At 66.1% G+C, this 109,554-nt stretch carries 111 protein-coding genes, 2 tRNA genes, 1 pseudogene and 1 riboswitch (2 of these 115 running past the window's edge); of the genes and pseudogenes, 56 read left to right on the top strand and 58 right to left on the bottom strand.

Annotated features, from left to right (window positions below; translation table 11 throughout):
* The 4 genes from J4O76_RS17410 to folK form a co-directional block, all read right to left on the bottom strand.
* Positions 1-613 carry the 5' portion of a hypothetical protein gene (locus J4O76_RS17410; RefSeq protein ID WP_426283109.1) on the bottom strand. 128 nt of this gene lie to the left of the window's left edge, so 613 of the gene's 741 nt are visible here — the first part of the coding sequence; its start codon is at positions 611-613; its stop codon lies off the left edge, out of view.
* Between the two features lie 100 nt (positions 614-713).
* A complete protein-coding gene (locus J4O76_RS17405; protein ID WP_426283107.1) occupies positions 714-2,018 on the bottom strand; it encodes a tyrosine-type recombinase/integrase in 1,305 nt (434 codons plus the stop codon).
* A 157-nt stretch (positions 2,019-2,175) separates the two neighbouring features.
* Positions 2,176-2,251: transfer RNA gene (locus J4O76_RS17400), tRNA-Lys, on the bottom strand.
* Positions 2,252-2,272: 21 nt separating this feature from the next.
* Positions 2,273-2,782 carry a 2-amino-4-hydroxy-6-hydroxymethyldihydropteridine diphosphokinase gene (gene folK, locus J4O76_RS17395; RefSeq protein ID WP_426283105.1) on the bottom strand — a complete coding sequence of 170 codons (510 nt, stop codon included), beginning with the start codon at positions 2,780-2,782 and terminating at the stop codon, positions 2,273-2,275.
* Between the two features lie 22 nt (positions 2,783-2,804).
* Between folK and J4O76_RS17390 the strand changes: the two genes are divergently transcribed.
* Positions 2,805-3,539, top strand: a complete 735-nt coding sequence (locus tag J4O76_RS17390) for a uracil-DNA glycosylase (protein ID WP_426283103.1) — start codon at positions 2,805-2,807, stop codon at positions 3,537-3,539.
* A 133-nt stretch (positions 3,540-3,672) separates the two neighbouring features.
* Here J4O76_RS17390 and J4O76_RS17385 read toward each other — a convergent pair whose 3' ends face one another.
* Positions 3,673-4,710, bottom strand: a complete 1,038-nt coding sequence (locus J4O76_RS17385; RefSeq protein ID WP_426283102.1) for an MBL fold metallo-hydrolase — start codon at positions 4,708-4,710, stop codon at positions 3,673-3,675.
* A 56-nt stretch (positions 4,711-4,766) separates the two neighbouring features.
* Between J4O76_RS17385 and J4O76_RS17380 the strand changes: the two genes are divergently transcribed.
* Positions 4,767-5,354 (top strand): DUF4337 domain-containing protein, encoded by a 588-nt coding sequence (locus J4O76_RS17380; RefSeq protein ID WP_426283100.1) that lies wholly within the window; start codon positions 4,767-4,769, stop codon positions 5,352-5,354.
* A gap of 137 nt (positions 5,355-5,491) precedes the next feature.
* Here the strand turns inward: J4O76_RS17380 and aguB are convergent, their stop codons facing one another.
* Positions 5,492-6,352 (bottom strand): N-carbamoylputrescine amidase, encoded by an 861-nt coding sequence (gene aguB, locus J4O76_RS17375; RefSeq protein WP_426283099.1) that lies wholly within the window; start codon positions 6,350-6,352, stop codon positions 5,492-5,494.
* Between the two features lie 175 nt (positions 6,353-6,527).
* Between aguB and ung the strand changes: the two genes are divergently transcribed.
* Positions 6,528-7,223, top strand: a complete 696-nt coding sequence (gene ung / locus J4O76_RS17370; RefSeq protein ID WP_426283098.1) for a uracil-DNA glycosylase — start codon at positions 6,528-6,530, stop codon at positions 7,221-7,223.
* Entirely contained in the window at positions 7,223-7,522 is a 300-nt protein-coding gene (locus J4O76_RS17365; protein ID WP_426283097.1) for an alkylphosphonate utilization protein, read from the top strand. The genes ung and J4O76_RS17365 overlap by 1 nt, the downstream gene beginning before the upstream one ends.
* A 36-nt stretch (positions 7,523-7,558) precedes the next feature.
* Here J4O76_RS17365 and J4O76_RS17360 read toward each other — a convergent pair whose 3' ends face one another.
* On the bottom strand, positions 7,559-8,413 hold the full coding sequence (locus tag J4O76_RS17360) for a hypothetical protein (RefSeq protein WP_426283096.1): 855 nt from the start codon (positions 8,411-8,413) through the stop codon (positions 7,559-7,561).
* A 145-nt stretch (positions 8,414-8,558) separates the two neighbouring features.
* On the opposite strand from J4O76_RS17360, the gene J4O76_RS17355 reads away from it, so the two are divergent.
* Genes J4O76_RS17355 through relB form a run of 3 tightly spaced genes read left to right on the top strand, consistent with a single transcriptional unit; the run spans position 8,559 to position 9,338 of the window.
* The gene (locus J4O76_RS17355) at positions 8,559-8,813 is read left to right on the top strand and encodes a type II toxin-antitoxin system Phd/YefM family antitoxin (protein WP_426283095.1); all 255 of its coding nucleotides are present in this window, start codon (positions 8,559-8,561) and stop codon (positions 8,811-8,813) included.
* A complete protein-coding gene (locus J4O76_RS17350; protein ID WP_426283094.1) occupies positions 8,810-9,076 on the top strand; it encodes a Txe/YoeB family addiction module toxin in 267 nt (88 codons plus the stop codon). Before J4O76_RS17355 ends, J4O76_RS17350 begins: the two co-directional genes overlap by 4 nt.
* Before the next feature lie 40 nt (positions 9,077-9,116).
* Entirely contained in the window at positions 9,117-9,338 is a 222-nt protein-coding gene (gene relB, locus J4O76_RS17345; RefSeq protein ID WP_426283093.1) for a type II toxin-antitoxin system RelB family antitoxin, read from the top strand.
* A gap of 39 nt (positions 9,339-9,377) precedes the next feature.
* Here the strand turns inward: relB and J4O76_RS17340 are convergent, their stop codons facing one another.
* The 9 genes and pseudogenes from J4O76_RS17340 to J4O76_RS17300 all read right to left on the bottom strand — a co-directional run.
* On the bottom strand, positions 9,378-9,959 hold the full coding sequence (locus J4O76_RS17340; RefSeq protein ID WP_426283092.1) for a Swt1 family HEPN domain-containing protein: 582 nt from the start codon (positions 9,957-9,959) through the stop codon (positions 9,378-9,380).
* Positions 9,952-10,569: a DUF5343 domain-containing protein gene (locus J4O76_RS17335; RefSeq protein WP_426283091.1), complete on the bottom strand. Its 618-nt coding sequence runs from the start codon at positions 10,567-10,569 to the stop codon at positions 9,952-9,954. The genes J4O76_RS17340 and J4O76_RS17335 overlap by 8 nt, the downstream gene beginning before the upstream one ends.
* A 60-nt stretch (positions 10,570-10,629) precedes the next feature.
* Positions 10,630-12,597, bottom strand: coding sequence for a phosphomethylpyrimidine synthase ThiC (thiC, locus tag J4O76_RS17330; RefSeq protein WP_426283090.1), 1,968 nt, complete (start codon positions 12,595-12,597; stop codon positions 10,630-10,632).
* Positions 12,598-12,636: 39 nt separating this feature from the next.
* A riboswitch (TPP riboswitch) is annotated at positions 12,637-12,746 on the bottom strand.
* A 409-nt stretch (positions 12,747-13,155) separates the two neighbouring features.
* Positions 13,156-14,028, bottom strand: a complete 873-nt coding sequence (locus tag J4O76_RS17325) for an outer membrane protein (RefSeq protein ID WP_056487675.1) — start codon at positions 14,026-14,028, stop codon at positions 13,156-13,158.
* A 79-nt stretch (positions 14,029-14,107) separates the two neighbouring features.
* Positions 14,108-15,157, bottom strand: a complete 1,050-nt coding sequence (locus J4O76_RS17320) for a ferritin-like domain-containing protein (protein WP_333961058.1) — start codon at positions 15,155-15,157, stop codon at positions 14,108-14,110.
* Positions 15,158-15,206: 49 nt separating this feature from the next.
* Positions 15,207-16,199 (bottom strand): ferritin-like domain-containing protein, encoded by a 993-nt coding sequence (locus J4O76_RS17315; RefSeq protein WP_056064415.1) that lies wholly within the window; start codon positions 16,197-16,199, stop codon positions 15,207-15,209.
* 393 nt (positions 16,200-16,592) lie between these two features.
* A complete protein-coding gene (locus tag J4O76_RS17310; RefSeq protein WP_107954165.1) occupies positions 16,593-17,435 on the bottom strand; it encodes a MipA/OmpV family protein in 843 nt (280 codons plus the stop codon).
* Positions 17,436-17,525: 90 nt separating this feature from the next.
* A complete protein-coding gene (locus tag J4O76_RS17305) occupies positions 17,526-17,915 on the bottom strand; it encodes a DUF2141 domain-containing protein (protein WP_133020451.1) in 390 nt (129 codons plus the stop codon).
* Positions 17,812-18,240: pseudogene (locus J4O76_RS17300) on the bottom strand (sterol desaturase family protein); the annotation flags it as partial. The pseudogene J4O76_RS17300 and the gene J4O76_RS17305, both read right to left, overlap by 104 nt.
* Before the next feature lie 58 nt (positions 18,241-18,298).
* On the opposite strand from J4O76_RS17300, the gene J4O76_RS17295 reads away from it, so the two are divergent.
* The 3 genes from J4O76_RS17295 (at position 18,299) to J4O76_RS17285 (ending at position 21,031) form a co-directional block, all read left to right on the top strand.
* Complete coding sequence (locus tag J4O76_RS17295) at positions 18,299-18,679, top strand: hypothetical protein (RefSeq protein WP_426283089.1); 381 nt, start codon at positions 18,299-18,301, stop codon at positions 18,677-18,679.
* A gap of 72 nt (positions 18,680-18,751) precedes the next feature.
* Positions 18,752-20,713 (top strand): beta-L-arabinofuranosidase domain-containing protein, encoded by a 1,962-nt coding sequence (locus tag J4O76_RS17290; protein WP_426283088.1) that lies wholly within the window; start codon positions 18,752-18,754, stop codon positions 20,711-20,713.
* Positions 20,714-20,830: 117 nt separating this feature from the next.
* Positions 20,831-21,031, top strand: a complete 201-nt coding sequence (locus tag J4O76_RS17285) for a hypothetical protein (RefSeq protein ID WP_426283086.1) — start codon at positions 20,831-20,833, stop codon at positions 21,029-21,031.
* 10 nt (positions 21,032-21,041) lie between these two features.
* On the opposite strand, the gene J4O76_RS17280 is transcribed toward J4O76_RS17285, so the two are convergent.
* Positions 21,042-21,569: a GNAT family N-acetyltransferase gene (locus tag J4O76_RS17280; RefSeq protein ID WP_426283085.1), complete on the bottom strand. Its 528-nt coding sequence runs from the start codon at positions 21,567-21,569 to the stop codon at positions 21,042-21,044.
* A 444-nt stretch (positions 21,570-22,013) separates the two neighbouring features.
* On the opposite strand from J4O76_RS17280, the gene crtY reads away from it, so the two are divergent.
* The 4 genes from crtY (at position 22,014) to J4O76_RS17260 (ending at position 26,567) form a co-directional block, all read left to right on the top strand.
* Positions 22,014-23,180, top strand: coding sequence for a lycopene beta-cyclase CrtY (gene crtY / locus J4O76_RS17275; RefSeq protein ID WP_426283084.1), 1,167 nt, complete (start codon positions 22,014-22,016; stop codon positions 23,178-23,180).
* The gene (locus J4O76_RS17270; RefSeq protein ID WP_426283083.1) at positions 23,177-24,655 is read left to right on the top strand and encodes a phytoene desaturase; all 1,479 of its coding nucleotides are present in this window, start codon (positions 23,177-23,179) and stop codon (positions 24,653-24,655) included. Before crtY ends, J4O76_RS17270 begins: the two co-directional genes overlap by 4 nt.
* 195 nt (positions 24,656-24,850) lie before the next feature.
* Positions 24,851-25,432: a TIGR00730 family Rossman fold protein gene (locus tag J4O76_RS17265; RefSeq protein WP_426283082.1), complete on the top strand. Its 582-nt coding sequence runs from the start codon at positions 24,851-24,853 to the stop codon at positions 25,430-25,432.
* A 184-nt stretch (positions 25,433-25,616) separates the two neighbouring features.
* Positions 25,617-26,567 (top strand): phytoene/squalene synthase family protein, encoded by a 951-nt coding sequence (locus J4O76_RS17260; RefSeq protein ID WP_426283081.1) that lies wholly within the window; start codon positions 25,617-25,619, stop codon positions 26,565-26,567.
* Between the two features lie 107 nt (positions 26,568-26,674).
* Here J4O76_RS17260 and J4O76_RS17255 read toward each other — a convergent pair whose 3' ends face one another.
* Complete coding sequence (locus J4O76_RS17255; RefSeq protein WP_426283080.1) at positions 26,675-26,944, bottom strand: hypothetical protein; 270 nt, start codon at positions 26,942-26,944, stop codon at positions 26,675-26,677.
* Between the two features lie 82 nt (positions 26,945-27,026).
* Here J4O76_RS17255 and J4O76_RS17250 point away from each other — a divergent pair, with 82 nt between their 5' ends.
* Positions 27,027-28,856, top strand: a complete 1,830-nt coding sequence (locus tag J4O76_RS17250) for an ABCB family ABC transporter ATP-binding protein/permease (protein WP_426283079.1) — start codon at positions 27,027-27,029, stop codon at positions 28,854-28,856.
* A 502-nt stretch (positions 28,857-29,358) separates the two neighbouring features.
* On the opposite strand, the gene J4O76_RS17245 is transcribed toward J4O76_RS17250, so the two are convergent.
* From J4O76_RS17245 to J4O76_RS17235, 3 genes are all read right to left on the bottom strand, one after another.
* Positions 29,359-29,583 (bottom strand): hypothetical protein, encoded by a 225-nt coding sequence (locus tag J4O76_RS17245; protein WP_426283078.1) that lies wholly within the window; start codon positions 29,581-29,583, stop codon positions 29,359-29,361.
* A 21-nt stretch (positions 29,584-29,604) separates the two neighbouring features.
* Positions 29,605-30,432, bottom strand: coding sequence for a type I restriction endonuclease (locus J4O76_RS17240; RefSeq protein WP_426283077.1), 828 nt, complete (start codon positions 30,430-30,432; stop codon positions 29,605-29,607).
* A gap of 94 nt (positions 30,433-30,526) precedes the next feature.
* The gene (locus J4O76_RS17235) at positions 30,527-31,498 is read right to left on the bottom strand and encodes a hypothetical protein (RefSeq protein ID WP_426283076.1); all 972 of its coding nucleotides are present in this window, start codon (positions 31,496-31,498) and stop codon (positions 30,527-30,529) included.
* A 140-nt stretch (positions 31,499-31,638) separates the two neighbouring features.
* Here J4O76_RS17235 and recQ point away from each other — a divergent pair, with 140 nt between their 5' ends.
* The 4 genes from recQ (at position 31,639) to J4O76_RS17215 (ending at position 36,169) form a co-directional block, all read left to right on the top strand.
* A complete protein-coding gene (gene recQ / locus J4O76_RS17230) occupies positions 31,639-33,408 on the top strand; it encodes a DNA helicase RecQ (RefSeq protein WP_426283075.1) in 1,770 nt (589 codons plus the stop codon).
* Positions 33,405-33,833, top strand: coding sequence for a TIGR01244 family sulfur transferase (locus tag J4O76_RS17225; RefSeq protein WP_426283074.1), 429 nt, complete (start codon positions 33,405-33,407; stop codon positions 33,831-33,833). Before recQ ends, J4O76_RS17225 begins: the two co-directional genes overlap by 4 nt.
* Entirely contained in the window at positions 33,830-34,228 is a 399-nt protein-coding gene (locus J4O76_RS17220) for a hypothetical protein (RefSeq protein WP_426283073.1), read from the top strand. Before J4O76_RS17225 ends, J4O76_RS17220 begins: the two co-directional genes overlap by 4 nt.
* Positions 34,229-34,312: 84 nt before the next feature.
* The gene (locus J4O76_RS17215; RefSeq protein ID WP_426283072.1) at positions 34,313-36,169 is read left to right on the top strand and encodes an AsmA family protein; all 1,857 of its coding nucleotides are present in this window, start codon (positions 34,313-34,315) and stop codon (positions 36,167-36,169) included.
* A 93-nt stretch (positions 36,170-36,262) separates the two neighbouring features.
* Here J4O76_RS17215 and J4O76_RS17210 read toward each other — a convergent pair whose 3' ends face one another.
* The 10 genes from J4O76_RS17210 to J4O76_RS17165 all read right to left on the bottom strand — a co-directional run bounded on the left by J4O76_RS17210 (position 36,263) and on the right by J4O76_RS17165 (position 42,866).
* The gene (locus tag J4O76_RS17210) at positions 36,263-36,922 is read right to left on the bottom strand and encodes a cell wall hydrolase (RefSeq protein ID WP_426283071.1); all 660 of its coding nucleotides are present in this window, start codon (positions 36,920-36,922) and stop codon (positions 36,263-36,265) included.
* Positions 36,923-37,075: 153 nt separating this feature from the next.
* Positions 37,076-37,402 (bottom strand): DUF1491 family protein, encoded by a 327-nt coding sequence (locus J4O76_RS17205; RefSeq protein WP_426283070.1) that lies wholly within the window; start codon positions 37,400-37,402, stop codon positions 37,076-37,078.
* Positions 37,399-37,884, bottom strand: a complete 486-nt coding sequence (locus J4O76_RS17200) for a PaaI family thioesterase (RefSeq protein WP_426283069.1) — start codon at positions 37,882-37,884, stop codon at positions 37,399-37,401. Before J4O76_RS17200 ends, J4O76_RS17205 begins: the two co-directional genes overlap by 4 nt.
* Positions 37,874-38,341 carry a PTS sugar transporter subunit IIA gene (locus J4O76_RS17195; RefSeq protein WP_056064361.1) on the bottom strand — a complete coding sequence of 156 codons (468 nt, stop codon included), beginning with the start codon at positions 38,339-38,341 and terminating at the stop codon, positions 37,874-37,876. Before J4O76_RS17195 ends, J4O76_RS17200 begins: the two co-directional genes overlap by 11 nt.
* A 101-nt stretch (positions 38,342-38,442) precedes the next feature.
* Complete coding sequence (gene hpf / locus J4O76_RS17190; RefSeq protein WP_056064359.1) at positions 38,443-39,042, bottom strand: ribosome hibernation-promoting factor, HPF/YfiA family; 600 nt, start codon at positions 39,040-39,042, stop codon at positions 38,443-38,445.
* Positions 39,043-39,103: 61 nt separating this feature from the next.
* The gene (gene dnaQ, locus J4O76_RS17185; RefSeq protein ID WP_426283068.1) at positions 39,104-39,796 is read right to left on the bottom strand and encodes a DNA polymerase III subunit epsilon; all 693 of its coding nucleotides are present in this window, start codon (positions 39,794-39,796) and stop codon (positions 39,104-39,106) included.
* Between the two features lie 15 nt (positions 39,797-39,811).
* Positions 39,812-40,387 carry a dephospho-CoA kinase gene (coaE, locus tag J4O76_RS17180; protein ID WP_426283067.1) on the bottom strand — a complete coding sequence of 192 codons (576 nt, stop codon included), beginning with the start codon at positions 40,385-40,387 and terminating at the stop codon, positions 39,812-39,814.
* Positions 40,384-41,196 (bottom strand): shikimate dehydrogenase family protein, encoded by an 813-nt coding sequence (locus J4O76_RS17175; protein ID WP_426283066.1) that lies wholly within the window; start codon positions 41,194-41,196, stop codon positions 40,384-40,386. Before J4O76_RS17175 ends, coaE begins: the two co-directional genes overlap by 4 nt.
* Positions 41,197-41,445: 249 nt before the next feature.
* Positions 41,446-42,036, bottom strand: coding sequence for a Maf family protein (locus J4O76_RS17170; RefSeq protein WP_426283065.1), 591 nt, complete (start codon positions 42,034-42,036; stop codon positions 41,446-41,448).
* Positions 42,033-42,866: a pyruvate, water dikinase regulatory protein gene (locus J4O76_RS17165; protein ID WP_426283496.1), complete on the bottom strand. Its 834-nt coding sequence runs from the start codon at positions 42,864-42,866 to the stop codon at positions 42,033-42,035. Before J4O76_RS17165 ends, J4O76_RS17170 begins: the two co-directional genes overlap by 4 nt.
* Positions 42,867-43,215: 349 nt before the next feature.
* Between J4O76_RS17165 and hemE the strand changes: the two genes are divergently transcribed.
* The 4 genes from hemE to J4O76_RS17145 all read left to right on the top strand — a co-directional run bounded on the left by hemE (position 43,216) and on the right by J4O76_RS17145 (position 47,188).
* Positions 43,216-44,244 (top strand): uroporphyrinogen decarboxylase, encoded by a 1,029-nt coding sequence (gene hemE / locus J4O76_RS17160; protein ID WP_426283064.1) that lies wholly within the window; start codon positions 43,216-43,218, stop codon positions 44,242-44,244.
* Entirely contained in the window at positions 44,241-44,702 is a 462-nt protein-coding gene (locus J4O76_RS17155; RefSeq protein ID WP_426283063.1) for a CopD family protein, read from the top strand. The genes hemE and J4O76_RS17155 overlap by 4 nt, the downstream gene beginning before the upstream one ends.
* Positions 44,703-44,984: 282 nt before the next feature.
* The gene (gene rho, locus J4O76_RS17150) at positions 44,985-46,241 is read left to right on the top strand and encodes a transcription termination factor Rho (RefSeq protein WP_031395107.1); all 1,257 of its coding nucleotides are present in this window, start codon (positions 44,985-44,987) and stop codon (positions 46,239-46,241) included.
* Positions 46,242-46,468: 227 nt separating this feature from the next.
* Positions 46,469-47,188: a TerC family protein gene (locus J4O76_RS17145; protein WP_107954187.1), complete on the top strand. Its 720-nt coding sequence runs from the start codon at positions 46,469-46,471 to the stop codon at positions 47,186-47,188.
* A gap of 115 nt (positions 47,189-47,303) precedes the next feature.
* Here J4O76_RS17145 and J4O76_RS17140 read toward each other — a convergent pair whose 3' ends face one another.
* Together J4O76_RS17140 and J4O76_RS17135 are read right to left on the bottom strand one after the other, a co-directional pair.
* A complete protein-coding gene (locus tag J4O76_RS17140; protein ID WP_426283062.1) occupies positions 47,304-48,017 on the bottom strand; it encodes a dienelactone hydrolase family protein in 714 nt (237 codons plus the stop codon).
* Positions 48,014-48,526: a methylated-DNA--[protein]-cysteine S-methyltransferase gene (locus J4O76_RS17135; RefSeq protein WP_426283061.1), complete on the bottom strand. Its 513-nt coding sequence runs from the start codon at positions 48,524-48,526 to the stop codon at positions 48,014-48,016. Before J4O76_RS17135 ends, J4O76_RS17140 begins: the two co-directional genes overlap by 4 nt.
* A 14-nt stretch (positions 48,527-48,540) precedes the next feature.
* On the opposite strand from J4O76_RS17135, the gene J4O76_RS17130 reads away from it, so the two are divergent.
* The 6 genes from J4O76_RS17130 to J4O76_RS17105 are packed head-to-tail and all read left to right on the top strand — an operon-like array spanning position 48,541 to position 54,244.
* A complete protein-coding gene (locus J4O76_RS17130; protein ID WP_056053820.1) occupies positions 48,541-48,774 on the top strand; it encodes a DUF6489 family protein in 234 nt (77 codons plus the stop codon).
* 7 nt (positions 48,775-48,781) lie between these two features.
* Positions 48,782-50,059 carry a tRNA uridine-5-carboxymethylaminomethyl(34) synthesis GTPase MnmE gene (gene mnmE / locus J4O76_RS17125; RefSeq protein ID WP_426283060.1) on the top strand — a complete coding sequence of 426 codons (1,278 nt, stop codon included), beginning with the start codon at positions 48,782-48,784 and terminating at the stop codon, positions 50,057-50,059.
* 54 nt (positions 50,060-50,113) lie between these two features.
* Positions 50,114-51,949, top strand: coding sequence for a tRNA uridine-5-carboxymethylaminomethyl(34) synthesis enzyme MnmG (gene mnmG / locus J4O76_RS17120; RefSeq protein ID WP_426283058.1), 1,836 nt, complete (start codon positions 50,114-50,116; stop codon positions 51,947-51,949).
* Positions 51,946-52,566: a 16S rRNA (guanine(527)-N(7))-methyltransferase RsmG gene (gene rsmG / locus J4O76_RS17115; protein WP_426283057.1), complete on the top strand. Its 621-nt coding sequence runs from the start codon at positions 51,946-51,948 to the stop codon at positions 52,564-52,566. Before mnmG ends, rsmG begins: the two co-directional genes overlap by 4 nt.
* Complete coding sequence (locus J4O76_RS17110) at positions 52,563-53,345, top strand: ParA family protein (protein ID WP_056064325.1); 783 nt, start codon at positions 52,563-52,565, stop codon at positions 53,343-53,345. Before rsmG ends, J4O76_RS17110 begins: the two co-directional genes overlap by 4 nt.
* Positions 53,342-54,244, top strand: a complete 903-nt coding sequence (locus J4O76_RS17105; protein ID WP_426283056.1) for a ParB/RepB/Spo0J family partition protein — start codon at positions 53,342-53,344, stop codon at positions 54,242-54,244. Before J4O76_RS17110 ends, J4O76_RS17105 begins: the two co-directional genes overlap by 4 nt.
* 185 nt (positions 54,245-54,429) lie before the next feature.
* On the opposite strand, the gene holA is transcribed toward J4O76_RS17105, so the two are convergent.
* The 4 genes from holA to J4O76_RS17085 are packed head-to-tail and all read right to left on the bottom strand — an operon-like array spanning position 54,430 to position 59,003.
* A complete protein-coding gene (holA, locus tag J4O76_RS17100) occupies positions 54,430-55,449 on the bottom strand; it encodes a DNA polymerase III subunit delta (RefSeq protein ID WP_426283055.1) in 1,020 nt (339 codons plus the stop codon).
* Positions 55,446-55,976, bottom strand: coding sequence for an LPS assembly lipoprotein LptE (gene lptE, locus J4O76_RS17095; RefSeq protein WP_426283054.1), 531 nt, complete (start codon positions 55,974-55,976; stop codon positions 55,446-55,448). Before lptE ends, holA begins: the two co-directional genes overlap by 4 nt.
* Positions 55,973-58,561, bottom strand: coding sequence for a leucine--tRNA ligase (leuS, locus tag J4O76_RS17090; protein ID WP_426283053.1), 2,589 nt, complete (start codon positions 58,559-58,561; stop codon positions 55,973-55,975). Before leuS ends, lptE begins: the two co-directional genes overlap by 4 nt.
* A gap of 10 nt (positions 58,562-58,571) precedes the next feature.
* A complete protein-coding gene (locus J4O76_RS17085; RefSeq protein ID WP_056053843.1) occupies positions 58,572-59,003 on the bottom strand; it encodes a DUF3576 domain-containing protein in 432 nt (143 codons plus the stop codon).
* Positions 59,004-59,294: 291 nt separating this feature from the next.
* Between J4O76_RS17085 and J4O76_RS17080 the strand changes: the two genes are divergently transcribed.
* Complete coding sequence (locus J4O76_RS17080; protein ID WP_192976718.1) at positions 59,295-60,002, top strand: hypothetical protein; 708 nt, start codon at positions 59,295-59,297, stop codon at positions 60,000-60,002.
* Between the two features lie 161 nt (positions 60,003-60,163).
* Here the strand turns inward: J4O76_RS17080 and J4O76_RS17075 are convergent, their stop codons facing one another.
* Positions 60,164-60,682 (bottom strand): thiamine phosphate synthase, encoded by a 519-nt coding sequence (locus tag J4O76_RS17075; RefSeq protein WP_426283052.1) that lies wholly within the window; start codon positions 60,680-60,682, stop codon positions 60,164-60,166.
* A 22-nt stretch (positions 60,683-60,704) separates the two neighbouring features.
* Between J4O76_RS17075 and J4O76_RS17070 the strand changes: the two genes are divergently transcribed.
* Together J4O76_RS17070 and J4O76_RS17065 are read left to right on the top strand one after the other, a co-directional pair.
* Positions 60,705-61,379, top strand: coding sequence for a YggS family pyridoxal phosphate-dependent enzyme (locus J4O76_RS17070; RefSeq protein ID WP_426283051.1), 675 nt, complete (start codon positions 60,705-60,707; stop codon positions 61,377-61,379).
* Positions 61,376-62,050: an HAD family hydrolase gene (locus J4O76_RS17065; RefSeq protein WP_426283050.1), complete on the top strand. Its 675-nt coding sequence runs from the start codon at positions 61,376-61,378 to the stop codon at positions 62,048-62,050. The genes J4O76_RS17070 and J4O76_RS17065 overlap by 4 nt, the downstream gene beginning before the upstream one ends.
* A gap of 170 nt (positions 62,051-62,220) precedes the next feature.
* Here J4O76_RS17065 and J4O76_RS17060 read toward each other — a convergent pair whose 3' ends face one another.
* From J4O76_RS17060 to J4O76_RS17035, 6 genes are all read right to left on the bottom strand, one after another.
* Positions 62,221-62,700 carry a YdcF family protein gene (locus J4O76_RS17060; RefSeq protein ID WP_426283049.1) on the bottom strand — a complete coding sequence of 160 codons (480 nt, stop codon included), beginning with the start codon at positions 62,698-62,700 and terminating at the stop codon, positions 62,221-62,223.
* Positions 62,701-62,729: 29 nt separating this feature from the next.
* Positions 62,730-63,776, bottom strand: coding sequence for a GTP cyclohydrolase II (ribA, locus tag J4O76_RS17055; protein WP_426283048.1), 1,047 nt, complete (start codon positions 63,774-63,776; stop codon positions 62,730-62,732).
* A complete protein-coding gene (locus tag J4O76_RS17050; RefSeq protein ID WP_426283047.1) occupies positions 63,773-64,555 on the bottom strand; it encodes an exodeoxyribonuclease III in 783 nt (260 codons plus the stop codon). The genes ribA and J4O76_RS17050 overlap by 4 nt, the downstream gene beginning before the upstream one ends.
* A gap of 404 nt (positions 64,556-64,959) precedes the next feature.
* The gene (locus tag J4O76_RS17045; protein ID WP_426283046.1) at positions 64,960-65,589 is read right to left on the bottom strand and encodes a LolA family protein; all 630 of its coding nucleotides are present in this window, start codon (positions 65,587-65,589) and stop codon (positions 64,960-64,962) included.
* Positions 65,590-65,671: 82 nt separating this feature from the next.
* Positions 65,672-67,060 carry a carbohydrate porin gene (locus J4O76_RS17040; RefSeq protein WP_426283045.1) on the bottom strand — a complete coding sequence of 463 codons (1,389 nt, stop codon included), beginning with the start codon at positions 67,058-67,060 and terminating at the stop codon, positions 65,672-65,674.
* A 211-nt stretch (positions 67,061-67,271) separates the two neighbouring features.
* A complete protein-coding gene (locus J4O76_RS17035) occupies positions 67,272-69,584 on the bottom strand; it encodes a DNA translocase FtsK (RefSeq protein WP_426283044.1) in 2,313 nt (770 codons plus the stop codon).
* Positions 69,585-69,727: 143 nt separating this feature from the next.
* Between J4O76_RS17035 and J4O76_RS17030 the strand changes: the two genes are divergently transcribed.
* The 3 genes from J4O76_RS17030 to J4O76_RS17020 all read left to right on the top strand — a co-directional run bounded on the left by J4O76_RS17030 (position 69,728) and on the right by J4O76_RS17020 (position 72,044).
* Positions 69,728-70,942 (top strand): UbiH/UbiF/VisC/COQ6 family ubiquinone biosynthesis hydroxylase, encoded by a 1,215-nt coding sequence (locus J4O76_RS17030; RefSeq protein ID WP_426283043.1) that lies wholly within the window; start codon positions 69,728-69,730, stop codon positions 70,940-70,942.
* 62 nt (positions 70,943-71,004) lie between these two features.
* Positions 71,005-71,364 (top strand): hypothetical protein, encoded by a 360-nt coding sequence (locus J4O76_RS17025; RefSeq protein ID WP_426283042.1) that lies wholly within the window; start codon positions 71,005-71,007, stop codon positions 71,362-71,364.
* The gene (locus J4O76_RS17020) at positions 71,361-72,044 is read left to right on the top strand and encodes a hypothetical protein (protein WP_426283041.1); all 684 of its coding nucleotides are present in this window, start codon (positions 71,361-71,363) and stop codon (positions 72,042-72,044) included. The genes J4O76_RS17025 and J4O76_RS17020 overlap by 4 nt, the downstream gene beginning before the upstream one ends.
* A gap of 8 nt (positions 72,045-72,052) precedes the next feature.
* On the opposite strand, the gene J4O76_RS17015 is transcribed toward J4O76_RS17020, so the two are convergent.
* From J4O76_RS17015 to J4O76_RS17000, 4 genes are read right to left on the bottom strand one after another with little or no spacing between them, the layout of a single operon-like run.
* The gene (locus tag J4O76_RS17015) at positions 72,053-72,712 is read right to left on the bottom strand and encodes an alpha/beta fold hydrolase (protein ID WP_107954153.1); all 660 of its coding nucleotides are present in this window, start codon (positions 72,710-72,712) and stop codon (positions 72,053-72,055) included.
* 40 nt (positions 72,713-72,752) lie between these two features.
* Entirely contained in the window at positions 72,753-74,054 is a 1,302-nt protein-coding gene (locus J4O76_RS17010; protein ID WP_056064457.1) for a CitMHS family transporter, read from the bottom strand.
* Positions 74,055-74,088: 34 nt separating this feature from the next.
* Positions 74,089-75,582 (bottom strand): porin, encoded by a 1,494-nt coding sequence (locus J4O76_RS17005; RefSeq protein WP_426283040.1) that lies wholly within the window; start codon positions 75,580-75,582, stop codon positions 74,089-74,091.
* Positions 75,579-76,658, bottom strand: coding sequence for an ABC transporter substrate-binding protein (locus J4O76_RS17000; RefSeq protein WP_426283039.1), 1,080 nt, complete (start codon positions 76,656-76,658; stop codon positions 75,579-75,581). Before J4O76_RS17000 ends, J4O76_RS17005 begins: the two co-directional genes overlap by 4 nt.
* Positions 76,659-76,749: 91 nt before the next feature.
* On the opposite strand from J4O76_RS17000, the gene J4O76_RS16995 reads away from it, so the two are divergent.
* From J4O76_RS16995 to J4O76_RS16970, 6 genes are all read left to right on the top strand, one after another.
* Positions 76,750-77,415, top strand: a complete 666-nt coding sequence (locus J4O76_RS16995) for a response regulator transcription factor (protein WP_426283038.1) — start codon at positions 76,750-76,752, stop codon at positions 77,413-77,415.
* Positions 77,405-78,799, top strand: coding sequence for a sensor histidine kinase (locus J4O76_RS16990; protein WP_426283037.1), 1,395 nt, complete (start codon positions 77,405-77,407; stop codon positions 78,797-78,799). The genes J4O76_RS16995 and J4O76_RS16990 overlap by 11 nt, the downstream gene beginning before the upstream one ends.
* Positions 78,800-78,889: 90 nt before the next feature.
* The gene (locus J4O76_RS16985) at positions 78,890-81,307 is read left to right on the top strand and encodes a bifunctional diguanylate cyclase/phosphodiesterase (RefSeq protein ID WP_426283036.1); all 2,418 of its coding nucleotides are present in this window, start codon (positions 78,890-78,892) and stop codon (positions 81,305-81,307) included.
* A gap of 138 nt (positions 81,308-81,445) precedes the next feature.
* Entirely contained in the window at positions 81,446-82,927 is a 1,482-nt protein-coding gene (locus J4O76_RS16980; protein ID WP_426283035.1) for a PAS domain-containing protein, read from the top strand.
* Positions 82,928-82,941: 14 nt separating this feature from the next.
* Positions 82,942-83,292 carry a hypothetical protein gene (locus J4O76_RS16975; RefSeq protein WP_426283034.1) on the top strand — a complete coding sequence of 117 codons (351 nt, stop codon included), beginning with the start codon at positions 82,942-82,944 and terminating at the stop codon, positions 83,290-83,292.
* A 98-nt stretch (positions 83,293-83,390) separates the two neighbouring features.
* On the top strand, positions 83,391-83,726 hold the full coding sequence (locus J4O76_RS16970; protein ID WP_426283033.1) for a response regulator: 336 nt from the start codon (positions 83,391-83,393) through the stop codon (positions 83,724-83,726).
* A gap of 45 nt (positions 83,727-83,771) precedes the next feature.
* Here J4O76_RS16970 and J4O76_RS16965 read toward each other — a convergent pair whose 3' ends face one another.
* The 7 genes from J4O76_RS16965 to J4O76_RS16935 all read right to left on the bottom strand — a co-directional run bounded on the left by J4O76_RS16965 (position 83,772) and on the right by J4O76_RS16935 (position 91,837).
* Complete coding sequence (locus J4O76_RS16965; protein ID WP_056064484.1) at positions 83,772-84,077, bottom strand: hypothetical protein; 306 nt, start codon at positions 84,075-84,077, stop codon at positions 83,772-83,774.
* A 28-nt stretch (positions 84,078-84,105) separates the two neighbouring features.
* On the bottom strand, positions 84,106-84,990 hold the full coding sequence (locus J4O76_RS16960; protein ID WP_426283032.1) for a type 1 glutamine amidotransferase: 885 nt from the start codon (positions 84,988-84,990) through the stop codon (positions 84,106-84,108).
* A gap of 83 nt (positions 84,991-85,073) precedes the next feature.
* Positions 85,074-86,150 (bottom strand): lipocalin-like domain-containing protein, encoded by a 1,077-nt coding sequence (locus J4O76_RS16955; protein ID WP_426283030.1) that lies wholly within the window; start codon positions 86,148-86,150, stop codon positions 85,074-85,076.
* Complete coding sequence (locus tag J4O76_RS16950) at positions 86,150-88,696, bottom strand: FtsX-like permease family protein (RefSeq protein WP_426283029.1); 2,547 nt, start codon at positions 88,694-88,696, stop codon at positions 86,150-86,152. The genes J4O76_RS16955 and J4O76_RS16950 overlap by 1 nt, the downstream gene beginning before the upstream one ends.
* Positions 88,686-89,372 (bottom strand): ABC transporter ATP-binding protein, encoded by a 687-nt coding sequence (locus tag J4O76_RS16945; RefSeq protein ID WP_426283028.1) that lies wholly within the window; start codon positions 89,370-89,372, stop codon positions 88,686-88,688. The genes J4O76_RS16950 and J4O76_RS16945 overlap by 11 nt, the downstream gene beginning before the upstream one ends.
* A 63-nt stretch (positions 89,373-89,435) precedes the next feature.
* On the bottom strand, positions 89,436-91,643 hold the full coding sequence (locus tag J4O76_RS16940) for a penicillin acylase family protein (protein ID WP_426283027.1): 2,208 nt from the start codon (positions 91,641-91,643) through the stop codon (positions 89,436-89,438).
* 119 nt (positions 91,644-91,762) lie between these two features.
* A tRNA-Gly gene (locus J4O76_RS16935) sits at positions 91,763-91,837 on the bottom strand.
* A 165-nt stretch (positions 91,838-92,002) separates the two neighbouring features.
* Between J4O76_RS16935 and J4O76_RS16930 the strand changes: the two genes are divergently transcribed.
* The 7 genes from J4O76_RS16930 to J4O76_RS16900 all read left to right on the top strand — a co-directional run bounded on the left by J4O76_RS16930 (position 92,003) and on the right by J4O76_RS16900 (position 100,116).
* A complete protein-coding gene (locus J4O76_RS16930) occupies positions 92,003-92,800 on the top strand; it encodes an ImuA family protein (RefSeq protein WP_426283026.1) in 798 nt (265 codons plus the stop codon).
* Positions 92,769-94,238 carry a Y-family DNA polymerase gene (locus J4O76_RS16925; RefSeq protein WP_426283494.1) on the top strand — a complete coding sequence of 490 codons (1,470 nt, stop codon included), beginning with the start codon at positions 92,769-92,771 and terminating at the stop codon, positions 94,236-94,238. The genes J4O76_RS16930 and J4O76_RS16925 overlap by 32 nt, the downstream gene beginning before the upstream one ends.
* Positions 94,239-94,251: 13 nt before the next feature.
* Positions 94,252-97,764 carry an error-prone DNA polymerase gene (locus tag J4O76_RS16920; protein ID WP_426283025.1) on the top strand — a complete coding sequence of 1,171 codons (3,513 nt, stop codon included), beginning with the start codon at positions 94,252-94,254 and terminating at the stop codon, positions 97,762-97,764.
* Positions 97,765-98,208: 444 nt separating this feature from the next.
* Complete coding sequence (locus tag J4O76_RS16915; RefSeq protein WP_426283493.1) at positions 98,209-99,105, top strand: tetratricopeptide repeat protein; 897 nt, start codon at positions 98,209-98,211, stop codon at positions 99,103-99,105.
* Positions 99,102-99,743 (top strand): LON peptidase substrate-binding domain-containing protein, encoded by a 642-nt coding sequence (locus tag J4O76_RS16910; RefSeq protein ID WP_056064511.1) that lies wholly within the window; start codon positions 99,102-99,104, stop codon positions 99,741-99,743. The genes J4O76_RS16915 and J4O76_RS16910 overlap by 4 nt, the downstream gene beginning before the upstream one ends.
* A gap of 35 nt (positions 99,744-99,778) precedes the next feature.
* Positions 99,779-99,928 (top strand): hypothetical protein, encoded by a 150-nt coding sequence (locus J4O76_RS16905; protein WP_426283024.1) that lies wholly within the window; start codon positions 99,779-99,781, stop codon positions 99,926-99,928.
* Between the two features lie 2 nt (positions 99,929-99,930).
* The gene (locus tag J4O76_RS16900) at positions 99,931-100,116 is read left to right on the top strand and encodes a Trm112 family protein (RefSeq protein WP_426283023.1); all 186 of its coding nucleotides are present in this window, start codon (positions 99,931-99,933) and stop codon (positions 100,114-100,116) included.
* A gap of 10 nt (positions 100,117-100,126) precedes the next feature.
* Here the strand turns inward: J4O76_RS16900 and J4O76_RS16895 are convergent, their stop codons facing one another.
* Both J4O76_RS16895 and J4O76_RS16890 read right to left on the bottom strand, forming a co-directional pair.
* Positions 100,127-101,293, bottom strand: coding sequence for an alpha-hydroxy-acid oxidizing protein (locus J4O76_RS16895; RefSeq protein WP_426283022.1), 1,167 nt, complete (start codon positions 101,291-101,293; stop codon positions 100,127-100,129).
* 26 nt (positions 101,294-101,319) lie between these two features.
* Positions 101,320-102,117 (bottom strand): class II aldolase/adducin family protein, encoded by a 798-nt coding sequence (locus J4O76_RS16890; RefSeq protein ID WP_426283491.1) that lies wholly within the window; start codon positions 102,115-102,117, stop codon positions 101,320-101,322.
* 95 nt (positions 102,118-102,212) lie between these two features.
* On the opposite strand from J4O76_RS16890, the gene J4O76_RS16885 reads away from it, so the two are divergent.
* From J4O76_RS16885 to J4O76_RS16875, 3 genes are all read left to right on the top strand, one after another.
* Positions 102,213-102,878 (top strand): Crp/Fnr family transcriptional regulator, encoded by a 666-nt coding sequence (locus J4O76_RS16885; RefSeq protein WP_426283021.1) that lies wholly within the window; start codon positions 102,213-102,215, stop codon positions 102,876-102,878.
* A gap of 41 nt (positions 102,879-102,919) precedes the next feature.
* Positions 102,920-103,711, top strand: coding sequence for a DUF72 domain-containing protein (locus tag J4O76_RS16880; protein WP_426283020.1), 792 nt, complete (start codon positions 102,920-102,922; stop codon positions 103,709-103,711).
* A 104-nt stretch (positions 103,712-103,815) separates the two neighbouring features.
* Positions 103,816-104,241, top strand: a complete 426-nt coding sequence (locus J4O76_RS16875) for a hypothetical protein (RefSeq protein ID WP_426283019.1) — start codon at positions 103,816-103,818, stop codon at positions 104,239-104,241.
* An 860-nt stretch (positions 104,242-105,101) separates the two neighbouring features.
* Here J4O76_RS16875 and J4O76_RS16870 read toward each other — a convergent pair.
* Positions 105,102-106,517, bottom strand: coding sequence for a sigma-54-dependent transcriptional regulator (locus J4O76_RS16870; RefSeq protein WP_426283018.1), 1,416 nt, complete (start codon positions 106,515-106,517; stop codon positions 105,102-105,104).
* Positions 106,518-106,657: 140 nt separating this feature from the next.
* On the opposite strand from J4O76_RS16870, the gene J4O76_RS16865 reads away from it, so the two are divergent.
* The 5 genes from J4O76_RS16865 to J4O76_RS16845 form a co-directional block, all read left to right on the top strand.
* Entirely contained in the window at positions 106,658-106,780 is a 123-nt protein-coding gene (locus J4O76_RS16865; protein ID WP_082441508.1) for an aa3-type cytochrome c oxidase subunit IV, read from the top strand.
* Between the two features lie 4 nt (positions 106,781-106,784).
* Complete coding sequence (locus J4O76_RS16860; RefSeq protein WP_426283017.1) at positions 106,785-107,906, top strand: NAD(P) transhydrogenase subunit alpha; 1,122 nt, start codon at positions 106,785-106,787, stop codon at positions 107,904-107,906.
* 178 nt (positions 107,907-108,084) lie between these two features.
* Complete coding sequence (locus J4O76_RS16855; protein ID WP_426283016.1) at positions 108,085-108,426, top strand: endonuclease domain-containing protein; 342 nt, start codon at positions 108,085-108,087, stop codon at positions 108,424-108,426.
* 1 nt (position 108,427) lies between these two features.
* Complete coding sequence (locus J4O76_RS16850; protein WP_056064542.1) at positions 108,428-108,745, top strand: NAD(P) transhydrogenase subunit alpha; 318 nt, start codon at positions 108,428-108,430, stop codon at positions 108,743-108,745.
* A gap of 27 nt (positions 108,746-108,772) precedes the next feature.
* On the top strand, positions 108,773-109,554 hold the 5' portion of the coding sequence (locus J4O76_RS16845; protein ID WP_426283014.1) for an NAD(P)(+) transhydrogenase (Re/Si-specific) subunit beta. The gene runs 718 nt beyond the window's last position; only the first 782 of its 1,500 coding nucleotides appear in the window; its start codon is at positions 108,773-108,775; its stop codon lies off the right edge, out of view.

Genomic DNA, 109,554 nt, shown 5'->3' with positions numbered 1-109,554 from the left:
GTGATCCAAAAATTCTAAGATCTGCGTCGTTCAGACCAGCAGTCCGCAAAGCGGCAACCATTGCGCCGGCGTGGGCGTCAGAAATCGCGTCGACCTTACGTCCGGCAGGAGACTGGCGCCCTGCAGCTATCCCGTCCATTTGAACAACACCTGCTTTGCCTAATTCGTTCACAAGGCTTTCAGATGGGTGATCGCCCGGCTGGAGCCCGGTCATCACAAAATGAGCGCACAGCGTTGGATCGACTGCACTGAAAGCTTTGGCCACAGCAATTTGCTGACGATTAAAAGCGACTAGGTTCGCGCTAGGCGCTTGGGCGAGATCTTGGATATGACTTTTCATGAATTGCCGCATGGCGTTCAGGCCAGCCGCTCGCGCCTCGTCGCTATTGCCGCCCTTTCTAGCTGCCGCTGTAACCGACTTGTTAAAATCAGCGTACTCAGCCGGGAACTTCTGCTGCATCGTGGCGAACATTTTGGCCATTTCAGGTTGGGTTGTTCGCATTTTTTCAACCACGCTATCAAAGTTGATTGTTCTGGCCCGGTACTGATCAATGCCAAATCTCACGGCAAAAACGAAAATTAGAACGACGACAAATCTGCCGGCATTCTTCATGATAGACGTGTCATTTTCGCCCGATAGATACGACATTTGCGCTGATCCCCCGATTTCGGCGGCAACTGAACACGTTGCCGAAGGCGTGGCAACAGCCCAATCAGGCAGCCCGAGCGTACCCTTCCAAAATTGCCGACGGCGATATCAGCCCCTCGGTCGTCAAGTCCGCCCATTCCCTCGCCACCTCCCAGCGCCGCGGCATATGTAGCGCCCGGTTGTAAGCCATTTCGGAGCCCGAGAGCCCCTTCGGCTTATGGGACAGCATGGCGTCGATGATCGCGCGATCGTCGGGCCGCTTATGGATGATCGCCCGTTCGTTCATGATTGTGGAGAAGCTGGTGCGCCAGCCGTGCGGCACATGCAGGTCGCGGTATCCGTTGTTGTTGTACATGTACCCGATCGTGTTGACGCTCATCGGCTGATGCGTCGACCGGATGCTGTGAAACAGGTACGGGAAACGGCCTGAGAGCCGCCGCACGGCACGAAGAACCTCCACCGCCTGCGCGGGTAGCGGCGAGATGTGTTCGAAGGCGTCATCGGCCTTGTCGCCCAGCTCAAGCTTCATGCGATCAGCGCTGACCCGCCAGATCGGCTCGGGGGCATCGCTGGCGCCCGTGGGGTCATCCCAGTCGATACCTTCGAACTCGACCCAGCGCGCTGTCGGGATCAGGCCTGGGCGGACGAAGGTCAGCCCAAGCAGGCGCGATGCGAGGCGGCTCGACGGGTTCGACGAGCATTTATCGATCGTCGCGTGCAGCGCGCGTACCGCAGCCACCGTATTAACCCCGGGTTGGCTGCCGCCGATCGGTGTCGGTAGCATGGCCTTCTTGATCCCGGCCGCCGGATCGACCGCGCATAAGCCCTCGGCGATCCCAAAGCAAAACACGGCGGAGACGTGCTGCCGGATCCTCTTGGCGGTGTCGATGGCTCCGCGCTTCTCGACCTTGCGAAGCATCGACAGGACCGTCGGGCCGTCGATGTCGATCAGCGACATGGATCCGATGACGGGATAGACGTCACGCTCCAGCGCCTGCTCGACCTTCACAGCCTGCGTCGCCGACCAGCGCGGCTTCTGTGCCTCGTGCCAGCGCGTACCCACGACGCGGAACGTCGCACCGGCTGCAGCATGGGCCGCCATCTTGCGTTTGCGCGCTTCGGTTGCCGGGTCGCGATGCTCACGCAACAGTTGGCGAGCTCGGTCACGTTCGGCGCGAGCCTTCGCCAGGCCGACCTCTGGGTAAAGACCGAACACCAGGCGCTTTTCTTTTCCGGCAAATCGGTACTTCATCCGCCAGGATTTAGAGCCTTTGGTGGTTACGTAGAGGTACAGGCCAGCCGAATCGGCCAGCTTGTAATCCTTCTCGCCTTTGACGGCTTTTTTCACCTGCGTGTCGGTCAGCGGCATGATGCCCCCTATCAGCTAAACTGGTGCCCCCATCATGCCCCCACTTGGGTCGCGCTTGGGCGTCGATGGCTGATGGCTCGTGAGAAGCCCAATGTGGCTTAGGAGCTGGGGTCCTGCAACCCGCTGGGGGTGGCTGATAGTCGCTGAAAAGGCCCGATGGTGGGTCCGCCGGGGCTCGAACCCGGGACCTCTCGATTAAAAGTCGCTTGCTCTACCAACTGAGCTACGGACCCCCGCCATCGTGGACCGCGCACCTAGTCTCGCGGGTGCCGCCGGTCAACCATCTGTGCCAATTGGCGGATCGTCCGATGGGTCAGCGGATCGCGCCATTTCGGGACCAGAACGGCGAGGGGACCGAGCACGAAGCTGCGGGTGCGGAACGCGGCGTGCGGCACGGTGAGGCCCGGCGACGACCAGGCGCCGCCCGACCATAGGACGATGTCGAGGTCGAGCACGCGGCTGCCCCAGCGGCGGCCGGGGCGGCGACCGAATGTGCGCTCGATCCGTTTGAGGCGGACCAATAGCGCTGCGGGGTCCTCGGGAGTCTCGATCAGCGCGACGGCGTTGGCATAGCGGCGGTTCGAGGGGCCGAGCGGTGCGCTCGCCACGGTCGTCGATCGGGTCACGACACCGCCGAGGGTCTCCAGCGCGGCGGCGATCTCGCGCTCGGGGGCACCGTGGCGCCCGCGTCGGTTCGAGCCGAGCGCGATCGCGTAGGTGGTGCTAGCGCGCGCGATCATCGGGTGCGGGGTTGCAGGCGACATTTGGTCCGCCTAGCGCACTCCGATGGATTCCACACCTTACACCACCGAGCTTCCCGAAACCGTCGACGAGACCGGCGAGATCGACGTCACGACCGTCTTCGCGCCCGTCTCCGCGCTGCCCGAGACCGAGCCGCCGCATGACTGCCCGCTCTGCCCTCGCCTCGTCGCCGTGCGTGAGCAGCTTCGGACCGAGTTCCCGACCTGGTGGAACGCGCCGGTCCCTGCGTTCGGCGATCCGGCTGCGTGGCTCGGCATCATCGGCCTCGCCCCGGGGAAGCATGGCGCGAACCGCACGGGCCGCGCGTTCACCGGCGATTATGCAGGGCAGTTCCTGTACGAGACGCTCGGGCGGTTCGGGCTTGCGACCGGGACTTATGGTGCGAAAGCCGAGGACGGGCTGGCACTCGACGGCGCGATCATCCTCAACGCAGTGAAGTGCCTGCCGCCCGAGAACAAGCCGACGCCGGAGGAAATCCGCACCTGCCGGCCGTTCCTCGAGACGCAGGCGGATGCGGTGCCGACCGCTCGGGTGTTCGTGGCACTGGGGCATATCGCGCATCAGTCGGCGGTGAAGATGCTTGGCGGGCGGTTGCCCAAGGCGCGCTTCGCACATGGCGCGGAGCATGTGATGCCCGACGGCCGCATGCTGATCGATAGCTTTCATTGCTCGCGGTACAATGTGAATACGGGTGTGCTGACCGCGGATATGTTCGACGCGGTGTTCGCGCGGGCGCTGGAGTTACGCGGGGCGGTTTGAGCCGCCGTGGCGCTGCTCCCCTCCCTGGAAGGGAGGGGTTGGGGTGGGTCGGTGTCCGGATCGCGGATCGGTTGCGGCTCGAGCAGGCCTACCCACCCCCTACCCCTCCCTTTCAGGGAGGGGAGTTGGACGACTACTCGATCACCCAGGGCTCGCCGGCCTCTGGTGTGCGGAAGCGGTTCGCGAGAATGTGTTCGCGGATCAGCGCCGCGCGGAGATGCTCGGGGGGTTCGTTGATCCCCTCGGACGTCAGTTCGAACGTGCCCCAGTGGACGCCGATCGCATAGGCCGCGCCGAGCTGTTCGAACGCGGTCACCGCCTGGTCCGGGCCGATGTGGTTGTCGGTTTCGTGCCCTGCGAAATGATACGCGCCGATCGGCAGGATCGCGAGGCGGACAGGGCCGGCTGCGCGCGCTTCAGCTGCCCAGCGCATGTCGCCCGGCCCGGTGTCGCCCGCGAAATACAGGTTGCCGCCGGGCAGCGTCACGGTGAAGCCCGCCCATAACGTCTTGTCGCGGTCGCCGGGGTCGTACTCGCTCCAGTGATGCGCGCGCTCGACGACCACGTCGATGCCGGGGCGCAGCGTCACGCGGCCGCCCCAGTCGCGCGCGACTGCACGAACGCCACTGCGCGCGAGGATCTGGTCGTTGCCGAGGCCGGTCACGATCAATGGTTTGTCGCGGTGCCAGAGCCGCTTCATCGCGGTCATGTCGAGATGGTCGCGGTGGTTGTGGCTGAGCAGGATGAGATCGATCTTCGGCAGGTCCGCGAGGCGCACGCCGGGTTCGCGGACTCGCTTCACACCAACGAACTGGACCGGGGACGAGCGCTCGAGCCACATCGGATCGGTCAGGATGTTAAGCCCTTGCGTCTGAACCAGCACGGTCGAATGGCCGATCCAGGTCACGCGCATCGTCTGGCCTTCGACACGGGCCGGGGGCCGCGTCGGGGTGACGGGCACCTTGGGCCAGCTTCGGTAGGGCGGCTTCACCAGATTGCGGAGCAGCGCGACCGGGCCCTGTTTCTGCTCGCCGGTACTGCCCTGCACTCCGTCGGGGTTGAAGAAGCGTTCGCCGTTGAAGTGATCGCTCAGCGGAAAGGTCTTTGTCGACGGCGTTGTGCAACCGGCGAGAAGCGTGAGCGCGGGCAGTATCGAGCGAGTGCGGATCATGGCGCGCTGACGACTATGTCACGCGATCATCAGCGTCCAGTCACGCGCGGAGGGCCATGACGACCAACATGGATGATGATTTCGAAGTACGCGGGTTGCATGAGCAACTGTCGGAGGAACGCGCGGTCAAGGGTGAGGCGTTCGACCAGCGGATCGCATTGTTCACCGCGATCCTGGCAACGCTGGCGGCGGTGACCAGTTTCCTCGGCGGGCATACGCAGAACGAGGCGTTGCTCCACAAGAACGAGGCGGTGCTGATCAAGGCGCAGGCGTCGGATGCGTGGGGCTATTACCAGGCGGAGGACTTGAAGCGGCATATCGCGCAGATGGAGGTCGACCTCGCGCCGCCTGGGTTCGGTGCGACTCAGATGGCGACGCACCGGGCGGATATCGCGCGGTACAAGGCGCGGGGGACGGCGTTGAAGCGGGAGGCGGAGACGCTCGATCGGCGCTCGGCGGCGGCGGATGGGGAGTCGGACGAGGCGCTGCGGCCGCATACGAAGCTGGCGCTGGCGGTGACCGCGATCCAGGTGGCGATCGCGCTGGCGTCGATTACGGCGCTGACCGGGCGGCGGTGGTTGCTGTGGGTTGCGGGGGCTGCTGCGCTAGTGGGGGCGTTGCTGGCTGGGTTGGCTTGGTTCTGATCCCTCGATCCTCCCCCGCCAGGGGGAGGTGTCGCCGAAGGTGACGGAGGGGGAGGACACGGAACCTCGGTCCCCCTTTCCTCCCCTCCGTCTGGCACGCGCCAGCCACCTCCCCCTGGCGGGGGAGGATCGAGAGGTCAGATGTCCTGGACCAGACGGCCGTATAGATCTGGGCGGCGGTCGCGGAAGAAGCCGAAGGCGGCGCGGTGGCGCTTGACGATGTCGAGGTCGATCGTCGCGGTGATCACGCCTTCGTCGTCGCGGCCTAGCTCTGCCAGGATGTCGCCGCGCTCGTCGGCGATGAAGCTGGTGCCGTAGAAGGTCTGGCCGTGCTCGACGCCGACGCGGTTGGCGGCGACGATCGGCACGACGTTGCTGACCGCGTGGCCGACCATGGCGCGGCGCCAGAGCCGGGCGGTGTCGAGCGAGGTGTCGTGCGGTTCGCTGCCGATCGCGGTGGGGTAGAACAGCACTTCGGCGCCCATCAGCATCATCGCGCGCGCCGTCTCCGGGTACCATTGGTCCCAGCAGACGCCGACGCCTAGCGTCGTCCGTCCGGCGTCCGACGCATGCGGCCAGACCTTGAAGCCGGTGTTGCCGGGGCGGAAGTAGAACTTCTCCTCGTAGCCGGGGCCGTCGGGGATGTGGCTCTTGCGGTAGACGCCCTGGATGTTGCCGTCGGGGCCGATCATCGCGAGGCTGTTATAGTGATGCGGGCCGTCCGCCTCGAAGAAGCTGGTCGGGATGGTGACCTTGAGCGCCTCGGCGAGCGCCTGCATCGCGAGCACCGCCTTGTGCTCGCCGACCGGGGCGGCGTTGGCGAACAGGCCCTCGTCCTCGACGCGGCAGAAATACTCGCCTTCGAACAGTTCTGGCGGCAGGATGACCTGCGCGCCTTTCGCCGCAGCCTCGTGGACTAGGCGCGACACGTTGGCGATGTTGCGGTCGATGTTGGGCGTGAAACCCAGCTGCAGCGCGGCGACGGTGATCTCGGTCATGGCGGCGCATATAAGGTGACGCGCCATGGAGTGCGAGCCTTCTTGCTGTTCCCCCGCGGAGGCGGGGGTCCAGGGTAACGAGGGGCATCGTTTGTGATCCTGGGCCCCCGCCTTCGAGGGGGAACATCAGGAGGGGCGATTGACACTCCCCTGCCCTGTCCGACATGCGGCGGGGATGATCGATCACACGCTCCCGCCAAGCTGGCAGTCGCTGGAAACCGAGTTCGAGGCGCCGTACATGCGCGCGCTCGATGCGTTTCTGGAAGCCGAGCGGGCGGCGGGGGCTCGGGTGTTTCCGGAGGATGCGGACCGGTTTCGGGCTTTGGAGCTGACGCCGCTCGATCAGGTCAGGTGCGTCATCCTGGGGCAGGATCCGTATCATGGCGAGGGGCAGGCGCATGGGCTGAGCTTCTCGGTGCGGGAGGGCGTTCGGACGCCGCCTAGTCTGGTGAATATCTACAAGGAGCTGGAGGCGGATCTGGGGATCCCGCGGGCACGCCATGGCATGCTCGATCATTGGGCGGCGCAGGGCGTGTTGCTGCTCAATGCCGTGCTGAGCGTGCGGTTGGGGGAGGCTGCGTCGCATCAGAAGCGGGGGTGGGAGCGGTTTACCGATGCGGTCATCGCGGCGGTGAACGCGCAGGACAAACCGGTCGTGTTCCTGCTGTGGGGGGCGTATGCGCAGAAGAAGGCGGCGTTCGTCGACGACGTTGCGAAGGGCGGGCGGCATCTGGTGATCCAGTCCGCGCACCCGTCGCCGCTGGCGGCACGGACCGGTTTCTTCGGATCGCGGCCGTTCAGCCGGGCCAACGACTTTCTCGAAACCCATGGGCGCGCGCCGATCGACTGGGCGCTGCCGGAGACCGACTAATGAGCGACGAATATGTCTATGACGAAGCGACCGGCGAGTGGGTTGCGGGTGGTACGGCGACCGCGGTGGCGGCGGATGATGGCGCGGTGGTGGTGCGCGATTCGGTCGGCAACGTGCTGGCGGATGGCGACCAGGTGACGCTGATCAAGGACCTTACCGTGAAGGGTGCGGGGCAGACTCTCAAGCGCGGGACGGTGATCAAGTCGATACGGCTGACCGGCGACGCGCAGGAGATCGACTGTCGGTACGAGGGGATCAAGGGACTGGTGCTGCGCGCGGAGTTCGTTCGGAAGCGGTAGGTTGGGAGATGGGCGACGCCAAAGGTCACGATAAAGTTACGCTCGGAAACGGCGCCGGCCAGGACCTTCATGGTCATCCTCCCCCTCCTGGACGCGAACCCTCTCGGGATATTTGGGCGGGATCGTCGCCTTCGCGGCGGCGAGTTGCGCCTCGAACGTCTGGACGGACGGTGCGGAACCGGTTGACGCGGGACGGCGCTGGGCGACGGGTTCGGCGCGGATATCGGCGACTTCGAGCGCCATCACCAGCGCCTCGGGGGCCATCAGGCGGTGCGGTTCGGCGGGCATCGGCGGCGCGAGCGCGGCGAGCGTGGCCTCGACCGGCGACACCGGGATGGGCGCCGGCGCAGGCGACTGGCCGGGGGTGCGATAGCGATCCGGTTGGTGCGCCCGCAGGAGGAACATCAGCAGCCGATCGTTGAAGCGGACGCGCTGGCCGACGCGGTTGCCGTCGCGGTCGAACACCGGCTCGGGCGATCCATTGATCGCGCGATCGAAGGCGAGATCGACCAGCCGCAGCGACGCGGTCTGCACCGCCGCATCCCATGCCGCCGCGAACGCCGCGCCATCGGCCGCGCGGCGCAGGCGGTAACACGAGGTCGCCGACATGTTCACCTCGCGCGCGGCCTGCGTGACCGAGCCGGTATCCGCCAGCACGCCGATGAACGCCTGCTGCGTCGCGACCGTCCAGCCATCGTGCCGCACCTTCCGCCGGACCGGCACCCAGTCGTATTCGGCGAGATCGAAGTCCTCGACCGTCGGGAGATGCTCCGCCTCGACGATGGTCATCGCGGTGGTCCGTGCGGTTGGCTCGGGAGCGGCCGGTTCGAGAGTGGGGGCGATGTCGGGGATGACATCGCGGCGAGAGCGCGTGCGCGTAGGTTTGGTCATGGCCGGAGCGGATCAGGCGGGCGGCGTGTAGGACAGCGTTTGCGTGGGCTGTTGGACTTTTTACGCCGGAGGTGTGGCTCGACGGCATCCTTCACGACAGCCGCGCGTGATTGACATTGGACAGAATACTGTCCATCTTCCATCCATGCAGACCGTGACCTATTCCGAAGCGCGCGAGAACCTTAAGTCGGTGCTCGACAAGGCTGTGGCGGACCGCGCGCCCGTGATGATCACGCGCCAGCGCGGCGAGAATGTCGTGTTGATCTCGGCGAGCGAATGGGCCGGGATGGAAGAGACGCTGCATTTGATGGCGTCGCCGGCGAACGCGAAGAGGCTGCTGGACGGGATCGCACGGCTTGATGCCGGCGAGGGCGAAGAGCACGCGCTCATGCAACCTTGAAGGTCACTTTCGATCCGGAAGGCTGGTCCGAGTATCTCGGCTGGCAACAGGCGGACGCCAAGGTCCTGCAACGGATCAATGTCCTGATCGAGGAATGTAGGCGACACCCGTTCACCGGCATCGGTAGGCCTGAGCCGTTGCGGCAGAACCTCACGGGTTGGTGGTCGCGACGGATCACGGGCGAGCACCGACTGGTGTACCGGGTTCGTGGTGCGGGTGACGCGCAGGCACTCGAGGTGTTGTCGTGCCGGTATCATTATTGAGGCATATCGGTCAGTCTACTGTTCTTTAGAAAAGGCAGCGATGATGTTGGCAGTTCGATTGAGTGAGCAGACCGAGGGACGACTGGAAGCGCTTGCCGCACGCACCGGTAGGAGCAAGACCTTCTATGCACGGGCGGCAATCGAGGCGCATCTAGACGATCTCGAAGACTTCTATCTTGCCGAAGACCGACTGCGCGATTTCCGCGAGAGTGACGCTATCCCGCTCAGCACGCTGAAGGCCGAGCTTGGTCTGGACGACTGAATTACCGCCGAAATTTGACAAAATTATATAAACGAATTATTACAATCCGATTACTCTGTTCCAATCAGCGATATACATGTAAAGCCGGTTAAACTCACTTGGAAGTAGCATTCTATTGTGAGCTATGAAGTTTCTCGACTTTTCTATTTCATCCATTCTCTGCGAAAGCCAATGCTGCGAGGGGATTACATCTTTGAAGCAATCCCATTTCGATACAATAATTTGGCCTAACTGACCGAAATCAGCGAACCCAAGAATATCTGTCTTTTGGCCTTCGAGCCAAGAATCCTTTAAGGCGGCGTTGCGTCGCCCCTGCGCATGCTGCAAGATTTTTAGAGGCAGCAATGATGCCCAGTCGGCTCCTTCGTTCTCTTCCAATCGCTCTCTAATAAAATCACGTATTTCATTTTCGAAGCAAAAGAGGAGCGCATAGAGCCTTGACATTTCAAGAGCTTCGTTCCTCCTTTGGACACCGAATGGCGCCAGCGATTCAGCCAGCAGCGATTCCTCTATAGCTGTCGTGCTCGCGCCGATCTGAATTCCGGCCTTCTGGAAAACGCTAGCTTCGGATTCGAACAGAAGACCTCGGAACAAAAACGCCCTGAGCTGGTCCTTATTCAACGAAGTGCTCCTTCAGCGATTTAAATATCGCATTATACACTTCTACGTCTTTGGTCGCGGGCAGATGGATTTGTACGTTATAATGCAATCCAGATAGCAGAACTGAGCTAGGACTGACCTTCGCCGGTGCAGCAGCATCCCGCTTCTTTAAAGGTTCAGCTTCCGCAGCAACATCCTTTCTAGGCGCTTCCGCAGACAAATCGGCAAGGCTCAGCAAAGCAAAGAAAGTTTTCGACATTCGCTGCGATACGTCATCACTGACATTGTGATAGCTCTCAAATTTTCCAGTTATAGCGACTTGATCCGACTTTGTTGGATGCGACTTTATTAGAAATATGTCTCCATACGCCTCCTTGAGCGCATCGTTCATTACAGCCTGAGAACGAGAGTGATCACGATATTCATGATAACGTTGTGTCGGCTGACCAGTAGCGGTTAAAAAACCAAGTGATTTCAGTAACGGAATAAATGCCCGATCATTCGATGATGCAAATCCCCAATCCTTAAGCAGTTGTGTCGTAACTTGCGATGGTGCTTGGCCGTCACGAGTTTTACTAAACAGGTCCGGAATTCTGTTCGCCGCCTGGACCCAGGAACTCGACAATGCCATCAAAATGCCCCTTTTTCGGGCAGCTTATGATAACAAACTTTTTAATCAAGAGAATGATCGCTACTCCGACGCTGGAAGATAAATCTCGCCACCGCGCTCCTTAAACACCTCACTCATCGCGGCCATGCCCTTCTCCGCATCGGCATGCGTCGCGCCCTTGGCAAAGAGTGCGCGGGAATCATCGGCCTTCACGGTAACCCCCGCGGACAGGAACGTGTCAGCCGGTGCGTTCTGTTTCGCCGCGAAGTCGCGCACCTCCTGCGTGATCTTCATCGAGCAGAATTTCGGGCCGCACATCGAGCAGAAGTGGGCGGTCTTGGCGCCTTCGGCTGGCAGCGTCTGGTCGTGGTAGTGTTCGGCGGTGTCGGGGTCGAGGGAGAGGTTGAACTGGTCTCTCCAGCGGAACTCGAACCTTGCGCGGCTTAGCGCGTCGTCGCGCATCTGGGCGGCGGGGTGGCCTTTGGCGAGGTCGGCAGCGTGGGCGGCTAGTTTGTAGGTGACTACGCCAACCTTGACGTCGTCGCGGTCGGGGAGGCCCAGGTGCTCCTTGGGCGTGACGTAGCAGAGCATCGCGGTGCCGTACCAGCCGATCATCGCGGCGCCGATGCCGCTGGTGATGTGGTCGTAGCCGGGGGCTATGTCCGTGGTGAGTGGTCCTAGCGTGTAGAAGGGTGCTTCGCCGCAGACCTCGAGTTGCTTGTCCATGTTCTCCTTGATCTTGTGCATCGGCACGTGGCCGGGGCCTTCGATCATGACCTGGACGTCGCTCTTCCACGCGCGGTGGGTGAGTTCGCCGAGCGTGTAGAGTTCGCTGAACTGCGCTTCGTCGTTGGCGTCGGCGATGCTGCCGGGGCGCAGGCCGTCGCCGAGGCTGTAGGCGATGTCGTACGCCTTCATGATCTCGGTGATCTCGTCGAAGCGCTCGTAGAGGAAGCTCTCCTTGTGGTGGCTGAGGCACCATTTCGCCATGATCGAGCCGCCGCGCGAGACGATGCCGGTGACGCGTTTCGCGGTCATCGGGATGTAGGCGAGGCGCACGCCGGCGTGGATCGTGAAGTAATCGACGCCCTGTTCGGCCTGCTCGATGAGCGTGTCGCGGAAGATCTCCCAGGTGAGGTCCTCGGCGACGCCGCCGACCTTTTCGAGCGCCTGGTAGATGGGCACGGTGCCGATCGGGACTGGCGAGTTGCGCAGGATCCATTCGCGGGTGTCGTGGATGTTGCGGCCGGTGCTGAGGTCCATCACCGTGTCCGCGCCCCAGCGGATCGACCAGACGAGCTTGTCGACTTCGGCGGCGACGTTGCTGGCAACCGCGGAGTTGCCGATGTTGGCGTTGATCTTGACGAGGAAGTTGCGGCCGATCGCCATCGGTTCGGATTCGGGGTGGTTGATGTTGTTGGGGATGATCGCGCGACCGCGGGCGATCTCGTCGCGGACGAATTCGGGGGTTACGAAGTCGGGGATCTGCGCGCCGAAGCTTTCGCCGTCTCGCTTGTAGTCTTTCAGCATGGCTCGGCCGAGGTTTTCTCGGGTGGCGACGTATTCCATTTCTGGGGTGATGATGCCGCGGCGGGCGTAGTGCATCTGGCTGACGTTGTGGCCGGCGCGCGCGCGGAGGGGGCGCTTGATGGTGGCGGGGAATTGGGGGACGCCGGAGTCTTTGTTGCCGCCCTGCGATGCCGCTTGGGCGGTGCGGTCTGAACCGAGCCGGCTGGCGGCAAGATAGCCGTTGTCTTCGGGGCGGAGTTCTCGGGCTTCGTAGGATTCGACGTCGCCTCTGGCTTCGATCCAGGCGCGGCGGAGCTGGGGGAGGCCGGCGTTGATGTCGATCGTCGCGCGGGGGTCGGTGTAGGGGCCGCTGGTGTCGTAGACGCGTAACGGGGGTTCGGAGCAGCTCGGGTCGAGGATGATCTCGCGCATGGCGACGCGGACTTCCGGGCTGGAGGGGACCGCGACGTGGATTTTGCGCGAGCCTCGGATCGGGCCGGTGGTTACGCCGATGTCGGTGGTCTTTTGCGTGACGGCCATGCGCTTGCTCCTACGGGTCTCGGAGCAAGGCTTACGGTTCTGTGGCGACCGCTCCCTCCCTCCGCCGGTATCAACCGGATCAGGTTCAGCGGGTCGAAGGCTCCTGCCTTCCTCTCAAGCGCGGATTAGCGCTCCCCCGGGGTGGGGTGAGCATAGGGGGGTTGGGGTGGGGTGCAATGGGGAATTTGGGGGGGCTTGGGGTGCGGGGGCGAGACGTTTGGGCTTGGGGCTTGACCTTCGACTTCGCTCAGGGCGATCGGAAGCTTTAGCGATCCTCCCCCGCCAGGGGGAGGTGGCTGGCACTTGCCAGACGAAGGGGCGGTAAGGGATCACCGCTGTTGCGTGGCCCTCCCCCTCCGTCACCTTCGGTGCCACCTCCCCCTGGCGGGGGAGGATCGAGCACATAAAGAAAAGGCCGCTGCCCGGGTTGGGGCAACGGCCTTTTCTGTCACTCCGCGCGCCGTCAGTCGTAGCTGAGCTACGCCTTGTGGCGTGCTTTGCTGCGCTTGTCGGGCTTGGGCGAGTCATGCACCAGCTTGGTGCAGGCCGCCCTTCGCCTCAGAACCGGAAGCTCACCGTGCCGCGCAGCGAGTGCCAGCGGAACTGGTCGTCGCTGCGGCGGAAGGCCGTGCCGGCGGTGTTGGGGGCGAGCACGAACGGGTTGTTCGCGAGCAAGACCGGGCTGCCGGTGATCGCGCTGCCAGCGGTGACGAGGACGCGTGCGTCGTCATCCTTGTACTGGTGGTAGGTGTATTCCATGCCGATCGAGATGTTCTTGGTCAGCTTCTGCTCGATGCCGCCGCCACCGACATAGCCCCACTTCTTGTCCGAACCGGTGGCTGCGAACGCGTTGGCGGTGTTGGTGGTGAAGAACAGATTGTCGATCTTGGCATAGCCGGCGCCGCCGGTGGCGTAGAACAGCGTGTTGCGCGCGGCGAGACCGGCGCGGAGGCGGGCCGAGCCTTCCCACTTCAGCTTGCGTGCCATCGTGTAGCTGGCGGGCGTGGTCGAGAAGGCGGCGACGCTGTCGGTGATCTCGGACTTGCCGAATTCGCCGACGATGCCGACCACGAACGGACCGCGCTGCACGTCGAAGCCCGCGCGGCCGTAATACGACCAGCCGTCGTCGTCGTTGCGGCAACCATAAGCGGGCACCGCGGTGCGGGCGGAGCCGTTGCAGAAGCCCGGCGAGAAGGCGTTGGCGCCGGTGATGGTGTTGACGCTGTCGCTAAAATTGCCGTCGTTGTTGCGGTCGAACAGGATCGACGAGCCGACGTCGTTGCCCTGGACGTCATAGCCGCCGGCCGCGCCGATATAGACGCCCGAGAACGGCTTGGTGTCGGTGGTCATGTCCTGCGCGGCGGCCGGGACAGCGAAAATGCCCGCGGTCGCGAGACCGGCGAGCATGGTGAGCTTCGTGAAGTTGGTCATGGTCGTTCCCCAAACGAGGGCCGCGGCGCTCCCATTGCTCGCCGCGGCCCAAGGTTTCAGTTTCAGGCAGTGATCGCGATCACGCGTTGGCGCCGCTGGTCCGCAGCGAGTCGAGGCGGTTGTTGGTCCCGTTGGGGAAGAAGCCGCCGCCGATCTTTGCAGTGGGCGTCAGGTAGACGATGTTGTGCACCTGAGCGACCGAGCGGCTGTAGGCCAGGCCGTTCGCATCGGTGGGCACGATGTTCGAGATCGTCGGATCCGACCCGGTGATGCCCTGGTCGTCGTCGCCGATCACGCCGGTCGTCGCGTTGGTGACGGTGCCGTCGAGGCTGTCGCGCGCGTCGCTGATCTGGTTGGCGGCGGTGATGAGCGACGGGATCGGGTTCGGAGTCTGCAGACCCTTGCGATACAGGATCGTGCGGATCAGGCCTGCGTGATACGCCTCTGCCGCGAGGATGCCGGCGGCGGCCTCGAGATAGGTCTTGTTGGCGATCAGCGGTGCTGCGCCCTTATAGGCCGACACACCGACGTCTTCGAAGATGTACGCGCCGAGCAGGAAGCTGTTGTCGTCGGCATAGGGGTTGAACACACCCGTTGCACCGATGACGCCAGCCGCGCGGGCGGCCGCGGTGAACGCACCCGGAGCGGCAGCCGTGCCGACCGAGATGTCGATCGCAGGCTGGGCGACGGCGGCGCTGCCGAGCGCCGAGCGCAGGAAGGCGACGTGTGCGACTTCGTCGATCGCGATTTCGCGCGCGTATTCACGGACGACGGTATCCTGGAACGGCACCTGTGCGCCGCCGGTGACGGCACCCTGCGTACCGATGCCGGTCAGCATGTTGGCGTTGAGGCCGACACCGAATGCCGCGAAGGCGTAGAACTGCGCTTCGAGATATTCGAGGTTCAGTGCGACGTTGAGCACGTCGGCGTCGTTCAGTGCCGCAACCGGAGCCGGTCCCGGAGTCGGGGTCGGTGCGAGATCGGAATCGTCGCTGCCGCATGCCGAGAGCAGCGTGGCGCCGCCGATGGCGAGCGCGGAACCGCCGGCAAAGCGCAGGAAGTTACGACGTTCGTTGCGACGGCTGGCGATCGCGTCGAATATTTCCAGCTTGGTATTGAGATCGGTCATTGGGTTAATCCCCTGAATATCGAAGAAGAGCGGGTGATCGGACGACCGATCAGCTTGCCGCGATGCTCGTCTTGATGTTGCCGTTCATGCCGTTCGGGTAGAACCCGCCTGCCGACGCCGCACCCTTGTTGAGGTACACGATGTTGAGCACCTGGCTGGCCGAGCGGCTGAAGGCGACGCCGTTCGCATCGAGCGGAACGATGTTCGACGCGGTGACCGCGGCCTGCGTCGTGCTCAGGTTGATCGGCGTCTGCGAGATGGGCGAGATGCCCTGATCGAGATCGGTCGTACCGTCGAGGCTGTCGCGTGCGTTCGAGATCGCGTCGGCCGACTGGCGCAGCGACGGGGTCGCGATGCCCTTGCCGTACAGCGTCGTGCGGACGATCGCGGCGTGATACGCCTCGACCGCGAGCAGGCCGGCAGCGGCTTCGAGATAGGCCTTGCTGGTGAGCAGCGGGGCAGCGCCCTTGTATGCGGTCACGCCGACGTCTTCGAAGATGAACGCACCGAGCAGGAACGCTTCGTCCGATGCATAGGGATCGAACGCGGTGCCGGCGGGGACGAGGCCAGCAGCCTGGGCCGCGAGCGAGAACGCGCTGGTCGGCGAGACGCTGACGTCGATCACCGGCTGCGCGACGGCGGCGGTGCCGAGTGCGGTGCGGAGAAACTTGACGTGCGCGATCTCGTCCTGCGCGATCTCACGTGCGTACTGGCGGACGATCGGATCGGTGAAGTTGACCTGACGGCCACCGCGAACCGCACCCTGCGTGCTGGTACCGCTGAGCAGGCTGTTGTCGAGGCCGGTGCCGTAGGCGGCGTAGGAATAGAACTGCGCCTCGAGATATTCGAGGTTGAGTGCGAAGTTCAGGACGTCCGCATCGGTGATCGTCTGTGCCGACGCCGACGTGGAGAAGGACAGCGCGGTCGCACCGGCTGCGGTCATCGCAGCGGCGCCCAGCGCGGTCTTGAAGAATTCACGTCGCTCGCTGCGGCGTTCCACTCGCGCATCGAGGGCTTCGATCAGGTGCACGCTCTCGGTCATATCAGGGTCCTCCCCTTGCTGTTGCGGACGTCGAAATGCTCTGCGGCAGTCGCGCAACGGGGCATGCCCCGATCGGGTCGATTGCTCGAATCCCGCTCGTAACGCGCTCAATTACGGACATAAAAAAGGCCGTCCGTGGGGAGGAACGTACGCGCATGAAGAATGGATGCACGGTTCAAGGGGGTGCGATGAAATAAATTTCACGACCCGGCAGAGAGGCTTACCTGCTTGCGATGATTGGGGTTTTGGTGGCGGCTGGATGCCGGCTTCACCTTTCCCTGGTCCTCCCGGAAAACGCCCGGCAGGCCCTCTTTTCTCTCCCTACCGGAGAGAGAGAGAAAAGGTAACGCGTTCGGCGGATCGGGCCGAGCCGGATCCGCCGAAATCGATAGCTTAGAACGTGTAGGTCAGGCCGAGGGCGTAGAGCCACTGGTCCGCATCACCGACGTCGGCGACGATCGGGGTGTTCTTATACTTGCCGAGCATGCGACCGTAGAGGACGCCTGCGCCGACGCCGAAGCCGTGGCGCAGATCGCCCGAGAGGCTCTGCACGACGAACAGTGAGGCGTTCGCGCGACGGAAGCCGCTGTCGTTGATGTCGTAGGTGCGCAGGCCGCTGTTCAGCGAGCCGATCGGCGTCACGGCAGCATAGGTGCGGCCGAAGCCCTTGCCGGCATAATCCGCCGACACGCCGAGCGAGACGAGCGTACGGACCGACAGCGGCGTGGTGTAGTTCACCTGCGGGGTGATGACGTAGCTGTCATAGGTGCCCGAGACGTCGTGGACATACGCGACGCGCGCGGTGATCGTGTCGTAGTCGCTGGTGATGACGCCGGTCTTGCCGATGCCGACATAGCCGCCGAGCTCGTACGCGGTATCGATCTTGCCGAGTGCGCGGACCTGGCGGTTGTCGATGTCGCCGGTGCGATCGCGGCGGATACCGCCGATGACGCCGACTTCGTAGTTAATACCGACCTCGCCCGTGTTCGGGATCAGGTTGAAATAGAGCTGTGTGCCGCGGAGGAAGAAGTCATGCCCGCGCACCGTGCCGACGATGGCGCCGGCGGGGGTGAAGGAATTGCTGTCCGCACCCTCGTAATCGGGCATCGACACCGCACCGACCGCTATGGTGATACGGTTGTTGTCGCGCGGGTCGGTGATCGTTGGCGACGGGTTCGGATCGGTCTGGGCGAGCGCCGGGGTGGCGGTTGCCAGCACCGCGATTGCGGCAGACATGAGAAGGGTGAATGCGCGCAAGGAAATGCTCCGGAGAAAAAGGTTCCACGTCGCAACGCGGTAAAACCGTTTTCGGTCCGCTGCGATCGGTCAGAAGATGTAACGCATTTTTACCTGTTGCATTTCGGCATCACCGGCAAGCATGAACCGGGCGGCATCGAAACGCGGCGGACCGAAGCGGACGGCGGCATTGCGCGAGAACCCATAGCCCTCGCGCGGGATGCCCGCGATCGTATCGAGCTTCGCATTGCTGTTCTCGTCATGGATGATCGCGAGCGCGTAGCCGCGCTGTGGCAGGCCCGAAAAGCTGGTGGCGTGGACACTGGCGGGCAGCGTCCGCGTCAGTGCCTTGGCATCGTCGACGCAGGCGGGAAAATTATCGGGGTCCGCGGTGAGGCAGATCCGGATCATCCCCTTTGACGAGCGGAGATTGTCGACCTGGACATCGAGCCGCGTGACGGGCGCCGCCGCCGACAGCATCGCCCACGTCGTTGCGGCCGCGACTACGAACAGCCGCTTTCGCATGCGCGCCGGCAAGATCGCCGCGTTGCTTGTCGGTGCCGCAGAGCCGATCCCAAAAGCGGAAATAGAGGCCATAGTTGCACCCGTGTCGTTCGTGATGTCGCCGATGATGGCTCGCCGTGATCAGCCAGCCGCCCCATGCGCCCCGCCACATGAACCGGGGGAAAACCTCCCCACGTCATGCGATGCGTTACCCCATAGCCGTCGTGATCGTCAGTACCAGACCCGGCGCGCCGATGTTGATCGGAATCAACCGCACCAGTAGCGAAATTACCACAGCGCCGTGATTGGCTCGATCGGATCGCCTCGATCAGGAGGCCGCGAGACGTCGTTGTAGGCACATGATAGTGTCGAGCGATTACAACATGATGGAGTCGTCGATGGTTCTGCTCGCGTTGATCCTGACCGTAACCGGGTATTCCGGTATGCCCCCCGCGACCCGTGCAGGGTTCGAGGCGCTGGGGCGGCGTACCGATAGGCAGTGCCCGGCACGCCATGTACGGACGATTACCCCCGGCGACCTAGATTATCTCCAGGACGGGTTCGAGCGGAACCTGTCGAGGCTGGACCGCGCGCGGTTGGCTGCCATCAATACCGCGGACCGGCGTTGCGCCCACCGCGACGGGCTGGCGTGCCAGACCTCGGCGACGATGGGTGCGATGCAGACCACGCGGCTCGTGTCCCGGTTCGCCAGCTATGTGTGTGCGCACCGGGTACCCTGACCCTCTGCCTCTTTCGCCGGCACGACACGCCTGCTACTCAGACAAATAATGAGAGCATAAGAGGGTGTCGTTATGGTCGAGCTGTGCCGCGGGGGCCAATCCCGCCGGAAATTCCTGACGGGTGTCGCGACCGGTGCTCTGACCGTGGGCTCGCTGTCGATCGGTTCGCAGGCGTTTGCGTTCGTGCCGCCAGAGGTGGTGCCCGTGACGGTGCCGACCGCGACATTGCAGGCGTTCGACCTGGCCGACGTCACGCTTGGCGAGGGGCCGTTCCTGCATGCGCAGCGCAAAACCGAGGCGTATCTGCTCGCGCTGCAACCCGACCGGATGCTCCACAATTTCCGGGTGAATGCCGGGCTGGCGCCGAAAGCACCGGTCTACGGCGGCTGGGAATCGGATCCGCTGTGGGCCGACATCAACTGCCACGGGCATACGCTGGGTCATTATCTGTCGGCGTGTGCGCTCGCCTATCGATCGACCGGCGACCGGCGGTTCAAGGCGCGGATCGACCATATCGCGCGCGAACTGGCGGCGTGCCAGGCGGCGTCGGGGACCGGGCTGGTCTGTGCGTTCCCGGATGGGCCGGCGCTGGTGGCGGCGCATCTGCGCGGCGATCCGATCACCGGCGTGCCGTGGTACACGCTGCACAAGGTGTATGCGGGCCTGCGCGATGCAACGCTGCTGGCGGACAGCGATACGGCGCGTGCGGTGCTGCTGCGGCTGGCCGACTGGGCGGTGGTCGCGAGCCGTCCGCTGAGCGACGCGCAGTTCGAGACCATGCTGGATACCGAGCATGGCGGCATGAACGAGGTGTTCGCCGACCTCTACACGATGACCGGGACCGCCGAGTATCGGACGATGGCGGAGCGGTTCTCGCACAAGGCGATCCTCGCGCCGCTGGCCAAGAGCCGCGACCATCTCGACGGGCTGCATGCCAATACGCAGGTGCCGAAGATCATCGGTTTCCAGCGGGTGTGGGAGGTGACGGGGAAGCCCGAATACCGCGATGCGTCCGAATTCTTCTGGAAAACGGTGGCGCTGACGCGGTCGTTCGCGACCGGCGGGCACGGCGACAACGAGCATTTCTTTCCGGTCGCCGATTTCGCCGAGCATGTCCTGTCGGCGAAGGGATCGGAGACGTGTTGCCAGCACAACATGCTGAAGCTGACGCGGGCGCTGTTCCTGCACGATCCGCAGGCGGGCTATGCCGATTATTACGAGCGGACGCTGTATAACGGGATCCTCGCGTCGCAGGACCCGGATAGCGGCATGGCGACGTACTTCCAGGGTGCGCGGCCGGGCTACATGAAGCTGTATCACACGCCCGAGAACTCGTTCTGGTGCTGCACCGGCACGGGGATGGAGAACCACGTCAAATACCGCGACTCGATCTATTTCCACGACGACCGCGCGCTGTACGTGAATTTGTTCGTGCCCTCCGCCGTGCGCTGGAAGGACAAGGACGCGGTGCTGACGCAGGTGACGGCGTTCCCCGATGCGGCGACGACGACGCTGCGCTGGACGTTGAAGCGGCCGGCCGAGCTGACGCTGAAGCTGCGCCATCCGGGGTGGAGCCGGACCGCGGTGGTGCTGGTGAACGGGGTCGAGGCGGTGCGGTCGACCGGTCCGGGCCGGTATCTGGAATTGGCGCGGGGGTGGCGCGACGGCGATACGGTGGAGTTGCGGCTGGATATGCGCGCCGGGGTCGAGCGGTCGCCGGCCGCACCGGATATCGTCGCGTTCACTTACGGGCCGCTGGTGATGGCGGGCAGCTTAGGGCGCGAGGGGCTGGCGCCGGGATCGGACATCATCGTCAACGAGCGCAAATATGGCGAATATAATGCCGCGCCGTTCACGCCGCCGACTCTGGCGGGCGATCCCGATACGATCGCAGAGAAGATGCGCGCGGGGGACCGGCCGCTGGAGTTCACGATCCTCGCGGCGGACCGGCAGCCGGTGCGGATGGTGCCGTATTTCCGCGTGGCGCATGAGCGGTATGCGACCTACTGGCCGATCGCGCCGGGATTGGCGTAGGTCGGGCGGTGTAGTCCCGGCACGTTCGTGCGGTTGCGATAGCCTCTATGCAGTGCGGCGAAACCTGATAGCCTCCCTCTCCAGAGCAGGACGACCTGCCAATACGGAGAGAGATGCATGGCACATCAAAACGCCGCGCGCGGGGATACCGGCACGAATACCAGCGCCCATTCCGGCAGGGATCACAAGAGCCTGATCTACGTGATCGCGGGGAGTATATTGGCGCTGGGGCTGGTGTTGATGGCGTTCTACGACCGGGCGGGCGATCCCATGCCGATCGCGTCGGCGCAAAATCCGGTGGTTACTGCGCAGAAATAGCGCCGGGTCTTTACGACGCCGCGGCTCGGTCGAAGATCAGGATCGGCGCGTCTCGGTAGGTCCCCGTGATGCGGAGGCGGTAGCCTAGCCGTTCCGCGAGACGGATCGAGGGGGCGTTGGCGGGGTCTATGATGCAGGTCGTCGCGGGGATGCGCGCGTCGGTCCAGGCGAGGATCGCGGCGAGCGCTTCGGAGGCGTAGCCCTTGCCTTGCGCGTCGCCGGTTAGCGTCCAGCCGACTTCGGGGGTGGCGTCGATCGGGGGGTCGATGGCTCTGCGGGCTTCGATGAGGCCGAGTTCGCCGATGAGGTGGCCTGTGGCAGTCTCGCGGGCGATCCAGCTGCCGTAGCCGAACAGCGTCCATTGGCCGATCGAGCGGAGGAGGCGGATCCAGACGTCCTCGCGCGATCGGGGCTGGCCGCCGATCGTCGTGTAGACGCGCGGGTCGGTCCACATCGCGGCGCAGTCTTCGAGGTCTGTGGCGGCGTGGGCGGTCAGGGTTAGCCGGTCGGTGGTTAGCGTGGGGGCGGATGTGGGCATTCGTGCTGTCTAAGAGCGATCTTGGTGGAAGGGTATCTGTCGCCGCGCACTCTCCCCTCCCTGGAAGGGAGGGGTCGGGGGTGGGTCGGCCAGCTTGAGCCACTGGCGTTCCGGTTTGCGGAAACCGACCCACCCCCAGCCCCTCCCTTCCAGGGAGGGGAGCAGCTTGGGCTTTCCTCCTTCCCTCAGCGCTGAAGCCGTTTTCCTCAACTCCTCGATCCTCCCCCGCCAGGGGGAGGTGTTGCCGGAGGTGACGGAGGGGGCGGATGCGGAACGGAGGCTTCCCTTTCCTCCCCCTCCGTCTGGCTAGGGCCAGCCACCTCCCCCTGGCGGGGGAGGATTGGACGTGAGCCCTGCCCCACCCCCGGCAACGCAGGTTGTCTTCGCGGGCGATTGGTTCGGAAAGGTTGTTTTCGTGTCCCCCGCTTTGCGCTAGTCGGAGGCATGGCATCGACGATCTCCTGCGACGTTGCGATCGTTGGCGCGGGTTTGGCCGGCGGGATGATCGCGCTAGCGCTGAAAGCAAAGCATCCGGCGTTGGACGTGCGGCTGATCGACGCTGCGCCAGTCGTCGGCGGCAATCATCTCTGGTCGTTCTTCGGCAGCGACGTGGCGCAAGGCGATCGGTGGATCGTCGCACCGCTCGTGGTGCATGCGTGGCGCGGATACGACGTGCGCTTCCCGGCGCACGAACGGACGATCGATGCGACCTATTATTCGATCGAGAGCACGCGGCTCGACCGCGAAGTCCGCCGCGTGCTGCCGACGCATGCGCTGATGCTCGGGCGGAAAGTGTCGGGAGCTAGTGCGACCGCGGTGGTGCTGGCGGATGGTGACCGGATCGAGGCGACCGGCGTGATCGACGCGCGGGGGGCGGGCGATTTGTCGCTGCTCGATCTCGCGTGGCAGAAGTTTCTCGGGCGCGAACTGGCGTTGAGCGTGCCGCACGAAAGCCCGCGGCCGATGGTGATGGACGCGACCATTCCGCAGATCGACGGGTATCGGTTCGTCTATTGCCTGCCGTTCGCCGCGGATCGGATGTTCGTCGAGGACACCTATTATAGCGACACGCCCGATCTCGATATTCCGGTGCTAGGTGCGCGGATTGACGAGTATGTCGCCGGGCGCGGCTGGGACGTAGAGCGCGTCGTTCGCGAAGAGTCCGGCGTGTTGCCGGTCGCGATGGGCGGCGATTTCGAGGCGTATTGGCGGTCGGGCGGTGCTCGGGTGGCGAAGGCCGGGATGCGCGCGGGGATGTTTCACCCGACGACGGGGTACTCGCTGCCTGACGCGGTGCGGACCGCTGCTATGCTTGCAGGGCTCAGCGATTTTTCGGGCGCGAAACTCCACGATGCGACGCACGCGATGGCGCGGGCGACGTGGAAGTCGCGCGGGTTCTATCGGATGCTCGACACGATGTTGTTCCGCGCCGCCGAGCCGGAGGAACGCTACCGCATCCTCGAGCGCTTCTACCGCCTCTCCCCATCGCTCATCGGCCGTTTCTATGCCGGCCGCTCGACGCTTTCCGACAAGGCGCGCGTTCTGACCGGCAAGCCCCCCGTCCCCATCGTGCGCGCCGTCCGCGCCATCGCAGGCAGTATGTCATCATGAAGACCGCAATAGTCATCGGCGCAGGTTTCGGCGGGCTGGCGCTCGCGATCCGGCTGCAATCGGCGGGCGTGCAGACGACGATCGTCGAGAGCCGCGACAAGCCGGGTGGCCGCGGGTATTTCTGGGAGCGCGACGGGTTCACGTTCGATGCGGGGCCGACGGTCATCACCGATCCGGACTGCCTGCGCGAGCTGTGGGCGCTGACCGGACGCGACATGAGCGAGGACGTGACGCTCGATCCGGTGCTGCCGTTCTACCGCCTGAACTGGCCAGACGGGACGAATTTCGACTATACCAACGACGACGTGCAGATGCGCGCCGAGATCGAGAAACTGCACCCCGGCGACTGGGCGGGGTACGAGAAGTTCCTGCAATATTCGGCGGGGGTCTTCCACGAGGGCTATGAGAAGCTCGGCCATGTCGCGTTCCTCGACTTCGGGTCGATGATCAAGGCGGCGCCGGCGCTGGCGAAATACCAGGCGTGGCGGTCGGTCTACTCGATCGTGTCGAGCTTCGTGAAGTCGGAGAAGCTGCGCGAGGCGTTGAGCTTCCACACGCTTCTGGTCGGCGGCAATCCGATGACGACGAGCGCGATCTATGCGCTGATCCACAAGCTGGAGCGTGACGGCGGGGTATGGTTCGCGCGCGGCGGGACCAACCGGCTGGTGGCGGCGCTGGTGACTCAGTTCGAGCGGCTGGGCGGCGTGCTGCGGCTCGACGATCCGGTGACGTCGATCGAGACTCTCGGGGACCGTGCGACTGGCGTGACCTGCGCAAGCGGTTGGTCGGGTCAGGCGGATGCAATCGCGGCGAACAGCGACATCATGCACACCTATCGCGACCTGCTGGCGACGTCGCGCAGCGCTAAGCGCAAGACCGGGTCGCTTGAGCGGAAGAAATATTCGCCGTCGCTGTTCGTGGTGCATTTCGGGATAAAGGGCACCTGGCCCGGCATCCCGCACCACATGATCCTGTTCGGGCCGCGCTATAAGGGGCTGCTCGAGGACATCTACGATCACGGCGTGCTGTCGGAAGATTTCTCGCTGTACCTGCATCATCCGACCGTGACCGATCCTTCGCTGGCGCCGGAGGGGCATTCGACCTTCTATGCGTTGGCGCCGGTGCCGCATCTCGGGAAATTCCCGGTGGATTGGGACGAGATCGGGCCGATCCTGGAGAAGCGCATCCTCGACGAGATCGGGCGGCGGTTGATCCCGGATATCCACGAGCGGATCGTGACGAAGTTCTCGTATGCGCCGAAGGATTTCGCGGAGGATCTGAATGCGCATCTGGGTAGCGCGTTCTCGCTGGAGCCGGTGTTGACGCAGAGCGCGTATTTCCGAGTGCACAACCGCGACGAGCATATTCCGAATTTGTACTTCGTGGGGGCTGGCACGCATCCGGGTGCGGGCATTCCGGGGGTTGTCGGGAGCGCGAAGGCTACGGCTCGGTTGATGTTGGAAGGCGAGAAGTAAGGGCTTTGTTCACGCGAAGGCGCGAAGGCGCTGAGATTTTTGTGAAGAGCATCGCGCCATGCTGCACGGTCCGTTTTCGCGGTTTGTGGTGTGTAGATCGCTTTGCGACGGGAAAGACATCTTCGCGCCTTTGCGCCTTCGCGTGAACCCATTCTTCTCTTGCGACACCCCGCGCGCTTCCCCTAGCGGTGCGGGATGAAGAGACTTGCTGTGTATTGCGGGTCGGCGACGCCGGCTGATCCCACCTATATCGAAGGCGCTCGGGCGCTCGGACGCGCCTTTGCCGAGCGGGGGATTGGCCTCGTCTATGGCGGCGGTCGGACCGGGCTGATGGGCGCGATTGCGGATGGGGCGCTTGAAGGCGGCGGCGAGGTTATCGGGGTCATTCCTCAGGCCTTGGTCGATGCGGAGGTTGCGCATCGGGGGCTGACCGAGTTGCACGTCGTCAGCGGCATGCATCAGCGCAAGCAGATGTTTACCGATCTTTCCGATGGGTTCGTGACGATCCCAGGCGGGACGGGGACGATGGACGAGCTATGGGAAGCGTTGAGCTGGGCGCAGCTTGGCTATCATGCGGATCCGGTCGGGCTGCTGAATACCGCTGGGTATTATGATCACCTGATCGCGTTCTGGGAGAAGATGGGCGAGGTCGGCTTTCTGCGTCCGCAACACCGGGATCTGTTGATCGTGGCGGATACGCTGGACGTGCTGCTCGACCGGATGGGGCGCCACGTGCCGACGCAGCCGATCGTGCGGATGAACGCGGCCGATTTGTGAGTTTGACGGCCCCCTCCAGCACCAGCCGCCATCCCAACGTTCGCCGCCACCCCGGCGGAGGCCGGGGCCCAGTTGGGAAGGTTGCAGTAACGACGCGCAGCGCCAGCCAATTGATGTCCCCCAACTGGGCCCCGGCCTTCGCCGGGGTGGTGCATGTAACGGTGGTGGCGTGCGAGGTGATGACGTGACCCACCCCCTCCCCTCGCGCGAGGCGATCGTCGCGACCGCGCATGAGTCGATCTCGCGTGGGTCGAAGAGCTTTGCCGCTGCCAGCCTGTTGTTCGACAGGCCGACGCGCGAGCGGGCTTGGCTATTGTACGCGTGGTGCCGTCGGTGTGATGATATCGCCGATGGGCAGGATCATGGGCACGGGATGACCGTGGTCGAGGACGCCCCGGCCCGGCTCGTCTCGCTGTCGGCCATGACCGAGCAGGCGCTGGCGGGTGAAGTCGTCGGCGAGCCGGCGTTCGATGCGCTGCGGATCTTCGCCGCCGAGACCCGGCTGCCGAAGCGGTTCGCGCGCGACCTGATCGAGGGATTCGCGCTGGATGCGCGCGAGTGGCGGCCGCGGTCGGAGAACGATCTCTACAAATATTGCTACCATGTCGCCGGTGTCGTCGGGTGCATGATGGCGGTGGCTATGGGCGTCGATCCCGAGGACGAGGACACGCTCGACCGCGCCTGCGACCTGGGGATGGCGTTCCAGCTCGCCAATATCGCACGCGATGTCGAGGAGGATGACCGCGTAGGGCGATGCTACCTGCCCGAGGAGTGGCTGGTCGAAATGGACTTTCCGCCGGGGCAGCACATGAAGCCGCCGTTTCGCTCACGGCTGGCGGTGTTGACGAAGCGGATGGCGGATCGGGCGGCGGCGTTCGAGGCTAGCGCGCGGGAGGGGACGCCGGCGCTGTCGTTCCGCTCGGCTTGGGCGGTGTTGTCGGCGGCGGGGATATACGGCGCGATCGGGCGGACCGTGGCGGCTCGGGGGGAGCATGCGTGGGATCACCGGGTGACGACGTCGGGGATGCAGAAGCTGGGGTTTATCCTGACCGCAGCGCGAGAGGCGGCGCGGCGGGATACGCTGTATCCGCGGACTAAGCGGGATACTCGGTTGTGGACGCGACCTAGGACTTAAGTATCGTCATCCTCGCGAAGGCGGGGATCCATAATCTATGCCGTGTCGGTGGATCGAGCCGTTTGCCAGTATGGGTTCCCGCCTTCGCGGGAATGACAATACGGGGGTCAGCCCTGTGATTTGGCCTTGCCGGCCTTCGCCATCAACTGGCCTTGCGCACGGCAGTTTGCGCCGATCATGGGATACGGAACGTCGGTGTTCTGTGCCAGCTGGTCGGGGAGCGCCGCACGGCACTGCGCCATCGTCTCGTAGCGCACCGGGATCACCCGCGCCTCGGTGCAGTTCACATTGCCGTCACCGCAGCCCATGATGGCCATGACGTAGAACAGCGGTTCCATTTCATTCTCCAGTGGATCGCGGCGGCCGACATCGGACACGATAACAAAAGCGACGAAGTGGCAGGATTGTTCCCCCAACTGCTTTCGCCGGGGCTTGACTGCGCCTACATCGCATCGATCCATGCCACCTGACACCTACACCTCCACCCGCGCGGACCAGCCCTTGCTGCCGACGCTCCGCCGCTTCCTGCCGTTCCTGTGGCCGGCGGGGCAACCCAAGCTGAAGGTGCGGATCGTCGTCGCGATGCTGCTCGTGATCGCGTCGAAGCTGATCCAGGTGTTCGGCGCCGCGTTCACGCTGAAATACGCGGTCGACCGGATGGCGGGGAACGATCGCACCGCGCTGACGCTCGTCGTGCTGCTGGTGGTCGGGTACGCGGCGTCGCGGTTCGGGACGACGCTGTTCGACAATCTGCGCAACGCGGTGTTCGAGCGCGTCGGGCAGGACGCGTCGCGGCGGCTGGCGGCGCAGGTGTTTCGCCATCTGCATGCGCTGAGCCTCGATTTTCACCTGTCGCGGCGGACGGGCGCGGTCACCAAGGTGGTTGAGCGCGGGACCAAGAGCATCGACACGATGCTGTATTTCCTGCTCTTCAACATCGCGCCGACCGTGTTCGAGCTGGTGCTGGTGCTCGGGCTGTTCTGGACCAAGTTCGGCTGGCCTTTAGTCGTCGCGACCGTCGTGATGGTGGTTGGCTATATCCTCTTCACGCGGATGGTGACGGACTGGCGCAATGCCTTGCGCGCGCGGATGAACGACCTCGATACCGGGGCGGTCGCGCATGCTGTGGATTCGCTGCTGAACTTCGAGACGGTGAAGTATTTTGGCGCGGAGGAGCGCGAGGCACGGCGCTACGACAGCGCGATCACGGCGTATTCCGAGGCGGCGGTGAAGAGCGAGAATTCGCTCGCGTGGCTGAACCTCGGCCAGGCGCTGATCACCAACGTGATGCTGGCGGGCGGCATGGGCTTCGTCGTGTGGCTGTGGAGCCGCGGCGAGGCGTCGGCGGGCGACGTGGTGTTCGTGTCGACGCTGCTGGCGCAGCTGTTCCGGCCGCTCGATCTGCTGGGGATGGTGTATCGGACGATCCGGCAAGGTGCGCTCGACATGGCGGCGATGTTCGACCTGATCGATACGCCCGCGACCGTGGTTGATGCGCCGGGTGCGCCGGCGCTGGCGGTGAGCGCGGGGCATGTGCGGTTCGAGGGGGTGTCGTTCGGGTACGATGCCGGACGGCCGATCCTGCGCGACCTGGAGCTGGACGTGCCGGCGGGATCTACGCTGGCCGTCGTTGGGCCATCGGGGGCGGGCAAGTCTACGCTCGCGCGGTTGCTGTACCGGTTTTATGACCTGACGGGCGGGCGGATTACCGTCGATGGGCAGGATATTTCAGAGGTGCGGCAGGCGTCGTTGCGTGCCGCGATCGGCATCGTGCCGCAGGATACGGTGCTGTTTAACGACACGATCGGGTATAATATCGCCTATGGTCGCGAGGGGGCCGAGATGCCGGAGGTCGAGGTTGCCGCGAAGGGCGCGGCGATCGCCGGGTTCATCGAGCGCCAGCCGCTCGGGTATGAGACGCGGGTGGGCGAACGCGGGTTGAAGCTGTCGGGGGGCGAGAAACAGCGCGTGGCGATCGCGCGGACGCTGCTGAAGAACCCGCCGATATTGATTCTGGACGAGGCGACTTCGGCGCTGGATAGCCGGACCGAGGCTGAGATCCTCGATACGCTTGAGGCGATCGAGCGCGGGCGCACGACGATCGTGATTGCACACCGGCTTTCCACGGTGGTGCATGCGGACCAGATCGTCGTGCTGGAGGCGGGGCGGATCGTCGAGAAGGGGACGCATGCGGACTTGCTGCGGCAGGGGGGCGTGTATGCGGAGATGTGGAACCGGCAGGCGCAGGAGCGCGCTGGGGATGATGATGGGGCGTTGGCGGCGGAATAGGGATGCGGGCCGCCGTGCGTAGCGTTGGCCATGAGCGCGCCCATGCCCCCGCCGCGTCGGAGTTGCTCGGTGCTCATCCCGTAAGCCAGTACAGCGGCGGCATTCGAACGCCAGCTTCCCCCTCCATGTTCTCCCGCGAAGGCGGGAGCCCAGTCTGGGTCCCCGCCTTCGCGGGGAAACAAGTTTGGCGACGGCCCTTTGGGACTCTTGCGCTTCTCAATCAGACCGCCACCCCGGCGAAGGCCGGGCCCAATTGGAAAGGTGGTAATAACGACGCGCTACCATCCGTTAGCAACGTTCCCCAATTGGGCCCCGGCCTTCGCCGGGGTGGTTGGTGTCTGGGGGATGGATGGAGCGCTAACGGCGAGTAGCGCGGAGTGCGGTAACGCTTCCGTTCCCGTGCGAACGCGGGGGGCCAGAAAGGGCGGACGTGGCGCTGCTTGATCCTGGGCCCCCGCTTTCGCGGGAACGGAAGTGAGGCGTTGCTTCATTCCATGCCGTACTACGCCGGGATCGAGGGATCCAACTCGCGCAACCTAGCCTCGATCGCTTCCGAATATTGATAGATATGAGTCAGGTCGGACAGCAGATGCCGCGTTTCGTCCTTGCCGGCGAACATGCCGAGATACTTGGTCGTGATGCCGTTGAAGTGCATCCGCGCGATCGTCTTGCGATTGTTGTCGTCGAGCAGGATCGCGCAATACGACTTCGCGTCGCGGACGATCACGCGTTTCGGGTCGACCAGGCGTTAGGCGATCGCCTGGATGATGTGGAAGCCGGAAATCTCCTCCTGCGTGGTGACGATGCCGTCGCCATCCGAGGGGTCGTCGGACGCGCCCGGCGGCAGGTCCTCGACCGGGCTCGACGCCTTCAGTGCCGACGACAGGCGTTCGTTGACGAAATCGCGGATCAGCGCGGCGATCGCGGGCGCTAGCAGCTTGGCGAACCCGTCCTTGATCGCCGGTGTCAGGCGCCCGCCGTGGACGCGCTGCGCCATCATTCGGACGAACTCGTCGGACGGCTCGGCGAACTCCTTCTCGAGTTCGAGGCGGATCAGCGACTGCGTCTTGAGGTTGCCGGCCTCCTGGACGATCTTGTCGATGTCGAACGCGGCCTTGGTGAATTTCTCGAGCGTGCGGATGTCGCCGGGCTTGATCGCGTCCATCGTGAAGGTGAAGAACGGCTTGTCGTCCATCTTGTTGGGACGCTCGATGTCCGAATAGAATTGGTAGACGACGCCGTTGGTCAGCACCGCGAGGCGCGCGTCGGTGACGCTGAAATAGCGGAACAATTGCCCGGCGTGGTTGACGTTGAGCTGGACCGACGAGGGCTTGCACTCGATCAGGATCGACACTTTCCCGCCCGCGCAGATCGCGTAGTCGACCTTCTCGCCCTTCTTGGTGCCGACGTCCGCGGTGAATTCGGGGACGACCTCGGACGGATTGAAGACGTCGTAGCCGAGCGACTGGAGGAACGGCATGACGAGCGCGGTCTTCGCGGCCTCTTCGGTCAGCAGCACCTCGCGGTGTTCGATCGTGCGCTTTTGCAGCTCGGCCAGCCTGATGTTCAGTTCCATGCGCGTCCCCCCGGATTGAACGTGGGAGGATGCAGGCACGCAGGGTCGCGGTCCATGATCGGACAGCGACAGACTGGCCGGATATCGACCAAGTCTACCCGCAGGTGAGGCGGATTTGCTTGGCGGGTTTGTCGAAGACGATCGATGAGCAGCGGTCGAGCAGATCGGCGCCGATCGTCAGGCGATCGCGGCTAGCGTCGCGCTTGCCCTTGGCGACGACGACGATCTCGTCGGGGTCGGGTGGCGGCGCGTCGGCATCTGGGATCGCGGCGGCGCTGCCGACGTCGGTGGTGCGGACGCCGAGCGACGATAGCGCGAGCGGGCCGACGAGGAGCGGGGTGGCGAGCGTCATCGTGCGGACGGGTCGGGCGATACCGAAGGCGATCTCGACCGGTGCGGTGAGGCCGGCCAGCGTGCCGCGCTGCGCCTGCGCGATCAGCGTGGCGGCGTTGGCGGTGACGGTCGTGCGTGGATGATAGGGGTCGAAGCGGACCCGAATCGGCTGGCCGCCGATCGTGATCTGCGCGAAGGTCCCGGAGAGCTTACCCAGCAGGCCGCCGCCGTCGATCATCGGCAACGCAACGGTCCGCTCACCGGCACGCGGCGCGTTCAGGAGGATGCGCACGACGGGTTCGGGCAGCGACGCCGGGCCGATGCTGCCGTCGCCGACATCAGCATAGGGCCGCCCGACCCAGCGGGGGTCGGCAGCCTTCCCCTTGGCCTCGTGCTTGCGGCTCGGAAAGCCGATCCGCCGCTTCACCGCGTTGGTCCCGAACGTCATCGGGCGGACCGTCGTCGCCTGCATCGCGCCTTGCCCGCCGACCGAATAGCCGAGTCCCAGCGCACCGCCCTTCAGCGCAAGTCGCTCGGCGACTGCGGTCGTGACGAAGACCAGGCCGGGCGCGGCGGGGTCGACGCGCAGGGTGACGGGCTTGCCGTCGATCGTTGCGGCGATCATCCCGCCGACCGGCACGTCGCGGATGGCCGTGACCGTGTCGCCGGCTAGCGCGACGCTGCTCACGACCACCGATGCCGCCACAGCGGTTCTAAGGATATTGGCGATCATCGTGAGGTCTCCGGCGTCAGGCGCCGCGATCTTGCCGCGTCATATCGTATTCGCAACGCATTCATGATCGGTAATGATTGGATAACCAATGCAGGCTCGCCCCTCGACGGGCGACTGCGCGACGCCTAGATCGCATGGCAATGGCACTCGACCCCCTTCCCGATCTCCAGCGCATCTTCGGCTTTCCTGATTTTCGTGGCGTGCAGCGCGATGTCGTCGACCGGGTGCTCGCGGGGCAGCGGACGCTGGCGGTCATGCCGACGGGGGCGGGGAAGTCGCTCTGCTACCAGTTGCCGGCGACAATGCTGGAGGGGACGTGCGTCGTTGTCTCTCCGCTGATTGCGCTGATGCATGACCAGTTGCGCGCGGCCACTGCCGTTGGGATCAAGGCGGCGACTTTGACGAGCGTCGATACCAATCGCGAGGAGACGATCGCGCGGTTCCGGGCGGGCGATCTCGACCTGCTGTACGTCGCGCCGGAGCGGGCTTCGAACGAGAGTTTCCGGAACCTGCTGAGCCAAGCCAAGCTCAGCCTCTTTGCGATCGACGAGGCGCATTGCGTCAGTGAGTGGGGGCATGATTTCCGGCCGGATTATCGGTTGCTGTGGCCTTTGCTCGACAGTTTTCCGGACGTGCCTCGGCTGGCGCTGACCGCGACCGCCGACGCCCATACCCGCGCCGATATTCTCGAGCAGCTGGGAATCTCGCAGGAGGGCCTGATCGTGTCGGGGTTCGACCGGCCGAACATCCGCTATGCGATTTCGGGGCGCGACAACGTCAACCGGCAGATCGCGGATATCCTGGAGAAGATCCCGGGGCCGGGGATCGTATACGCGCAGACGCGGGCCGCGACCGAGAAGCTGGCGGAGGCGCTCGGGCGGAGCGGGCGGCCGACGCGGGCGTATCATGCGGGGCTCGATCCGCAGGTGCGCGCGAAGAACCAGGCGGATTTCGTTGCGAGCGAGGACATGGTGATCTGCGCTACGGTCGCGTTCGGGATGGGGATCGACAAGCCCGACGTGCGTTTCGTGGCGCATGCCGGGCTGCCGAAGTCGATCGAGGCCTATTATCAGGAGACCGGTCGCGCGGGGCGTGACGGCGACCCGGCGATCGCGCATCTGTTCTGGGGCGCGGAGGATTTCGCGCGCGCGCGGCAGCGGATCGGCGAGGTCGAGCCCGAGCGGCAGGCGGGCGAGCGGCAGCGGCTGACCGCGATGGGTGGGCTGGTCGAGACGGCCGGGTGCCGGCGGCGGATCCTGCTCAAGCATTTCGGCGAGGAGCGGCTTGAGGATTGCGGCAACTGCGACAATTGTCTCGGTAATGTCGATGCGGTGGATGCGACGGAGACGGCGCGGAAGTTCCTGTCGGCGGTGTTTCGGACCGGGCAGATGTACGGGGTCGGGTATATCGAGGGCATACTGACGGGGGTGTCCAGCGAGCGCAGCCTGATGAACGGGCATGAGGCGCTGTCGGTGTACGGGATCGTCGAGGGCGACGAGGTCGCGCTGCTGAAGCCTGTGTCGCGCGCGTTGATGCTGAAGGATGCGCTCAGGACCAATCCTCATGGCGGCCTCGAGTTCGGGCCGGCGGCGAAGGCTATCCTCAAGGGCGAGGCGGCGGTGTCGATCGTCGTGCCGCCGAAGCGCGAGCGGCGGCGCAAGGGGGCGGTTGGCGCTGTGCCGAACCCGGTCGACGATCCGCTGTTCGAAGCCTTGCGCGTGCGGCGGCGCGATCTGGCGAAGGAAGCGGGCGTTCCGCCGTATGTGATCTTCCACGATTCGGTGTTGCGTGACATTGCGCGGCAGCGGCCGGCGTCGCGTGCCGAGTTGAGCCTGTTATCAGGCATTGGCGCGCGCAAGCTCGACGCCTATGGGGATGCCTTCCTCCAGGTCATCCGCGAGTCCGCATGATACGGCAAATAAACGAAAGTATTTCGGTCGCGCCACAGATCGCGGTCGAGCAAGTCGCGGAAATCGCTGCGGCGGGGTTCAAGACGATCGTCAACAACCGACCCGACGACGAGGATGCGGGGCAGCCTTCAGGTGATGCGATCCGCGCCGCGGCGGAAACGGCCGGGCTGAAATACGTCTCGATTCCGGTGACGCATGCGGGGTTCTCGCATCCACAGATCGACGCGATGACGGAGGCGCTGACGGATTCGGACGGGCCCGTGCTGGCCTATTGCCGATCGGGGACGCGGAGCTGCAATTTGTGGGCGTTGGCGGCGGCGAAGGCGGGGCGGAACCCGAACCTGCTGCTCGCGCAGGCCGAGGACGCCGGATATGACCTGCGCGGAATCCGACCGATGCTGGACGCGCTCGCAGGGCCGCGATGACGCCTGCGATCGTCGGCGGCATCGTGGCCGCCGTTGTGCTGCTGCTCGCCGGCCTGGCCTGGGTGGTCGTGCGGATGCGGCGGGTCGTGAAGATCGAGACACCGGAAGAGGCGGCGGACGCGGCGCAGGCGCAGCTTCGCGGGTTTGCGGTGGCTGGCGCCGTGGTTGGAGCGGACGGGCAGGGCGCGTTGGCGATCGCGGATGACGGGCGTGTCGCTGCGGTGAAGCGGATCGGCAAGACCTTGACGGTGCGCGAGGTATCGTGGCGGACGGTGCGCGCGACGCACGAGGGAATATTGGTCGAGACCGGGGACAAGGCGCTGGGCGCGGTGATGCTCGCGCAGGTCGACGTCCTCGATATCCGCCGGTTGGCGCCGAAGAGCGTGCGGGTCTAGCGAGCCCGACGCGCCGCGGTCATTCTGCGGCAGCGGTCCTGACGCTTGCGGAACGTTTCGCGTTTCGACGCGTCGCCGCAGTAGATGAGAAGATGGGTCGCCAAGCGCTGGGTGAAAGTCACCGGCATCGTCGTCGTGGCCGTGATGGCCACGGTCATAATCGGGCTCGCCGTGTTCCCTTGGGGATCGCTGAAAGGCGTGATCGAGCGACAGCTGACCGCGCGCTTCGGGCGGCCGGTAACGATCGGCGGGATCGAGCGCGTCGACGGGTTCGGTTTCTCGCCGACGATCCGCATCACGCAGGTCCGTATTCCGCAGGCGGCGTGGGCTGGGAGCGGCGACTTCGTGCGGTTGCGCGAGGCGGAGGCGACCTTCTCCGCGCTGTCGCTGTTGAAGGGCGGGTTCGGGCCGCGCGACGTGAAGGCGTCCGGGCTGTACCTGGCGCTGGTCCGTGACAAGCAGGGGCGGACCAACTGGGATCGGCCGGGCAAGGCCAAGAGCGGCGGCAGTTCGAACGACCTGCAGGGGCTGGTCATTCGCGACAGCGTGATCTCGTACCGCGATGCCAAGCAGGGGCGGCAGGTCACCGCGCAATTCTCGTCCGATCCGGTTACGGGCATCCGTGCGAACGGCACCGGCACCGTGCGTGGCGCGGCGGTGCGAATTGCTGTCTCGGGGCCGTCGATCGAGCGATCGCAGGGCAAGCCGTGGCCGTTCACCGCGTCGATCGACGGGGACAGGCTGTCGATCTCGGCAAAGGGCGTGATGGACCGGCCGCTCGATACCGATGCGATGACGCTCGACGTGACGGCGCGCGCGACCGACCTGAAGCTGATCGACGCGGTGATCGAGGCGGGGCTGTTCCGGACGCAGCCGGTGTCGTTCAGCGCGCACGTTCGCCACGATTCGCCGAAATGGACCATCACGCAGCTGAAGGGCGTGGTCGGGCGGTCCGATTTCGCGGGGCATGTCACGGTCGACAAGCGCGATGGCCGCAGCAAGGTGAACGGCGATATCGTGTCGCGCCAGTTCGACTTCGCGGACCTGTCGTCGGACGAGGCGCAGGCCAAGGGCGCGGCGCTGGAGCGGGCGATCGGGCCGAGGCTGGTGCCGAATACGCGGATCGACATCGGCAAGATCGACAGCACCGATGCCGAGTTCGGGTTCCGCATCCAGCATATCGTCGCCGCCAAGGGGACGTCGCCGATCGTGTCCGCCAAGGGGACGATCGCGATCGATCACCAGTTGCTGACGCTGGACCGGCTGGTCGCGAGGTTGCCGCAGGGGACCGTCACCGGCAAGGTCACGGTCGACCAGCGAGGCGATCGCAAGACGCCGACCGTCGCGATCGACCTGCGGTTGCGGGGTAGCAGCGTGCAGGCGCTGGCAGGCGGGCGCGGCGACTTCAGCGGCAATGTGAGCGCGCGGGTAAGACTGAAGGGGCCGGGGGAGACTATCCGGGCCGCAGTCGGGAACGCCGATGGCAGCATCGGGTTCGTCGCGCGGGACGGGCAATTGCCGCAGGGGATCGCCGCGGCGCTGGGGTTCGATGCGGCGCGCGCGTTGCTGGCGAAAGATGGCGAGCGCGCGGGGCTGCGCTGTGTGGTGGTGAAACTCGCCGTGACGCAGGGGCGAGGGCGCGTCGATCCGATGATCGTCGATACCACCGCCAGCCAGCTGCACGGGCAGGGGAGCGTGGTGTTTCCCGCCGAAGCGGTCGACATCCGGCTGAGTGGCGCGCCTAAACAGCATGCGCTGCTGCAGTTGCCGGGATCGGCGTACATGACCGGGACGATCCAGCAGCCGCACGTGACGATCCCGCCGGAGGTGAAATCGGTGGGGAATATCTTCAAGGCGATCGGGCGTGCGATCACCGGCAAGCAGGGTCCGACGGCTAGCGATGCGGACTGTTCGGGGTTGGCGGCGCGGGTGCTGCGATAGGCCGAGACGTTAGACTAGGGCGTCGGCGGATATGAAAAACCCCGCCCCGCTGGGTGCGGGACGGGGTCGGACTTCAGCGATATCCGGGGGATATCAACGATAGAAGATGTGGTTGCCGATCGAGGCGACCTTGATCGCGCGGACGCTGGGGCGGCGATCGGGGGTGTTGAAGTAGAGCGCCTTGTCGGCGGGGCTGTTCCACGCATCTGCGAGCGCGACCTTGGCGACTGCGATCGCAGTGCGGTAGGCGGTGCCGGCGTTGATGTTGGGGATCTGGCCACCGCGAACGAAGCTGAACTGGCCACGCTGCTTGACGACGGCGCAGACGTTGGCGGGGAAACGACCCGACTTGGCGCGATTGATGATGACTTCGGCGACGGCGAGCTGACCGGTCAGCGGCTCACCCTTGGATTCGAAGTAGATCGCACCGGCAAGGCACTGGAGCGCTTCGTCGGCGGCGGCGCTATCCTGCGCGGCAACGGCCTGAGCGAGCGTGTCGAATTCTTCGGCTTCTGCGACGGCAGGGCTGACTGAGGTGTTCTCGGCGTTCGTCTCGACAGGTGCGACGGAGGTGGCAACTGGAGCGATCTGCGGAACATTCTGCGGCGAGAGCGCGTTTAGATTGGCGAGAGCAGTGAGATTGGTGGTCGAGCGATCGATACCGGTTGCCTGACCGGGAGCGCTGTTGCCGAGCAGGCCGGCGAGAGAGAAGGTCATGACCGCGATCGTCGCAGCCCGCTGAAGAATCGTCATTCAAACTTATTCAGATGCGGTTGGACCGCGGAAGCAATCGTACGAGCCGATCGTCCAGGCATCCCCCCGACTGCGTAACTGATCCGGATCGCACCCGTCCCAGCACAACGCCAATCAATGTTGCAATTCCCCTCTATTGGGGGGGCTTTCGAGTCAATCGTCGAGGATCGTTTCAGCGGCGAACCGTTCCGCCGCTGCGATGTCCACCTCGATTACCCAAAGATCCGGGTCGCTTGCGCGGCGGCGACGCCAATATCCGTCGAGGTCTCCGGGCGGGGTGGAGTCGATCAGCGCGGTCCGTCCATCGGGTCCGATGCCGCGTTCCAGCAGGCGGGGAGGGGCGCCCTTGTCGACCGCGATGACCAGGATCGCGCCGCCTTGCGGGTCGCCCTTCGCCATTACCGCGCCGAAGCCGCCGGCGTCGTTGACGCGCCGCAGTAGGGCGCTGACGAGTACGTCGCTGGGGAGACGACCGCTCATGCTGCGCTGCGGTATCCGGGAAGGCCAGCGAGCGCGATCCGCGAGCGCATGAAGGTACCGGTGCCGCGGGCCGCTTCTTCGCCGTCCGCATCGATCAGCCGCGCGTCCGCGACGAACACGCGTCGCTTCCCGCTGATCCAGCGTCCTTCGGCGATTACCGGGCCGATTTTCAGCGGGCGCGTGAGGAGCAGGTTGAATGCGGTGGTGAGCAGGAAGCGATCGGTGACCAGGCTGTTGCAGGCGTAGAAGGCTGCGTCGTCGAGCATCTTGAAATAACTCGTGCCGTGCGCGGCGCCGCCGGCGTGGTAGTGGCGCTCGTCGATCGTGAAATGGATGCGCGCGACGCCGGCTTCGGGGATTTCCAACGAGGAGTCGAAGAACCGGTTGATCGGGGCCTGCGCGTAGAGGGACTCCAGCGCGCGGAAATGCGCGTCTGCGCCTGCTGTGTTTGGGGCCGAACTGGGGGCCGACTCAGGCTGCATCGCGGACCTCGTCGGCGGTGAACAGCGCATAGACCGCATCGGGCGAACCGCCGCCGCGCAGCTTCTCGAGGAACGCCTTGTCGCGCAGCCGGCGCGAGACGCGGGCGAGCGCCTTCAGGTGGACCGCGCCGGCGTCGGTGGGGGAGAGCAGCATGAAGACGAGATCGACGGGGAGATCGTCGACCGCCTGGAAGTCGACAGGCTCTGCCAGCCGCGCGAACACGCCGGTTACCTGCGCGAGCCCTTCGAGCTTGGCGTGCGGAATCGCGACGCCGCCGCCGAACCCTGTCGAGCCGAGTTTCTCGCGCGCCGCCAGCCGGTCGGCGATCATCTTGGGGTCTGCATCGAGTATCTCAGACGCAACCGTGGCGAGATGCTGGAACACTGCCTTCTTGTTTTTGGCGATCACGCCCGTCTGCACTGCGTCGGGACGCAGCATGTCACTAAAATCGGTCATTGTGTTCAATGTCTCAAGCGCCCCCGCGCGCGTCCGCCTTAGCGGGTTGCGCGGGGGCGTAAAGGCGCGGCCTTGAGACCCGCGCTTTTATGGACCCTTCTTTACTGGGCCGGAGTGGCCGCTGCTCGCTGTGGCTCGACCCAACCGATCGTGCCATCGCCGCGACGATAGACCATGTTGTGCGCGCCGGTGCCCGCATTCATGAACAGCAGCGCGGCGGTGTTGCGCAGATCGAGCATCATCACCGCGTCGGACACGCTGGCCTCCGGGATATCCACGCGCGTTTCGGCGATGATCAGCGGTGCATCCGCGACATCGTCTTCCTCGATGCTTTCTTGGAACAGCGTGTAGCCGGCATTGTCGTAGCCGTTGCTCTCGGCGATCGCGACCGCTTCGCCGGCGTGGCGATCCTTCAGGCGGCGCATGTAGCGGCGGAGCTGAGTCTCGATCTTGGCGGCGGCGGCATCGAACGCGGCGCGCGCGTCATAGGCGTCGCCGTGCCCCTTGATCACGAGGCCCTTCATCACGTGCGAAACGATGTCGCATTTGAAGCCGGCGTCGTGCGGGCCCTTGCCGAACGTGACCTCCGCCGAGATGGCGCGCGAGAAATACTTGTCGGCGATACCCTGGAGTCGGTCTTCCACGTGGCTGTTGAGTGCTTCGCCAGTGTCAACCTGATGACCAGAAATCCGGATATCCATTGTCGTCTCCTTGTCGGCGTTACAGTCTTCGGGCGGTCCTATTGGCTCCACCCTGCCAGCGTCATCCGGACGCCACGGCCCCCCAGATCGGATCCTTGATCCCCTTCATAAACGCAGCATGGGCCGCCAGGTCTCCCTCGCTGACCGCGAAAACGCGGGCAGGGCGAACGACCCGAGGCGCCTGTGCGACGATCGGAGTCGACGCGGTGCTACCGATATCGCCGAGCAGGCCGAGACCGATCTGACGACCACCCATCAGCTCGACATAGACCTGCGCGAGCAACTGCGCGTCGAGCAGCGCGCCGTGCAGGACGCGGTGGCTGCGATCGATTCCGAAGCGCGAGCAGAGTGCGTCGAGCGAATGCTTGGCGCCGGGGTGACGGCTGCGCGCGATCTGCAGCGTATCGACCATCCGCTTCATGTGGACGATCTGGCGGCCGCACTTGGTGAGCTCGCCGTTGAGGAACGAGAAGTCGAAGCCGGCATTGTGCGCGATCATCGGCGCGTCGCCGACGAATTCGAGCAGGTCCTCGACCGCGTCGGCGAACTTCGGCTTGTCGGAGAGGAACTGCGCGCTCAGCCCGTGGACGTTGAATGCCTCGACCGGCATGTCGCGTTCGGGGTGGTAGTAAGCGTGGAAGGTGCGGCCGGTCTCGACCCGGTTGAGCATCTCGACGCAGCCGATTTCGACCATGCGGTCGCCGCCGGAAAAACTAAGGCCGGTGGTTTCTGTGTCGAAGACGATCTCACGCATCCCGATGGTATCGGCTCAGATTTCCAAGGATGCAAGCACCGCCCGGACTTGCGAGCGTGTTGCGTCGAAGCTCGTGTCGGTGTGGATGACGTGATCCGCGCGGGCGCGTTTTTCCGCGTCGGGGGTCTGGCGGGCAAGGATCGCGGCGAACTTCTCCGCGGTCATGCCGGGGCGGGCGAGAACGCGGGCGCGCTGAACGTCGGGGGCGGCGGAGACGACGACGATCACGTCGACGTTGCGGTCGCCGCCGGTCTCGATCAGCAGGGGGACGTCGAAGACGACTCGCTTTCCCGTGTGCTTGGCGAGGAAGGCGGCGCGTTCTTCACCGACGGCGGGGTGGACGATCGCTTCGAGCCGCTTGATCGCGGCGTCATCGCCGAACACCGCCGCGCCGAGTTTCGCTCGGTCGACTGCGCCGTCGGCGGTGGTGCCGGGGAAGGCGGCTTCGATCGCGGGAACGAGTCGCCCGCCGATGCCTTGCAAACGGTGGACGGTCGCGTCGGCGTCGAACACGGGGACGGCCTCGTCCGCGAACATCGCGGCGACGGCGGATTTGCCCATGCCGATCGAGCCGGTGAGGCCGATGATCATTTCGCCAGCAACGCGCGGAGTTCGTCGTCGCGATCGCGCGGTGGTTCCACGTGGAACAATATCTCGAACGCGACGGCGGCTTGGCCGATCAACATCTCCAGGCCATCGACGGTCTCGAGATCGCGCGCGCGTGCCGCTTTCAGCAGGCCGGTTTCGAGCGGGGAGTAGACGATGTCGTAGACCAACGAGTCCGGTTCGAGAGCGCCGAGATCGATGTCGAGCGGAGGCTGACCGACCATGCCAAGCACGCTGGCGTTGACGAGCAGTCGCGAGGGCGGGGCGGCGGGGCCGATCGGGAGCGCCTGACCCTTGAGGCCGAACGTCGACAGCAGCGCTGCGCCCTTGAGCGGATTGCGGTTGAGTATCGTGACGGGGCCGACACCCATCCGCGACAGTGCGAACAGGATCGCGCGGGCGGCACCGCCGGCGCCGATCACCGTGACGGGCTGGCCGGCGATATCGAGGTCGTCGATTGGTGCCCAGAAACCGGCGGCGTCGGTGTTGGTGCCGATGCAGTCGCCCGCTTGGTTGCGGAACACGGTGTTGATCGCGCCGATCGTCCCGCGCACGTTGCCGGGGTCGGAGACGTGGTCGAGCGCGGCGAGCTTGTGCGGCATCGTGATGTTGCACCCGCGCCAAGCTGGGTCGGCCTTGCGTTCGGCGAAGTAGGCGGGGAGGTCTTCGGCGGTGACGAGCTTGTGGCGGTATTCCGCGTCGATCCCGAGCGCGTCTAGCCAGAAGCCGTGGATCAGCGGCGATTTCGACTGAGCGATCGGATCGCCGATCACTTCTGCATAGGGACGGGTCATTCGAGGCTCCGTGTTTCCCCGCGGAGGCGGGGATCCAGTCTGGGCACCCGCCTTCGCTGGTGAACAAGATTTAGTCTAGCTCGGGCGGATTGCCATGTGCAGCTCCTACTCAATCCTCCCCCGCAAGGGGGAGGTGGCGCCGAAGGTGACGGTGGGGGAGGACACGGCACAAACGTGTCGCATGCCGCCCCCTCCGTCTGGCAAGCGCCAGCCACCTCCCCCTGGCGGGGGAGGATCGGAAGTTTCGGGTTACGCCGGCAGCTCGCCACGCACGCGGAGGAAGTCGAGGACGTTGAGCAGCGGCATGCCGAGTACCGTGAACTGGCTGCCCTCGATCCTGGCGAACAGCTGCGCGCCGGGGCCTTCGATGCGGTAGCAGCCGACGCAGCCCGCGATCGCAGGCCATTCCGCATCGAGGTACGTCTCGATGAACGCATCGGACAGCGAGCGGACGTGCATCTTGGCGCGCTCGACGTGGCGCCAGATCGCCTGGCCGTTCTCGGCGACGACCGCGGCGCTCCAGAGGTCGTGACGCTTGCCGGACATCAGCCGCAGGTGTGCCGCCGCGTCGGCGAGGTCCACGGGCTTGTCGAGAATACTGCCGTCTTCCAGTGCTACCAGCGAGTCGCTCCCGAGGACGAGATAGCCGGGCATTCTCGCGGACACCTTGAGCGCCTTCAGTTCGGCCAGCGCATCCGCAAGATCGCGCGGGGACAGGTCGCGCAGCGCGGCCTTCGCCGCACCCTCATCGACGCCGGCGAAGGTCGCCTCGAACGGTACGCCCGCAGCGGTCAGCATCGCGCGACGCGAGGCGCTTTGCGAGGCGAGGATCAGGCTCATGACTCGACCTTCGGAGCGGCGTCGGCGCGGCGCTGATTGCACAAGGCGATGATTGCCGCCGCGGTTTCCTCGATCGAGCGGCGCGTGACGTCGATCACCGGCCAGCCATTGTCGGCGAACATGCGGCGCGCGAAGGCGAGCTCGCGCATCACCGCTTCCTCCTCGACATAGGACGTGTCGGGCTGCTGGTTGAGCGACAGCAGGCGGTTGCGACGGACCTGAATCAGGCGGTCGGCGCTGGTCGTGAGGCCGACGATCAGCGGGTTGGTAAGCTTGTAGAGGTTCAGCGGTGGTGGGCTTTCCACGACGATCGGGATGTTGGCGGTCTTGTAGCCACGATTGGCGAGGTAGATCGAGGTCGGCGTCTTCGACGAACGCGATACGCCCGCCAGGACGATATCGGCCTCCTCCCATTCTTCCGAGGCGATCCCGTCGTCATGGGCGATCGTCCACTGGATCGCGTCGACGCGCGCGAAATAGGCCGCATCTAGGACGTGCTGGCGGCCAGGTCGCGCCTTTGCCTGCTGCCCGAGCAACCCCGATAGCGCGTCGTTCACGGGGTCGAGCGGGGCCACGGCGGGCAGCCCTAGCGCCAGGCACCTCTGCTCGAGAATTCGCCGGGTCGCGGGGTTCACCAGCGTGAACACCACCAGCCCCGGGTTCTGCGCGATCTCCTGGAGGATGCGCTCGAGATGCGCCTCGGTCCGCACCATCGGCCAGAAATGGCGGACCGTCTCGACGTCGTCATATTGCGCCAGCGCCGCCTTGGCGATGTTCTCCAGCGTTTCTCCAGTCGAGTCCGACAACAGATGAAGGTGGAGCCGGATCATTGGCATTCTGTCCCCATAGGTGGGGTCCCTGGGCGTGGATCTGTGGATAACATGGGGAGAAGGGCTAGCGTAACTCATCCCCCTCGCCAAGCGACCGGTGTGCCGTGGATAACACCCATTCTATCCACATGCCCGCGCACAGGGGCCGATTTTATCCACAGGCTGTGGGTAATGGGGAGCCTTGAATCGAATCAGCGCGTTTGTGGGCGTGCCGAGGGGTCAAGCTGTTGGCATTTCCGGGATCACCGCATAAGTCCCGGGTTCAACCGCCCAACCACTGCAACAACCTATTTCTAGAATCTTCTTATAGTAGAAGAAGGGTGCTCCGCTGACCGATCCGACCCCCAATATGCCTGCCTTCAAGCCGCTCCTGGCGACCCTTCGCGGAGAGCGTCAGGCCGTGCCGCCGCTGTGGCTCATGCGGCAGGCGGGGCGGTACCTTCCCGAGTATCGCGAACTCCGCGCGGAGAAGGGCGGGTTCCTCGCGCTCGCGACCGATCCCGACGCCGCGGCCGAAGTGACGCTGCAGCCGATCCGCCGGTTCGGGTTCGATGGATCGATCCTGTTCTCGGACATCCTGATGATCCCGTGGGCGCTCGGGCAGGATCTGAGCTTCGGGGTCGGCGAGGGGCCACGGCTCGAGCCGGCGCTGGTCGACCATGCGCTCGATCGGTTGCAGCCGGTGATGGGGCGGCTGGAGCCGGTCTACGGCACCGTCGCGAAGGTCGCCGCTGCCTTGCCGCCCGAGACGACGTTTCTGGGCTTTGCGGGGTCTCCCTGGACGGTCGCGACGTATATGGTGGCGGGGAAGGGCTCGAAGGATCAGTCCGAGACGCGGCGCTTCGCGTATCGCGACCCTGAGGCGTTCGGTGCGATCATCGATGCGATCGCCGACAACACCGTCGAGTATCTCGCGCGGCAGGTCGAGGCGGGCGTCGACGTGGTGCAGCTGTTCGACAGCTGGTCGGGTTCGCTATCGCCTGCGCAGTTCGAGCGCTGGGTGATCGCCCCGACCGCGTCGATCGTCGAGCGCTTGCACGCGCGCTGCCCCGGTGTGCCGATTATCGGCTTTCCGAAGGGGGCGGGGGGCAAGCTGCCGGCGTATGCGCGCGAGACGGGCGTCGATGCGATCGGGCTGGACGAGACGGTCGATCCGGTCTGGGCGCATGCGTCGTTGCCGGCGGACATGCCTGTTCAGGGTAATCTCGACCCGCTGGCGTTGATCGCTGGCGGGGCGGATCTCGATGCGGCGATCGACCGGATACTCGCGGCGTTCGTCGAGCGCCCGCACGTCTTCAACCTCGGCCACGGCATCCTGCCCGACACGCCCATCGCGCATGTCGAGCAGCTGATCGCCCGCGTAAGGAGCACGACATGAGCGGATTTCTCGGCGCTGCGTATGACTGGGTGAAGGCGGCGCATCTGATCTTCGTGATCTTCTGGATGGCGGGGCTGTTCATGCTGCCGCGCTATCTCGTCTATCATCAGGAGGCGCTGGCGGCCGGCAACACGACCGAGGCGGCGAACTGGGTCGAGCGCGAGGGCAAGATCCGCCACATCATCCTGACGCCGGCGATGATCGTCGTCTGGGTACTGGGGATCGCGCTGGCGCTGAACCTCGGGCTGGCGGACGGCGCGCCGGGGCTGGGGTGGCTGCACCTGAAGCTGGTGCTGGTGTTCCTGCTGACGGGCTATCACGGCTGGGCGGTCGGCTATGCGAAGAAGCTTGCCGCGGGGAAGCCGACGCTGGCGGGGAAGCAGTTGCGGATGCTGAACGAGGTGCCTGCGCTGGCGGTGACGCTGATCGTCGTGCTGGTGATCGTTAAGCCGTTCTGATCTTCCCCCCTCCCTGGAAGGGAGGGGCCGGGGGTGGGTCGGCCAGTTTGAGCTAGAACGCGTCCTTCATGCGGAAGCAAACCCACCCCCAACCCCTCCCTTCCAGGGAGGGGGGTAAAGGCCCGCTTGACTAACCCGCCCCCCAATTCTAACCCCTTCTCCCGACACGGCCTCCTGGCGTCCTGCCCGGTCGTGTCTTGCCAGACTCGTCTCGCCCAGTTCCGCTTCCCAAGCGCACCGCCGACCGAGCGTTCTCCCGTTGATTGCTATCCGGAAATCCCCATGCATCTCAAAGACCTGAAGAAAAAGAAACCCGCCGAGCTGGTCCAGCTGGCCGAGGAACTGGGGGTCGAGAGTGCCTCGACGCTGCGCAAGCAGGACCTGCTGTTCGCGATCCTGAAGGTCCAGGCGGACAATGGCGACCAGATCATGGGGCTCGGCACGATCGAAGTGCTGCCCGACGGCTTCGGCTTCCTGCGCTCGCCGGAATCGAACTACCTCGCTGGTCCCGACGACATCTACATCTCGCCGAACCAGGTGCGGAAGTTCGGCCTGCGCACCGGTGACACGGTCGAGGGCGAGATCCGCGGGCCGAAGGATGGCGAACGCTATTTCTCGCTGGTGAAGCTCACGGCCGTTAATTTCGATGACCCCGACGTCGTCCGCCACCGCGTCAATTTCGACAACCTCACGCCGCTCTACCCCGAGAGCAAGCTGACGCTCGATCCCGCCGACCCGACCGTCAAGGACAAGTCGGCGCGCGTGATCGACATCGTCTCGCCGCAGGGCAAGGGCCAGCGCACGCTGATCGTCGCCCCGCCACGCGTCGGCAAGACGGTCATGTTGCAGAACATGGCCAAGGCGATCACCGACAACCACCCCGAGGTGTTCCTGATCGTCCTGCTGATCGACGAGCGCCCCGAGGAAGTCACCGACATGCAGCGCAGCGTGAAGGGCGAGGTGGTCAGCTCGACCTTCGACGAACCCGCGCAGCGCCACGTCCAGGTCGCTGAAATGGTGATCGAAAAGGCCAAGCGCCTGGTCGAGCACAAGAAGGACGTAGTGATCCTGCTCGACTCGATCACGCGTCTGGGTCGTGCCTACAACACCGTCGTGCCGTCGTCGGGCAAGGTCCTGACGGGTGGTGTCGACGCGAACGCGCTGCAGCGCCCGAAGCGCTTCTTTGGTGCTGCGCGCAACATCGAGGAGGGCGGTTCGCTCTCGATCATCGCGACCGCGCTGATCGATACGGGCAGCCGCATGGACGAGGTGATTTTCGAGGAGTTCAAGGGCACCGGCAACTCGGAAATCGTGCTGGATCGCAAGGTCGCGGACAAGCGGATCTTCCCGGCGCTTGACGTCGGCAAGTCGGGCACGCGCAAGGAAGAGCTGCTGGTCGACAAGGCCAAGCTCAGCAAGATGTGGGTCCTGCGCCGTATCCTGATGCAGATGGGCACGATCGACGCGATGGAGTTCCTGCTCGACAAGATGAAGGATTCGAAGACCAACGAGAATTTCTTCGACAGCATGAATCAATAACCGAGTGCGGCCTGCTGCAAGCTGCAGCGGGACTCGCACCGGTTCGGCCGGCGGGGCGTAAGCTCCGACCGACGACATGGGCTTTGCCCATGTCCGGCCAAGCAAACCAAAGCGGCACGCGAGAGCATGGCTTTCGCGTGCCGCTTTGCTATTAATCAATATGAAAACCGCCACGCCGCCCGCGGCGTGGCCCGTCACCGGGAGCTGACATCTTGAGTATCATCGCCATGCTGGCCGCCGCCGCATCGGGAGTAGCCGGACCCGGCTCGCCGCTGGAAATCTGGCAGCATATCGTCGCCGACTTCTCCAACCTCGGCGACCCTAAGGCACTCGCCGCGTTCGGATCGGTCCTGATGATCGACCTCGTCCTCGCGGGCGACAACGCGATCGTCGTCGGCGCACTCGCCGCTGGCCTCCCTGCCGACCAGCGCAAGAAGGTCATCCTGATCGGCATCGGCGCGGCGCTCGTCCTGCGCATCTTCTTCGCGTTGATCGTGACGTGGCTCATGGGCATCGTCGGGCTGATTTTCGCGGGCGGCCTGTTGCTGCTCTGGGTGAGCTGGAAGTTCTGGCGCGAAATTCGCGAGGGCGCGGAGAATGCCGGCTCCGAGGAAATCGAGGGCGACGAGCGTTCGGGTATCCGCTCCTCGAAGGGCTTTGCGAGCGCGGCCTGGGCCGTCGCCGTCGCCGACGTCTCGATGAGCCTCGACAACGTCCTGGCGGTCGCGGGCGCGGCGCGCGAGCATCCCGGCATTCTGGTCATCGGCCTGCTGCTGTCGGTCGCGATGATGGGTCTGGCGGCGAACTACATCGCGCGCGTCATCAACAAGTATCGCTGGATCGCGTATATCGGCCTCGCAGTGATCCTCGTGGTCGCGTTGAAGATGATCTACGAGGGCTGGGTCGGCACTGGCGAGACGCTCGGGATCATCTCGCTGCTGCGCTGATCGCAGTGCGGTTGGGATAAGAAAAAGGCCTCGCCGGGATCGTCCGGCGAGGCCTTTTTTCATGTCTGTCGTCAGCACCCCGTCACCCCGAAACAGGGGGACGGGGAGGGCGTGGTTAGCCTAAATTCTCCGCGAAGAACTTTGCCGTTCGCTCGTCCGCCAGCTTGGCCGACGCATCCGAGCGGCGCTCGCCGAACTCGGTCGCGAAGCCGTGGTCCTCGCCTGCGTAATCGTAGATCGTCACCTTGGGGTGATCGTCGAGACCCGCGTGCATCGCCGCCTGCGCGTCCTTGTCGACGAAGTGATCCTCCTCCGGCACGTGCAGCAGCACCGGGTGTGCGATCGCGTGCTTTTCGCCGAGCAGGCCGTCGATCCCGACGCCGTAATAGCCGACGCTCGCATCTACGTCGGTCCGTGCCGCGGTCATGAACGCCAGGCGCCCGCCGAGGCAGTAGCCGACCACGCCGACCTTGGCGTTCCCAGAATCATTGGCACCGAGTTCGCTGCGGACGGCGCGGATGCTCGCCTCGATATCGGCGATACCCTTGTCCTGGTCGAACTGGCCCATCAGTTCGAGCGCACGATCGAACTCGGGCTTGATGTCCGGATCGAGTTCGATGCCAGGCTCGAGCCGCCAGAACAGGTCGGGGGCGATCGCGAGATAGCCGGCCTCGGCGAGCGTATCGCACTTGCGGCGAATGCCGGCGTTCACGCCGAAGATCTCCTGGATCACGACGATCGCCGCTTTCGGCGTGCCTGCCGGAGTCGCGCGATACGCGGTGAATTCGCCATCGCCCGCGAGTGCGGCGATCTTGGTAGTGTTCGTCATAACAGTCCTCCTGGCGGCCGCTCATGGTCGAGCAGCCGGGATTTGGTGATCGGGCCTTCCCCCGCGGAGTACGCACCAAGCGCTCCGCAGGCTCCAAGGATTCGGTGGCAGGGGACGATGATCGGAAAAGGATTGCGTGCGCACGCCTGGCCGATCGCGCGCGGGCTTGAGCCGATCGCCTTGGCAAGCGCGCCGTAGCTGGCCGTGGTGCCGTAGGCGATGTCAACGATCGCCTGGCGAAGGTCGGCACCGCGCGGGGTAGGGGAGAGCGCGAGGGGCAGATCGAACACGGTCAGCCGTCCGGCGAAATACGCGTCGATCTGGCGGAGTGCTTCCAGGATCGCGGGGGCGTCGCTGGTCGAACCATCCTCCACGCCGATATCGATCGCGTCGATCCGGTCCCCGGCGCCGGTCACGCGGACCAGACCGATAGGCGTTGCGATCGAGGCGGCATCGCGCGCATACATTCCCCCGCTATGCAGCGCCGCGATGGACCGCTCAAGCGTCATCGAGGGTGCGTCACATGAAGATGAATATCGAGATCGAATGCACGCCCGAGGAAGCGCGCCGCGCGGTCGGGCTGCCCGACCTGACGCCGATCCACGACCGCTATATCGCGATGATGATGGAGGCGATCCCGGACGGCCAGATGAAGCCGGAAATGCTCGAGTCGATGATGCGTGGTTGGCAGCCGATGGGCGAGGCGGGGATGGCGATGTGGAAGCGCCTGTTCGACAGCGCGACGAAAAGCGGCTGAGTTTCACGTGAAGACGATTTTCGCGGTATCGAGCGGACGGCCGCCAGCGGCGATCGCCGTTGTTCGGGTGAGCGGGCCTCAGGCGTTTGCCGCGGCCGAGGCGCTCGCGGGACCATTGCCGGTGCCGCGCCATGCCAGCCTCCGGGGACTGCGGGACACCGATGGGGCGTTGCTAGACCGCGCGCTGGTCATCGTGTTTCCGGGACCCGCGACGGCGACCGGCGAAGACCTGGTAGAGTTTCATTGCCACGGTGGTCGCGCAGTGATCGCGGCGGTCGAGCGTGCGTTGTCGGTTATGCCCGGCCTACGTCATGCCGAACCCGGCGAGTTCACGCGTCGTGCGTTGACCAATGGCCGCATCGACCTGACCGAGGCGGAGGGGCTCGCCGACCTTCTCGAAGCCGAGACGGAGAGCCAGCGTGTCGCGGCGATGACGGCGGCGGAGGGGCAGGTGAGCCGGGCCGTCCGCGGCTGGATGGACTCGGTCGCGATGCTGTCTGCGCGGATCGAGGCGATGCTCGACTTCGCCGACGAGGACGACGTCGCGAGCGATACCGCGGCGTTCGACGCGATCGTCTCGGAGATCGATACGCTCGCCGCGCAGATCGAGGCGGTGGTCGACGCCCCGCCGGTCGAGCGGCTCAAGGACGGGCTGCGCGTGGTCATCGGCGGTCCGCCGAATAGCGGCAAGTCGACGTTGCTCAACCTGCTCGGCGAGCGGGACGCGGCGATCGTCTCGCCCATCTCGGGAACGACGCGTGACCGTATCGACGTGCCAGTTACGCGGAACGGTGTCGCCTATGTGCTGACCGACACCGCGGGCTTGATCGACACGCTCGACCCGATCGAGGCGATCGGTGTCACGCGGGCGGAAGGTGCGCTCGCTGCGGCGGACATCGTGATGTGGCTGGCCGATACCGCGCCGCCCCGCGCCGATGCGATCTGGATTCATGCGCGCGCCGATCTGCCGGGACGGGGAGAGTTGCCGTCTGGCCGGACATTGTCGGTCTCGCAAAACGACCTGGGATCGCTCGATTCACTGTGGGATGAACTGCATCGGCGAGCGATTGCGATGCTGCCGCGTGGTGATGAGATCACATTGAGGCAGCATCAGCGTCGGCAGTGTGCTGCGGCGGTCGAGGCTCTTCGGTATCGAAGCTCGGATGCGCTTATCGTCGCGGAACACCTTCGACAGGCTCGCGCGATTCTTGCCGGCGTACTTGGGCTCGATGCGACCGGGGAAATGCTTGATGCGCTGTTCGGACGTTTTTGCATCGGCAAGTGATGTTCCACGTGGAACATCTTTGACGCGTCGGTCGCGGCGTTCTACGGCCGTGACATGTTCGATGTAGTGGTGGTTGGCGGTGGCCATGCCGGAACCGAAGCCGCAGCCGCGGCGGCGCGGAGGGGCGCGCGTACCGCGCTCGTGTCGTTCGACGCTGCGCATATTGGCGCGATGTCGTGCAATCCGGCGATCGGTGGGCTCGGCAAGGGGCACATGGTTCGCGAGGTCGATGCGTTCGACGGGCTGATCGGTCGTGCTGCCGATGCGGCTGCGATCCATTATCGGATGCTCAATCGGAGCAAGGGTTCGGCGGTGCAGGGGCCTCGGATCCAGGCCGATCGGCGTCTCTATTCCGGTGCGATCCAGGCGATGCTTGCGGCCACGGAAGGGCTGTCGATCGTCGAGGGCGAGGTGACGGCGTTGCATTTCGACGGCGATCGCGTGGCGGGTGTCGTGCTGGCGGATGGCGCGATCGTGGCGGCGCGAGCGGTCGTGTTGGCGACCGGCACGTTCCTGGGCGGACGGATCTTCCGGGGTGACGATCGCGAGGAAGGGGGGCGGATTGGCGAGCGGGCGGCCAAGCCACTTGCGGACCAGTTGCGCGCGCGGGACCTGCCGATGGCGCGGCTCAAGACCGGGACACCACCCCGTCTCGATGGTCGCACGATCGACTGGGGCGCACTCGCCGAACAGCCGTCGGACCTCGATCCGTGGACGATGTCGCCAATGACTAGTTCGCGGCCGCTTCCGCAGATCGCGTGCGCCATCACGCGGACGACTGATCGGACTCATGCGATCATCCGCGAGGCGTTCCACCGGTCGCCGCTGTTCACCGGTGCGATCGAGGCGGCGGGGCCGCGTTACTGTCCGTCGATCGAGGACAAGGTGCATCGGTTCGGCGACCGTGACGGGCACCAGGTTTTTCTCGAACCCGAGGGGCTCGACGATGCGACGGTCTATCCCAATGGGCTATCGACGTCGCTGCCGGTCGAGGTCCAGGCGGCGATGTTGGCCAGCATTCCGGGGCTCGAGCGCGTGACGATGACGATGCCGGGTTACGCGGTCGAGTATGATTATATCGATCCGCGAGCGCTTGATACGCGGCTTGCGCTCGGTGCTATCGAGGGCGTGTTCTGCGCGGGGCAGATCAATGGCACGACGGGGTATGAGGAAGCGGCCGGGCAGGGGCTCGTTGCCGGGCTGAATGCCGCGGCGTACGCATGCGACCTAGCGCCGGTGATCCTCGATCGCGCGTCAAGCTATCTTGGGGTGATGATCGACGACCTCACGCTGCAAGGCGTGACCGAGCCGTATCGGATGCTGACGGCGCGGGCGGAGTTCCGGTTGTCGTTGCGCGCGGATAATGCCGAAACGCGGCTGGGTGGGATTGCGGAGGCGGCTGGGTGTCTTGGACCTGAGCGGTTGACGCATCAGCATGCGCTGGCCGAGGATCGTGCTCGTCTCCGCTCGGCACTCGACTGCGAGCGGACGGCAACCGAGGTTGCCGATCAGGGTGTTGCGATCGGTCGGGATGGTGCGCGGCGGACTGCGTTCGACTGGCTTCGGTTCGAGGGGGTAACGCTCGCGCATGTCGCGCCGGACGCGGCGACGGGCATCCCGGCGGCGGTCGTTGACGAAGTGTTAGAGGACGCGCGCTACGCTCCGTATATCGAGCGGCAGGCGCAGGAGGTCGCGCGGTTGCGGGCCGACGAGGCGATCCGTTTGCCGGAGGACCTTGCCTATGACCGCGTGCCTGGGCTGTCGAACGAGATGATCGATCGCCTGAGCGCTGCGCGGCCGACCTCGCTGGCGGCGGCGGCGCGAGTGCGAGGGATCACCCCGGCGGCGTTGTCCGCGGTATTATTGCATACGAAACGAGTGCCAGCATGACCGAAGACGATGCACAGAGCTGGACGATCGAGCGGTTCGGGGCGGCAGCGACCGAGCGCTTGAACGCGTTCGTGGCGATGGTCGTCGAGGAAGCGCCGCATCAGAATCTAATCGCGCCGTCGACGATCCCGACGATCTGGGATCGGCACGTTGTGGATTCGCTCCAGTTGGTTGCGCTTGCGGGGGCGGATACGTCGGCGAAGCGTTGGCTCGATATCGGCACCGGCGGGGGGTTTCCCGGTATGGTCGTCGCGCTGGTTCGCGAGGGGCCGGTCGATCTGGTGGAGCCCCGGCGCCGGCGCGCGGACTTCCTCCAGCTGTGTGTCGCTCGGCTCGGGCTCGGAGAACAGGTCCGCGTTCACGCCTCGAAAGTCGAGAATGCGACTGCTGACGCGTCGATCATTTCCGCTCGGGCGGTCGCGTCGTTGCAAAACCTTTTGCGTGGCGCGGCGCACTGCGCCACAACGGAGACGCGGTGGTTGCTTCCTCGGGGGCGTTTCGACGAGGAGGAGCTGGCCGCGCTCAAGCAGCATTGGCGGTTTATGTTCCACGTGGAACAAAGCGTCACGAACCCGGAGTCGTCGATCGTGGTTCTGGATCGGGTAAGCGCGCGATGATCACCATCGCGGTCGCCAATCAAAAGGGCGGGGTGGGCAAGACCACCAGCGCCATCAACCTCGCGACCGCGCTCGCGGCAACGGGGATGCGCGTGCTGCTGGTCGATCTCGATCCGCAGGGCAACGCGTCGACCGGGCTGGGCATCGGGCATTCGCAGCGTGAGAGGTCGAGCTACGACGTGTTGGTCGGCGAGACGTCGATCGAGGATGCGGTGGTGCATACGCGCGTACCACGGCTCGATATCGTCCCGGCGACGGTAGACCTGTCGGGCGCGGAGATCGAGCTGGTCGATTTCGACGCGCGCACGCACCGGCTCGATCGCGCGGTGAAGGCGGCTCAGGGGCCGTGGGATATCGCGCTGATCGATTGCCCGCCATCGCTGGGGCTGCTGACGATCAATGCGATGGTCGCGGCCGACTCGCTGCTCGTGCCGCTGCAATGCGAGTTTTTCGCGCTTGAGGGGTTGTCGCAGTTGTTGAGTACGGTCGAGCGGATCCGCCAGCGGTTCAATCCTGGGCTGTCGATCCTTGGGGTTGCGCTGACGATGTTCGATCGGCGGAACCGGCTAACGGATCAGGTCTCGGCGGACGTTCGCGCGGTTCTCGGCAAAGTGGTGTTCGAGACGGTGATCCCGCGCAACGTGCGGCTGTCCGAGGCGCCGAGCCACGGATTGCCGGCCCTGATCTACGACCATCGGTGTTCGGGGTCGCAGGCGTATATAGCGCTCGCCCGCGAACTTATCGGGCGGCTTCCGGCAACTGCGCAGGTTGCGGCATGAGCGACGGTAACAAACGTGGTCGCCCGGGGTTGGGCAGGGGTCTCAACGCGCTGCTCGGCGAGATGGCGCGAGAGACGCCGGTGTCGGCCGATGGCGCGGCGCAGCAATCGTCGGGTGTGCGGATGCTGCCGGTCAGTTCGCTGTCGCCGCATCCCGATCAGCCGCGGCGGCATTTCGACGAGGCGATGCTCGACGAGTTGGCCGCGTCGATCGCGTCGCGCGGATTGATCCAGCCGATCGTGGTGCGGCCGCATGGGCATGACTATCAGATCGTCGCGGGCGAGCGGCGTTGGCGGGCCGCCCAGCGCGCACGGCTACACGAGGTGCCGGTCGTCGTCCGCGACTTCGACGATGCCGAGACGCTCGAGATCGCGCTGATCGAGAACATCCAGCGCGAGGATCTCAACGCGATCGAAGAGGCTCAAGCGTATCAGCGGTTGGCGGGCGAGTATGGCCACACGCAGGAGGTGCTCGCCAAGATCGTCCACAAGTCGCGCAGTCATGTAGCGAACCTGCTGCGGCTGCTGGAGCTGCCTGCGCAGGTGCAGTCGCAGGTGGTCGATGGATCGCTGTCGATGGGGCATGCTAGGGCGTTGCTGGGGTCGCCCGATGTGGAGTCGCTGGCGGACCAGGTCGTCTCGCGGGGGCTGTCGGTGCGCGAGACCGAGAAGCTGGCGCGCGATGCGAAGCCTGGGCGGAACCGTGGCGGCGGTGGTGGTTCGTCCGAGCCTCGGGTGCCGGATGCGGATATCGCTGCGTTGGAGCGGCAGTTGGCGGATCTGCTGGGGTTGCAGGTGCGGGTGGCGCATACCGAGACTGGGGGGACGTTGACGTTGAGTTACTCGACGTTGGACCAGCTAGATATGGTGTGTCAGCGGTTGACGGGTGGGGCGATCTGAGTGGCGACGGATCTCAACCCCGTTCGTCCTGAGTAGCCGTCGAGTAGCGGCATCGCCGCGTATCGAGATGGCGTATCGAAGGACGGGTTGGCGCGCGGAACCCATGCTTCGATACGAGCCCTCGATACGCTCCTGACGGAGCTACTCGGTCTCTACTCAGCACGAACGGGGAGGGGGCAGATGCGTTAGTTCCGCCGTGCGATCGCTTGCGATAGCGCCACCACCGCTGCCTCCGCCACCACACCGCCAGCATTCCCCGACGCCATGATCGCGCGCTCGGCGGTCCGGACGCGCTGGATTGCGGTGGCGAGCATTACCGGTGACCAGCGGCGCAAGGACCGCGCGGTGCTGGCCTCTTCCTTGAAGAACACCCTGTGGCGTTTCATCACTGCGTCGACTGCTTCGCCGCGGTCGATTTCGCCACGCATGTCGGCGAGAGCGATCAGGCGGCGGACGAGTTGGCGGAGCCAGGGGATCGGCGACGTGCCCGCTTCTTCGAGCACGGCGAGTTCGGCACCGAGATCGTCGACCCGGCCTTCGATGACGGCATTGATCGCACGGCTCATTTCCGCATCGCCGAGGTCTGCGCCGACCGCATCGAGTGCGTGGTGATCGAGGTCCGCAGGCCGATCGGGCGCGGCGTCGAGGTAGAGTGCGAGCTTCTCGATCTCGCGCGAAATGACGGCGCGGTCGCCTCCGGTCGTATCGACCAGGCGGCGGGCGACGCCGGGGGCGGGGCGGAGGCCGTTCTCGTTGGCGATCGTCGTCGCAAGGCGCTCGGCGTCCTGCGCGGTCGGGGCGTAGCAGGCGAACGCCAACGCGCGTGGGGAGTCGATCGCGAGCTTGACGATTTTGGCGTTGGATTTGACGGTCGGAGCGATCGCGACGACGGGGTTGCCGACGCGTTCGGCCGCCAAGAGGTTGGTGAAGGCTTCGAGGCTTTCCTCGCCGGCCGACGCGACGCGGACGAACCTTGCGCCTGCAAACAGCGACAGCGACGCGGCTTCGTCGGTCAGCCGGCCGGGGTCGCTCTTGAGCGTCGAGCCGTCGAGATCGACGCGTTCGGCGTCCGCGCCCATCGCCTTTGCCAGCACGCGGGCGAGGTCGCTTGCGCCGGCCTCGTCGGGGCCGTGGAGCAGGTACAGGCGGATGTCACCGCCCGGTTTGGCCAGCGCACCGCGGATCTGGCCGGCGCTGGCCTTCACTTTGCGGGCGTGGTGGCCTGCGCCGCGGCGACCGCAGGCGTGTTGCGCGCATACAGGGCGACACGCGCGACGATCTGGTCGGCGACGATCTGCGACAGGCGTTCGAGCGCGGTGTTCTCGGCGGCGATCGTTGCATATTCCGAGCGGACGACGTCGATGCCCGCGTCGGAGCCCGCGGTCGCGTCGAGCAGCACCGAATTGTCGCCGATCCGGACGAGTTGATAGCGTGCGCGCAACGTGCGGCGTTCGCGCGAGACACTGTCGTCGGTGCGCACGCCGAGGCCGCTGATCGTGTCGTCGAGGCGGATGTCGATCCGGTAGAGCGCCGGTGCGCCGTTCGAGGGCAGGCGATCGCGCAGCGCGGTGGCCATGAGCCAGCCGTTCTTGCCCGCGATCGGCGCGATCTCAACCTGGCCGAGCGCACCCGCGACCGGACCGCTGCTGCCGCCGGCATAGAGCGGGTGCAGGCCGCAGCCGGACAGTGCGGGGGCCAGCACGAGTGCGCTAAGGATCGCTAGGCGCTTCATGCGACGATGTTCACGAGACGGTCGGGCACGACGATCACTTTCCGGGGCGGCTTGCCCTCGAGCAGGCGGACGATCTTTTCGGAGGCGAGCGCGGCGGCTTCGACCTCGTCCTTCGGCGCGCCCTTGGGGAAGACGAGAGTGTCGCGGAGCTTGCCGTTGACCTGCACCGCAATGGTCACCTCGTCGTCGACCAGCATCGCCGGATCGACGATCGGCCAGGCGGCGTCGGCGATCAGGCCGTCATTGCCCGCAGTCGCCCAGGCTTCTTCGGCGACGTGCGGAACCATCGGGCTGACGAGCAGCAGCAGCGTGCGGATCGCCTGTTCGCGGTCTGCGGAGGGCGCCGCCTTCTCGATCGCGCTGCATAGGGAATAGAGTCGTGCGACCGCCTTGTTGAACTGCAAGGCGTTGATATCGCTCTCGATACCGACGGTCGTGCGGTGGCAGAGTTTGCGCAAGGCGATGTCGTCGCCCTCGGCCTTGGCTGCGTCGTCGGACTCGATCAGGCGCCAGAGACGCTGGACGAACCGCCACGCGCCTTCGATGCCGGACTCGCTCCAAGGTAGATCGCGTTCGGGCGGCGAGTCGGAGAGCACGAACCAGCGCACCGCGTCGGCGCCATACTGGTCGACGATCGGCTCGGGATCGACGGTGTTCTTCTTCGACTTCGACATCTTCGTCACACGACCGACCGTGACGGGGCCTCCGGTCGCGATCTCGATATACCCCGCATCGGTCTTGCGGACTTCGTCGGGAGACAGCCACTTCGTCTTCACCGGCGCGTCGCTCGAATCGTCGTCGTCGGTGTCGGTCTCCGGCTGCGCGTCGCCGGCGTCGCCTCGGCTATACGTCTCGTGCGTGACCATACCTTGGGTGAACAGCCCGGCGAACGGCTCGGCGATGTCGAGCATGCCAATGTGCTTCAGCGCGCGCGTCCAGAACCGCGCGTAGAGCAGATGCAGGATCGCGTGCTCGACGCCGCCGATATACTGGTTGACCGGCAGCCACTTCTCCGCGCCCGTCCGGTCGAACGGTTTCGCGTCCGGCTGGCTGGCGAAGCGGATGAAATACCACGACGAATCGACGAACGTGTCGAGCGTATCGGTCTCGCGCCGCGCGTTCGCACCGCAGGACGGGCAGGGGACGTGCTTCCAGGTCGGATGGCGATCGAGCGGGTTGCCGGGGATGTCGAAGCTGACGTCCTCGGGCAGCACGATCGGCAGCTGGTCCTTGGGCACCGGCACTGCGCCGCATGCGTCGCAGTGGATGATCGGGATCGGTGTGCCCCAGTAACGCTGGCGGCTGACGCCCCAGTCGCGCAGGCGGAACACGGTCGTGCCCTTGCCCCAGCCTTCGCCCTCGGCGCGTTCGATCACGACGCGCTTGGCGTCCTCAATGTCGAGCCCATCGAGGAAGTGCGAGTTCACGATAGTGCCGGCGCCGGTCCAGGCGGTGTCGCCGACGAACACGGGGGCTTCGTCATCGCCTTCGCTGACGACGCGCTTGACGGGTAGGTCGTATTTGCGCGCGAAATCGAGATCGCGCTGGTCATGCGCGGGGACGCCGAACACAGCGCCGGTGCCGTATTCCATCAGCACGAAGTTCGCGATGTAGACGGGGAGGTGCCACGTCTTGTCGAGCGGATGCACCGCGCGGATGCCGGTGTCGAAGCCGAGCTTTTCCTGTGTATCGAGTTCGGCCGCGGTGGTGCCGCCACGCTTGCAGAGTTCGATGAAGGCTGCGGCGTCGGGGTTCGTCTCGGCGATGGCGCGCGCGATCGGGTGATCGGCGGCGACTGCGACGAAGCTGGAGCCGAACATCGTGTCGGGACGGGTGGTGAAGACCTCGACCGAGCCGATGTCGGTCGCGTTGCCCGCCAGCGCGAACTTGAACTGCAGGCCCTGGCTGCGGCCGATCCAGTTTTCCTGCATGAGCTTGACCTTGTCGGGCCAGTGCTCGAGCGCGCCCAACCCGTCGACCAGTTCGTCGGCGAAGTCGGTGATCTTCAGGAACCACTGCGACAGTTTCCGCCGCTCGACCAGCGCGCCCGAGCGCCAGCCGCGACCGTCGATCACCTGCTCGTTGGCGAGCACGGTCATGTCGACCGGATCCCAGTTTACCGCCGATTCCTTGCGGTACACGAGCCCCGCCGCGAACAGGTCGAGGAACAGCGCCTGCTCGTGGCCGTAATAGTCTGGCTCGCAGGTCGCCAGTTCGCGCGTCCAGTCGAGCGCGAAGCCCAGGCGCTTCAGCTGCGCCTTCATCGTTGCGATGTTGGCACGCGTCCAGGTGCCCGGATGCACGCCCTTTTCCATCGCTGCGTTTTCGGCGGGCATGCCAAACGCGTCCCAGCCCATCGGATGGAGCACTTCCATGCCCTTCATCCGACGGAACCGCGCGAGCACGTCGCCCATCGTGTAGTTCCGGACGTGCCCCATGTGGATGCGCCCCGACGGATAGGGGAACATCTCGAGGACGTACGAGCGCGGCTTGGTCGACAGGTCGTCCGCGGCGAACGTCTTGCGCTCGTCCCAGACCTTCTGCCACGCCGCGTCCGCCTTCAACGCATTGAAACGCGACGCCATTATGTCGTCCTCAGCCCGCGATCGAGGCGCGGCGCAGGTCGCGGGCCTTGGTCAGGATGATGTCCTCGAGCTTCTGCGTGGTCGCGGCCTGGACCGGTGACGACACCCACTGGCCGTTGCGATTGACTTCGCGGAGGGCCGCAACGCGCAGCGCATCGGCGCGCAGATCCTGGTCGAGGATCGAGACGGTGACCTTCATGCGCTCGGTCGGGGTCTGCGGATTGATGTACCAGTCGGTGACGATCACGCCGCCGTTGGAATCGGTCTGGAGCAACGGCATGAAGCCGAGCGTGTCGAGGCTCGCGCGCCATAGATAGCTGTTCACGCCGATCGTCGTGATCTTCGACGCGGCGAGATCCGCCTTGGGACGCGCCGATCCGCCGCCGCAAGCGACGAGAGGCAGGGCAAACAGCACGACTGCGATACGCGAGCGGCGGAACATGGGCATCATCCTGGCAAGAAAATCAGCCCTTGCTCTACAGGCGAGCCCGCGCGCCCGCAAGCAGACGCCGGCGTGCGCGACGAGCGTATGCGCGGGGGGCTGCGTCGACTGGGAGAGCAACCGATCCGGTAGCGCTATCGCGGCGATCTGTGTGCTGATTGCAACACTGTCCGACAATTCGGCGACGAAGGGTGGGAATGGGCGGTTCTGCGGCCTTTGCTGTGGATCAATTCATGTTAGATGCGGTTTAACAGGATCCGATTACGGGATTCGAAGGACAGATTCGTTGTGATGACGCGTGGGGGAATAGTTGGGGTGGTTGCCGGGGCGCTTGTCGCCACCGCCGCAATCGTCGCGCCTGCCTTCGGCGCCAGCGAACAGCCCGCCCGGATCGCCAAGCATAACGTCGCCGCGGTTCGCGGTATCGGATCGTTTACCCCGGCCGCCGCCGACCCCCGCCTTGCCGCGATGTTCGCGCGCGGTGGCTTCGACGCCGGCAGCTTCAAGTTCACGCCCGCCGAGACGCGCCAGGATAACCGCGCTGTGACCGTTGCGGTCCGTGCGCAGACCAACCGCGGTGTCGCGAACACGGCCAGCCTCGCTTCGACCACGCCGACCGTCGGTATTGCGCCGATCGCCTACAACCTCGGCATGTCGGTCGGCTGGAAGCGGTTCGCGATCTCGGGTGACGTGAACAAGCTCGATCTCGGCGTGATGCCGGGTGGGCGCGAGGCGGCTGACCTTGCGGTGAGCTATAGCGCCAAGCGCTTCAGCGGCACGGTGAAGGCTGCGGCGGATCGCCCGCTGTCGAGCGCGCCGCGCCTCGTCGAGGACGCGCCGAGCTATTCGGTCGATCTTGGCGGGTCCTACGCGTTGACGCGTAGCCTCGCGGTGACGGCTGGCGTGCGGTATCGGTCGGACCGCGAGCGCTTCGTGAAGGTCGATGACGACCGTCGTGACAGCCAAGCCGTGTATCTGGGCACCGCCTTCCGCTTCTAAGCGTCCAGTAAAGTGGTACTTTGCTGGAGTTTCTGAACGGTCGGGGGACCTTGCTAGGGTATTCTTCGATACGGGTGACGTGGGCCCCAGTGTGAGATCCCAGCTTTCGCTGGGATGACGGGGGTTGGGTAAGCGACGGGGTGTTCGTTCTCGCTTAGCACCTAACGGATCCAGGCATCGATCGCGGCCCAGCCGTGGAAGCCGAAACGCTGGATGCGCCGCCAGTGCGACTCGGTCATTCCGCCTAGCGCGATCATTGGTATCCCCAGTCCTCTTCCGATTCGCATCGCCCGCGCTGGACCGATCCCCGCCGCGCCGTCGTGCGACCGGGTGGGATGAACCGGCGAAACGAACAGGGCATCAGCCCCGGCGCGCTTGCCAGCTAAGGCTTCGCTTCTCGAGTGCGCTGGCCAGGTTCTGATCCCGTGAGTCTGTGCCCGACCATGCACGCCGGCGGCCGCGATCACAGGCTTTCCCCCCACCACAACGACTAGCCGCCGTGCTTGGGCGACGTGCTTGACCCGCCGCAGCAATACCCGCCGTTCTCGCTCGGCCGTGGCATAATGCCGAAACACCACCCCTGATCCGGGCGGCAACCGCCTGAGCGCACGCCACAAGGCGTCGCCCATCCGCTCGTCGGTCATCAGCCAGCGCGCGGGAATGGGGTTACGACGGGCCACGCCGCTGCCTATAGCGCGCCGCATGATTGCTGACGACACCACCAAATTGCAGGCTATCCGCAGCCGGATCGCCAAGGCCGCCGAGATTGCGGATCGCCGCGCGGACGACGTGACGCTGATCGCGGTCTCCAAGACGCATCCGGTCGAGGCGATCGAACCGCTGCTCGTCGAAGGCCAGCGCGTGTTCGGCGAGAACCGCGTGCAGGAAGCGTCCGAGAAATGGCCGGCGTTGCGTGAGGCCTATCCCGACGTCGAACTGCACCTGATAGGCCAGCTCCAGTCGAACAAGGCGGCCGAGGCGGTGGCGTTGTTCGACTGCATCCATGCGGTCGATCGCCCGTCGCTGGTCACCGCGCTGGGGAAGGCGATGGACGCGAGCGATCGTCGGCCGGACTGTTTCCTTCAGGTCAACATCGGCGACGAGCCGCAAAAGGGTGGCTGCGCGATCGCCGACCTGCCGGCGCTGGTAGAACAGGCGCGCGCCGCCGGCCTGCCGATCGCCGGGCTGATGTGCCTGCCGCCTGCGGACATCGAGCCGGCGCCGTATTTCGCGCTGCTGGCCAAACTCGCGCGCGATCACGGGTTGACCGGCCTCAGCATGGGCATGTCCGACGATTTCGAGACCGCGGTGACGATCGGCGCGACTCATGTCCGGATCGGCAGCGCGTTGTTCGGCGCGCGGGGGACGGGCGCATGAGCATACCGGTTCGGTTCGACGCGCTGCTGTTCGACTTTGACGGCGTGCTGATCGACAGCGAAGCCGTCGGCAACCGCCACATCGCGGAATGGCTGACCGCTGCGGGGCACCCGACCAGCGCCGAAGATTCGATGGCGAACTTCATGGGGCTCGCCGGGCCGCAGTTCATCGACGCAGTCGAGCGCTGGATCGGGAGGCCGCTCACCGAAGACTTCTACGCCGCGCGGAAGGCCGAGGACGAGCGCGTGATGGCGGCCGGCGTCGACGCGATTGAGGGCGCAGTGGCGTTCGTCCGCTCGCTCCCGGCCGACTTGCCCAAGGCTATCGTCTCGTCGAGCCCGGTTTCGTGGATCGCGCGGCATCTGGAGCATATCGGCCTGCGCGATGCGTTCGGCGATCATCTCTATAGCGGGCGGGAGCATGTGACGAACGGCAAGCCGGCACCTGATCTGTATCTGTTCGGGGCGCGGCAGTTGGGCGTCGATATCGCGCGGACGGTGATCCTGGAGGATTCGCCTGTGGGGGCGACTGGGGCGGTGGCTTCGGGGGGCTATGTTATCGGCTTGTCGGCGGGGTCGCATTGCAATGCCGAGCATGGTGCGCGGTTGAAGGCGATCGGTGTTGATGCGCTGGCGGAGAGTTTCGACGACGTGGCGCGTCTTCTGGCCTAGCCCCGAAAGGTGCAGGCTCCCCTCCCTGAAAGGGAGGGGATGGGGGTGGGTAGGGCGGCTTGAGCCACCAGCGTTCGATTATGCGGAAGCCGACCCACCCCCGACCCCTCCCTTCCAGGGAGGGGGGAAGATTCGTGATACGTCGATTTCAATCCTGCGCGCGCAGGCAGTCAGCCCCGCTTGCGTCGCCAGATCGCACCGATCCCCGCGACCAGATCATACGGAATCGCCGCCGCCTCGCGCGTCCGCATCTTGAGCTGGTACCGCCGGCTCCCGCCATGCGGCACGTGGATCGCGCTCGCGGGCATGCCGAGCATCGCGAACAGCATCCGGATGCGCGGCTGATGATAGCCGTCGGTGCAGATCATGCACTGCGCATACTCGCCCGCGCGCGCGAAGGCGGTCGCGGCGACGACGCTTTGCAACGTGTCTACGCTGGCCTCGTCGAGATGGATTCGCGACCGATCGACTGTCTCGGCCAGCACATCCCCCATCACCGACGCCTCGGATGGCCCGTGCGTGCCCTTCGCGCCTGAGCAGAACAGGTCCGCATCGACGTATCGCGCCGCCGCCGCCGCTGCGAACGCGATGCGGCGGGCGAGGGTGGGGCTTGGGCTGCCATCGGGACGAACGGCCGCGCCGAACACCACGATCAGGCGGCGTGAGGGAGGTATCTCGGTCAGAACTGGTGGCCCGTGCGGTCGCGCTTGGTCGCGAGATACTGCGCATTGTGCGGGTTGGACGGCAGGAAATGCGGCACGCGTTCGATCACCGTCACGCCCGCCGCTTCGAGCCCGGCGACCTTGGCGGGGTTGTTGGTCAGCAACCGTATTTCGCGTTGGCCGAGCAGCGTCAGCATCCGCGCCGCCACCCCGAAATCGCGCGCATCGACTGCGAACCCGAGCCGCGTGTTCGCGTCGACCGTGTCGAAGCCCTGGTCTTGCAACGCATACGCACGCAGCTTGTTGACCAGGCCGATGCCGCGACCTTCCTGCCGCAGATACAGCAGGATACCCCAGCCGCCATCCTGGATCGCATGGATCGCGGCGTGCAACTGCGGCCCGCAGTCGCATTTGAGGCTGCCGAGCACGTCGCCCGTCAGGCACTCGCTGTGGAGGCGGACCAGCGGCGGCTGGCCGTTGGGCTGGCCGATCAGCAGCGCGATATGCTCGTCCGCGCTTTCGGGGCTGCGGAACGCTACGATTTCCGCATCCTCCGCGCCTTCTACTGGAAGCCGCGCGCGTGCCGCGAGTGTCAGTCGGTTTGCATCCTCGTGCGCGTCGATGTCTGCGCGGGCGATGCGGACCTCGGGTTCGCCCGTGCCGAGGAAGAACGCCGGCAGCAATCCCGCGATTCGGGCAAGGCGCAAGGCAGCTGCCGCCGCGTCCGGATCGGCGAGCGGGAGCGTCTGGAACGGACCCTTGAGGGGGGTGGCCAAGTCGAATTGCGGATCGGCCAGCGCGGTCGCGGCGGCGAAGTCGATCCAGGGGGCGCGATCGACGAGCACGGGCTCGGTCGAATCCGCGGCCGGGAGCTGGTTCGCGAGCTTCAACGTTGCCGCGCGACCCGACGAGATCAGGACGCCGCCATTCGCGTCGGGATCGAACGCCGCCAGACGATCCGCGTCCGCCGTCTCGACCGCGAGCAGCACTAGCCCGTCGATCGCGATCGGCCAGCCGCGCCTGAGCGCATCGACCGCGCGGGCGGCGGCGCGGGGATTGGTCAAAACGCGAACTCGGTCATGATCGGGACGTGGTCGGACGGCTTGAGCCAGCTTCGGCAGCGTTCGTAGACGTGGTGCGATACCGCGGCTTCGGCGGCGGCACCGGTCGCCCACATATGATCGAGCCGGCGGCCACGGTCCGACGCCGCCCAATCCTTCGCGCGGTAGCTCCACCATGTGAACAGGCGGGCGGGGGCGGGGTGGAAATGGCGGCCGAGATCGACCCAGTCGCCGGCCGCCTGCAACTTGCCCAGCGCCTCGACCTCCACGGGGGTGTGGCTGACGACGTCGAGCAACTGCTTGTGGCTCCAGACGTCGGATTCGAGTGGGGCGATGTTGAAGTCGCCTACAAGGATGGTGGGGCCGGGGAGGGTTTCCGACCAGGTCGTCATGCGCTCGATGAAGTCGAGCTTCTGCCCGAACTTGGGGTTCACCTCGCGATTGGGGACGTCGCCGCCGGCGGGGACGTAGACGTTCTCGAGCCGTACGCCGTTCTCCAGCCGGACGCCGATGTGGCGCGCCTCGCTGTTCGCCTGCCAGTCGAAGCGGTCGTCCTCGACGATCGGGACTCGGCTCAGGATCGCGACGCCGTGGTGCATGCGCTGGCCGTGCAGGACGATGTGCTCGTAACCAAGCGCGCGGAACGCCGCCAACGGGAAGTCGCCGTCGATCACCTTGGTCTCCTGCAGGCACAGGATGTCGGGCTGCTCGTCGCGCAGAAACTGTTCGACGATGGCGATCCGGAAACGGACCGAGTTGATGTTCCAGGAGACGATCTTCACCGGCGCGATGTAGCGTTGCGGGGGGGTGGGGACAAGGAAGCGTCTGAAGCGCAACGGTCTCCCATCCCTGAAAGGGAGGGGCAGGGGGTGGGTCGGTTTCCACGCATCCGACGCTTCGGTTTTAGAAGGTCAGAAGGCGCCACGGGCAAAGCCCATGTCGTCGACCGGGCTATCGCCCGTCGGCCGCGCTCGAGCGAGTCAGGCAGATCTTTTTGCCTGCCGCTCTACGCGAAAGACCCCCGCTCCGGGGGCATGGAGCGAGGGCCAACTCAGCGTTCGTCACGCAGGCAAGAAATGGGGAAACCATCCGGGCAACAGGGGGAAAAATCCCGAATGCCCCACATCCGCGAGCCACTCTCTAGGAGGCCGAACCTGTCGCTTGCATGAATGACACGAATTTTATGTTATTTTCTTACACCCGTGCGGCGCGGATCGTTCCAGCGGAAGCTGTTGTCGCTGACCGGTTCGCCGAACTTCTGGTTGGTCAGGCGGATCGTCGTCCGGTTGTTCTGGCTATCGAGCGCAACCCACCCCTGCAGCATCAACCCGCCCGGCGCGGTCGCGTTGCGGACGAACACCAGCGTGATCCGGCCATATTCGGGGTGCTTGGGATCGTTCGCCTCGACCGACACGATCCGCTGGTCGTAGCCGGGGACGAGTTTCGCATAGCGCGTGATGTCGCGCGTCGGATCGAGCAGTACGCCGAGCGGCGAGTTCTTGATCGGCCAGCGCTGTACCTGCTTCACCGAATAATCGATGAAGGTCAGCGCGCCGCCCTCCGCGACGATCAGGATCGGCACGCCCTTTTCATACTGGAAACGCAGCTTGCCGGGCTTCTTCAGCGTCAGCACGCCGGTCAGCACCTTGCCGTTGCGATCCGCCTGCGAGAAATTCGCGGTCATGGTCTCGACCGATTGCAGGTGCTTCTGCACGGCGGCGAGGTCACCGGTCGCCTGCGCGGCGATCGGGGCAGGCACGGCGGCGACGGACAAAGCGGCGATCGTCGCGATCACCGCGGGGCGGGTATTGAACATCGAAATCTCCTCAAGGCGCGACCGTTGCCCGCCCGCGCTTGAACCGCCACTGAATTCGGCGAGTTCCGTGAGAGCGCGCGGACTACAGCGTAATCGCGCCCTTCAGGCCGAGCACCGCAACGTCGTCCGCGTCGTGCACGCCGCCGGGGTTGTGGATGAACTGCACGTTCGGGCGCAACTCGAGCCACTTGGTCGGGTGGACGCTGTAATAGATTTCCGACGCATATTCCGCATCCTGCACCGCGGGCCGCGCCGGATCGAGTTCTTGGCCCTTCGCCACGCGTCCGTTCACGTTGGTCCGTGCCACGCCGAAGCCGAGGATGTCGTTCGGCCGCCACGGTACCAGCCCCTTGTAGAACAGCCCGGCGGCGATCTGGTTGTCGGTGGTCGAGGTCGCGCGGTCGGCCTGCGTCGCGTTGAGGAACACGCTGAGCCCGGTGACCGACTTGCCGTCCTTCGAGGTGCCGGTGACCTGTTGCTGGATGTTGAAATACACGCCGTAGCGTGCGCTGCGTCGCAGCGGTTCGAGGCCGGTGATCGCGATCGGCCGGCGGTTCAGGTCGTAGAACACGTCGTCGCCGTTCGAGGTATTGACCCAACCGCCGACCTTGTACGCGCCGACTCGGCCGTCGTCGTCGCCGCGCCGCCATTCGGCCTCGACGGGGATCAGCGCGCCGGTCGCACCGTGGAAATGGCCGATCACGAAGTCCTTTTCGAGGTTGCGCGGGTTCACTTCGTAGGCGGCGGTCTTCAGCGTGAGGTGATCGTTGACGTCGTAGCGCAGCCGCGCGCCCCATTGGCTGACCGGCCAGTTCTGCCAGTAATCGCCGTTCAGATTGCCCGGCGGCGCACCGCAGAAGCTGAGGTTCTGGAAATAGCACGAGAAGGACGCGAAATCCTCGCCCGGATTGGTGCGGCCGATCTTGAGTTCGAGCTTTTCGCCAAGTTTCTGCTCGTACCAGAATTGTGTGAGGCGGACGGTCTGGCCGCGGCCGTACACTTCTTGCACCTGTTGCAGCACGCCGAGATTGGCGTCCGCACCCAGATCGCGACCACGGCGGTAGGTGACGGTCGCCTGGAACGCGCCGCCCCTGAGGCCGACGACCTTGTCGAGATCGAGCAGCACGCCGACGTCGAACTGACCGGTTTCGCGCAGCAGCTTCCGGTCGCCGCCGGAGAAATTATAGGCGCTTTCCGAGGCATAGCGCGCGCTGAGCCCAATACCGCGATCGGCCAGTCGTTTGCGGATATCGAACCAGTCGGCGAACAGGCCGGGGGGCGGTGTACGCTGCGTATCGGCGGTCAGCGCAGAGGGTGAGAGATCGCTGTCACGGCGCACGCCGGAGCGCGGGCGGTGCTGCGTGTCGGTCGCACTGCTGCCGGGGGTCTGCTTGGCGGTATCCTGCGCGGAGACCTGACCGGGTATTGCGAGCGTCAACGCTGCCGCTGCACAGAACCGCCAATTTTCCATAACGCCCACCTGTTTTTCGTAACCTGTATCAATCCCGTATACCGGGCATCGGCTGTTCGGAACCCTTGTCCAAAGGTATGTCTTGATGAGGCGCACCCCTTCCAGTTCTCCCGCGACGGCGGGAGCCCAGGGGTCCAGACGATATCGCGGGTGACTCCTGGACTCCCGCTTTCGCGAGGGAACAGGGGGGCGAACGGCCGCGCGGGCGACGCTAGATTGCATGCCCCTCGGTATCGCGCAGCACTTCGCGGCGGCCGACGTGATCGGGGCGGCCGACGATGCCGTCCTTCTCCATCCGCTCGATCAACCGCGCGGCGGAATTGTAGCCGATCCGCAATTGGCGCTGGAGCCACGAGGTCGAGGCCTTCTGCGACTCGCAGACCAGCTGGATCGCCTGGCGATATTGCTGGTCCTCCGCGGAGTCTTCACCGGTCGGTGAGCCCTCCAGCGCGAAGCTCTCCTCGGGCTCCTCGGTCACCGACGAGATGTAATCCGGCAGCCCCTGCGACCGCCAGTGATCCGCCACCAGCCGCACTTCGTCATCGGTCACGAACGGCCCGTGGACGCGGACGATGCCCTTGCCGCCGGGCATGTAGAGCATGTCGCCCTTGCCGAGCAGCTGCTCGGCACCCTGTTCGCCGAGAATGGTGCGCGAATCGATCTTCGAGGTGACGTGGAAGCTGATCCGGGTCGGCAGGTTGGCCTTGATGACGCCGGTGATGACGTCGACCGACGGCCGCTGCGTCGCCATGATCAGGTGGATGCCCGCCGCGCGTGCCTTCTGCGCGAGCCGCTGGATAAGGAATTCGACCTCCTTGCCCGCGGTCATCATCAGATCGGCAAGCTCGTCGACGATCACCACGATCTGCGGCAGCACGTCGTATTCGAGCTTCTCCTCCTCGTACATCGGCGCGCCGGTGTCGGGATGATACCCCGTCTGCACCTTGCGCCCGAGCGGCTGCCCCTTGGCCTTTGCCCCTCGGACCTTGTCGTTGAAGCCCGCGAGGCTGCGCACGCCGACGGAGGACATCTGGCGATAGCGATCCTCCATCGTCTCGACCGCCCATTTCAGCGCGCGCACCGCCTTGGCGGGATCGGTCACGACCGGCGAGAGCAGATGCGGAATGTCGTCGTACATGCTCAGTTCGAGCATCTTCGGATCGATCATGATCATCCGGCACTGATTCGGCGTCAGCTTGTACAGCAGCGACAGGATCATGCTGTTCAGGCCGACCGACTTGCCCGAGCCGGTGGTGCCCGCGACCAGCAGATGCGGCATCGGCGCGAGATCGGCGATCACCGAATCGCCCGCGATGTTCTTGCCCAGGATGATCGGCAACTGCGCCGACTGGTCCTCGAACGTCTGGCTGCCAACCAGCTCATGGAGCGACACCGCCTCGCGCCGCGCGTTCGGCAGCTCGATGCCGATGACGTTGCGCCCCGGGATCACAGCCACGCGCGCGGAGATCGCGGACATGTTGCGCGCGATATCGTCGGCAAGCGCGATGACGCGGCTTGCCTTGATGCCGGGCGCGGGTTCGAGTTCGTACATCGTCACGACCGGGCCCGGCCGGACCTCGATGATCGATCCCTTGACGTGGAAGTCGTCGAGCACGTTCTCGAGCAGGCGGGCGTTGCGTTCGAGCCCGGCCTTATCGATCACATTGCCCTGGCTCGGCGGCGACGGCGTCAGCAGGTCGAGGCTCGGCAGCGTGAAATTGTCGCGCAGGTCGAGCGACGACTGGCGCTCCTTGGGCTTGGCCTGCGACGGCGCATTCTGGCGATCCGCGATCACCGGGGCAGGGCGCGGGTCGGGCTCGGCGACTGCGCGCGGCTCGACCGGTTTCCGGGTCAACGTCAGCGGCTCGTCGTCGTCCTCGTCGATCTCCGCGAAGCCGTCATAGCCCAGCGCCTCGGTCCGATTGCGGCGGGGAAGGCGCCATTTGCGCTCGCCGAGATCGATCTCGATGCTCTTGCCCCACACGATCGCACCCGCGATCGCGGCGACCAGCCCGATCGCGCGCGCGGACCAGAGCTCGGCGACCGGCTGGCCGATGAAGCTCAACGCCCAGTGCACCGCGCTGGAGACCGACAACCCAACCACGCCGCCCCAGCCAGCGGGGAGTGCGAGTACCGATGTCCCCGATACGAATGCCAGCGCGCTCGCCATCAGCGCGACGCCGATCGCCGCGCCGCGCACCATCCGCACCCAATGCCCGAGCGGCGCGTCACGCCACAGTCGCATCCCGAGAATCGGTCCGATCGGCAGCAGCAACGCGACCGCGGGTCCGAACAGCGTCAGCGCGATATCCGCGAACCATGCACCCGGCGGCCCGACCAGATTGGCGGGGTCGCCGCCCGACGCGGTGTTCAGCGCGGGGTCGCTTGGGTGATAGCTCGCCAGCGCCAGCGCCATCAGCAGCGTGCCGACGAACAACGCGATCGCCGCGATCAGCGCACCGCTGCGGACGGCGCCCGCCTTCACCGTCTCACGCCACAAGGCTGGCTGCGCGCGGCTGGCCATGACCCGTATTCTCCAGATTCTCTACAATAGAGAAATGCATCGTCCCCGGCAGCGTCAACGTCAAGATAACCGCGCTGCAACACGGGTTAAACCGCGTCGGGAACGTCGTTGGCAGCGACCGGCTACCGGGATAAAGCGCGACTATGGACACAGATGTAATCATCCTCGGTGGCGGGCTGGTCGGCGCGACGCTCGCCGTGGCGCTCGACGTGCACGGCATCTCGACGATCGTGATCGACCCCGCCGACCCCGCGGTGACGCTGGCGCCGGGCTTCGACGGCCGCGCCTCTGCGGTGGCGAGCGCGAGCCACCGCATGCTCGACGCGATCGGCATCGGCGCGACGCTGGCGGGGCAGGGCTGTGCGATCCGCCAGATCCGCGTCAGCGATGGCCTCGAACCCGGTGCGCTCGATTTCGTCCCCGCCGCAGACGATGGCGCGCTCGGCACGATGTACGAGAACAAGCTGCTCCGCCGCACGCTGTTCGACGCCGCGACCGCCGCGCCGCATGTCGATCTCCGCATGCGGACGCGCGCGACGACGGTCGACCGTGCCGAATCGGGCGTCACCGCCACGCTGGATACGGGCGACGTCATCCGCGCACCGCTGTTGATCGCCGCGGAGGGCCGCAACTCGCCGACGCGCGAGGCCGCGGGGATCACGATCGCGCGCTGGTCGTACGAGCACACCGCGATCATCGCCGCGTTCCACCACGAGCGTTCGCACGAGGATGTCGCGTACGAGATCTTCTATGCGAGTGGCCCGTTCGCGCTGCTCCCGCTTCCCGACGATGCCGATGGCCACCGCTCGGCAATCGTCTGGACGGTCGACTCGAAGAACGCGCCCGGCATGCTCAAGCTCGGCGACCGCGCGTTCCTCGCTGAAGCGGAAAAGAGCATGGGCGGCTTCCTCGGCACGCTGTCGATGGCGACGCCGCGGTCGAGCTACCCGCTCGGCTTCCACCACGCCGCGCGCATCACCGACACGCGGCTCGCACTGGTCGGCGACGCCGGCCACGGCATCCACCCGATCGCCGGACAAGGGCTCAACCTTGGCTTCCGCGACGTCGCGACGCTCGCCGAAGTGCTGGTCGAGGGCAAGCGCCTCGGGCTGGACCTCGGCGACGCTGCGCTGCTCGCGCGCTACCAGCGCTGGCGCGGACTCGACACGTTCATGACCGCGGCCGCCACCGACACGCTCACCCGCCTGTTCGGCATCCCCGGCAAGACTGCCAGCGCCGTGCGTCGGTTCGGTATCAGCGCGGTCAACGCGATCCCGCCGCTGAAGGACCGCTTCATGGCCGAAGCACGCGGTGAATCGGGTGATCTGCCCAAGCTGTTGCAAGGCGTGGTGATCTAAGTCGCACGCCTCTGGATATGACGCGGCGGGCGCCCTAGCATCGCGTCGGGGGGGAACCGATCATGCAGGGTAAATGGGTATTGGCACTCGTGGTTGCGGTCGGCGCGGTCGCGGGGTGCAGCAATCCGCAGCCGCCGACGGTGCACGCCTCGAAGCACATGACGATCTGGGGCGGGGCCGACGACGTCCGGCGCTTCGTCGCGATCGAGGGCGTGACCGTGCCTGCGTTCAGGCAGGTGCCGATCGGGCCGGCAGCATACGGTGTCGTTCGGATCGAGGCGGCACTCCCGGCCGACCTGGCCGCCGCGACTCTGGACAAGGTCATGCGGGATGCCAGTGACGCGGAACTGAATTACAGCATGGCCGAGACGCGTACGGTGACGACGCCCGCGTCGTGGTCGCTGTGGTTCAGGAGCACATGACGATCTCGCGGGTATGGCCGTATTGCTTGGCGATGATGGTGGCGGCCCCGGTCGACGCGCAACTGCCGTCGAACAGCGTTCCCGTGTTCATCCAGGATGAGCGCGTGCTGGTCGGGACGTACCGCTATGTCGAGCGCGCCGACGGCATGAAAGTGACGGTCCGCCTCAACGCCGACCGTAGCGCGCTGTACCATATCACCTCTGGCGAGGCCGATGCGGACTTCATGAGGGCCGAGGGTTTCTGGACGCTCGCAGGCGACGTGATCCACATCCACAACCGGCCGAGCCCGGTTCGGCTCGAACAGGTGCCGAATCCGGTTCGTGATCCCGCCGTCGGGTTGTCCGTCACCGTCGTGAATGCGGACGGTACGCCGGCGGAGGGGCTCGGGGCGACATGGCCCGAATCCAACGGCCTGTTCGCGATGAGCAACGGGCGACACTCGGCTTCGGTGGAGGAGTTGGGCAACGCGGCACGGTTTTCGGTCGTGAGGCTGTCGGATCGCAAGGTGCTGACGGTCGTGCCGCTCGGCCGCGGGGGGCCGAACAGCTTTCGCTTCACCTACTACCCGAGCGACGTCGAGCCGTTCGACATTCCCGCGATCGCGCTCGATCCCCGTGCGGATCGGCTCGAGGTCGAGATCGGCACGGCGTATGCGCGGCTTGATCGCGTCCGCGACTAGCCGATCGATCAACCGGTCTTCAGCCACTGGCGGAGCAGCGCGGTGACTTCGCCGGGACGCTCCATCGGTGCGAGGTGGCCGCAGGAGCGCAGCATGTGAAACCGCGAGCCCTCGATCCGCGCACTCAGCGCGCGTGCGTCGTCGGGGGTGCAGATCAGGTCGCGGTCGCCGACGGCTACCAGCGTCGGGACGTGGATCGCGGCGATCGCCTCGCTGATGTCGGGGCGTGCAAGCAGCGCGCGTTGCTGGCGTTCGAAGACGGTCTGGCCGACGCGTTCCGCCATCGCCTGTGCGGGGCCGGCGACGATCGCGGTCAGGCGCGGGTCGGCGTGCGGTGCGGTGGCGAGCAGGCCCTGGCCGACGACGGTACGCGGACGCACCTCCATCGACGCGCGCGTGCCGAACAGCGCGATCCGCTCGATCCGGTCGGGGGCTTGCCGCACCATCTCCATCGCGACGTAGCCGCCGAGGCTGACGCCCGCGACCGCGAACCGTGGCGGTGCGCTGGCGAGCACGCGTGCGGCCATTTCGGACAGCGTATCGTCCTGCGACAGGTCGCCGAACTCGACCTGTGCGACGGCGGCGAGGTCGACGATCTGGCGCGCCCAGAGCTGCCCGTCGCAGCCCATCGCGGGGAGCAGCATCAACGGTGTACGCGGTCGGACCATGCGAAATCTCCGGTAGCGGCGGGTTGCGGGGATGCTCACCTCAGGCGACGAACGGGAAGGCGAGCGCGATCATGCCGACGATCGTCATCACGACGCAGACGGCGATCGCGGGCACGAGCGTGAAGCGCTGGTGATCGGCGAGGTCGATCCCGACCAGGCTGACCAGCAGATAGGTCGACGGCACCAGCGGGCTGAGCAGGTGGACCGGCTGGCCCATCAGCGACGCACGGGCGATCGCCTCTGGCGCGACGCCGTAATGCGCGCCGGCCTCCGCCAGGATCGGCAGCATCCCGAAATAGAACGCGTCGTTCGAGATGAAGAAGGTGAACGGCATGCTCAGCACCGCGGTGATCGGCGCCATGTACGGCCCGAGCGCGGGCGGGATCACGCCGACCACCGCCTTGCTCATCGCCTCGACCATGCCGGTGCCGCCGAGAATACCGGTGAAGATGCCTGCCGCGAAGATCAGCGACACCACCGCCAGCACGTTGCCGGCATGCGCGGAAATGCGCTCCTTCTGATCGGCGACGCCGGGATAATTGACGATCATCGCGATCGCGAACGCCAACATCATCAGCACCGACAAGGGGAGAATACCCCACACCAGCAACGTCAGCAGTGTGATGACGAGGGCTGCGTTGAACCAGATCAGCTTGGGGCGACGTGCCTCGGGATATTGCGAGACGGCCATGCCGGTGAACTCGGTGTCCGCGGTGATGCCCGCTTCACCCATCCGGACGCGCTCCTTGCGTCCGAAATACACGGCAAGGCCGATCAGGAAGGCGAGACCGGCGATCATGCCGGGGATCAGCGGCAGGAACAGCGTCGCGGGATCGAGCTTCAGCGCACTGGCGGCGCGAGCCGTCGGGCCGCCCCACGGCGTCAGGTTCATGATCCCGCTCGTCGTCATCAACAGGCAGACGAGGTACAACCGGTTCATGTTGAAGCGCTTGTAGAGCGGCAACAGCGCGGCGATCGTGATGATGTAGGTGGTCGATCCGTCGCCATCGAGGCTGACGAGCGCGCACAGCACGACCGTCCCGATCAGGATCCGCATCGGATCGCCGTGGACCATCCGGATCAGCCGTCCGACCAGCGGATCGAACAGGCCGGTGTCGGTCATCGTCGAGAAGAACAGGATCGCGAACAGCAGCATGACGCCGGTCGGCGCGAGGTTTTTGATGCCGTCGATCATCATCGGGCCGAGGCCCGCGGCCTCGCCCGCGAACACGCCGAAGATCGACGGAATCACGATGAGCGCGACCAGCGGCGTCATCTTCTTGGTCATGATCAACGTCATGAACGTGGCGACCATCAGGAAGCCGAGCAGGGCAAGGTTCATCGCTTCGTCCTAGGAAAGGGCGTGAATAGGGAAATCAGAAGGTGACGCCGACGCGAGCGCTAAGCGTCTGGCCGCTGTCGTTGCCGACATAGTCGCCGGCGCGGTTGTCGGTGTTCCACTGGATCGCGTTCACCTGGAAGCGGGTGAAGGAGTTCAGGTACCAGTTGACGCCTACAGTCGCCGCCCAGCCGTCGCCGCCGGTCAGCAGATTGTCGAAATCGAGGCTTTCGTAGCGCGCGGTCAGCTCGATCGCGCCGACGCCGCCGTCGAACGTCGGCTTCAACACCTTGGGCTGGCCGAAGCTGCCGAGCCGCGGGTTGTATGGCGGCAGGTCGCCGGTCAGGAACAGACCGCCCGAGACGCTCCACGCCTTGCTGACGAAATCGGGACGCCCGCCGTCGAGCCGCGCGTTGCGGCGGCCCGCCTCGCCCATCACCCACAACGGCCCGCGATAGCCGCCGAGCTCGACCCCGTAGCCGGTCGTGCCGGTGCCGCCGATCAGCGGCCCGGTCGACACGCGCAGCGCACCGTTGAAGCGGCCGCCGATCACCGTGTTGCGAGTCAGCGTGCCGGCCACCGACGACAGCGATTCGTCGAAGCCCCACGCGCCGATATGCAGCACGCCGGTATCGGACTTGATCGGGTTCCAGTGCGCGCGGCCGAGCACCGTGCGGCTGTCGCCAACGGTCTGCGTGCCATCGATCCGGTCGCCGGTGATCGTCACCGAGGCATGGCCGGTCTTCCAGAAGATGCGCGGCATCACGCCGATGCCGTAGAAGCCGCGCTGCGGGATGATTGCGGTGGCGACCGTGGTGCGCTCCAGGAACGGCGTCGAATCCGAGCCGGTCGAGCCTTCGAAGCCGCGATCGTTGAACAGGTGACCGGCGCGAACGTCGTAGTCGAGGCCCGGCTTGATCTTGTTGCGCCAGCCGACGAACGCGGTGACGACGTCGACCTCGTTCTCCGAGAAATCGCTCTCGAACTGGTAGAAGAAGTGCGTGCCGACGCCGCCTTCGAGGCCGAGGCGGAGTGCGCGCATGCCGGTCGTGGTGATGTTGCGGCCGTCGTATTTCGAGCCGAAGCTGGAGCTGACATCGGTCAGGATGCGGCCGCGCGGCTTGAACGTGTAGACGCCGTCCGCCGAGTGGAAGACGGGCAGGCCGGCGCCCCATTCGGTGGTCACGCCCGACGGATTGTCGCGTGCGGCGACCGCCTGCGCGACGCTGCGGTCGGCCGGGCCGGGGGGGGCGAGCTGCGGTGCGAACGGCAGGGTGCGGCGCGGCTCGTTGTTCTGCGCGACTGCCTGCGGTGCCGGCTGCAACGGCGCGACCGGAGCGGACGCCTGCGCGACGGCGGCATTGTTCTCCAGCCGATCGAGACGCGACTTCAGCGCGGCGATCTCGGCGGCCTGCGCACGCACCAGTGCGGCGAGGTCGGCGTCGGTCGGAGGCGATGTCGGGACTTGGGCCAGCGCCGGAGTCGCGGCGATCAGCGCGAGTGCGGCGCACCCGGTACGGAAGAGGGTCATTGTTGGGCTCCGGTGGCGAGAATCGCGGTCCAGTCGCGCAGGAAACGCTGGCGCTTGACGCGGTCGAGGTTGACGAGAAGTTGTGGCCCCACGCGGATCGGTCGCGCCTGGCTCGAGGGAAGACGGCGCGCGGCAACGTCGGTGCGGACCGGCCACAGGCTGCGCTTGGCGAGCAGCGACTGGCCCTCGCGCGACAGCAGGAAATCGAGGAACAGCTTGGCCGCCGCGGGGTGCGCGGCCTCGCGCGCGATGAACGCAATCCGCGACGTAACGATCGTGTAATCCTGGAGGAACGCGACGCCGATGCGGGGATCGGTCCGCGCGCGCTCCAGCGCGTAGGAGCCGATGACGTTGTAGGCGATCGCCTGCCGCCCCTCGGCGACGCCGCGCAGCATCGGCTCGCTGGTCCGCGACAGCACGGGCCTGGTCGCCGCGATCGCCTCCAGCAGCGACCGCGTATCGCGCGTGATCGCGAGGTCCTCCGACAGGTACAGATAGCCGACGTTTGAGCGCGCCGGGTCGAACGTCGTGACGCGACCGTCGAGCGCGCGGACGTTCTTCCGCAGCCAAGTCTCCAGCGCGGCATGCGTGCGCGGCACCTGTCCGGGGGGCACGAGGCGCTTGTTGTAGACGATCCCGATCGGCTCAGCGGTGACGCCGAAACCCATGTTCTTCCACACCGATACGGGCGGCAGCGCGGGCTTTTCCGGGCTCGCATAGCCTTGCGCGAAGCCGTCGTTGATCAGCTTCACTTGGAGGTCCATCGCCGACGACCAGACGAGATCGGCTGACATGCGGCGCGCGCGCGTCTCGGTGACGAAGCGGCGGTACATCTCGGTCGAGCCGATGTCCGCGTACAGCACGGTGATGCCCGGATAGCGCTTCCGGAACGCGGCGACGACGGGCAGCAGTTCGGCGCGATCGGCATTGCCGTAGATCCGCACCTGCCGCTCGGCACGCGCGTCGGAGATCAGCTGGTCGTAGGAGCGCGGGTAGTTGGCAGGGCGCTGCGCCACGACGGCGGTCGCGGTGAAACTCGTAGCCAGCAGTGCGATCTTCAGAAAAATTCGTGCCATCGTCACTCTCCTCGCCTTCCGTCTCTGTGTTCGGATAGACTGCAACGGTGGAGTACGAACCGAACCTGTCACCAACCTTTCATGGGTTTTCATGCGCATCCTGCTGATCGAGGACGACGCAGCATTGGCGCGCAGCATCGCGGCGTTGCTGCGCGCGGGCGGTAATGCGGTCGATCACGTCGCGACGGGCGAGGATGCGCTGTCGGTGATCGCGGGGGAGCCGTATGCGCTGGTGATCCTCGACGTCGGGCTGCCCGGTATCGACGGGTTCACCGTGCTGGAGACGCTGCGCCGTCGCGGGGAGCGGGTGCCGGTGTTGATGCTGACCGCGCGCGATGCGCTCGACGACCGCGTGCGCGGGCTCGACCTCGGCGCTGACGATTATCTGCGGAAGCCGTTCGACCCCGAGGAGTTGGAGGCGCGTGTCCGGGCGCTCGGCCGGCGGCGTGGCGGCGACCCGCTGCCGGTGCTCAGCGTCGGTACGCTGACGATCAACCGCTCGACCGGCGACGCGGATATCGCCGGTCGTGCGCTCGACCTGCGTCGGCGGGAGCGGGCGGTTCTGGAGGCGCTTGCCACCCGAGCTGGCCGGGTCGTCCCCCGAGCGTTGCTGATCGGCGAGGTGTTCGGGTTCGACGAGCCGGTCGGCGACAACGCGATTGAGGTCCACGTCACGCGCCTCCGCGGCAAGCTCGCGCCCGACGGCCCCGGTATCCGCACCGTCCGCGGAGTCGGCTACATGCTCGATGCCGGCTGAGACGCGTACCCCAGCGCTGCGTACGCGCCTGCTGGTCGCGGTGCTTGGACCGCTGCTGGCGGCGGCGATCTTGATCGGCGTGGTCGGGGCGACGCTGATCGCCGACGTCGTCCGCCGCACCAACGATCGCGTGCTCGGCGGTGCGCTCGGCGCGATCGCCGAGACGGTGCAGGTCGAGCGCGGCGAGGTCACGCTCGACCTGCCGTCCGCCGCGTTCGGGATGCTGGAGAATACCGAGCGCGACAACGTCTATTACCGCGTCGCCGTCGGGCCGGACCTGCTCACCGGCTATGCGGATTTGCCCGCGCCCGATCCCGCGACGCTCGATATCGACGTCCCGCGCTATCGCTTCGCGCGCTACCGCGGCCAGCAGATCCGCATCGCCGAGGTCCGCCGGTCGCTTCCCCGGATCGACAAGCCCGTCATCGTCCAGATCGCCGAGACGCTCGACAACCGCGGCGCACTCACCCGCCGGCTGATGCTCGCGCTGCTGATCGGCGAATGCGTCCTCGTCGGTGCCGCGGCGTTGCTCATCCGGCCTGCGTTAGGCTGGAGCCTCCGCCCGCTCGCCCGCCTGCGCGGTGCCGTCGAAGCACGAGACGGCCGCGCCCGCCCCGATTTCTCGCCACTCGACACAGGCCCGCTCCCGAGCGAACTCCGCCCGCTGGCTGGCGCATTCGACCGGCTTCTGGCGCAGCTCGACACTGCCACTGTCGGCGTCCGCCGCTTCACCGCAGATGCCTCGCACCAGATGCGCACGCCGTTGTCGGTGCTGAAGGTCCAGGTCGCACTCGCTCGTCGCGGTTCGGGACCGGAACGCAGCGTCGCGCTCGACGAGATCGCCGACGCGGTGGTGCGCCTCGAACGCCTGGTGACGCAGTTGCTGGCGTTGGCGCGCGCCGAAGAGGCCGGGGTGTCCGCGCCACTCGAGGCGGTCGACCTGCGCGAAGTGGCGGTGGCGGTCATCACGCGACAGATCAACCGCGCGATCGAAGCCGGCATCGACCTGACGATCGAGGGTGACCCCAAGGTTCGCCACGTGGTTGCCGGCCACCGCACGCTGATCTTCGAGATCGTATCGAACCTGATCGACAACGGCATACGCTACAACCGGCGCGGCGGCACCGTCTCGGTCAGGCTCCAGACGACGCCATCGGAGACGACGATCGCGGTGGTCGACGATGGGCCGGGGATACCGATCGACCAGCGCGAGATGGCGTTCGACCGGTTCGTCCGGCTCGGCGCGACTGGGAGTCCGGAGGGAAGCGGCCTCGGCCTGGCGATCGTGCGGTCGGCAGCGACTCGCCTCAACGCGACCGTGGCGTTCGGCGAGGTGGCCAGTGGCACGAGCGTGATCCTGCGGTTCTTTAACGCGAACGAGTAACCTGCATCAACGCGGCCCAACACGCGGGCAGCGGCGCGTGCCTTTTCGTTAAGGTGTTCGTGCCACTCGGGAAAAAACGACCGAGCGACCATGCTACCCACTCTCTTCAATCTTCATTTCCAGCATTCGGGCTATCTGGTCGTCGTCGCGATCGGCATCTGCCTGACCGCGAGCTGGTCCGTCTCTCTCCTCACGACCGACATGGCCAATGCGGCGCAGCGCGAGCCGTTCGGCTGGCGTCACGGCGCGCTGACACTGGCCGCCGGACTGGGAGTGTGGGCGACGCACTTCATCGCGATCCTCGCATATCGGCCCGACCTGCTGCTGCGCTACGACCCGTTCGTGACGACGGTATCGGCGCTGGTCGGGATCCTGACCGTCGGCGTGCCGATCGTCGCGATCACGCGGTTGCGGTCGCACAACGGGCGGATCGTCGCGGCGGGTGCGGCGGGGGCGGGGATCTGGTGCATGCACGCGGTCGGCATCACCGGCATGACCGACTGCATCCACGTCTTTTCGTGGCCGACCAACGTCGCCGGGCTGATCATGGGGACGCTGCTGCTGTCGTCGTGGCAGATCAACCGTGGCTGGTCGCGCTCGCGGCCGATCGGGTGCCTGGTGTTCGCGCTGTCGATCTGTGTCACGCATTTCCTGTCGCTGTCGGGCGACCTCGTCCTCGGCAGCATCAACGAGGTGCCCGGCAGCGTGTTGTCGCCGGGGCTGGTCGCGGCCTGCATGACCTTTGCCGTGTCGGTCACGTGCCTCGGCAGCCTGCTGACCTTCGCGCGGTTCAAGACGACGCGCGAGGAAGAGGCGCAGACGCTGAAGTCGGTGATGGAGAGCATGTCCGACGGGCTGGTGTTCATCGACCGCGAAGGCCGCCTGCGTCATTTCAACCGGCGTTTCCTCGACCTGTTCAACACGCCGGTCGACGCGATCGGCCCGGGGCTGACGATCGACCAGTTCCTCGACGTCATCGCGACATGCCGCGGCTGGGCGGCGGAGAAGCGTACGTTGGTCGGGGGCGCGATGAAGCAGTGGGTGCAGCTCGACGACGACTTCGACCGCGAGTGCGAGATGGAGGATGGCCGCACCTATCAGATGCAGTGCCGGTCGATCCCGCGACAGGGCATCGTGCTGACGTTCAACGACGTCAGCGCCGAACGCCGTGCGCTCGATAACCTCACGCATCTTGCCTATCACGACCCGCTGACCGGCCTGCGCAACCGCCGCGCGCTGCGCGAGGAGAAGGAGGCGCGGATCGGTCTGGGCAAGCCGTTCTCGCTGCTGTTGATCGATCTCGACGATTTCAAGCGGATCAACGATGCGTATGGCCATGCGGTTGGCGATACGCTGCTGATCCATGTCGCGGCCGAGCTGACGAGCCTGCTGCCCGACGACAGCTTCGTCGCGCGGATGGGCGGCGACGAGATCGCGATCATCGCCACGCAGCTGGGCGACGCGGCGACCGCGCTGGCCGACACGATCGTCGTCCGGCTGAGCGCGCCGGTGATCATCGACGAACGCCGGCTGCTGCCCGGATGCAGCATCGGCATCGCAGGGTTCGCCAACGACCTGACCCCCGACGAACTGATGAAACGCGCCGACATGGCGCTGTACGAGGCGAAGCGACGCGGACGCCGGCGTGCGCAACCCTATGTCTCGGGCCTCGCCGAACGCCTGGTCGAACGGCAGCACATCACCGACGACCTGTACGAGGCGGTGCAGAATGGCGGCTTCTCGCTCGCGTTCCAGCCGGTGGTGGCACTGTCGTCGGGCATCACGACGGGATACGAGGCGCTGATCCGCTGGAACCACCCCACGCGTGGCTGGATCTCGCCCGATACCTTCATCCCGATCGCCGAGGATTGCGGCCTGATCGAGGAGATCGGCCGGTGGGTGATCATGGAAGCGTGCCGCCAGCTGGCGGGCTGGTCGTCGCACCTCCACGTCGCGATCAACGTGTCGGCGGGACAGCTGAAGTCGGACGCGCTGCTGCACCACCTGACGCAGGCGATCCTGGTCCACGGTGTCGCGGCGGAGCGAGTCGAGGTCGAGATCACCGAGACCGCGCTGATCGACGATGCCGCGCGCACGGCGGCGATGCTGGCGCGGATCCGCCGGACCGGGATCAAGGTCGCGCTCGACGATTTCGGCACCGGCCAGTCGTCGCTCGCGCATCTTCGCGATTTCCAGTTCGACCGGATCAAGATCGACCGGAGCTTCGTGATCGAGGCGGGCTCCGATGCGCGGTGCATGGCGGTGCTGCGCGCGACCGTCGCGATCGGCCAGGAACTCGGCGTCCTCACGCATGCGGAGGGGGTCGAGACACGCGAACAGCTCGAACTGCTGCGCTCGATCGGGTGCGACGCGGTGCAGGGCTATCTGGTCGGGCGACCGGTCGTGCCGTTCACCGATGCGGTCGACACCCTCGTGCCAGCGGCGGTGGGCATGGGTTCGAGCCCGATCGACGGAGAGTCGGCCGCCGTCGCACGGATCGCCGCCTGACGGCGTATCGGCAGATGCGCGGCGCGATCGCGTCGCGTTCGCGCGTTCTCCCGTCACGCACCCCGGCGGTGCAAATGCTTCGGCGCAATGACGGTATGCTATTGTCGACGCGCGAGACTTTAGGTAGCAAATACTTGCTTGGAACAGAGTAAGAACCAGACGTCCTTGCGGGACGAGGATGCCGATCATACGCTGATCCTGGCGGCATTCGGCCGTTCGCTCGACGCGGCGGATCCTTTCGTGGTCGGGTTCAACGAAGCGATCTTGCCTATGGCGATCAGCGATCCGACGCTTCCCGACAACCCGATCATTCACGTGAACGCGGCGTTCGAGCGCCTGACCGGCTATGCCCGCGACGAGGTGGTCGGCCGGAATTGTCGGTTCCTGCAAGGGCCGGAGACGTATCCCGAGGACGTGTCGCGGCTGCGGGATGCGATCGGGCGGTCCGAGCGGCTCGAGATCGACCTGCTCAACCACCGCAAGGACGGGACGCCGTTCTGGAACCGGCTGCTGGTCGCGCCGGTGTTCGATCGCAGCCGGCATCTGCGCTATTACGTCGCGTCCCAGCACGACGTGACGCTCGAACGCGAAACGCTCGCGCTGCTGGAGGCCGAGCAGCGCGAGCTCGAGGCGTCCGCCGCGGAGACTCAGGTTCGGCTCGCCGACAGCGCCGCGCGGCTGCAATTCGCGTTAAAGGCGGGGCGGCTGGGCGCGTGGACCTTCGATCCCGCCAGCCAGCATCTCGACGCGTCGGATGGCTGCAAGATCGTCTTCGGCTATGATCCGGGCGCGGCGTTCGGTTATCCCGAGTTCCTCGAAACGATCCATCCGGAGGATCGCGCGCGCGTCGTCGAAGCGATCCAGGAGACGATCGCGACGGGATGCGATTACGACATCGAATACCGCATCGTGACGCCGACGGCCGAGGTTCGCTGGGTCGCGATCCGCGGCGAATTGCTGACGCGCGCGGATGGCACGGCGCTGTCGATGACCGGCTTCTCGACCGACATCACCGAGCGCAAGCGGACGGAGGAGCACCGCGCTTTGCTGGCGGGGGAACTGACGCACCGGGTGAAGAACACGCTCGCGACGGTCAGTGCGATCGTCAACCAGACGTTGCGCGATGCAGCCTCGATGTCCGAGGCACGCGACACGATCGGTGCGCGGATCGGATCATTGGCGGTCGCGCACGACCTGTTGCTGCGCGACGAGGTCGAGGGCGCGACGATTGCCGATATCGTGACCGGGGTGATGGCGCCGTTCGACGATGGCGGCGGTCGCCTGTTCTCGGTCGAGGGGCCGCATGTCCGGCTCGAGCCGCGCGTGACGCTTGCCTTGTCGATGGCGCTTCACGAACTGGCGACCAACGCCGCCAAATATGGCGCGCTCCACGTCGCGGGCGGGCATGTCACGATTTCATGGAGCGTCGGCATCGGCGAGGGCGGACGCCGGCTGGCCTTCATGTGGGAGGAGACCGGCGGCCCGGTGGTCACCACGCCGACGCGCACCGGTTTCGGATCGCGGATGATCGAACGCGTGCTCGCACAACATATGCGCGGCACCGCCCGGATCGAGTATCGCGACACCGGCGTCGTCTTCACGATCGACGCGCCGCTCTAGGCTCGCTCACGTCGATGCCGAAACCGCCCCAGCTGACGACCCCCGACGGACGCTATATCGTGGTGCGCGGACGGCTTTGGCGCACGGCGAACCCCGGCCTGGACGAAGACGAACGCGTGCGACTGGTTGCGGCGTTGATGGACGGCCGGCGAGGCGTGGCTGCGGCGAAGCGGGAGGGCGATAGCGAAGCGGAGGCGGCTGCGCGGGCCGCGGTCGATGCTGCGAAGCACGGTCTGGGCGAGCGGGGGCCGGTATGGTGGACCGATGGTGCGCCCGATCTCAACCGGCACATGGCGCGCACGACGCCCTATGCGGACTGGTTTGCGACGGTGGACAACGGTGAGAGTACACCAAAACAAAGTTAAGTGATTTAACTTAATCTATGTGAAGACTGGGCCCGACTGGCATCCGGCGCGTTGAGGGACCCTGAGTTTACCGGGAAACCCAAATGTGCCACGTACTTGTGATCGAAGACGACTGGCTGATCGCGGACCATATCATCAGCCTGATTCAGCAAGCCGGGGCGACATCCTATGATCAGGCGGATTGCGAGGCCGACGCGGTCGTGGCCGCAGGGGCGCACATCCCGGACATGATCGTTTCCGACGTCCGACTTCGCGAGGGAACCGGGCCGCTGGCGGTACAAAGGATCATCGCCGCGCACGGCAACATACCCGTCATGTTCATCACCGGAACGCCCGGAGCCTGCGTGCCGTGCGATCCGCCCGCCGAAGTGCTCGACAAGCCGATCATGGAGGCCGTGGTCCTGGAAACGTTTCGAAGACTCGCCCCGCATTGATTGGTACGAGGTACGGCGTGGTGAGCGCCGTACCTCGATCGGCTATCAGCCCTGGATATCGCTTGCGTCGAATTCCTTGAACGCGGCCTTCACCTCGGCGGCGCGGGCATCGTCCGCGATGTCGACGGACACTACGATCTTGCCTTCCAGCGCCGCATCGTCGCGTGATTCCGGCGTCGGGTTCTTGCCTTCGGTATCCGAGCCGGCCTTCTCGTCGCCGACGCTGTTGTCTGCGCCGTCGGTGGTGATGAAGATGTCGGTCCGCTCGATGCCCTGCTCCTGGACCAGGCGCTCGACGGTCATCTCGGCTTCGCGGCGGGTATCGAACTTTGCCTTGAGAGTGGTGGACATTGGTCGCTCCTTGTTACGGGTCAAAAGGTCAGGCGGGACACAGATCGGGCGATGCGGCGTGTGCGCGATCGCTGGCGTCTATGTCCGCGAGGTGATCGAGGAAGTTGGTCAGTTCGGTGCGGCGGCGCGCCTCGTCGGCGAACTCGCGGTCGACGCCGAGCGCCCATAGCAGCGAGCGGCGATCGGGATCGTGGTGGAGCGCGTCGAGCTGGTCCGCGCGGTGCTCGACATCGTCGGTCGTCTCCGCGAGCCCGGCTTCGACGATGTCCTCGGCTTGGCGCCGCAACGCGACCGCGATCTCGCCGAGCGCGAGTTCGGGGTGATATTGCACGCCCCAGAAAATCCCGCCGTCGTGGCGGATCTCGGCGGCCTGGATCGTCGTGACGGCGTTGCTCGCGAGCAGGGTCGCGTCGGCGGGAAGCGTCTCGACCTCGTCGCCGTGGATCGCGGGGGCGTCCCAGCTCGCCGCACGGCCGGCGAGCAGCGGATGATCGCGGCCGGCGTCGGTCGGCGTGATGCGGCGGGCGATCCCGGCCTCCATCCGCTGCGGCATCTTGCGCCCTTTCCCACCGGCGGCGGCGACCGCGAGCTGCAGCCCGGCGCAGGATCCGAACGACGGCGTGCCCGATGCGAAAACCGAGCGCATGAAGGTCAGCTGTCGTCGGACCTCCGGGCTGTCGTCATAGACGTGGAGTGGCGATCCGGTGATGAACACCGCGTCGAACAGGCCAAGGGCATTGGCCTCATAGACTTGTGCATCGTCGTCGGCGGGTGCGACGATCGTAATCTCGGCATCGGGACGGAGCTGACGAAGCGTCGACGCATAGGTTTCGCCCGAGCTTTTGCCGGCGTGGCGACGACGCGCCTCGCGCTCGTCCGCAGTCTCGCTTTCGGCAACCAGAAAATGCGGCAAACCCGGTCCTCTCCCGTTTCGGTTCGAGCGACCTCAACGCGCTGGCACGCGTTTCGTCCGCCGCCGCCGCAAATTTTGCGCGCTCACATCTCGAGCGCGCGCTCATACCCGGTGAGTTCGAGATAGCCGCGACCGCCGCGGGTGCGGACCGCGCCCTCCCAATAGACCGGTAGGCCGCTGCGGCGGGCGTCGAGTTCCTGCGCGGCGAACATCGGGACGAGGCGCCAGCGCTGGACGCCGCCGGCGATGCGAACGCTCAGTTCCTGCGAGACCGGGTAGAGCGCGCCGGTCGCCTTGCTCCGCCATGTCGCGAGCGGGCGGAAGGCGACGTCGTTGGGGCCGAACACCGTCATGCTGCCGTCGGCGCGACGGAGCGAGCCGCCCGTCCAGACCGTGCCGCCGCCCTTGCGCCGGATGCGGAACGCCATCAGCGCGGAGCCGTCGTCGAAATTGAGCCCGGTCCAGTCCCAGCCTTGCGCGGCGGGTGCGAGGTAGTTGGACGACCATTCGCGGTCCAGCCACGCCTCGCCGGTCACTGCGACCGTTCCACCGCCTCTGCGGACGCGGCCGGTCACGCGGAGATGCGGCACCGAGTAATAATAGCTCGCTTCCTCGGGGCGTGGTCCCTTGCGGCTATAGCCTCCGACTCCCTGCGGCAGGGGAGGCTGGGTCGGCTGGAAATCGAGCGCGAGGCCGAAGCCGTCCGCATTTACGCGCGTCGCCCACCGGCCATTCCCCACACGGCGCAATCGCCAGTCGCGGATCGCGACGTCGGCATCGCCCGTCCGCGCCTGCGCGAGACCGAAGCCTTGGCGGGCCGCCTGCTCGCCGTGGAGCAGCTTGCCGGTGGTCGGATCGGACAACGCTGCGTGCGCGAACAGGACCTGGCGTGCGGCAAACCGGCTCGGGTTGCGCGGATCGACCGGCGGGCGGGTGCGGAAGAAGGTGACCTGGAAACCGAGATCCTTGCCGTCCTCGGTCCGCAGCCAGCCGGTGACGTACCACCATTCGGTGCGAAACGCCGGGTGCGCGCCGTGATCCGCGGGGAAACGAAGCGTGATCCCCGGCCGTACGACCGGATAGGGGGCGGGCGGCGTGGCGGCGGGCGCGGCGACACCGATCGCGGCGATCCAGCCGAGCAGGGCCCAAGGTCGCAGCATCACCAATCCTCCCGCACCGACTGTACCGCGCTTCTCGCCGTCGCGCGCCGCCCCGCCAGCATCGCGGTCGCCGCCGCCGCGCCCGTCAGCGCGGTCGCGACGCCGATCAGCGTGCCGAGCGGGATGCGGGTGGTCATCGTCCAGTTGAACGACTGCGGGTTGATGACGTGGATCAGCACCTGCGACAGGACCAGCCCCAGCCCGATCCCTGCGAGCGCGCCGGTGAGCCCGACGATCGCGCCTTCGGTCGCGAGCATCCTGGTGAGCTGGCCGCGGGTGAGGCCGAGATGCCGCAACATCCCGAACTCGCGTTCGCGCGCAATCGTCTGCGCCGACATCGTCGCCGCGACGCCGGCCAGCCCGACCAGGATCGCCACCGCCTCCAGCAGATAGGTGACCGCAAAACTGCGATCGAACAGCGTCAGCGCAAGTTTCCGCAACGTCGCCGGCTGGCCGACCTCGACCTGGGGACGCAGGTCTGCGGGCAGGCGATCGGTCATCGCGCGCGCAACCTTCGCCGGATCCGCACCGGGCAGAATCGTCGCGGAAATCTCGTCGCGGCGATCGTCGCCCGTCAGGCGCTGGTAATCGCCCTCGTCGATCAGCACCGCACCCGCCTGGCGTCCGTAGTCGCGCCATATGCCCGCGACGGTGAACTGCGTGCGGCCGGCGATCGGCAGCGTGATGCGCTCACCCGGATCCCAGCCGTACAGGCCGTGTGCGGGCTCCGAGACCCAGATCGGAAGCGCATCCTTCGGCACCGGCGGTCCGCGATCGATCAACACCAGCAACGGATCGCGGCCACCGCGCTCGGGCCGCGCGATGAGGCTGACCGGTGGGCGATCCGAGGCGATGGTCAGCGGGATCTGGCGACTGGAGGCGAGGCGGGCGATACCCGGCGTGCCTGCGATACGCGTGCGGGTCTCCAGATCGAACGTCGCGCCGGCGGTGGTGCGCAGATACAGGTCCGCGCCGAGCACCTGGTTGAGCCACTCGTCGACCGCGCCGCGGAAGCTGGTCACCATCGTCGCCATCGCGATCATCAGCGCGGTCGAGGCGACGATCCCGCACAATGCGGTCGCCGCTTCGCCGGGCGCGCCGTGAAGATGGCGGACCGCGAGCAAGCCGGGCACGCTGCCCCGCGTCCGCCTTGCCAGCGGGGTCAGCAGCGTGCGCGCGAACCACGGCACGCCCGCGACGCCGCCCGCGAGCATCAGCGCCATCCCCAGGAATCCGAACAGCGGCAGCCCGGCGATCGCAGGCAACAGCGACGCGGCGCCTCCCGCGACGAGCAACGCGGCGGCGGGCCACCACGCGACCGGCCGCCTCGGATCGAGCACGTCGCCCGCGTTCTTGAGCGCTGCGGCAGGCGCCGCTCGTGCCGCAACGCGCGCCGGTAAAGCGCTGCCTAGGATCGCGGCGAGCAGGCCGAGCGCGAAGAACCCGATCGCGGCGCCGGGCTGGATCACGACGCGCGCGGTGCTGCCGCCGAAATAGCCCGCACCCAGGTCGCCGCCGAACCAGTGAAGCGCCGCCCATGCCAGGCCGTATCCTGCTGCGAGGCCCGCCGCGGCGCCGACCAGTCCGATCGCGAGCCCCTCGATCACGACCGCGGCGATGATCCCGGCGCGCGGCATGCCCAGCGTCCGGAGCAGCGCGAACGCGCGTTGCCGCCGCACCACCGACAGCGACTGCGCCGAATAGACGAGGAAACCGCCGGTCAGCAGCGCGACCAGCGCCAGCATGTCGAGATTGACGCGGTACGCGCGCGACAGGGCATCGCCCTGCGCGTTCTGCGTTTCGGCGGTCGACAGGATCGCGTCCGCGGGCAGGATCGCGCGCAACGCCGGCTCTGCAGTCGCGCGATCCGACAGCGCCAGGTCAAGCCGGTCGATCCGCCCGAGACGCCCGAACCGCCACTGTGCCGCCGCGATATCCATGACGCCGACCGCGGTCGATTCGTCCGTCGCCGGCAGCGTGCCCGCCACCCGCAACGGCACCGACCGGCCATTGGCGACGACGACCAGCTGAGTTCCGATCTTCGCGCCGACCTGGGTCAGGGCCGCGCGGGACAGGAACAGTGCGGACTCGTCGAACGCCGTATCGTTGCCGGTATCGGGACCACGCGGGCGGATGCCGATCAGCGACGGCGTCACCGTGGCGGCACGGATCACGTCGACGCCCAGCAGCGTCAGCCGCGCCTTGCCGATCCGCGCATCGAGGCGCAGCACCGGGCTGGCATCGCCGACGCCATCGGCGCGTGCGACACGGGGATAGAGGCGTTCGTCGAAGCCGAGCGGACTGGTCGCGCGGACCGACAGTTCGGCGGCTCCGCTGACGCCGCGCATCGCCCCGTCGAACGACGCCAGCGCCGATCCGTTGACCAGATGCACCGCAAAGCCGAGCGCCACGCCGACCGCGATCGCGACCGCCGTCAACAGGAAGCGGGCAGGGTGGAACCGCCACTCGCCCGCGATCAGCCAGCGGAGTCCCAGCCGTCCCGACCAGAGCCCGGACCCGGACTTCAGGCCGATCTCAGGCGCCACGCCGCTCCACCAGTCCTTCGGCACCCAGCGTTAGCACGCGGTCGGCGATCGCCGCGCTCGCGTCCGAATGCGTCACCATCACGCCCGCCGCGCCATTGCCGCGCACCGCATCGGCGAACAGCGACAGCACGCGCGCCGCGGTCTCCGGATCGAGGTTGCCGGTCGGCTCGTCCGCGAGGATCAGTGCGGGGCGGTGGACGAGCGCACGGGCGATCGCCACGCGCTGCAACTCGCCCCCCGACAGGTCGCGCACATAGCCGTCGCCGCGACCATCCAGGCCGACCGCATCGAGCATCTCTTCCGCGCGCGTCGATGCCGCGACATTGTCCGGCGAGACGAGCGCCAGCGGCAGCGCGACGTTCTGGCGCAGCGTCAAATAGGGGAGGATGTGAAAGGCCTGGAAGACGAAGCCGATCCGCTCGCGCCGCAACCGGGTCCGCGCGGTCTCGTCGAGCGTACCGAGGTCGATGCCGTCGATCGCCACGCTGCCTTCGTCCGCCTCGTCCAGCCCGGCGAGGATGTTGAGCAGCGTCGATTTGCCGACCCCCGACTCGCCGATGATCGCGACCAGTTCGCCCGCACCGACCTCCAGGTCGAGATGCCGGAACAATCGCCGTGGCCCCGGCACCGACTTACCGAGCGCACGGACCGCGAGAAGGGGAGGGGCGTCAGGCATGTCCAGTCCGTGCAATAGCCTGGGTGGCGCCGCAAGCACCGACATCGCTGGATATGCGGTAGATCAGTTACCCGGCCGATAGGTTCGTTCGACGTGCCCCGCGAGTTCGTCGGGATGGAAATAGACCGGCCGCAACCGTCCCTCGGCGTAGCGCGATACCTGGTCGGCGAAATGCGGCGATCGGACGTCGCCGCTCTGGCCGCCGGCCATGACCGCCATCGCCTTCACCCGCGGGCCGAACTCGACCACCGCGACGAAGCTGTTGCCGCTGGTGCCGTAATAGCGCTTCGTCCCCGGCCACGGCTTCGCGCCGAACGATGCGAGGCTGCCCCACTGCGCCGAGGTGAACGGCACTGGGGTCGAGGCACGGGCATCGTCGAAATGCGGCGCGATCGAATCGTCGAGCCGCTGGAAACGGTTGATGTCTTTCCACGAAGTCCGCCAGTCGCCAAAATCCTGCTTGAGCCGGGCGACCGCGGTGCTCAGAGCGGCGAGCTTCGCGTCCGGGCCAACGCGCAGAGCGATATAGTCGGGGACGTTCAGCCTCTCCGCCTGCGCGAAGCTGCCTACCTCGCGCCACAATTGGTCGCCCCAGAAGACCGCGAGGCTGGTCGCGGTGGAATCATAGGCCCAGCGATGGTCCCAGCGCTTGAGCAGCGCGATCGGTGCGGCAAGCGCAGCGCGCCGCGGATCGCTGGCGGGAAGTGCCTCCCATGCGGCGACCAGTCCGGGCAGCAATCGCGCAAAGGCGGGGAGATAGGGATCGAACGCGGCGGCCCGCAGCGTGTCGGGTGTCCAGCCGGTCTTCCCCGTCAGCAACAGGTCGGCATGGACGCCGCGCGCATTGCCGCCGACCTGGTCCATGTAGCGCGGATAGTCCGCCGCCTTGGGGCTGTCGGGGCCCGCCGCGCTCCACGGCCAATCGTTGGTGTTGTGCGCCCACCCTATGCGCGGGTTGAGCACGCTCGGCAGGCTGGGGAGCGTATGCAGGCCATGCCAGTCGGTCGCGGGGTCGCTGCCATCGACCGGGCGGGTATAGTCGAAGCGATCGTCGCGGATCGGCATGAACTGCGGCATCAGGAACGCGATCTCGCCCTTGCTGTCCGCAAACAGCGTGTCGTTCGACGAATTCGCCTTCAACGCCGCGACCTTCATGTATCCTGCGAGATCGGTCGCCTTGGTCCGCAGATAGCTTTGCTCGAGCGCGGGCACCGGGCGCCACATCAGCGCAGTGGCGATCCATTTGCCGGCCTTGGTCGCGACGATCGGGCCGTGATGCGTGCGGTAGGTGGTGAAACGGCGCTCGGCCATCGTCCCATCGGGCTGGCGGACTCGCAGCGTAACAGTGCGTGCGACGACCGGCCGGATGGTCTTTCCGTAGCGATAGGCATAGCCGCCGCCACGCCGCGTGATCCGCTCGGCGAACTCGTCGACGTTGTCGACCGTCGCCGAGGTGTGCATCCACCCGGCCTTCGGATTGAAGCCCTGGTAGACGAAGAACTGGCCCCAAGTGCTGGCGCCATACGCGTCCAGCCCGTCGTCACTGGTCATCTGCGCCTCGGAGCGGAAATAGAAGCTGGTGTGCGGATTGATGAGCAGCAACGCGTGACCGTTCGCGGTCAGCCGCGGTGCGATGGCAATGCCGTTGGAGCCCGACGGTTCGCGCGGGATCATCCCCAGTTCCTCCGGCGTCGGCGGGGTTGGCTGGCCGTAGAAGGTCTTCAGGTCGCTGAGCGAGATCCGCTCGATATCGCCGCCGATGCTGCCTTCGGTGAAGCTGAGCGCCATCCACGGCTCGAACCGGGTCAGCACGCGGGGCTTCGTCTGCGGGTACGTCGCGAGATAATAGTTCAGCCCGTCCGCCCAGGCCTGCATCAGCGTGCGCAACCATGCCGGGCTCGCGGCATAGTCCGCCTTCAACGTGGGCGGATCGACGAACAGCCGCTGGCGAAGGTCCGCCCACACCGCGTCCTCTCCCACGTCAGCGCCGGCCGCCTCGGCGGTCCGGCCAAGCGCGGTCAGGTAATTCGCCTCGATGCGCGGGAAGTCGTCCTCCGCCTGTGCATAGATTATCCCGAACACCGCATCGGCATCCGACCGACCCTTGATGTGCGGGATGCCCCAGTCGTCGCGGGTAATCGTCACGCGCTTGGCCTGCGCCTGCCATCGTTGCATGTCGGTAGGGGCCGAAACGGGGGTGGCCGACGAGGGTGCGGCCAGCAGCAGCGCCGACAGGATCAACGGGTGACGCGCGTGCCGAGGGGTTGCCATGCGCCGAGCGTAAGGCGAGCGCATGGGAAATGCCATGCGTACTGACGGTGATGAAGATGGTGGGTCGGAAGGCTGAGGCTCCGTCGCCTCGCGCTGGACCGCTGTTTTCCTAGGAAAACTGGAGCGGGCGAAGGGATTCGAACCCTCGACCCCAACCTTGGCAAGGTTGTGCTCTACCCCTGAGCTACGCCCGCTCTGGCGCCTATGTCTCCGGTCTGAAGCGACACGGTGACTGGGTGAGGCGCGCTGTTAGCCCGGTGTTTCCGGGACGGCAAGCGCCTTTTCGACTTTCGCGTGAAATTCACCGCAAACGAGATTCCGCTTGGCGACTCCGGCACTAGAACATTACAAGAACAATTGTGAACGAGTCGCTTGCCTTGATAGCCCGCCTGAAGCGGATTGCCACGACGGGGATGCCGACTCAGGGTGATGGCCGTGCGGACGATGCGTGGCTGACGCAGGGGATGGCGAAGGCGCAACTCCACGAGATTTTCGCGACGGTCGACGATTCGGCGAGTGGCGCGGGGTTCGCGATCGCTTCGGTGTTGGCGGCAAAGGCGGCGCCGGTGATGTGGCTGCGCACCGAGGCAAGCGAGCGGCAGGGCGGGCGGCTGCATGCGACCGGGCTGGTCGAGATGGGGCTCGACGTGACGTCGTTGGTGCTGGGGCTGGTCGAGGACGAGGCGAGCTTGTTGCGCGCCGCCGCCGATGCTGCGCGGTGCCATGGGCTCGGTACGTTGCTGATCGAGTCCTGGGGACGTGCGCCTAAAATCGATCTTACCGCGACGCGGCGGCTGATGCTGGCGGCCGAAGCTTCGGGCGTCACCATTCTCAGCCTGCGCATTGGTGCCGAGCCGGTGCCGAGTGCGGCCGCGTCGCGCTGGCAGGTCGCCGCGTGTCGGTCGCGACCGCTGGAAGCCGACGCACCGGGCAAACCTGCCTTCGACATCGAATTGCTGCGTCGACGCGGAGGCCAGACCGGGCTTCGCTGGCGTGTGGAGTGGGACCGTGACGCGCACATCTTCGACAATATCGCCTTCGACCAAACCGCCTTCGCCTCTGACGATTCCGCGGCGTTACCTGGCGCTGGTGTTCCCGTGGCTGCCGATCGAGCGGCTGCGGACGATGCGGCCGCATTTGTTCGTCGGACGGGCTGAGACGCCGATCGCGTTCGTCGAGACGGTCTCGGGCGGGGTGCGGCTGAAGGCGCTCGACCGCGAGGCGGTGCGGGCAGGGCTCCAGCCGGGGCTGACGCTGGCGGATGCGCGGGCGCGGGTGCCCGAACTCGAGGTCTACGAGCATGACGCGCATGCCGATCACGAATGGCTCGAGCGGCTCGCGGACGGGTGCCAGCGGTACACGCCCTCGGTCGCGCTCGACGAACCCGATGGGCTGATCCTCGACATTGCCGGGTGCGTGCACGAGTTCGAAGGCGAGCGGCGATTGGCCGCCGATCTGGAAGAGCGACTTGCACGCCGGGGGCTGCTGGTACGCCACGCGTTCGGCGATACGCCCGATACGGCGCGCGCGTTGGCGCGGTATGCGGGGGCACCGGCGCCGGATGAAAAGCGTGCGGTGAAGCGGTTGCCGGTGGCGGCGCTGGGGCTCGACGAGGATGCGACGACGGCGTTGTCACGCGCGGGGCTCAAGACGGTCGGCGACGTGATGGCGCGGCCGCTTGCGACGATCGCCGCACGGTTCGGCGAGGAGGCGGCGATGATGATTCGCCGGCTCGACGGGTCGGTGAAGGGACCGATCGTCGCGCGCCGCACGGTGGCCAAGATCGGTGTCGAGCGTCGCTTTGCCGAACCGATCGCGCGCACCGAATACGCGCTGGAGATGCTCGCCGAACTTGCCACCGAAGCGGCCGCCCAGCTTACCGACCGTCATGAAGGCGGGCGACGGTGGGAGGCGCGGTTGTTCCGTGCCGACGGCCTCGTCCAGCGGCTGCGGATCGAGACCGGCCAGCCGACACGCGACGTGGCGCTGTTGATGCGGCTGTTCCGCGAGCGGATCGACAGCCTCGCCGACCCGCTCGATCCGGGGTTCGGCTATGATCTGGTGAGGCTCGACGTTGCGCTAGCGGAGAAGCTCGATGCGTCGCAGTTGAAGCTGGAGGGCGGCGAGGCGCAGAAGGGTGAGGTCGCGCAGCTCGTCGATCAGCTCGGCACGCGGCTGGGCCGGGCGCGCGTGCGCCGGTTCTCGGCGCGCGATAGTCATATCCCCGAACAGGCGGAGCTGATGCTGCCCGCCGCCGAGGCGCCCGCCCCGACGCCGTGGACTGCGCCGGAGACGGGCGAACCGCCGCTGCGCCCGATCTATTTGTTCGATCCGCCGCAACCGATCGAATCGATGATGGCCGAGGTTCCCGACGGGCCCCCGCACCGCTTCCGCTGGCGACGTACCGTGCACGACGTCGCGCACAGCGAAGGCCCGGAGCGGATCGCGGGCGAATGGTGGCGACGGCAGGATATCCCGACGCGCGATTACTACCGCATCGAAGACCGCCGCGGCCGCCGCTTCTGGATCTTCCGCCACGGCCTGTATTCCGAGATGGAGACGCCGCGCTGGTACCTCCACGGTGTCTTCGCATGAGCGGCGCGGCGCCATGACCGGGTTCGCCGAGCTCGTCGCCGCGACCAATTTCTCGTTCCTCGACGGGGCGAGCGATGCGGGCGCGATGGTCGGGCGCGCGGTGGAGCTGGGGCTTGGCGGCATCGGCATCGTCGATCGCAACACCGTCGCGGGCGTCGTCCGCGCGCACCAGGCGTTGAAGAAGGCACGCGACGGCCTGCTCGGCATGGCGATGCCGCCGATCGATTTCCGACTGGTGGTCGGTGCGCGGCTGGTGTTCGAGGATGGCACGCCCGACATCGTCGCCTACCCTTCGACCCGACGCGGCTGGGGACGACTGACCCGGTTGCTGACGGTCGGCAATCGCCGTGCCGAGAAGGGCGGCTGCATCCTCGGGCTCGGCGACCTGATCGCGCACCATGCCGACATGATGCTGGTCGTCATGCCCGAAAGCAGCGCGCGCGGCGCCGTGCCGGTATCGCCTTTGCCCGACGGCGACGCCTTGCCCGAACGAGGCGAGCGCGAGCTGCGGACGATCCTGAAGGCAGTAAAGCGACTGGGGCCGGACTCGATCTGGCTGGGCGTGACGATGCCGCGTGGCGGTCGCGATCGGCGGCGGCTGGCGCGGTTGGGGCGGATCGCCGATGCGGCGGGCGTTCCCGTGCTTGCGACCACCGACGCGCTCTATGCCTATACCGACGACCGCGACCTCCATGATGTCGTTACTTGCATCCGCGAGCGCACGACGATCCACAAGGCCGGGCGCCTGCTGGCCGCGAACGGCGAGCGGCATCTGAAGCCCGAGGAAGAGATCGCCCGGCTGTTCCGCGATCGCCCCGATGCGGTGGCGCAGAGCGCGCGGCTGTTGTCGCGGATCGCGTTCTCGCTCGACGATCTGAAATACGAATACCCGCACGAACCCATTCCGGCAGGCTGGGAGGCGCAGGATTGGCTCGAGCATCATGTCTGGCAGCTCGCGCTGGAACGCTATGACTACCGCGTGCCGGAAAAGATGCGGGCGCTGCTCCACGAGGAATTCGCGCTGATCCGGGAGCGCGAATACGCCTATTATTTCCTGACGGTGCACGACATCGTCCGGTTCGCGCGGGCGCAGGATCCGCCGATCCTGTGCCAGGGGCGCGGCTCCGCGGCCAACTCGGTGGTGTGCTACCTGCTCGGCGTCACCTCGGTCGATCCGATGAAATACGACCTTCTCTTCTCGCGGTTCGTGTCGAGCGAGCGCGACGAGCCGCCGGATATCGATGTCGATTTCGAGCATGAACGGCGCGAGGAGGTGATGCAGTATATCTATCGCCGCTATGGCCGCGACCGCGCCGCGATCGCCGCGACCGTCATCCATTATCGGCCCAAGAGCACGGTGCGCGAGGTCGGCAAGGCGCTCGGGCTGACCGAGGACGTGACGCAGCGGCTGACGAGTACGGTCTGGGGCAGTTTCTCGAGCCGGTTCCAGGAACAGCGCTTTGCCGAAACCGGCTTCGACGTCGACAATCCGGAGATCGCGCGGTTGCGCGAGATGGTCGACCGGCTGCTCGAATTTCCACGGCATCTGTCGCAGCATGTCGGCGGGTTCGTGCTCACGCAGGGGCGGCTTGACGAGATGGTGCCGATCCATAACGGCGCGATGGAGGAGCGCACCTTCATCGAATGGGACAAGGACGATATCGACGCGCTCGGGCTGATGAAGGTCGATATCCTAGCGCTCGGGATGCTGACGTGTATTCGGAAGGCATTCGACCTGATGCGTCGGCACGGACTCGGCGATCACCTCCTCGATACGATCGCGGTGGCCGAGGACGACCGGGTCTATGACATGCTGTGCAAGGGTGACAGCATCGGCGTGTTCCAGGTCGAGAGCCGGGCGCAGATCAACATGCTGCCGCGGTTGCGTCCCCGCGAGCTGTACGACCTGGTGGTGCAGGTGGCGATCGTCCGGCCCGGGCCGATCGAGGGGGACATGGTGCATCCGTATCTGCGGCGACGCAGCGGGAAGGAGGTGGCCGAATATCCCTCGCCCGATCCGAAGTTCGGGCCGGCCGACGAACTGAAGCAACTGCTCCGCTTCACCTACGGCGTACCGCTGTTCCAGGAGCAGGCGATGAAGCTGGCGATCGTCGCGGCAGGGTTCACGCCGAACGAGGCGAACCAGTTGCGCAAGTCGATGGCGACGTTCCGCAAGGTCGGCGGCATGGACAATTTCCACGCCAAGCTGATCGGCGGGATGGTCGGGCGGGGGTACAAGGCCGAGTTCGCGGAACGCTGTTTCAAGCAGATCGAGGGGTTTGGATCGTACGGATTTCCGGAGAGCCACGCGTTATCGTTCGCGCGGCTGGTGTATGTTTCGTCGTGGATCAAATGCTTCCATCCGGCGGTGTTCTGTTGCGCGCTGCTCAATTCGCAGCCGATGGGGTTTTACGCGCCGGCGCAACTGGTGCGCGATGCGGTGGAGCACGGGGTATGTGTGCTGCCGGTCGATGTGAATGCAAGCGGGTGGGATAACAGCCTGTCCTCCCCGACACGGGGAGGGGGACCGCGCGAAGCGGGGTGGAGGGGGGCTTCCGCGGACGTACCGCTGGCGGGGGTCCCTGTTAGGGGCGGCGCGAATGAGACTGCGACCCTTCCAGGTGGTACTTTTGCGGCGCCCCCCCTCCACCATCCTGCGGATGGTCCCCCTCCCCGTGCCGGGGAGGATTTGCGCCTTGGGTTTCGGCAGGTGGATGGGTTTCGGAAGGATTGGGCCGACGAGATCGTTCGCGTTCGGACCACGCCGTTCGCTAGCATCGAGGACCTGGCGCGGCGGGCGAACCTGCCACAGCGGGCGATGAACCTGCTCGCCGATGCGGATGCGTTTCGGTCGGTGGCGAAGGAGCGGCGCGAGGCTTTGTGGGATGTGCGCCGGACGCCGCCCAAGCAGCTTGCGCTGTTCGCTGCGGCAGAGGTGCCCGAGCTTGGCGTGGAGCCCGATGCACATCTGCCGGCGATGCCGCTGTCCGAGCAGGTTGCGGCGGATTATCAGACGACGCGGCTGTCGTTGAAGGCACATCCGATGCAATTCCTCCGCGCGCGCTTTGCCGCCGAGGGGATCCTGTCGAGCGCGCAGGCCAATGCGACCAAGGACGGGCGGCGCGCGAAGGTCGCGGGCGTGGTGCTGGTCCGCCAGCGGCCGGGCAAGGGCAATGCGATCTTCGTGACGATCGAGGACGAGACCGGGATCACCAACGGGCTGATGTGGGCGCGCGATTTCGAGGCGAACCGCCGCGCGGTGATGGCGTCGCGGCTGATGGTGCTGGAGGGCGTGATCCAGCGTAGCGAGGAAGGCGTCACACATCTGATGACGTCGCGGGTGCAGGATCGCACCGAGATGCTGCGGCTGTTGTCGGAAGATCACGCGCTGGAGCCGCCGCTTGCGCGGGTGGACGAGGTGATCCGGCCGGTCCTCACGCGGAGTCCCGATGCGCGTGCTCACCATCCGCGGGCGACGCATCCTCGCGATGTGCGTGTCCTCCCCAAGTCGCGCGACTTTCATTGAGGGTTATCGGCGCTCGTTGGTGTGGTGCCCAACATCGCCGAACGCTCAGTCACCCGCACCGGTTTGGCGCCTACCCCCTCCGAATAGAGGCGCCTCCCCGGCGGAGGCCGGGGTCCAGTTGGGAAACACTGCTGATAAAGGCTGCGCTCCGTAACTGCGACCTTTCCAACTGGACCCCGGCCTTCGCCGGGGAGGTGGCTTGTCTGAAGATGGAAATGCTGGCCAATTCGGGGGGGCACCGTGTCGCAAGGCCGTATCTATTGCCCACGCGCCCCCATAGATGTCGGATCCGTTAGCAAGACAAATGACGCCTCGACGCTGCGCGCCGAATGCCAAGGCACGTTTGTCGTGCCTGCCTATCCATCCTAAAGGTGGCATTCGCCGCGGGCGCCCCCCAGATAGCGCGTCTGGATTACACGGGAGTTGAACTTGGCCACGCTTGGAATGTCCCCCGCGGAGAAGGATGCCGTCGAGGCGTTCCGTCGCGATGTCGTCGAACCGTCGATGACGAGCCTCGTGATCATCGATTTCTGGGCGGAATGGTGCGGGCCGTGCAAGGCGCTGACGCCGACGCTGGAGAAGGTCGCCGCCGACTATGCCGACAAGGGCGTCGTGCTGGCGAAGGTCGATACCGACAAGAACCAGTTCATCGCCGCGCAATTCCAGATCAAGTCGATCCCGACCGTCTATGCGATGTTCCAGGGCCAGCTGGTCGCCGACATGACCAGTGCGCGCACCGAATCGCAGTTGCGGGTGATCCTCGACCAGTTGCTGAAGCAGCTGCCGATCGAAGCCGGCGCGACGGACGCGGTGCCCGACGTCGAGCCGTTGATCGCGATCGGCGAAGAGGCGCTCGCAGCCAATGATGGCGAGCGCGCGCTCGGGATTTTCCGCGAGATCGCCGAGATCGCGCCCGAGCATCCGCAGGTCCATGCCGGCTTCGTCCGCGCACTGGTCGCGACCGGGCAGCTCGACGAGGCGGCGGACTGGCTGGCGAACCTCGATCCGACGATCGCCAAGGACCCGGCGATCGCCCGCGCACAGGCGACGCTCGCACTCGCGCAGTCGGCGCCCCCGGTCGAGGACCTGTCGCCGCTGCTCGCTGCGGTCGAGGCGAACCCCGACGACCTGCACGCGCGGTTCGCGCTCGCCAACGGCCAGATGGCGGCGAACGACCGTGATGCGGCCGCCGACACGTTCCTTGGCATCATCGCCACCGAGCGCGACTGGAACGAGGGCGCGGCGCGGACGCAGTTGTTGAAACTGTTCGAGGTTGTCGGGCTTGAAGACCCGTGGGTGTCTGGACAGCGACGCCGCCTGTCTGCGATCCTGTTCGGATGACCACCGAGTCCGCCCCCCCGCGCGCCACCACGCGTCTGTCGATCTTCCCGTTGCCGGGGGCGTTGCTGTTCCCCGGCATGCACCTGCCGCTGCACATGTTCGAGCCGCGCTATCGGGCGATGATCAGCGATGCGATGGCGCGCGACCGGCGGATCGGCATGATCCAGCCGCGGGGCGGACCGCATGACGACGCGGATGCGCTGTACGACATCGGTTGCGTCGGCAAGATCGCCGAGGTCGAAGCGCTCGACGACGGGCGGTACAATGTCGTGCTGGAAGGCATCGCGCTGTTCCGGATCGTCCGCGAGTTGGACGTGACGACCGCATTCCGCCAGGTCGAGGCGGAGTTGCTGCCGTTAATCGAGGACGACGCGCTGTCGCTCGGCCGGCGATCATCGCTGGAACTGGAGTCGCGTCGGTTCGCGGACATGCAGGGCTATGCGGTCGACTGGGATGCGGTCGGACGGCTCGACGACGAGAGCCTGGTCAACGGCATCGCGCAGATCGCACCGTTCGACGCAGCCGCAAAACAGGCATTGCTCGAGGCGCCGGATATCGAACAGCGCGCCGAGCTGATCATCCAACTGATGCAGTTCTTCGGCCGCCACGACGGTGACGAATCGGTGACGCTGCAGTGAAGTCGCCCAGCAAGGGACGCGCGCATGGTGCCGTAATGATGATCGGCATGTTCTTCGCCAATCTGTTCGATCCCAAGAAGATCACCGCGATCGAACACGTCGCCACGCAGCGACGGATCGGCAGCGAGTCTGGTCGTATTGCACAGGCCGCCGCGGCGCCGCCTTCCCGGGGCGAAGGAGTTTGACGATGAACACCCTGGATCCCTGGCTGCTCAAGCGCCTCGTCTGCCCGATGACGCGCACGCCGCTCCGCTATGACGAGCCTGCGCAGGAACTGATTTCGGACGCGGCCGGCCTTGCTTACCCGATCCGCGATGGCGTGCCGGTGATGCTGGTCGAAGAGGCACGCCGGATCGACGAGACCGCCGGCTGATCGTCTCCCACTAGCGGCCCGTCCGCGTCGCTCCGGCCTCCCGGACTGCGGCGAGCGTCGGGTAGCCGTTTACGGCCATCAGTAGGTCGGCTTCGGCGAGGATGCATTTCAGCACATGCGCCGCGCCGTTCGCGCCGTCGAGCGCGAGGCCGTAGGTGTAGGGCCGGCCGATCCCGACCGCGGTGGCGCCGAGTGCGAGTGCCTTGACCACGTCGCTCCCCGACCGCACGCCGGAGTCGAACAGCACCGGCACGGCCCCGCTCGCCTCGACCACCGCGGGCAGCATGTCGATCGCGGCGATCCCGCCATTCGCCTGGCGTCCGCCGTGGTTCGAGCAATAGATCGCGTCCGCCCCCAGATCGATCGCGCGCCGCGCGTCGTCGGGATGGCAGATCCCCTTAAGGACGATCGGCAGCTTGGTCATCGACCGCAGCCACGGCATGTCTTCCCATGTCAGGACCTTGCCGAACGTCCCGGCCCATTGCCGCACCGCCGCGGGCAGGTCCTCGCGCGGTGGCTTGGCAAGCATCGTGCGGAAGACGGGATCGCTGAAGTAATTCTCCAGCACATGGCCGCGCAGTTGCGGGAAGTTCGCGACGTTCAGGTCGCGAGGGCGCCAGCCGGTGACCCAAGTGTCGAGCGTGACGACGATCGCCTTGTATCCGGCCGCCTCTGCACGGTGGACGAGGCTCTCGGCGAGCGGCTTGTCCTTGGGCGTGTAGAGCTGGAAGAAACCGGGCGTATCGCCCATCGCCGCGGCGACGTCCTCGAGCGGATCGTTCGACAGCGTCGACTGGACCAGCGGAACGCCGGTGAGCGCGGCCGCCCGCGCGGCGGCGAGATCGCCGTGGCCGTCCTGCGTGCACATCCCGTTGATCCCGACCGGGCTCATGAAGATCGGGCTGGGCAGCGTCATCCCGAACAGGTCGATCGAAAGGTCGCGGCGCGTGGCATCGACCATCATCCGCGGCGTCATGCCCCAATGCTGGAACGCGTCGGCATTCTGGCGTTGCGTGAATTCGTCGCCACACCCGCCCTGGAGATAGCCGAGCACCGACGGTGGCAAGGCCGCTGCCGCCCGAGCCTTGAGCGATGCGAAATCGACCGGGACCTTCGGGACGACACCGGCAAGGCCGGCGAAATAGATCTCGTTCTGGTAATCGCCGTAATGCGGCATGCGTTGCCCTCCGAAGCTGGTCGCGGTCAGTCCCGATAGCCCGGATTGACGCGGTCGAGCTTGCGCAACAGCGCGGGCCAGGCGAGTCCGTCGGCGAGCATCCGCATGCCTGTCGAACTCGATTGGCCCTCGACCTTTTCGGCGACGCCCTGGTTCGGATTGTTCAGATTCTCGCGACCGGCGCTGAGCATCAGGACCTGGGCTTCGCAGGCGCGTTCGAGGAAATACATCCGCAGGAACGCCTGCGGCACCGACTCGCCCACCGTCAGCGTGCCGTGGTTGCGCAGGATCATCGCGTTCTTCGTGCCGAGATCCTGCACCAGCCGTTCGCGTTCCTCCAGTTCCGTCGCGATGCCCTCGAAGTCGTGATAGGCGACGTCGTGCCCAGCGATCATCGCCGTCTGCGTATGCGGGAGGAGCCCTTCGGCCATCGCCGACACCGCCTGGCCGTGCGGCGTGTGGAGATGCAGCACCGCGACCGCATCGTGACGCGCGGCGTGAACCGCCGAGTGGATCACGAAGCCCGCGCGGTTGACCGGGGCGGGGGTGTCCATGACCTTGTTGCCGTCGACGTCGATCTTGACCAGCGACGATGCGGTGATCTCCTCGAACATGTGCGTGTACGGGTTGATCAGGAAATGATGCTCGGGGCCGGGGACGCGCGCGGACAGATGCGTGAAGATCAGATCGTCCCAGCCGTACAGCGCGACCAGCCGGTACGCGGCGGCGAGATCGACGCGCAACGCCCATTCCTCGGCCGATACCTGATCCTTGATCGTCGTTTCCGCCGCCGTCGGGTCCATCGCCTTCAATGCCGTCGCCATCATCCGCCTCCTTATGTTTGGCCCCTTGTACGACCGGCCTTCGACAAACTTTGTCTCGATGGTGACAATCTCGAAATTTCGCCTAGCCTTGCGCGATGCATGATCCGGATCACGCGATACTGGCGACCGATAGCTGGTTCGGCGCGATACCGGCGGCCCGTCGCGAGCGCCTGTTGCAGGAGGCGCGAGCCGAGGTGCTGGAAAACGGCGCGCGGATCTACGGCTCGGGCGATCCCCCGAACGGGTTGTGGGCGGTTCTGGACGGGCAGGTCCGGTTGAAGGGCTTGTCCGCCAATGGTGCCGAACTGCTCGCGCTGATCGTGCGGCCGGGGACGTGGTTCGGGGAATTGTCGACGCTGGACGGGCATCCAAGGCCGCACGACGCGACGGCGTTCGGCACGGCGCGACTGCTGCATGTGCCGGTGGCGGCGTTCGCGCGGGCGGCGGCGGCGGACCCGGAGCTCTACCGCGATCTCGGGCTGCTCGTGTGCGCGCACCAACGCACCGCCTTGCGGTTCATCGCGCAAAGCGTGGGGCAGTCGATCCGGGTGCGACTGGCGCAGGCGCTGATGCGCGCGTCGCAGGCGGGGGACGGTCGGATCACGATCCGTCAGGAGGAGCTTGCCGGCGTCGTCGGCATCGCGCGCCAGACGCTCAACCGGCATCTGAAGCGGTTCGAACGCGATGGCCTGGTCGCGGTGGCCTATGCGCAGGTCCGTATTCTCGACGTGCCCGGGCTGCGCGGCGTCATCACCGAATAGGGCATCGCCAAGCGCTTCTCCCGCGCGCTACACTCGCGGCCATGACGATCAGAATCGGTATTGGCGGCTGGACCTACGAGCCGTGGCGCGGGACCTTCTATCCGGAGAAATGGCCGCAGAAGCGCGAGCTCGATTATGCCGCCGAGCACGTCACCGCGATCGAAATCAACGGCACCTATTATGGCAGCCAGAAGCCCGCGACGTTCGCATCCTGGGCGAAGGCTGTGCCCGACGGGTTCGTCTTCTCGCTCAAGGCATCGCGCTACTGCACCAACCGGAAGGTGCTGGCCGAGGCGGGGGAGTCGATCGCCAAGTTCACCAGGCAGGGGATCGTCGAGCTCGGCGATCGGCTCGGGCCGATCCTGTGGCAGTTCATGGCGACCAAGAAATTCGACGCCGACGATTTCGCCGCGTTCCTGAAGCTGTTGCCGCCCGAGCAGGACGGGCTCGCGTTGCGCCACGCTATCCAGGTCCGTCACGAGAGTTTCGCGGTGCCGGAGTTCGTCGCGATGTGCCGCGATGCCGGCGTCGCGATCGTCTTCGCGCAGTCGGCGGAATACCCCGCGATCGCCGACGTGACCGGCGACTTCGTCTATGCGCGACTGGAGGATGCCGAGGAGCGCTTCGTCGCCGGCTACGCGCCGACCGCGCTGGATGAATGGGCGGACAAGGCGAAGACCTGGGCCGCGGGGGGACGGCCTGAGGGCTTGCCGTATGTCGAAGACGCCGCGCCGGCGAAGACGCCCCGTGAGACGTTCGTGTTCTTCATCAACGGCGCCAAGGTTCGCGCTCCGCATGCGGCGATGGCGCTGATCGACCGGGTGCGGGGGTAAGTAGCGTGCGGTCATTCGAACAACACTTCGTAGTGCCCGATCAGCGTGGTTCGACTTCGCTTGCCCAATTACGGACATTCACGCATTGGCTGTATCGCCAACAAATGGACGGACCATTCGCCCCCCTTGTTGTCGGCATCCTTGTTGCCGGGCGGACGATCTTCGTTTTGTTTAGCGGATCAGCTTCGGCGGACAACAAGGGCCTGCTGCGCAAGGAGCAGCCAATGACCTACTGGCTTATCATCGCGATAGGCTTGGTCGGCTCGATCGTTCTGTTCGCGACCGCTTATCACCTGCGGAACGGCAGCCAACCTCTCCCACTCCGGCCATTCCGCTTTCGCCCACGTTCAGACGTTATGGGCCTTCACGGCGCTTGCTCAAGAGCGGGCCCTCGTTCAGGTTCCCCGTATGACGGTGAAACCCAACCGGCCAACGACGTTCGGCGCTTTCGCCATCGCGATTACAATGGTCGTGAACGGCTGCACCGCTTCCCGAAGCGCATTCACTCCGTCAGTATTCGAAACGGCTAAATCGGCATGTGACGCAGCAGATGCTTACATTTCAAGATCAAACCCAAAGGCCATTGGGTTTCGAGGGCACGCAGCATACCACGCTGAACAAGCAAAATGCCTGTAGAGCGTCTGAAAGGGACGGACGCGAGGGTAATCGGCTTTATCAGCGAACCGCCCAGCTAAATAGCCGATGTCGCCCATTACCGGACATTAGGCTTCCTCATGCTTGGCTAACAACCTGCCGTTCGCTTTTGCTCACGATACGGAGAGTGTCCGTACGGAGCCGTCTCGCTGCCATCCTCTCGACGTTCGAACATAGCGAGCGTCGAACTCACCACCGCAAAGTCCCGTGCAACGGTAAGCGAAGTGAACGATAGCAGATTGTCGGTCAGCGCTGATCTCCGGAATTTGGATCGTGTAGATGCTAGCCGGACGCGTGTTTGTTCCCACCAAGGGGACATGGACCGCCGCACGCCTTCGCGCGTCGCTGTCTGCCAGCAGATAACCCGTAGGCAATATATCCTTTAGCTCAGGGCACATCCCCAACAGATCATGGTGGTTCGTGTTGGGCCCTTCATAGTAGATGTCGGAACTTCCGCCCAAGTCGGCTGGGGGCAAATCGCGAAGTGCGGCACGCCCAACTTCGCAAATCTGCTGCGTCCTCGCCGCGTTTGGCACCTCCGCTACGATCATGGAAACTACCATCAAGGCCAGCATGGTCACCCTCTTGAATATAGAGCCTATGCTCGTCCGGTCACGTTTCTCACGCAAGCTCAAATCGTGCGCAAACGCTATCGCCTAGCTTTCGCGCAACCCTTGACGGCTGCAAACACGCTGGGAACCACCAGTCCGCTAACCTTCCCAACCCAGCCGTCATATCACGCCGCGTTGTCGATCCCGAGTTCGCCGAGCTTGCGGTAGAGCGTCGAGCGGCCGATGCCGAGGCGGCGGGCGACTTCGGTCATGCGGCCGCGGTAGTGGCCGATCGCGAGGCGGATAACGTCGGCTTCGATCTCCTCTAGCGCACGGAGGTTGCCGTCGGGGCGGAACAACGTGACGCCGCCGCCGCCGACCGCTGCCGGCGCGGATGGACGCTCGCGCGTGCCGAGCGCGGCGATCTCGGGGAAATCCTCTTCGGTCAGCGCGGTGTCCTCGCACAGCACGGCGGCGCGGAAGAGCGCGTTCTGCAACTGGCGGACGTTGCCGGGCCAGTCGTACTGGACCAGCAGCGCGAGCGCGGAATCGGTGATGCCGAGCGGTCGCAACCCAGGCTGTTCGGCAATCCGCGCGAGCAGGTGGCGGGCGAGCGCGGGGATGTCGCCGGTGCGTTCGCGCAATGGCGGGATCGTTACCTGGACGGCGTTGAGGCGGTAATACAGGTCTTCGCGGAAGCGCCCCGCCTCGACCTCGTCCAGCAGTTTGGTATTGGTCGCGGCGATCACGCGGACGTCGACTTCGCGCGGGTGGCGGGCGCCGATGGCGAGGACTTGGCCGGTTTGCAGGACGTGCAACAGCTTCGCCTGCGCCTCGAGCGGCATCTCGCCGACCTCGTCAAGGAACAGCGTGCCGCCGTCGGCGTCGTGGAACCGGCCGATCTTGCGCTCGAACGCGCCGGTGAACGCGCCCTTCTCATGCCCGAACACCTCCGATTCGATCAGGTTCGCGGGAATCGCGCCGCAATTGACGCTGATCATCGGCTTCTTCGCGCGCGGGGAGGCGGCATGGATCGCCTCGGCGATGACGTCCTTGCCGACGCCGATCTCACCTTCGAGCAGGATCGCGACGCGGGCGCGGGCGGCTTTCGCGGCGATCGCGAGGGCAGCGCGGAAATCGGGGGAGGAGCCGACGATCTCGTCGAACGCGAGCAGGGCGGGGATCTTCTCGGTCAGCGGGCGAAGCTCGCCCGACGATTTGCCGACCACCGCCGCGTCCAGCGCGGCGAGCAGGCGGTCGGGGGCAAGCGGCTTGACCAGGAAATCGGTGGCGCCGGCGCGCATCGCGCTGACCGCGTGCGCGACCGATCCGTTCGCCGTGATGACCAGGATCGGCAGCGCCGGGCGCCGTTCGCGCAGCGTCGCGATCAGGGTGGTGGCATCCTCGTCGGGCGCCCAGTGATCGATCACGATCGCATCGAGCTGCATGCCGTCCTGCGTACCGAGTGTGGCGATCGCGGTCTCGTCGTCCGCCGCGAAGACCGCGCGCCAGCCGCCTCGCGCCGCGAGGGCAGCCACCAGCCGCCGCTGCGTGGGCTCGTCGTCGATCAGCAATAATAGGCGCTGGCCATTGCGCGTCATGGCGAATCCTGTCCCGTTCCGGCACGTGCAATAGCTAGCGCAAGTAAAGAGCGACTTAAATGTCCTGCTTGGCGATCCTGGATACGCGCGATAAGGTCTCGGCCATAGAGGATGGCACTGACAGGATTGGGGCACGAACCATGGCCGGCAACGGGGACATGAAGGCGCACGTCGCGACCTATTCGAGCGTGACGGGAATGATGAAATGGGGCGCAGTCGGGTGTGCGCTGGTCGTCGCGCTCGTGATCTGGCTGATCTCGTAACGCCATGAAGATCGCCGTCCTGAAAGAGCAAGCGGACGGCGAGCGGCGGGTATCCGCGACGCCGGAAACAGTGAAAAAGTTTATTGCGCTGGGGGCTGTGCTCGCCGTCGAGGCGGGGGCGGGGGATACTGCTTCGATCGCCGATGCCGCGTACTCGGATGCGGGCGCGTCGGTAGGCGACCGTGCGGCGACGCTGGCGGGGGCGGATATCGTGCTCGGCGTGCAGGGGCCTGATCCTGCTTCGCTCGACGGCGTGACGCCGAGGGCGTGGATTGTTGCCAGCCTCAATCCCTTTGCCGAGCGCGCGCGAGTCGAGGCTTATGCTGCGGCGGGCTACGAAGCGCTGGCGATGGAGTTCATGCCGCGCATCACGCGCGCGCAGTCGATGGACATCCTGTCGTCGCAGTCGAACCTGTCGGGCTACAAGGCGGTGCTCGACGCGGCGGCCGAATATGGTCGCGCGTTTCCGATGATGATGACTGCGGCGGGGACGATCTCGGCCGCCAAAGCCTTCGTGATGGGCGTCGGCGTGGCCGGCTTGCAGGCGATCGCGACTGCGCGGCGTCTCGGCGCGCAGGTGTCGGCTACCGACGTGCGCGCTGCGACCCGCGAGCAGATCCAGTCGCTCGGCGCGAAGCCGATCTTCGTCGAGAACGTCGCGGGGATCGAAGGCGAGGGGACGGGTGGGTATGCCGGCGAGATGTCGCCCGAATACCAGGCGGCGCAGGCGGAGCTCGTGTCGGGGCATATCGCCAAGCAGGATATCGTCATCACGACGGCGCTGATCCCGGGACGTGCCGCGCCGCGGCTGATCTCGGCGGCGCAGGTTGCGAGCATGAAACCGGGATCGGTGATCGTCGATCTTGCGGTCGAGCAGGGCGGCAACGTCGAGGGCTCGGTCGCGGGCGAGGTGGTCGTCGTGAACGGCGTCAAGATCGTCGGTCACCGCAACGTGCCGTCTCGGTTGGCGGCAGACGCGAGCGCCTTGTTCTCGCGAAACCTGTTCAACTTCCTCAACGCCTTCTGGGACAAGGACGCCGGGCGACCCGTACTCGACGCCGAGATCGGCGATGCGATCCGGCTGACGCAGGGCGGCAAGATCGTGAACCCAAGGCTGCTGGCATGATCTTCTATCCTCCCCTGCAAGGGGAGGTGGCGCGCCCTGGCGCGACGGAGGGGTGTCGCCAGTCGTTATTTCGCGCACCATCACTGCGGACGACACCCCTCCGTCAGGCAAGTGCCTGCCACCTCCCCTGCAAGGGGAGGATCTAGAGATGCTGCAAGGAGCGGGAACGACTGGGGCTTTGGCCAAGCAGCTTCGAGCGACGATGTCTCCGCCCGAAATCACATTGTGGCTTGCGTTGCGGGAGCGACCGGCTGGTTTGAAGTTTCGGAAGCAGCATCCCTCGGGTCCGTACGTTGCGGACTTCTACTGTCATCCTGCGCGGTTGATCATCGAAGTTGACGGCCAAGCGCATGATTATGGTGATCACCCAGCGCGCGATGCCGCACGTGATTCCTGGTTCGAAGGACGTGGCATCGCCGTTCTGCGTATCCCGGCTATCGAGATTTTCCACGATTGCGACGCGATGGTTCGAGGTATCGTGGCACTTGCAGCCGAGCGACTCGCCGCACAGGAGGAATAGCATGGACTTTATCGCGATCCTGTCGATCTTCGTGCTGGCGTGTTTCGTCGGGTATTTCGTCGTCTGGGCGGTGACGCCGGCGTTGCATACGCCTTTGATGGCGGTGACCAATGCGATCTCTTCGGTGATCATCGTCGGCGCGCTGATTGCTGCGGCTGCGGCAGGCATCGGCGCCGGATCGGGCGTGGCCAAGGCACTCGGTTTGCTTGCCGTGGTGCTGGCGAGCATCAATATCTTCGGCGGCTTCGCGGTCACCGCGCGGATGCTGGCGATGTACAAGAAAAAGGAACGGCCGGTCGCGCCTGCTGCGAGCAAGTGAGCGATACGGACGTGAAGGGGACGCGCGATGCATGAACTGACGGTCAGCCCCTGGGCATCGCTCGCCTATCTCGTCGCGGGGGTGTGCTTCATCCTCGCGCTGCGCGGGCTGTCGAGCCCCGCGTCGAGCCAGCGCGGCAATCGGTTCGGCATCATCGGCATGACCATCGCGGTCGTGACCACGCTGGTGACGCATGTGCCATTCGTTCAGCACCTTCTCGTTTCCGACACCGGATCTACGATAGCCGTGCGCGCTATCGACTGGACCACGGTCGTCGAAATCCTTGCGGCGATCGGCGTCGGCGCGGCGATCGGTCTCGTGACAGCACGCCGGATCGCGATGACCGCGATGCCGCAGCTCGTTGCCGCGTTCCACAGCCTCGTCGGTCTCGCCGCGGTACTGGTCGGCATCGCGGCCTATCTCAACCCGCAGGCATTCGGGATCTCCGACCTCGTCATCCCGCTGATCGGCCAACCCTTCGCGGTGATCCACCCCGTCAGCCGGATCGAACTCGGCCTCGGCGTGGCGATCGGTGCGATCACCTTCTCGGGCTCGGTCATCGCGTTCCTGAAGCTCAACGGCAACATGGGCGGCAAGCCGATCATGCTGCCCGGCCGCCACGTCATCAACCTCGCGCTGCTCGCCGGCATCCTGGGGCTGATCGCGTATTTCGTCACCGACCAGGCACCGTGGATCTTCTGGACGATCGTGATCCTGAGCTTCGTCATCGGCTTCCTGCTGATCGTCCCGATCGGCGGCGCGGATATGCCGGTGGTGGTCAGCATGCTCAATTCCTATTCGGGCTGGGC

The organism is Sphingomonas sp. NFX23 (genome assembly GCF_049887795.1).
Taxonomy (GTDB): domain Bacteria; phylum Pseudomonadota; class Alphaproteobacteria; order Sphingomonadales; family Sphingomonadaceae; genus Sphingomonas.
This window is presented reverse-complemented; position numbering and strand designations above follow the sequence as displayed.

What these genes read in the sequence shown, in the direction of transcription:
- J4O76_RS17405 (WP_426283107.1), bottom strand. Translation starts at nt 2,018, where the DNA reads ATGCCGCTGACCGACACGCAGGTGAAAAAAGCCGTCAAAGGCGAGAAG.
- folK (WP_426283105.1), bottom strand. Translation starts at nt 2,782, where the DNA reads ATGTCGCCTGCAACCCCGCACCCGATGATCGCGCGCGCTAGCACCACC.
- J4O76_RS17390 (WP_426283103.1), top strand. Translation starts at nt 2,805, where the DNA reads ATGGATTCCACACCTTACACCACCGAGCTTCCCGAAACCGTCGACGAG.
- J4O76_RS17385 (WP_426283102.1), bottom strand. Translation starts at nt 4,710, where the DNA reads ATGATCCGCACTCGCTCGATACTGCCCGCGCTCACGCTTCTCGCCGGT.
- J4O76_RS17380 (WP_426283100.1), top strand. Translation starts at nt 4,767, where the DNA reads ATGACGACCAACATGGATGATGATTTCGAAGTACGCGGGTTGCATGAG.
- aguB (WP_426283099.1), bottom strand. Translation starts at nt 6,352, where the DNA reads ATGACCGAGATCACCGTCGCCGCGCTGCAGCTGGGTTTCACGCCCAAC.
- ung (WP_426283098.1), top strand. Translation starts at nt 6,528, where the DNA reads ATGATCGATCACACGCTCCCGCCAAGCTGGCAGTCGCTGGAAACCGAG.
- J4O76_RS17365 (WP_426283097.1), top strand. Translation starts at nt 7,223, where the DNA reads ATGAGCGACGAATATGTCTATGACGAAGCGACCGGCGAGTGGGTTGCG.
- J4O76_RS17360 (WP_426283096.1), bottom strand. Translation starts at nt 8,413, where the DNA reads ATGACCAAACCTACGCGCACGCGCTCTCGCCGCGATGTCATCCCCGAC.
- J4O76_RS17355 (WP_426283095.1), top strand. Translation starts at nt 8,559, where the DNA reads ATGCAGACCGTGACCTATTCCGAAGCGCGCGAGAACCTTAAGTCGGTG.
- relB (WP_426283093.1), top strand. Translation starts at nt 9,117, where the DNA reads ATGATGTTGGCAGTTCGATTGAGTGAGCAGACCGAGGGACGACTGGAA.
- J4O76_RS17335 (WP_426283091.1), bottom strand. Translation starts at nt 10,569, where the DNA reads ATGGCATTGTCGAGTTCCTGGGTCCAGGCGGCGAACAGAATTCCGGAC.
- thiC (WP_426283090.1), bottom strand. Translation starts at nt 12,597, where the DNA reads ATGGCCGTCACGCAAAAGACCACCGACATCGGCGTAACCACCGGCCCG.
- J4O76_RS17325 (WP_056487675.1), bottom strand. Translation starts at nt 14,028, where the DNA reads ATGACCAACTTCACGAAGCTCACCATGCTCGCCGGTCTCGCGACCGCG.
- J4O76_RS17320 (WP_333961058.1), bottom strand. Translation starts at nt 15,157, where the DNA reads ATGACCGATCTCAATACCAAGCTGGAAATATTCGACGCGATCGCCAGC.
- J4O76_RS17315 (WP_056064415.1), bottom strand. Translation starts at nt 16,199, where the DNA reads ATGACCGAGAGCGTGCACCTGATCGAAGCCCTCGATGCGCGAGTGGAA.
- J4O76_RS17310 (WP_107954165.1), bottom strand. Translation starts at nt 17,435, where the DNA reads ATGTCTGCCGCAATCGCGGTGCTGGCAACCGCCACCCCGGCGCTCGCC.
- J4O76_RS17305 (WP_133020451.1), bottom strand. Translation starts at nt 17,915, where the DNA reads ATGCTGTCGGCGGCGGCGCCCGTCACGCGGCTCGATGTCCAGGTCGAC.
- J4O76_RS17295 (WP_426283089.1), top strand. Translation starts at nt 18,299, where the DNA reads ATGATAGTGTCGAGCGATTACAACATGATGGAGTCGTCGATGGTTCTG.
- J4O76_RS17290 (WP_426283088.1), top strand. Translation starts at nt 18,752, where the DNA reads ATGGTCGAGCTGTGCCGCGGGGGCCAATCCCGCCGGAAATTCCTGACG.
- J4O76_RS17285 (WP_426283086.1), top strand. Translation starts at nt 20,831, where the DNA reads ATGGCACATCAAAACGCCGCGCGCGGGGATACCGGCACGAATACCAGC.
- J4O76_RS17280 (WP_426283085.1), bottom strand. Translation starts at nt 21,569, where the DNA reads ATGCCCACATCCGCCCCCACGCTAACCACCGACCGGCTAACCCTGACC.
- crtY (WP_426283084.1), top strand. Translation starts at nt 22,014, where the DNA reads ATGGCATCGACGATCTCCTGCGACGTTGCGATCGTTGGCGCGGGTTTG.
- J4O76_RS17270 (WP_426283083.1), top strand. Translation starts at nt 23,177, where the DNA reads ATGAAGACCGCAATAGTCATCGGCGCAGGTTTCGGCGGGCTGGCGCTC.
- J4O76_RS17265 (WP_426283082.1), top strand. Translation starts at nt 24,851, where the DNA reads ATGAAGAGACTTGCTGTGTATTGCGGGTCGGCGACGCCGGCTGATCCC.
- J4O76_RS17250 (WP_426283079.1), top strand. Translation starts at nt 27,027, where the DNA reads ATGCCACCTGACACCTACACCTCCACCCGCGCGGACCAGCCCTTGCTG.
- J4O76_RS17240 (WP_426283077.1), bottom strand. Translation starts at nt 30,432, where the DNA reads ATGGAACTGAACATCAGGCTGGCCGAGCTGCAAAAGCGCACGATCGAA.
- J4O76_RS17235 (WP_426283076.1), bottom strand. Translation starts at nt 31,498, where the DNA reads ATGATCGCCAATATCCTTAGAACCGCTGTGGCGGCATCGGTGGTCGTG.
- recQ (WP_426283075.1), top strand. Translation starts at nt 31,639, where the DNA reads ATGGCACTCGACCCCCTTCCCGATCTCCAGCGCATCTTCGGCTTTCCT.
- J4O76_RS17225 (WP_426283074.1), top strand. Translation starts at nt 33,405, where the DNA reads ATGATACGGCAAATAAACGAAAGTATTTCGGTCGCGCCACAGATCGCG.
- J4O76_RS17220 (WP_426283073.1), top strand. Translation starts at nt 33,830, where the DNA reads ATGACGCCTGCGATCGTCGGCGGCATCGTGGCCGCCGTTGTGCTGCTG.
- J4O76_RS17215 (WP_426283072.1), top strand. Translation starts at nt 34,313, where the DNA reads ATGAGAAGATGGGTCGCCAAGCGCTGGGTGAAAGTCACCGGCATCGTC.
- J4O76_RS17210 (WP_426283071.1), bottom strand. Translation starts at nt 36,922, where the DNA reads ATGACGATTCTTCAGCGGGCTGCGACGATCGCGGTCATGACCTTCTCT.
- J4O76_RS17205 (WP_426283070.1), bottom strand. Translation starts at nt 37,402, where the DNA reads ATGAGCGGTCGTCTCCCCAGCGACGTACTCGTCAGCGCCCTACTGCGG.
- J4O76_RS17200 (WP_426283069.1), bottom strand. Translation starts at nt 37,884, where the DNA reads ATGCAGCCTGAGTCGGCCCCCAGTTCGGCCCCAAACACAGCAGGCGCA.
- J4O76_RS17195 (WP_056064361.1), bottom strand. Translation starts at nt 38,341, where the DNA reads ATGACCGATTTTAGTGACATGCTGCGTCCCGACGCAGTGCAGACGGGC.
- hpf (WP_056064359.1), bottom strand. Translation starts at nt 39,042, where the DNA reads ATGGATATCCGGATTTCTGGTCATCAGGTTGACACTGGCGAAGCACTC.
- dnaQ (WP_426283068.1), bottom strand. Translation starts at nt 39,796, where the DNA reads ATGCGTGAGATCGTCTTCGACACAGAAACCACCGGCCTTAGTTTTTCC.
- coaE (WP_426283067.1), bottom strand. Translation starts at nt 40,387, where the DNA reads ATGATCATCGGCCTCACCGGCTCGATCGGCATGGGCAAATCCGCCGTC.
- J4O76_RS17175 (WP_426283066.1), bottom strand. Translation starts at nt 41,196, where the DNA reads ATGACCCGTCCCTATGCAGAAGTGATCGGCGATCCGATCGCTCAGTCG.
- J4O76_RS17170 (WP_426283065.1), bottom strand. Translation starts at nt 42,036, where the DNA reads ATGAGCCTGATCCTCGCCTCGCAAAGCGCCTCGCGTCGCGCGATGCTG.
- J4O76_RS17165 (WP_426283496.1), bottom strand. Translation starts at nt 42,866, where the DNA reads ATGATCCGGCTCCACCTTCATCTGTTGTCGGACTCGACTGGAGAAACG.
- hemE (WP_426283064.1), top strand. Translation starts at nt 43,216, where the DNA reads ATGCCTGCCTTCAAGCCGCTCCTGGCGACCCTTCGCGGAGAGCGTCAG.
- J4O76_RS17155 (WP_426283063.1), top strand. Translation starts at nt 44,241, where the DNA reads ATGAGCGGATTTCTCGGCGCTGCGTATGACTGGGTGAAGGCGGCGCAT.
- rho (WP_031395107.1), top strand. Translation starts at nt 44,985, where the DNA reads ATGCATCTCAAAGACCTGAAGAAAAAGAAACCCGCCGAGCTGGTCCAG.
- J4O76_RS17145 (WP_107954187.1), top strand. Translation starts at nt 46,469, where the DNA reads ATGCTGGCCGCCGCCGCATCGGGAGTAGCCGGACCCGGCTCGCCGCTG.
- J4O76_RS17140 (WP_426283062.1), bottom strand. Translation starts at nt 48,017, where the DNA reads ATGACGAACACTACCAAGATCGCCGCACTCGCGGGCGATGGCGAATTC.
- J4O76_RS17135 (WP_426283061.1), bottom strand. Translation starts at nt 48,526, where the DNA reads ATGACGCTTGAGCGGTCCATCGCGGCGCTGCATAGCGGGGGAATGTAT.
- J4O76_RS17130 (WP_056053820.1), top strand. Translation starts at nt 48,541, where the DNA reads ATGAAGATGAATATCGAGATCGAATGCACGCCCGAGGAAGCGCGCCGC.
- mnmG (WP_426283058.1), top strand. Translation starts at nt 50,114, where the DNA reads ATGTTCGATGTAGTGGTGGTTGGCGGTGGCCATGCCGGAACCGAAGCC.
- rsmG (WP_426283057.1), top strand. Translation starts at nt 51,946, where the DNA reads ATGACCGAAGACGATGCACAGAGCTGGACGATCGAGCGGTTCGGGGCG.
- J4O76_RS17110 (WP_056064325.1), top strand. Translation starts at nt 52,563, where the DNA reads ATGATCACCATCGCGGTCGCCAATCAAAAGGGCGGGGTGGGCAAGACC.
- J4O76_RS17105 (WP_426283056.1), top strand. Translation starts at nt 53,342, where the DNA reads ATGAGCGACGGTAACAAACGTGGTCGCCCGGGGTTGGGCAGGGGTCTC.
- lptE (WP_426283054.1), bottom strand. Translation starts at nt 55,976, where the DNA reads ATGAAGCGCCTAGCGATCCTTAGCGCACTCGTGCTGGCCCCCGCACTG.
- leuS (WP_426283053.1), bottom strand. Translation starts at nt 58,561, where the DNA reads ATGGCGTCGCGTTTCAATGCGTTGAAGGCGGACGCGGCGTGGCAGAAG.
- J4O76_RS17085 (WP_056053843.1), bottom strand. Translation starts at nt 59,003, where the DNA reads ATGTTCCGCCGCTCGCGTATCGCAGTCGTGCTGTTTGCCCTGCCTCTC.
- J4O76_RS17080 (WP_192976718.1), top strand. Translation starts at nt 59,295, where the DNA reads ATGACGCGTGGGGGAATAGTTGGGGTGGTTGCCGGGGCGCTTGTCGCC.
- J4O76_RS17070 (WP_426283051.1), top strand. Translation starts at nt 60,705, where the DNA reads ATGATTGCTGACGACACCACCAAATTGCAGGCTATCCGCAGCCGGATC.
- J4O76_RS17065 (WP_426283050.1), top strand. Translation starts at nt 61,376, where the DNA reads ATGAGCATACCGGTTCGGTTCGACGCGCTGCTGTTCGACTTTGACGGC.
- J4O76_RS17045 (WP_426283046.1), bottom strand. Translation starts at nt 65,589, where the DNA reads ATGTTCAATACCCGCCCCGCGGTGATCGCGACGATCGCCGCTTTGTCC.
- J4O76_RS17040 (WP_426283045.1), bottom strand. Translation starts at nt 67,060, where the DNA reads ATGGAAAATTGGCGGTTCTGTGCAGCGGCAGCGTTGACGCTCGCAATA.
- J4O76_RS17035 (WP_426283044.1), bottom strand. Translation starts at nt 69,584, where the DNA reads ATGGCCAGCCGCGCGCAGCCAGCCTTGTGGCGTGAGACGGTGAAGGCG.
- J4O76_RS17030 (WP_426283043.1), top strand. Translation starts at nt 69,728, where the DNA reads ATGGACACAGATGTAATCATCCTCGGTGGCGGGCTGGTCGGCGCGACG.
- J4O76_RS17025 (WP_426283042.1), top strand. Translation starts at nt 71,005, where the DNA reads ATGCAGGGTAAATGGGTATTGGCACTCGTGGTTGCGGTCGGCGCGGTC.
- J4O76_RS17020 (WP_426283041.1), top strand. Translation starts at nt 71,361, where the DNA reads ATGACGATCTCGCGGGTATGGCCGTATTGCTTGGCGATGATGGTGGCG.
- J4O76_RS17015 (WP_107954153.1), bottom strand. Translation starts at nt 72,712, where the DNA reads ATGGTCCGACCGCGTACACCGTTGATGCTGCTCCCCGCGATGGGCTGC.
- J4O76_RS17010 (WP_056064457.1), bottom strand. Translation starts at nt 74,054, where the DNA reads ATGAACCTTGCCCTGCTCGGCTTCCTGATGGTCGCCACGTTCATGACG.
- J4O76_RS17005 (WP_426283040.1), bottom strand. Translation starts at nt 75,582, where the DNA reads ATGACCCTCTTCCGTACCGGGTGCGCCGCACTCGCGCTGATCGCCGCG.
- J4O76_RS17000 (WP_426283039.1), bottom strand. Translation starts at nt 76,658, where the DNA reads ATGGCACGAATTTTTCTGAAGATCGCACTGCTGGCTACGAGTTTCACC.
- J4O76_RS16995 (WP_426283038.1), top strand. Translation starts at nt 76,750, where the DNA reads ATGCGCATCCTGCTGATCGAGGACGACGCAGCATTGGCGCGCAGCATC.
- J4O76_RS16990 (WP_426283037.1), top strand. Translation starts at nt 77,405, where the DNA reads ATGCCGGCTGAGACGCGTACCCCAGCGCTGCGTACGCGCCTGCTGGTC.
- J4O76_RS16985 (WP_426283036.1), top strand. Translation starts at nt 78,890, where the DNA reads ATGCTACCCACTCTCTTCAATCTTCATTTCCAGCATTCGGGCTATCTG.
- J4O76_RS16975 (WP_426283034.1), top strand. Translation starts at nt 82,942, where the DNA reads ATGCCGAAACCGCCCCAGCTGACGACCCCCGACGGACGCTATATCGTG.
- J4O76_RS16965 (WP_056064484.1), bottom strand. Translation starts at nt 84,077, where the DNA reads ATGTCCACCACTCTCAAGGCAAAGTTCGATACCCGCCGCGAAGCCGAG.
- J4O76_RS16955 (WP_426283030.1), bottom strand. Translation starts at nt 86,150, where the DNA reads ATGCTGCGACCTTGGGCCCTGCTCGGCTGGATCGCCGCGATCGGTGTC.
- J4O76_RS16945 (WP_426283028.1), bottom strand. Translation starts at nt 89,372, where the DNA reads ATGCCTGACGCCCCTCCCCTTCTCGCGGTCCGTGCGCTCGGTAAGTCG.
- J4O76_RS16940 (WP_426283027.1), bottom strand. Translation starts at nt 91,643, where the DNA reads ATGGCAACCCCTCGGCACGCGCGTCACCCGTTGATCCTGTCGGCGCTG.
- J4O76_RS16925 (WP_426283494.1), top strand. Translation starts at nt 92,769, where the DNA reads ATGCGGCCGCATTTGTTCGTCGGACGGGCTGAGACGCCGATCGCGTTC.
- J4O76_RS16920 (WP_426283025.1), top strand. Translation starts at nt 94,252, where the DNA reads ATGACCGGGTTCGCCGAGCTCGTCGCCGCGACCAATTTCTCGTTCCTC.
- J4O76_RS16915 (WP_426283493.1), top strand. Translation starts at nt 98,209, where the DNA reads ATGTCCCCCGCGGAGAAGGATGCCGTCGAGGCGTTCCGTCGCGATGTC.
- J4O76_RS16910 (WP_056064511.1), top strand. Translation starts at nt 99,102, where the DNA reads ATGACCACCGAGTCCGCCCCCCCGCGCGCCACCACGCGTCTGTCGATC.
- J4O76_RS16905 (WP_426283024.1), top strand. Translation starts at nt 99,779, where the DNA reads ATGATGATCGGCATGTTCTTCGCCAATCTGTTCGATCCCAAGAAGATC.
- J4O76_RS16900 (WP_426283023.1), top strand. Translation starts at nt 99,931, where the DNA reads ATGAACACCCTGGATCCCTGGCTGCTCAAGCGCCTCGTCTGCCCGATG.
- J4O76_RS16895 (WP_426283022.1), bottom strand. Translation starts at nt 101,293, where the DNA reads ATGCCGCATTACGGCGATTACCAGAACGAGATCTATTTCGCCGGCCTT.
- J4O76_RS16890 (WP_426283491.1), bottom strand. Translation starts at nt 102,117, where the DNA reads ATGGCGACGGCATTGAAGGCGATGGACCCGACGGCGGCGGAAACGACG.
- J4O76_RS16885 (WP_426283021.1), top strand. Translation starts at nt 102,213, where the DNA reads ATGCATGATCCGGATCACGCGATACTGGCGACCGATAGCTGGTTCGGC.
- J4O76_RS16880 (WP_426283020.1), top strand. Translation starts at nt 102,920, where the DNA reads ATGACGATCAGAATCGGTATTGGCGGCTGGACCTACGAGCCGTGGCGC.
- J4O76_RS16875 (WP_426283019.1), top strand. Translation starts at nt 103,816, where the DNA reads ATGGACGGACCATTCGCCCCCCTTGTTGTCGGCATCCTTGTTGCCGGG.
- J4O76_RS16870 (WP_426283018.1), bottom strand. Translation starts at nt 106,517, where the DNA reads ATGACGCGCAATGGCCAGCGCCTATTATTGCTGATCGACGACGAGCCC.
- J4O76_RS16865 (WP_082441508.1), top strand. Translation starts at nt 106,658, where the DNA reads ATGGCCGGCAACGGGGACATGAAGGCGCACGTCGCGACCTATTCGAGC.
- J4O76_RS16860 (WP_426283017.1), top strand. Translation starts at nt 106,785, where the DNA reads ATGAAGATCGCCGTCCTGAAAGAGCAAGCGGACGGCGAGCGGCGGGTA.
- J4O76_RS16850 (WP_056064542.1), top strand. Translation starts at nt 108,428, where the DNA reads ATGGACTTTATCGCGATCCTGTCGATCTTCGTGCTGGCGTGTTTCGTC.